Below are 115,343 nucleotides of genomic sequence, written 5' to 3'. Positions count from 1 at the left end.
TGTCTGTGCCAACAACGGAAGATGGCAAGTACACCAACATTGCCTCCATTAACATTTTGGATGCAGTGACTCAAGAAGAGATTGATACGCTATCTGCCAAAGCAGGTGTGAGTGCAGCACAATTCGCAGGCGTGAAAACCAAGGGAGCGTTCTATCAGCAGCTGAACAAAGCTCGCAAAGCGGCAGCAGGTGGAGCTGACGGTACGACAACACCTAAACCTGAGAAGCCTACGACACCAACAGTACCAAAACCAACACCGACTCCAGGCACGTCGAAACCCGGCAAACCGTCAACACCAAACACAGGTAAACCAAGTAACGTCAACAAAGGTAAACAAGCCAAGGTTACTGCGGCTTACCTGAACGTACGCGCTGGCGCTTCATCCAAAGCCAAGGTCGTAGCTGCTGTACCGAAAGGCACCCTGCTTGAGGTAATTAGCACAGACACGTATGGCTGGGTAAAAGTGAAGCTGGATGGACGTGTAGCATTCGTATACGGTAAATATGTAAGCATGTTGAAATAGGCATAATCGTTACGCATCGCGCTTAACGAAAAAGAAAAAGGGCGATTCTCCCATGGAAATCATGGTCGGGATCGCCCTTTGCTATGTTAACAAGCAGTTACCGATACTGCAGCAACTCCCCTCGTGAATAAAGCCCTCTAGCTTTCTGACAAGTTCTTGATCTTCTGAATAAAAGAGTCCAGCTGTATGCCATTGGTTTCTTCTGTAAATTCACGCAGCTCCTCAGAATCCCCCTCATATGCATTAAACACGTAGTCTCCATCAACAATATAGTACGTGCCATAACGTGTAAACGAATAACCGCCACTTTGCTCAGGGCTAGATCCCTTTTTGACCGTTGTAACGATTCTTGTTCCTGGTTTGAGATCTGGCTCCATCCCTGCAAAGTCAGCATTGTAAAAGAGAAACGTATCCTTTTCTACATCCTCACCTGTTACAACCTTATCCACCTTCACTGGAGCACCTAATCCCGCCTCACATCCCAGTTTGCCAGCATGCCTCTCGCCATTTCCATCGTCGACTCTTCCCCTGTGGTTAGAGCAAATTTGGCAACCAGTGCCGGGTAAGCAGCCCATTGTTCCCGAATATGCTCAAACATCTGAGGCCATGTCCTTCCCCCTGCCTTCTCGTATCGCTTCAGCAGATCGCGCAGTCCATCATCTTGGAAAAGTCCATAAAGGATTACAAAATCCTTACCCGGATCAGCGATCTCCGCTTCCGTCCAGTCGATGAGTCCGGTTACCCGCTGTGTATCATCGACAATGATATGTGGTGGGTGCAGATCACCGTGATTAAACGTCGAGTGCTTCGGCCAATAGCTACCTACAGACAGCCACACCGTCCAGCGTTCCGCCAGTTGGTCGGGTACCGTAAAATTCTTTTTAATCTCCTCTATATTGGCTGCAAATTCTTTGCGAGCTTCCATAGGCGTCTTGATCCGAACTCCGCCCTTGGCCGCCTCCTCAGGATCAATGTTGTGCAATGCGGCAAGTGTAGCAGCCAGTGAATCCAGGAACTCGTCAGACAAGGTCTCCTGCGGGAAACGCCACGCATATCCTGCGCCAGCAGGATCTACCACTGCAATCGGGTCGCCATCCAATAGTGGATAAGCGATAAGTTCGGGCGTGCAGATTCGCCAGTCCGGCACCTGTGCCGGAATACTCCCCCGGACAACATCCAGTACTCTACGTTCATTCTCGGCACGCCCCCATACGTCTTTACGCCGCGGCTGACGCAGAACCCACTTTTGTCCACTTATATCAGTGGCGAAGGCTACCCGGAAGTCCATCCCGGACTCATTGATTTCCATCGATTCCTTGCGGATTTGAAGCCCATTTTGTTCAGCCAGCAACCATATTCCCTGTGTGAAATCCACTTGTTCATTTGACTTTGTCATATCCAAACCTCCCCTTTTCCTTGGAAAAATAAAAAACACAGACATTCATGCCTGTGCATTCGATCTCGGAATAGGGCTATACCTATTTTTGTGCATCCCCGTAGTAGTACATTAAAGAACCACTCTTATGCAAGAGTGTCCACTACAAATAACGGCATACGTGTAAACAGGCAAACTTCTCCCGATGATCTGCACACAGGCAGTGAAACAGCAAGCGCAAGCAAACGTTCCGCTACTATCTCAATCGAAAAAAATTTACCACACGTATCCCTCCGTTCAGTAAGTTAACTATATGCTAACATATTCCAATTTTCAGTACCAGACTGAATCGAATGATTTTGGTTCTTTTTTATTGATATATAGGAACTTCGTCGCCTCAGGTAACGTCCATATTTATAGATGTATTAAAAAGGATGAGAGGTGAGTAACCCGATGTCCATTGTACGAAGGTTATCCTTATTACCAGTCATCATGCTCTTGTTCACTCTTGGATGCACAGAGAAGTCCGTAGAACAAGTGAAAGAGAAGCCACATGTACGAGGAATTATTAAGGATTTTGAGGAAGAAAGAGGTCAGGTACTCATAGAGAATAAAGAAGATGGAGGTGTTGAATCAGGACCAATTTTGATTTCGCTCAGCAAGAACGCCGAACTCATCATCGAAGGACAGACTGTCACCGTCTCTTTGGATGAGACACTCGTTGGTCGAAGTGCAGAAGTGTGGATCAATGGAGTTATAGCTCAATCTTACCCTCCCCAAACCAAGGCTGTGAAGATGGTCATTCATTAATACCAAGCAAAATACGCCGATATATTTCGTTTCAAGTGGAACGCTTTGATACACATTTTCTCTTCGAGGTTAGGGCATTCACACACGAACAGCAACGGGTGTCAGCGCCTAAAATCAGAGTTGGTGAAAACAAATCAATCACTCGATGCATTTACTCCGTTAGGTTGCCCGCTTATAGAGTATAATAAAAAGGTATACGATAAATGTACGGTGCAATGCTTGTATGTAGAGTATTCAAAACTAACGCAAAAGAGGTAAACAATGAGCGAGCAACAATTTAAAGATTATGGACTTGGTGAAGAGATCGTAAAAGCACTGGACAGTCTGGGCTATGAGACACCAACCGAGGTACAGACCAAAGTTATTCCGGTAGCATTGGAGAATCAGGATCTTGTGGTCAAATCACAGACAGGTAGTGGTAAAACAGCTGCCTACGGCATTCCGCTCTGCGAGCTGGTGGATTGGAATGAGAATAAGCCACAGGCTTTGATTCTTACACCGACCCGGGAACTGGCTTTGCAGGTTAACGAAGATATTACGAATATCGGCCGCTTTAAGCGTATTAAAGCAACCGCACTATACGGACAGTCCCCTTTTCATATCCAAAAAGCAGAGTTAAAACAAAGAACCCACGTGACTGTGGGTACGCCAGGCCGGGTACTCGATCATATTGAACGCGGCACGCTGCCACTCGAACGGATCGCGTATCTCGTCATTGACGAGGCCGATGAGATGCTGAATATGGGATTCATCGAGACGGTACAATCGATCATTCAGAAGCTTCCACAGGAACGAGTGACCATGTTATTCTCCGCTACGTTCCCTGAAGATGTCGCCAAGCTGTCACGCAAATACATGAACAAGCCGGTGGAGATCGAGATCAAAGCAAGTGGACTGACCACAGCCACCATCGAACATGCTGTGATTCATGTGCCAGAAGTGAACAAAACCGCGCTGCTTCAGGACTTGTTCATTGTGGAAAATCCGGATAGCTGCATCGTGTTCTGCCGTACGCAGGAGAATGTGGATAAACTGTTCCGGGTCATGGCTGACCTTGACTATCCAGCAGATCGTATCCATGGAGGCATGGAACAGGATGAACGGATCGAAGTGATGAACGCATTCCGACGGGGACAGTTCCGTTATCTGATCGCAACGGATGTAGCTGCACGTGGTATTGATATCACGAATATCACCCATGTCATCAACTACGATATTCCTTTGGAAAAAGAGGGATATGTGCACCGCACAGGCCGTACGGGTCGCGCAGGCAAAACAGGTAAAGCCATTACGTTGATTACACCGAAAGATGGCAGACGTCTGGCGGAGATTGAATCCTATATTGGATTCGAAATCCCTGTCGTGAAAGCACCTTCCGAAGAAGCTGTGGATCGCCGCAGAGAAGATTTTGAGAAACGATTGAAGATCGTTCCTGAACGCAAAAAGGACAAGCGTGAACAGCTGAACCAACAGATCATGAAGCTGAACTTCAACGGAGGCAAGAAGAAGAAACTTCGCGCCGTAGACTTTGTAGGTACCATCGCCAAGCTTGAAGGGGTGACGGCTGACGACATCGGGATCATTACCATTCAAGACAATGTAACAGATGTGGAAATTCTGAATGGCAAAGGCCCACTCGTATTAGAGCTTATGCAGAATACAACGATCAAAAAGATGCAGCTCAAGGTCCGTAAAGGTCATAAATAGATTGGTAGATGGGTTAAATAAATAGGTCCAGACCAAAAAAGGGGTAATCGACTTGGAAATCATGTCGGCTATCCCTTTTTTCCGTGCTTTCGTTTTTGGTCAAATGGCTGCTTGTATGAAACGTGAATTTTGAAAAAATTAACCCCGCTCTCACCGCATAGCACCGATGGAATGCCAGTTTGTTCAGCAATGGATGAATTGTTCACTTGAAAAAGAGTCTAGCCGAACTAAAATATAAATGAAATCGCTACATTTTATCTGATATCTTTCGGGAGGTGTATGTAATGGGTAACAGGAAAGCCGTCTGGTTTCTGGTCTTTGCACTCACGTTCACCCTGTTTGGACTTCGTCCTGAACGAACAAGCGCAGCAAGTGTCACAATAACCAATGGCACCGATTGGCTCGACACCGCAGGCAATCCCATTCATGCGAACAGCGGCAACATTCTGCAGGTAGGCTCGACGTACTATCTGTACGGTGAACATGCAGTGGGCGGCAGGTTCGACAGTGTGAACGTCTACACCTCCACTGATCTGAAGAACTGGACTTTCAGCAATGCCATTCTGACGAAAGATTCCGCAACCGAGCTGGCCTCCAGCAAAATGGAGCGCCCCAAAGTCATCTACAACGCCTCCACCAACCAGTATGTGCTCTGGGCACACTACGAGAACGGTACGGACTACAACCTCGGGCGTGTAGCGGTCGCAACAAGCAATACCCCGAATGGCAAATTCACGTATGAGGGCAGCTTCCGCCCAATGAATTATGAATCCCGTGACATGACTGTCTTTGTTGATACAGATGGCACAGGTTATCTGGTTACTGCTTCACGCAAAAATGGCGGAGCCAATGATACAATGGCTATTTTTAAAATGAATGCAAGTTACACCGGAATACAATCCTTCGAGGGTTGGCTGTTCGAGAATGCTTATCGTGAAGCGCCTGCTGTTGTGAAAAAAGGAAACCGTTACTACCTCTTCACCTCCCAAGCCGCTGGCTGGTATCCGAATCAGGGTGCTTATGCTACAGCCACTTCCATGACGGGTCCATGGACTGCGCTTACGCCATATGGCAATCCATCTGCCTTTGGTTCACAGATTCATGATATTGCCACGATTATAGGCAGCAACACCACATCCTACATCTACATGGGGGATCGCTGGAATCCGATGAACCTCGGAGAGCACAAACATATCTGGCTGCCGCTAACCTTGAATGATTCGAACGGAACAGCATCACTGGAGTGGTATACAACGTGGAATATCGACGCAGTAACGGGTGCGGTAACACCGCCTGCTCTCGTCAATCATGCCCAAGGCAAAACAGCTACCGCCAGCTCCACAGCCTCCGGCTCGTCTGCATCCAGTGTCAATGATGGCAACTACCAGACTTCATGGGTGGCTTCCTCCAATAGCTGGCCTGCTTGGTGGCAGGTGGACTTTGGCGCACCAAAGACGATTACCGAGATCGACACCTCCTGGTTTATGTATAAAGGTTCCGAAGGATACTACAAATACAAAATCGAGATTAGCAACGATGGTGTCAATTACTCTACCTTGGACCGCACCAACAATCTTACCTATGGTTTCACCACGGATGCTGTGCATTTCACAGCTCGTTATGTGCGGATTAATATGGTGAACGCCGTCTTGTGGAATAATCCGGGGAACTGGTATACCCCAACTCTGCACGAGGTCAAAATGTTGGGCCCTTCAACACCGGAAGCCACAGGTTACAGCCGGTTCAGTTCACACAACGTTCCGGATCGATACATCCGTCATGCCAATTACATCGCTCGCGTGGATGCCAACGTCTCTCCTGCCCAGGACTCACAATTCCGCGTCGTACCGGGTCTTGCCAGCTCCACGGGAATATCACTGGAGTCCATTAACTTCCCAGGCTACTTCCTGAAGCGTAATGCCAGCAACAAAATTGTACTTGAAGCTTATGCCAACACCGCCGCCTACAAGGGAGATGCTACGTTTCTGAGCAGTCCTGGTTGGGCCGACAGCACCAAAGTATCCCTTCAATCGTATAGTCAGCCCGGATATTACATCCGGCATTATGATTACGTATTACAACTCGATGCCATTAATGCATCCAGCAGCTCGACTGTGAAGAGTGACGCCACGTTTGGGCGAACCAATTTCTAAGCAAATAAATAAACTGGACGATAGTAGGATGAACTGAATGTTGAACACCAAAATTTACGTAACCAAAAACGGCCACTTCTTCAGAAGAACAGAAACTTCTGAGAAGCGGCCTTTCTTTCGGCTGTGAACCGAGTAAAGAACAGGTGATTGGTGATTGCCAAACAATACATGAACTACAGAGACTTATTAATAATTTCTGTGAAGGGTTTCATGTTGTACGTATCATCCTGAATGCGCCATTCTCCCTGATCCTGCAAAAAGGTGATATCCCCCGATAACGGAATGGACTTGAACTCCTTGCCGTTCTCGTCTGTAAATTTCAGATCGAGCGTGTATTCCACCAGAATCCAGTCGCTCTTGTTATCTTTGATCTTGGTTTGTATATTTTCAGGATGCAGTTTCGCTTGTTCAATGTATGCAACCTGAAGAGGCAAGACAATATATCGATTAGCCATGTAAGCCTCATAATTCCTGGAGGTCAGGAATGGCTTCATGGTGTCTCCTTTGGCCAATAACCCTTCCATCTCTAACGTATCCTCATAGTCCTTACCATCCACAGTCAGTTCTGTTGTCTTATACTCCAGCGACATTTCGAGCGCTTGCTGCTGCTCTTCCGCCGTCGCCTTCTGGTCCCTCGTATCACTTGGCTGTTCCGTTGCTGGTGGAGTGATGGGTTCAGTGCTTTCCGCTGGTTCAGATGTTGTACATCCCATTAACATGGCGGCGGAAAGAAATAATGTACCCATCACATATGCCAACTTGTGCATAGGTAATCCCTCCCTTTCTCGTCAGTATTACTCTCAATTATCCCTTCAATAGGATATAATGTCCAGTTATTGGGCACATCTGAACAGACACCCAGTGAATAACATCCATTCGGTATCATGTTCATAATAGAATGTGTTATAGTCATCGGGAAGTGATTTGGAGGAGATAATGATGATGATCAAAATTACAACTGGACCAACTCTCGAAGGATAGCGCCTGCGGGTCCAATAACTGCGTGTTTCCTTCAACAATGAAGGTGTGAAAGCTATGTCAACTTATCAAGTCATTCCTATGATCTATGATTCCAAGGAACAGATTGAAGCTATTATTTTACTCGAACAACAATGTAAGCAACTTGATTCCATTCATCTGAAAGCAGACCTTGACCATATTAGTAAAAAAGACGGAGACCATGCACTCCTCTGTTATCGCCACGGTGATTTGGTAGGACTGCTCAGTTGGTATCCATCCGACGGCGTAACCGGGAATATTAATGCCATCGTACACCCAGATTTTCGTCGCCAAGGTGTGTTCAGCAGCCTACTGAAAATGGCCATCCTGGATATGAAACCACAAGGGATCAACCAACTCAGTTATCGCGTTCCTCAGGGCTTATCTCCGGGCCTTCTCACTGCCCAATCCCTTGGAGCCATTTATGATCGTGCGGAGTACTCGATGCAACTTGTGAATGAGGTCCTTTCGGTTGTGGAGCCGCCTGAACTAACGTTGTCCGTGGCAGAAACCGAGGATATGGAGTTTATGGTCACTTGCTCCTCCCAAGCCTTTGGAGATTCGGAGGACTGGACACGCGAGTACTTTATGCAAACAAATGAACCCAGCCGAGTCACCTATATTGCATGGCAGAATCAAATGCCTGTTGGGCTGGTACGGGTCAACTCCATTAATGCAACAACCGCATTTATTCATAACTTCTGTATCTTGCCTGCTTATCAGGGACAGAAACTGGGGCGCACTGCGCTTAGCATCCTGGTTGATCTCCTAAGGAAACAAAGTTACACAGATATCCGCCTATCCGTTGTTACCGAGAACAAACGCGCTTTGAATCTGTACCGCAGTGTTGGTTTTGAAGTGAATTCCGAGTATCACTATTTCAACGGTAGTTTATAAAGGGCAATGGAGAGAGAGATCGTTTTCCGCAAAGGGAGACGGTCTCTCTCTTTATATTAGATACAGATCCGTACTTAATTTTTCAGAGTTGATTCGAGAATTGAAAGATCAATTTATAACCATCGAACGTTTGCCCGTACATTTCCCGATAGTTACCTTTGGTATAATTAGCCACTGTTTTCCGCCAGAAAGATTGGCCAATCTCATTTTTTTCCGATGGATTGGTGAACAACTCCCAGTTTCCTCTAAACATGCCGAAGATCGTCGATGCCGCGTGTTCCGCAACGCCTACACCTCGAAACGGCTGCATCAGAAAGAAATCATGTACAAAGAAATCCGTGCCTTGTGAGCAATATGGCGGAGTAACCACAAATGCAAAACCTGCCGGTAGGCCATCCACAATCATGAGGAACGGATAAAGACACTCCGGTTTTTCCCACCATATGTTCTGTACATCATACTGATCCTGTAACGTTTTATAATCAGGACTTGGTTCGAAAATGCCATGTTCATTAGGGGCATGCTCTCCACCCAGACCATAATGTCCGGATAGATCATGAAGGTATAGCGGGTACATATTTTTAATCACATACGCCTCGTCTTTATTCGTTAATTTCACATCTATATTCATATTATTCATATTCACCAACCTTACCAGATGATTTAAGGAGTTAATTCATGAACTCTCACCGCATAACCTTGTACCGTCAAATGAATTGTACGCGTAATTAACAACCTCGAATATGTAAAAAACCTTTAATAACCATTCTTTATTCTTACAGGAAAAAGCCACATTCGATTGCTCGAACATGGCTTTTATAGTTTCATCCTTTTTTGCAATATACAATTTTCTTGATGCTATCCATGGATAAACAGTATTGATCTGCAAGCTGATCGATGGTTGTTCCTACAGCAAAAAGCCTGCGGATCTCATCGTTCCGCTCCCGGACAATCCTTCTGCCACCCGAGTCCTCGCCCCACTTCTTGTGGGCATCCTTGGGCCTCGGAATATAGATCAGGCCTCCGGGGATATGACGCTGTATTTCTTTGAGCAATTCTTCCGGGAAGATTGTATCCGCATTAATATATTTCACGTTGCTCCACTCCTTAAAAGTTAAAATCTTTAAGGCAGCAGAGTCGTACGATGAACGCATTGGATATGCACTACAATGGTATGGCGGAAAAGAATTTCAAGCTCTATACAAACAACCGCCGTTGTTCATCGCATGGACTCTGCATAGAGCGGATCGTGAAACTTCTTATGAATCGAATCATGGTAGCCCCCCATTCAGTAATCAAGATCAGGTTACTTTAGATGGTACTCCTATATCTTCCATGCCAGAACCTTATATCCTTCTACTCGTCGATATATTGGCTAACACTCCGTTCCAGCAACTCTCTAACCTGCCGCTTTAACTCAGGTGGTGAGATCACCTTCACTTCCGGCCCATAGGAGAGTAACTTTCGCGCTGTAAAAGAGAACTCCTCGGGCGGAACAAGTCCGCGCCATTCGTTGCCTTGAACCGACTTGAACAACACATCTGACGCGGCAATCCTTGCTCCAAATTCCGTGAATTGCAGTACCACTTCTACGCCTGCTCTGTCTTCTTTGACATCTAGCCATGCCTTCAGACTCGGAACAGATTCATTTACCGTTTCCATAACAGCCAACTGCTGCATGCGATCCACCCGATACAACAATACGCGATCCCTATTTTGGGCTGGCATGTACCAATGTCCCTGCTCATAGTAGATGCCATAGGGAAAGACCTGGACTTTTTTGCGACCACTGCGGGCATGATACATAAATTCGATTTCTCTCTTTTCTACCGCTGCACCCAATAACTCGGTTGTTAAAGGCTCGGAATGCCCACCGGGGTGCTGGACAAAGGTGATATGCTCTCTCATTCGCATAATCAGATCCTGTACATCCTCAGGCAAAGTAGAGAAATACTGTTCAGCCAGATGTTCACGCATTGATCCATATGGAAAATCCGGTACTTGCTGTAGATATTCCAGCATCATAAACAGCCCTAATGCCTCCTGCTGTGTCAGTTGAAGAGGTGGCAAAATCCGATTGGGCAACACCCGGTATCCTCCGTTCACGCCAACTTCTGTATACAAAGGAAAACCTAGTGCCTGCAATGCATCCAGATCTCGCTGGATCGTACGAACTGAAACGTCGAACCGTTCTGCCAGTTCCCGGGCAGTGAACTTCTGTCTGGAATCCATCAGGCGCATGATAGCCAGTTTCCGATGATTCATGTATTCAACATCCTAACTACGTCAACTTTTGTCATAGTTAAAGTGTATCATACATTGTAGAAGGGAGCGATGAACATGTCTGATAACAAAACAATTTTGTACATTGCTATGAGTTTGGATGGATATATCGCAAGACTGGACGGTTCGGTCGATTGGTTATTTGATGTGGAGGGTGATGGTGGAGACAACGGGTATGCTGCATTTTATGAAACGATCGGTAGCGTTGTTATGGGACGTTATACGTATGAAGAGGTGCTCACACTGTCTGAAGAATTTCCCTATGCGGATCGCCCAACGTATGTGCTTTCCCGCTCGGAACAACCACCGGCTCCGCATGTACAGTTTACAACCGAGACGGTAGATACACTCATTCCCCGATTAAAACAGGATTCTGATGGAGATGTGTGGATTGTGGGTGGTGGAATACTGGTTGAAGCTGTGTTAGCCAAAAAATTGCTGGATGAGATTGAAGTTGCCATCATTCCCAAAATTCTTGGCGAAGGCATTCCCTTATTCCCGACAGGCACTGTGCCAAGCCAATTCAAAATGATCCGAACCCAGACCCTGGGACAGATCATTTCGATTCGTTATGAGGTACAGAACAGCGGCACAACGGACACACCCTCGAATGTCTAGATAAGTAGAAAAGGAAAAAGACCATTCTTATGATGAAGGAACCTCATAAAGTTAGACACCATCTAACCATTGGGATACATTTCATGAAAGAGTGGTCTTTCCTTTACCATATTTCAAGCTATCCTATCATTCCTCGTACATATTCCACTAACACCTCTGCCGTCCTACGGTGAGATAACTCGCCTGGATGGGTGCGCGCCCCTACCGTCTCTTCGGTTGTATCAGGAAGCTGGATGATTGAGACCTTGCGGTCTCCTGTCCCCTTCGCATACGCATCAATCGCACGGTAGATGGCGGGCATCATGGGAAAACCAAGCATGCCATATGCCCATACGAGATGTGCCGCCGGATTGTTTTTCCGAAGGTTGAACAGGAACTGTTCCACCGCTTTCTCAAAAGCAGCCAGATCCTCTTCATGATACGTACCATCTTCGTTCAGCCGCTGCTTGTACAACTTACCAGTGTCGGGGTCTTTCCACTCAGGTGACTGAAATGCACCCCCATCATTGCTGCCCAAGTTCACGACCACCACATCCGGCTGCCACGAACCAAAATTATGCTGATCTCCTGCACCGAGCGCTTCGTTACGCTCACCAGTAAGCAAGCCACAGACCTGTTCGTAATACTCGGGGATGTTCCCTTTTGGATTGTTATCCCAACTTGTCAGCACACCCCAGCCACTTTGCGAGATGACCCGATACTCCGCATGCAGCGCTTCTGCTGTCATGAATGTATAATTATGTATGGCGCTGAACCACATCGGAATCCAATCTTCCTCCGCTTTCGCTCCAATCGCACCTTCGCCAGATGTAATACTGTCACCAATGAACTCGATCTTGTACGGTTTTTCCTGCACAGGCAGGAACGCTCCATCGGATTTCACCGCATGAATCTGCAAGGCACAACCCGGGTCACCACTCATCGCTTGAACATCTTTTACGATCCGTACATTCTTCACCACATTCGCGTTCATTCCTCGGAATATACAGACCCAGTACCTTCCCGCCGTTAACATCTGTCTGCTCACTGGAACACCATTGATCAGAATGCTGATCCATGACTCATACATGTCATACTGTGACTCTACCTCAACCCATAGTTCGGAGCCCCGTACATTGAGTTCAACTGCACTCCCCGTCCAAAATAACGTCAACGGCGATCGCTCTTCAGTCGTTCTGCCATGCACTTTAAGATTTCCGATCTCAGGCAGAGCATATACCTTTAAATTCTCATTAGATATCACGGTGCAAACCTCCTACGTTTGGCTCAGATTATAAGCAGGCTCTCTACATGCCTCGGATGTACGCTTAACTGATATTATGCAACTTTTGAAGCGCTTCCTCTTTGTTTTTCAAAAAGAAAACATGCTTGCCATTGTTGCACTCATAGATGAAATCTCTCAGGCTTTTGCTGTTATGTCCTTCGAAATCTCCCACAATAGCAAGCTTAACATGATAGTTCACGTATTTCTGCAAAATCTCGCCTGCAAGCTTGGTTTTCAGTTCGAAGAACTCTTCCGTGATGTTCGATTTGTCCATAATAAGTTTATCAGCATCATCGGTATACCTTACCGAAGCCATCAAATCCAGTGCATCTTGAGCATTGTTGATGACGATGCCATTACTTTCAATTATGGCGACCTTAGAATTGCCTTGTTGATCAATAGTTATGTTCATTTCACTTTCTCCTCTTCTGGACATCGTTTCTTTATAATATCTCGCAGTTCTATATTAAAAAAACAATAATCGTAGAGTGCGTCCAATCATTAGCGTGATTCCCTAACTTCGAGTTGTCCTTTCTTAGTAGTTATAGACTGTAATTCATATGATATAATGGGGTTATTTCCTAACCAAACTAAATCTCGTGACTTGCGAAGAAAAGAGGAGTCCATGGACACAAAGTGGCTAGAATGGGCAAAACAGATTCAAGCTATCTCACAAACAGGTTTAACCTATGCCAAGGATGTTTATGATGTCGAGCGATACGAGGAATTGAGGCGCATTAGTATTGATATCTTAAGCAACTATACTTCTGTTAACAAAGAGAAAATATCACTTACATTTGCAAGTGATTCAGGTTACGCAACGCCTAAAGTCGATATTCGCGGTGTTGTTTTCAGGGAAAACAAGGTACTTTTGGTTCGAGAGAAAATAGATGGGGCATGGGCATTACCAGGGGGATGGAGTGACATCGGCCTATCCCCATCAGAAGTAGCTGTGAAAGAAATTAAAGAAGAATCCGGTTTTGATGTTGTGCCGATGCGGTTATTAGCAGTATTGGACAAAAAATTCCATGGACACCCACCTGAGCCTTATCACGTATATAAGATGTTTATCCGCTGTGACATTGTGGGAGGGCATGCGGAAACAGGTGTAGAAACCAGCGCAGTTGATTTTTTTGCTATCGACGCTTTACCTGAATTATCATTGGAAAGAAATACGCTGGAACAAATTAAAATCATGTTCGAATTTCTTGAACAGCCAGATAAAGAAGTAATTCTGGATTAAAATAATAACCCCTTCAGCTTCCCGTTGTTCCTAAGCCCATCATACCTGATGTCTTTAGTGCACGGTCTGCCGTGAGGGGATGTTGCTTCGAAACCCGATCCGCCAACACCGGGGGCGAAGACAGTTAAATGCGGGAATAGGTTGAAAACTGCTGGGGCACCCTGCCCACATTGGTTCGCAATAGATCGATGCCCGTCTTTGGTGAAGTGACCTCGACACCGCCGATGGTCACCTTCCCGGGTTTTCATATCCTCCAACAGACAGAGGCATATGATGCCTCAATTATTCATCTTTTCAAGCATCTCCATGTAGAACACATGCAGGAACTTTTTGATATTAACCTTGCCTTTGTCACCTGCCTGATCTTCTTCCATGGCTCTCATCTTCATTCGAACATCCTGGAAGTCGAAGTAGAGGGGAGCATAATGTTCAAACTTGTGGTTGCTATAATCGGTGAGTCCTATCGAGGCCATGTTTATTAACGCGGCAATTACCGTTCTGCGAATCCGTTGTTCCATCGCCTTGCTCTCTTTCTCCACGTCTTTGGGCGTAGACTTGTACGTCTGGGCCACCGCTTCATACGATTCCTTTAGCGGCGGCCACTCCCCGGCACGCTTCTGATCAATCGCATATACCATAAGGGCCACAATATCCTTGCTTCCACTTTCTCCGATGATCCCCAGATCCATCAGAATGCTTCTTGCCGCATCTCGCACTGTACGACCTTGAGCAGGGGCTGGCGCTTCCACCAGATTCAATCGGGCCATCGACTGCTTGATCTCCAGTACGTAACGCTCATACTTCCACTGTTCATTCACTTTGCTGAGTACATGATTCACTTCCACCCGATTAATCGGTTTATGAATGAAGAATTCGATTCCGTTCTGGTAGGCCTCCCCTACCATCTCCTTGTTCTCCACCTGAGAGATCATGATGAATTTCCCGGTATAACCGTTGCGCTTCAGTTTCGCTACCGTCTCAATTCCGTCCTGATCCGGCATCAGCAGATCAATCAGCACCACATCAGGACGCAGATCCATGATCATGCGTGCTCCATCTATGCCGCCCTCAGCCATACCCGCAAGCTCGCCGATTCCACAGGATTCAATGATATCATGCAGCATGCCCCGGCTCACCACATCATCATCCACGATCATGATAGAAAGTGTCATCGACATCGGCCCCCTTCATCAGATTCATTTTGGGAATAGCTATAGCAAATGTTGTCCCTGTCTCTCCTGGAGGCGCCGACTCTACCTTAATTTGTCCCGCCAACGACTGGACGATATCACGCACATGGGACAGGCCAATGCCCGTCGCGGCAATGCCAACTTCATTGAACTTTGTTGTATAGCCCGGTTCGAAGATAACATCCCGTTTGGCTTCAGGTACACCTTTTCCAGAATCCATCACGACGAAATACACGTCATCTTCCTGCTCATACACAAGAACTCGGACCGTCCCTTCATGCTCAATCGCCTCTACCGCATTGGCAATCAGGTTATTCATTACCGTGAGAAGAGGAATGTAATACGGAGACTCACAATCATACTGTTGCTCGATGTTAATCTCGACCTGCTTATGCAGCATTTCGCTATATTTTCGGTTTGCTTTACTGGCAAAGTTCAGCACTTCGGATAAGCTCATGTTGACCGCTTTTTCGTTATCATACAGCTTCAGCAGACCCGCCAGAATACGTTGTGAATCCTTCTTCACTTCATGAATCTGCTGAGCAATGCCCAGGGTGCGCTGACTGTATTGATTCATGTCCTGCTCCCGGAGATCGCGATATAGATCATAGCTGTCTGCCGTAATGCCTTCGATCGTATTCATCGCTTTCTTCAGATAAAAGACCTCGCTATACAGACCCGAGTTCACACTCAGCATCTGCTCCATCCGCTTCTCCTGCTCTGCATGTAAAAGCCGCATCTGCCTCACCGCAATGCTGTTATATAGCCCAATCACAAAGTAACTTCGCAGACCACCTACCACAAGCAGATACAACCATTCCTTCATATAAAAGATATTGGTCCCGCTTAACATTCCGCGAAAAAGAAGCTCAACAAGATTAGAGGAGAAATCGATACATGTGATTAACCCGCCGAGCAGAAGAGGCTGTATCTCATGGAATCGATGCTTGAATTTGCTAAGCCCATAGGCAAAGACCACATAATATACACCTGCCCCCAGATTGTCCCGCATGCTTTCCAGTATGGACACGGTCTGTACATGATTGATGAGATCTGCCGACTGAAACAGCAAATTCGCGATGCCTGTCAGGATTCCTGTCTTCACATAAGACAAGTGTGGCATGATCATCAGCAGAAATAAAAGGATGCTAACCCCCAGCCCGATTCGGAAGTAATCTTCCCGGAACGGATTTATCTTGAATTGCGCCCCTACCGCAGTGGCAAAGGCAATGGCCGTCATCTGTACATTTTCATTTTTGACCCAATTGCGCATCGATCTCATCACCCACTATAACAACGTTTAGCGCCTACTGCCGGAACCCGCGCTTCTAATGTTAAACATACTAACATATGAAAGATGCATTAGAAATAATTAAAAATAGGGACTGGATGCGCAAGCAAAACAAAAAGGCCGGAAGTCTTCACTTCTGCGGCCTTTTCCTTATATCTTATCCGGAATATCAAATGATACCATCGTGCCCTCACCCGGCTCACGATCGATATATATCATAGGAATTTTAAGTATTTTGTTTCTCCTTTCTTATTTTTAATTTTTAGCAATTTAATTGTATAATACCTAATAGAGGACAGGTTAACAGACCTGGTCTAGAAGAGAGGAAGGTTCCATATGTCAGATGCTAATCAAAGCTTTGGACAAGCCCTTGTCAAATCATTGGTGGGGGAACGCGGTCATATCCGTATCGCCCGTGCTCTACCCGATATTGATGTCATACTTGCTGCTCGTACGCACGATGCCATGCCATATACGATCTATCAGTTGGTGAAGCACATGCATTATTGGCAGCAATTCATGCTTGAACACTTGGAAGGACGCAAGCCCCAGCCCCCTGCGAACGTGAGTGAGAGCTGGCCTGAGGAGAAAGGCCCACAGGACGAAGCAACCTGGAAGGCAGATATTCAAGCATTTTTGGATGGGGTTGATCAAGCCGTAGCCATTGCAGAAACTGCACAATTAGATGATCCACTGCTCTATTTCCCGGGTGAAACTAAAGCAGGACTTTTGCGCAATATCGCATCCCATAACTCGTACCATCTGGGTGAGATTGTTCTGCTGCGTCGCTTCTACGGCGCATGGCCGCCTCCAGGTGGCGGATATCCGGCGTAAACCATCTCTACAACAGATCTATTGAACGAATATACAGACACATCTAAGCTGTGAAAGGACGATTGTTCCTTTTACAGCTTCTTGTGGTTATAGGCAAGTAACATCCATTGAAGTGCCAATTATAATGCTCATGTCCTGCACCAGGCTCATATATTACTTCAAAGTACGTATATGACTTTGAGGTGCGTACTTTTCATCCTTCTTTTTCTGACCCACAATATAAACAGAAGAAGAGAGGAGCATGTCCATTGAAACCCGAACAATCCGTTACCCGTTACACCGCACTTGTCATTGGTGCTGGAGGCGTCATTGGAAGAAACCTTATCAATTATCTGATGACACTTCACCAATGGAATGTCATTGGTGTATCTCGCAGGGGAGGGGCAGATGCCCCAAGATTACGTTATATATCAGCTGATTTACTGAATGAAGCAGACACACAAGATAAACTAAGTCATTTAACGACCGTTACGCATATTTTCTACGCCGCGTATCAGGATCGCCCAACCTGGGCCGAATTGGTACAGCCCAACTTGGCCATGCTCGTCAATGTGGTGAATACGATTGAACCGATCGCTCCAAATCTCCAACATATTAGCCTAATGCAAGGTTATAAAGTGTACGGCGCACATCTGGGTCCTTTCAAAACACCTGCCAAAGAAACGGACGCATATCATATGCCCCCTGAATTCAATGTCGATCAGCAACAGTTTCTCGAAGATCGGCAACCCGGAAGCAGCTGGACCTGGTCCGCTCTGCGCCCGTCTGTGGTATGTGGATTCGCTCTGGGTAATCCAATGAACCTTGCCATGGTTATTGGTGTCTATGCGTCTATCTCCAAGGAACTTGGCTTGCCACTTCGATTCCCTGGAAAACCAGGAGCGTATCATTCGCTGCTTGAAATGACTGATGCGACATTGCTTGCTCATGCAACCGTATGGGCAGCAACCGAACCTCGCTGTGCCAATCAGGCATTTAATATCACCAACGGCGATCTGTTTCGCTGGAATGAGCTCTGGCCCAAAATCGCTGCGTTTTTCGAATTGGAAACAGCACCTCCACTGCCCCTTTCACTTGCAACAGTGATGTCAGATAAAGAAGACCTTTGGAATTCCATGATCGAAAAGTATGGTTTGGTAAACACCCCTTATGATGATGTCTCTTCTTGGGCATTTGGAGACTTTGTCTTCTCGTGGGATTATGACTTCTTCGCGGATGGTTCCAAAGCTCGCCGCTTCGGATTTCATGATTTCATTGACACTGAGGCTATGTTTATGGATATTTTCAGAAATCTGCGTGATCGCAAGATCCTTCCGTAAATTAAACAAAATGCATAATAAGCCGATTCCTGAATTCCAGAATCGGCTTATATAAGTCACTCAACGTCAGTAGTAGTTGGCGGCTTAAACAGAATTTTCCCTCGATCACCATAAACATTCTCCACGTGTATATCGCCCCACCTACACATTAGATGAAGAATCTCTTTAAGACTCCATCCATACTCTGTTAACTCATACTCCACTTTAGGTGGGACCTGGTGATGGGAAATACGGACAATAACCCCCGCCTCCGTTAGTTCACCAAGTTGCTGCGTCAACACTTTCTGAGTGATCGCAGGGATCAGTTTCATCAGCTCACCATTACGTTTCTTGCCAAAGGTAAGATGGAATAGAATAACAGGCTTCCACTTTCCCCCGATTACCTCAAGAAAAGCTTCAACTGCGGTGTTATATACTTTGAGCGGTTCCTCCATATCACCTTCTGTCTCCCTTCCAGGCTATGGCTCAATCTTCCCGATTCATCTTCTCAAAAATATGGACTAATTGCGCTCGATCCTCTTCGTTTAATTTCTGGAATAAATTCTTACGCAGCTTCTGGCCCTCCAATATTGCTCTTCCGAGGACTTCGGCCCCTTTATCCGTAATGTTCAAATAGATAATGCGACGGTCTGCTTCATCTACCATTCTGACGACTAATTCCTTGGCTACCATCTTGTCCGATAAATAACTGAGTGTAGGCGGCGTGAACCCTAACAATTTTGCAATATCCGAAGGTCGGCTTTTTCCATTTTGATGGAGATGGCTGAGTACAAGTACATGAGAGACACCGAGGTCCTCATTGAATGATTTGTTCCATTGTATGATTAATTTATTGGTGAAATTATCCATGTTGTGTATAAGCTCAAAAATGTTCTGTTCTTCCATTAGATCCTCCTCGAAAAAATAAACAACAGCCCTAATCAACTTAAGGGCTGTCATCATTTTACACGCTATTGGGCTGAGTAGCCACCATCGATCACCAGTTCAGATCCTGTAATGTACGAAGAATCATCCGACGCCAGGAACAACGCGGCTTTGGCAATATCGATAGCCTGGCCCAGACGCTGCAGAGGCGTTGCCTGAATTAATCGTTCAAGCAGTTCCTTTGATGTGTTCAAGGATTGGGTCATTGGTGTTTCGATGATCCCAGGAAAAAGAGCATTCACCCGAATACCTTGACGTCCGAAGGTCGTCGCAGCGGCTTTGGATAATGCACGTACCGCGCCTTTGGATGCCGAGTAATGGTTAAAGCCTTGTCCAATCAAAGCGGTGTATGATGAGATATTGACGATGGAACCTTTCTTCTGGGCCGCCATATAAGGAGTGACATGTTTCATGCCAGCGAATGGGCCGAAGCCATTAATGGAGAGCATTTTCTCCCAATCCTGTGCATTGATTTCCTCAAATGGCTTCTCCGAAGAAATGCCTGCATTGTTGACCAGAATATCAATTTTCCCAAAACGTTCATTCACTACTTTTGCCAGTGCCTGCCAACCTTCATCCGAAGATACATTCAACTTCATTCCGTACACATTCTCTTTTTGGCTTGCTTTCTCCAGTGCTTCCTCATTAATGTCTGCTGCAATGACGATGGCGCCTTCCTGCGCAAAAAGATCAACCATGCCCTCCCCGATTCCCGAGGCTCCGCCAGTAATAATGGCTACTTTATTATCTAATTTTCCCATGTGAATTGCTCCTAACGTATTTTATTTATTTGTAAGTAACAAGGGCTACTATGTCTTTCATTCTTAACATGATGCGTAAGCCCCTTTCTTGAAGAAACCAAAGTATTTAGACATATAATATTTAGATGACTAATTATTATATGTCTAAATACTAGCAAAGTAACTGCCTTAATGCAACGAGTACAGCTCTATATACTTACTTTGGATATCTTAGCGAAGCTAATGCAGTTGAAAAAAGCTCGGTTTGGGCGACATTTCCGACTTATCGCGCATAACTAGGCAATCAGGACCACCCGTCCAACGGGTGGTTTGCTCTTGGGGTATAACCCCCTGTTGCCAAACTGCGCCTAAAGACGCTAGCCTGACAGCAGGGCTGTTCAGGCTCAGTGTTATTTGTCACTTTCACTTACCAGTTAAACTGGTCTTACTTCTTTTTGCTCCGATTACTGCTGAATGGATCTTCGTATTCTTTTACACTCAGCTTATCTAACGCTTGATCATGTGCTTCTTGCTCACGAATATACTTTCTTACCGTTGCTTCATTTAGACCCACTGTACTCATATAGTACCCTTCTGCCCAAAACTTTCGATTGCCGTATTTATACTTGAGCTGGGCATGCTTCTCGAAGATCATGAGCGAACTTTTTCCCTTTAGATATCCCATGAACGTTGAGACAGCTATTTTCGGTGGAATCGCTACCAACATGTGAACATGATCGGGCATCATATGACCTTCTATAATTTCTACTCCCTTGTACTTACATAGACGTCTAAAAATTTCGATTAAGTCTTTTCTCACTTGATTATAGATTTCTTTCCGTCTATACTTCGGGGTGAATACAATGTGGTATTTGCACATCCACTTTGTGTGAGCTAGGCTGTAGCTCTTGTTTGCCATTGAAGACCATTCCTTTCTTTGAGCCTGAACATCTCAATTTTATCGGAATGGTCTTGGTGGTCAAACCTCAGGTCCCTCCACCCGCATAGCGGGTGGTTTTTTGTTTCGCGCGTTACACGCACTCAACTGGCTAAAGCCATAAACAAAAAAACTGCATCCGTCATTACGGATGCAGCCTTTTCAACTTTTCGTATCAAGAGAAGCTCATACCCTTACTTACAGTGAACCTTCAAGGTTTGCAGGTTGATTTTCCTCATTCAACAGACCTTGAATAAAGGTTTCAAAATTGGGTGCAAGCCAAGTAATCTTGTAGCTTTCTTTTTTATCCACATGAACAACCTCGGGCTCACCAGCATTGCCGGATTCACGATAATCCAGCATCACCACCTCCGAATCGGAAGGGCACTCACAGATAACAACACCGATTTCGGGGTAACCCCCCTGCTCGATAATAAACCGGCTGCCAGTTTCACCACCTAACGAATGCGCTTTCTCCCGCCCAATACCCAGTATACCCGCGACCTCAACGCGGACCTTCTTGGCAGCCTCTGCTTGGCTAACAGGATAATACCGATAGTGGGGTACACCGCCATTATGTAATTTCATCATGTTAATATAGGATGTTGGCAGCTTAAACACCAACTGCTCCTCCACTGACTCGACCTGTTCATCGGTAGGCGGGGCCAACACATATTTATCCACGGCTTCAGCACTGTCATTCCAAAAACCCATTGGTTCCAGATGGCTAACGCTAACAGGTGGGGTTGAGAGTTCAGCAACAGATGGGACGGTATCCAAGGGCTTCTCTACGGATTCCTCTGTGAGTTCCTCTGCTGTTTTGCTTCGAATCCATCCCAGAAACTCCAGCGTATCTTCATCCTCAGGGTCCAATTCATCCGCTCTTTCGAACGCTTGCAGCGCATGCGCATATTGCTCGAGATAATAATAAGCCAGTCCAATCCGATAATGCCAGAGTGGGTCACCTGTGCCCTCTTTAGCAACCGTCAGGAATTGTTCAACCGCTTCATCATACCGTTCCAGGTTATTTAGCGCTCGTCCCAAATGGTTAACCAGCTCATAATCCCTTTCTTCCACAGGAATCGCTTGAATTGCATCTACAATTTCCTGAAATTCATCTTCTTCATGCCACTCTTGCAATTGAACCAACAGATCGTCTCTCATTCTCTTTTCCTCCCCGTTCATTCACTCATGATTACGTATTGAAAATTATACCACTATCCGGATCACCATCTCCAGCAAAGCAAGATCCTTAGGGATATCATGAATCGATATCTTTTCATTTCCGATGACAAAGCCAAAAGAGGTAACCTGAACCCGGTTAATAAAACCAGGCAGGCTACCTCCTCTATTCCTTCCACTATATTGAATTCTTCATTCAATTCAGCAACTCAACACAATCGTAGACCCAACCTGCACTTAACCAGTTACCCAAGTCACTGGAACCGCTGATTGGCGTAATCGTGATGGTATTGGAACCATTCACGAAGTAGGATGCTGGAACATTCCAGCTAAAGGTTGTGTTGTTCCCACGATACGTACCAATGGTGAAGCTACGAGAATTGGGCTGTGAAGATGCAGCAGGATTGGTTAAAGCATGTCCATTAACCGTTACGCTAGGTCTGCCATTATTGTAGGCTGCGGTAATCCCGATATTGAGCATATGGGAAGATGCCGCTTGAGATGCATTCAAGTTAAACGTTATTGTGGTTGGTGAATTCTGACCACGGAATTGGATTGCTGGGAATCGATTGGTCGCGCTACCGGTAGCATAGGTGACAGGTCCCCAGCTTGGGTTGCGACTATCGGAAGGGTGACGAATCGGAATCGTCTGTCCATTCAGGAGCTCCCGTGGCGTACCATCCCAGTTACCGATTCGCCAGATGTTAGAGGCTTTACTTGGGTCATTGTTGATCGTACGTGTATTCAGAGTCGTCGTTTGTCCTGCCGTGACATTAACCGTTTCCGTATATACAGCCAGTTCTCCCTTATATGCTGTCATGGTGTACGTCCCCGGAATCATGCTGTATTTGGCGGCCGCTCCACTTGAAGACGTCCCCACCCAATACTGGGCATTGCTATTGGCAAACCCAATCGTGTACGCATAACCCGTATCCATTCCGAAGAGACCATTAAGCACCACGTTCCCCCGACTGGATACCCAACCCTGCAGATTCAGACCAGACATCCAGCTGAAGTCGGGTACACTCGGCGTACCGCCCGTTGTAAAGATCAAAGCATACGGCCCATGCAGACCCAGGCGCCAATTCTCCGTCTGTGCATGTCCCGAGTTCATATAGTTATATACTTCCGTCTCTGTTCCACTTTGGAACTGGATATCACGGAAGAATGGACCACCAGAGCTTTTTTCCCGATTGCCGTAGGCCATAAATACACCGACGCCATTACCCGTAACTCCACGAACGGATAAGTCTTTGGCCTGATCATTACCATAATATTTCGAGGCACTCTGACCGTTTGCGAAACCAAATACATCCTGACTCTCGATTGCTCCTGTGTTACCTCGATTATTGGAATTCGCCGGAACACCTGTCAACACACTACCATTACCGCGGAAAATGTACCGTAACTCTCCGATCGAAGGTTGAGCCGTGATATGCGTTGCCATGTATATGATGTTCTCGCCACCACGCGAAGCATAATAGTGAGTTAGTGTGCTAGTGGATACCGTGATTAACACGGTTGATCCTGAAGGAGAGGTGTTCCACGTCACATTGGCGGAGGAGCCCAAACCTGAGCCGATATGCGATCCTCTATTGCTGTTCAGCTCCGTACCGTTCATTTTGGCCGATATAATATCGCCATTGGTTTTGTTCACCACATAGACTAATCCTGATCCGGTGTTTACTTCGATTCTTGAGCCGTTATCGGAAACATTAATGGTTGCCGCGTGTCCGGTAGATGCAGGGTATACAGCAGCTGTTGCAATCATGACGACAATTAAAAACAAACCAAGTGCCTTTCTCACTATACTTTTGGTCATGAGTAAATCCCTCCTTGGAACTCATTCGATAAAGCGCTTACATTATAATGTATAATAACTGACACTTCCGTCTCATATCGATATGTCTGCTATGTGAGCCTGTCCATAATCAATGGAATGTTATGTCTACGTGCGTATAGAATAGAGTCATCACTTCATGTAAATCTAATCTCGCCACCCCCTTTTTAAATCACTCTTCTAAATACAAGTATTCTTACAATTCCAATAAAATAATACCATTATATTACATATGTTCGCAATGAAAACGGCTCTTATATCTGATAGCTAATTCTGCATACAAAAAAACGCAGCTTCAACAAGCTGCGCCCGCAGATATCATCAAACTAGAGACGTATCATCTCTTCCGAATAGGTATCCATATCTCACTTCTATATTGCTCTACAGTAACATCCTTGTGCTCATTCCATAGCATTTCCGGACCCTCACTCAACTCATAGTCCGATGAAGGAAACCACTCTGCGTAGATCCGGCCCCACACCTCCTGAAGCGTACCAGGAAACGGACCCACGACAGTAAATACTGCCCACGTTGAAGCAGGAACCTCAAGCTGTGCCAAGCCCTCAGGTGCTTCTTTTGTCGTAGCTGCGCCAATGTAATGATCCAGTTCTCCCTGTTCTGCCATCCGCCCCTCACTGAAATGGGCCGAAGCACTGATTAAGCCCAGAGGCTGGACGTTCGATGCCCCCTTGATCGTATCAATCAATTCCGGTGTAAGACTCTGGTACATCGCAGAGATCTCAGGATTTACCCCGTGAAATACAATTGGCACCCTTTTACGAATACCCACGATTCGAAACGCCTCTTTATCTTCAATACGGTAGTTCATTTCGCTTCCTCCTTGAATGGTCAGTTGAAATGTCATCCGTGGGAAGGCTTTAAGGGATGGACCATGGTTTCTCGCTTCGGAGGGCGTAGTGCCATGCATGCTTTGAAAAGCACGCGAGAAAGAATCCGGCGATGTATACCCGTACTTCAGCGCAATATCAATGATTTTGCTGTCACTGTGGCTTAACTCCATAGCTGCAAGTGTCAAGCGGCGACGTCGAATATATTCCGAGAGTGTTACACCACTAAGAAAAGAGAACATGCGTGTAAAATGATATTCCGAGCAGCAGGCAATCCGGGAAATCTCCTTCATGTCCACGACGTCCATCAGATGCTCCTCAATATAATTCAAGGCTTCATTTAACCGCCTCAGCGTATCCATATCATCCCTCCCACGTTAATTTAAGCTTAGCAAAGTCATTCTCTTTGCATCCGACATTACCTGCACCATTCTGTAGGCTCTTTGCACCCAAACCAGAAAAAAGAGCAGCATCAGCTACTCTTTTCTAATCTTGATACTCACATAACGCCAGTATTTAAGTCAAACAGGTCAAACCAGATACTCCGCCATAATTTGCTCGATATCGTACGGTGTAACGCCTTGATCCACCGAATAGATTGTATCCGCCTGATCTATTGTATCCACCAGTTCTCCTCTAGCTTTGGCATGGAGCATGAACAAGTCATGCAGATCGGGTTTGCGTAAATTTGTTAGTGCTTTACCCATCAAGACCATGCCTTTTTGATTGCCTTCCACATTATTGTAGTAATCCGGATGGCTTGTCAGCGCCAGGTCTGTCCAGATGACGGTGCGTTCGACCAGATCCATAATGACAGGGATCGCAATCTGCGTATCCGCTGTAATATCGATTTTGTTAGCTACGGTAGACGGTTCGAAAATCTCGCCAGACCCCGGCTTCTTCCGCATCATCCACCCTACAAAACATTCGGGCAGATCACAATACGGATGACTTGTAAACGAAAGCAGTGTTGCCACCACATATCGTCCACCATAGGCCACGATGGATGGAATATGCAGATCAATGAACTCACTTGCTCCGTTAGGTGCAGTCACGATATCTCCGCTATGGACAGCCTTATAGTTAGAGGATCGCAGATTCGTATAGGAAATATGCTCCACATAGTTCCAGTCCTTATCATACATCACCGCAGACAAGTCAATGTCCACGCGCCCTGTAGACTTTCCATCCACGTCCCCCTCTTTCCACCAGTTGAAGAAACGAATGGTATCACCCTCTGCCATCGGCACACGGCTTCCACGAACGATGGTATGCAGAGCCTTGCTCGCCGATCTCTGGGAAAAGGGTACCAGATAATCATGAAGCTGTGGATCGACATAGGTCTTCCCAAGCGGGGAAAGGTTTGCGAATCGCTCTACCAGCGCCTGCTCGCATAATTGCACGACATCTTGACACGTGCCTTCATCGATCTCTGGCAGCTCATTCGGAACGGCAAAAGCTTTGGCTACATTGCCTTTCGGGAAGAAGACACGCAGATCCTGCGGTTCATTACGGCGGGCAAAATGCTGTCTCACCTGCAATAACACCGGGGTAGATACTTGCTCCAGTACCTCACCAAATGCCAGCAGTACATACGCTTCATCTTCAGTCATCCGCAACAAGTGATCCAGTCTTCTCGCGAATTCGCCTGGACGCTGTGACAACAGATCAATCAGACTCCAAACATTCCGATATTGGAAGGCAAGTTCCACACTTCCATTGAAGGTCGAATAGGGTTTATTATTACGCAAAATAGCAAAGGCTTCTTCGCATCGTGGATACCGAAGCTTATATTCCGAAGGATGCAGAATTTCGCCAAGACGAATCCAGCGATCCTTATATCGTAGCATATCCTCCGTGATGGAGCCGCATTGCTCCAATAATCCGAGCAAAAGGCGTCTCTCGCGGCGTTTGAATTTCCGGAAGGGAGAAGCCGCAGCCAGGCTGACATCACCATCGGACCAGGCAACAGCCAGACGGAGAACATCACTTGCGGTTTTAAAATACATGCCGATTCGGTCGATGTTCGCCTTTTCATGCTTCAACAGCGAGGCAACCACAAAGCCTACATTTTCTTTGAACGGAACCTCAGCGGGTAATAGCGCATCCACGTCTTCCGGGTCCGCGTGCTCCAATACCGTGTCGATATCCGCCTTGTCTGTTTCCGAGATGGAACCTTTTGCTTCAATGATCTGACGGATGAGCGTCTGGAATGCTTGCTGGTTTCCCAAACCAATGACTTTCAAGTCCGTCTTCTCCAGCAAAGGCATTCGCTCCACAGATTGTTGATCCGGATAGACCACAGTCAGGTTGGTCAGATAATGAATAATTGCATTAAGGTATAACTCCGCTTCATCCGCTTGCATCACCTGCATTGGGAATCCTGCATACATCGGTGTGTACTTCACATGCGCGCCGACCATGACTCTTAGATCAGCCACAAGTTGAATATATACTGTTTCAAACTGTTCCTTGGACAGCTGCCGCATCGCCTGCATTAACTCATCCGAGAAGGTGTATCCGAGTGCTTCAATATTTTTGAGGGCAGTCGCCAGGTGTGTCTTCGGCAACTGTTGTTTCCCTTCGTTTGATTCAATAATGAGTTTGTTCGCTCTGCGCAAATAAATCGTATTGTTCATGATAAAAGAGTCCAGGAAAGCCACATCCCTATATAACGTGAAAGGTTAGGGTTAGAAGGAAGGGAATATGATAGCCTGGACGCCTCCTCTCTGATAATGAAATCTTCAGGAGAGCTGCAACCCTATGATCTCCAATGATGTAGAAGGAAGGATCGCAATAGCCTGAAGGCCAGCGATTCGAAGTTCGTCACCCGAACCTCTGGTGAACCCATCATCTCAGATTCCACGATATGCCAACAGGGCGAAAGTATTACGATACCCCATTGAAATTCTTTTTTATATCCACCAAAAGATATATGTGGATTATGATCTTTCCCAAATCCAGGGGGAGTGCTCAAAATTGTGTCGAATATAACGAAGAAGAACCCAAGAGAATGATGCAGAAACGAGGTTAGGACGATGGAACTTCAAAAATTATATTCTGATTGTATACGGCTCAAATTCAATTGTGGAGTTAAGCCTGAGCCTTCGTGCACAGATTATATGGAGTATGGTTTGTATGAGGATAATAGTGCCGAACTGTTTATGGTATCCCACCCAGATGAGACATTTACAAGCTGGATGTCGAGACTGCGTCCGAAAGATCCCTATTATGGATCAAGGCCAGACTGGAAGCCGACTCTCTCAGAACCATTTGAACAGCTCGATGTTTATGACGAAATGATTATGTATTATCTGTTATTTACCATCAACACCACGCTGTCGATCAACACGTATAACACCTACAGTGCCATGAATGAATTTATGAAAAGCTATAGCTTCTTCCAATTGTCTCAGCTAAGCGAAATTCCCCAATTCAGCGAGGAACAAAAGCATCTGTTACGTGACTTTTTCTTCTTTTTTTACCTCTATGCACACCCGGTTAATGAAGATACATTATATGCCTGCTCATTCAGCGAACAACACCTTGTACATACGAAGACCGACATTTCATTGGAGGATTATTTTTCGGCATACCATGATCACTACACCTTACTTCGAAATGAATACAGGGAACAAATCGTAATCACTGCTGAAGAGATCCAAGCCTGCAAACGCCTGACGCTGGAACTGCTATATACCATTGAAGGCCGATCTCCCAAGTTAAACATGCCTTCAGAGGAAGGTTTGGAACCAATCATCATGTTAATCAACAACGTGAGTCAGATGTTACAGTTGTATACAGAGGAACCGGAGGCATTATTCCAGATCATGCGGGATTTCCTTATTCAAGCTGAAGGTCACTCCAGTACATACGCTAACCACTGTTTCAAGACACTGCTTCAGAACTATGCTTCATATATCCTGTTTTTCCGATTTGATGAGGTTCAATTGCTGGTAGATGCTTTCAGGCATACCCCGGCCTGGTGCGAAATAATTGTTAGTAAACTGTTCAACGACTCCATCTTTCTTGAAAAGATCATGAGACTACAGCAGGTCAATCTTGACGCTTATCCAGACGTCACTATGTTCTTTAATGAAGAGGCACGAAAGATGATTTTGTAGCAACGATCTGGCCCTACAAAAAAATGCCTAAAAAAGCCTTTGCCGACCCCCAATGTCAGCAAAGGCTTTTCATTTTAAATTGTGTTTATTGATCAATCAAGTGTGTTACTTTCAACATTCTTGCAATCAATGCAGTGACCTCAGCACGGGTCATCGTAGTCTTCGGACTCAGAACCTCTGGTCCATTACCTTGGATGATTCCGGCTGCAATCAACTGGGCTACATCTTCTTTCGCCCAATTTGATACATCCGCTGCATCACTGTAACGTTCCAGTTCAGAGTTCATCTGATCCGGGCTAATTGCCGCTTCCGGTTCAATCAGACGATACGCACGAGCAACCATGGCAAATCCCTGCTCGCGTGTGATCTCCTGATTACCGTAGAAGTTCCCATTATCGTAACCCCGAACGATACCGAATTCATTCGCAAGGGCTACCGCGGAGCGGAACCATGCGAAATCGTTAACGTCAGGGAATAGATTCTGTGGTGCATCCTGACGCATTAAGCCCAGTCCAAGCACAACAATCTCGGCAAACTCGGAACGAGTAACCTGACGGTTCGGTGAGAATGTGTTATCTCCGTTACCTTTCAAATCCAGTCTTGCAGCGATGTTGTTCACATCCGTTTTACCCCAATGAGATCTGGCATCTTCAAAATCCTGCGGGTTCCAGATGACCGAATAACTTCCGCTGCTACGCAAATCATTAATGAGTGCATAGTAACGACTATCGATCTTGGTAACAACCGTTGGTACATGGAAGATGCTACCGTCCGGATTAATGATTACGCCTGTAGTAATCCGGTTCGGATCGATACCTTCTGGAAGTGCAATATACTTCGGTGCATAGCCGTTCAACTGGCCGGATCTAACTGTCTGTCCATCTTTCGTAAATGTAAGATCCAGATCGACCGGATTCACCAGAAGCTCATACCCTTCGATTGCAGCCTTGTTTTTCGCGCTGCTGATCAAGGCATCCGAAGAACGTGCAATGTCGACATGTACAGCAATATCTTTCATTGCAACGTTACCCAGTTGCTTGGACACACCGTTCAGGTCCATTTTGCCACCAGGTACCGGATAGATCGCCAACGGATTGCTAATGTTCAATTTGGAACCTTGATCTACTAATTGTTTCAGTGTTTCGAGGTTTAAACCATCCACCTTCATATCCCCATCATTCGGCGAATGAATGGCGAACTGCTGACCTGTGCCTTGTGACATGGCAACATTCAACTTGGCTGGATCAACTTGAACCAATGTTTCTTTGTTGTCAGATGGTTTGGATGTAGCAAATGGTTGATGGCTACCATCCCGAGTTGTTTCCAAATTATCCTTCACGGGTGCCGTTGGTGTTGGTACTGGCGCAGGGGCAGGTGTGCTTCCACCGTTACCTCCCGTATTTCCACCGCCATTGTTCCCGCCGCCGTTGTTGCCTCCACCATTGTTACCATTGTCACTGGATGCTCTGGTGATAACCGTAGTGTACTCCGTCTGCAAACCATTCGTATCTGTAACTCTAATGACAATTGTGTTTGAACCTACCTTAAGTGCGAGATCATCACTACTATTGCCGCTCTCCACTTCCTTCCAGATTCCATCATGCAAAATCTCAATTTTGTCTGCAGAATCAGGAGCAGTCGGGTAAATACGTAGATTGTACACATCATTGGTTACCGTTGCTGCGTAGTTGAATTGGTTTGGATCAAATGCTTGGTTCAACGCAATATTTTTCCCAAATGAATCGGTCAGACTGAGCTGTGTCAGTGCTTCTTTTACAATAGTAAATGTTTTCGTTTTCGTAACGGAACGTCCTCCGTCCACTGCTGTTACCTCAACGGTATAAGTGCCGGGTGCCAGATCTTCATCCAGATGATAGGACCAGTTTGGGTCCCCAGCATTCCAGATCAAACTTCCTGCAACATCAACTACATTTCCATCCGCATCTTTCAACACTGCACTCAGCGTATCTGTATCCGTATGGACCGTACCCGAAACCGTTGGCTTCTTATCTGAAGTACTCCCCGCTGGTTCAGTAATCTTCAGCGCGCTCGCGAATGGGTCTTCCAAATCGAATTGGAAATCATGAACCAATGTCCCTTCTGCTCCCTCGCCTTTTAGATAGCCAGATGTTCCATTGTAAGCAACGTTAACCTTCTCATCACTTGATAATTTAACCGATTCGGGCAAGGTCAAAATCAATTTTGTAGGATCAGATCCATCGATGACAGCTCCGACAACTTCTACGGTTTGCCCACCTACCGTAACTGTAAATGCACTACTTAGATCCACTTCAGAAACTACTTCGATACTTTTATCAAAATGAATGGATATCGTGCTTTCGCCCTCGATGAAGCTGCCGCTGTCCGCTTTGGGTTGATTCTTGACCAATCCATCGATTGCATTATCCAATACACTTAACAGGTCATTTACCTGAGTCTGTGTTACCAAAGGATTGCTCAAAAGTGTCTGTGCCTCTTGGACTTTGGTTTGCAATGCATTCCATGAATCAGTCGTGTAATCACCATTCGATAAAGCTAAGGCTTCTTTCACTTTTTTCGCTAATGGCATTGTATTGACTGCATGAATAGCCTGATCGAATTCATCAACCTTGAGTCCGGTTAACGCGTCTCTCAACGTGCCACTACCGTCATAGTTAATTGTAATTTCTTCTCCCGATTCAAGCTGAGCTTCCGTCAGAGGGATGGAAATCGTAGATCCATTAGCTATAAATTGACTCAGATCATCATACACGGTACCTCCAACTGTGACGGTGAAGCCCTTCAAATCATCCGATTTCACGTCACGATTGAAGGTTAGATTCAAAATTCCATCGTCATTGACTTGCGATGTTAGCAAGTGAGCATCTTTAGGTTCCGGATAAGCAGCTGCAAACGTGAAGTAAGAACCGTCCGCAAAGTTGGAACTGTTTAATGTAACCTTTCCATCCGTTACTGGATAAAAGGTATCATTGTTGTCAAAAGAGTCATCTTGGCTAAGAATGATGTAGCTTGGTTTTAAGCCTTCAGCATCGTCCACTTGAAGTGTGATATCTTGATCATTCCAGTTCGTTTTGTCCACCTGATACGAACGATCCATGATCTTTACACGAAAGCCATCTTTCACGATGGGTGCACTTACATAAGATACGGTATCGTTCGCGCTCTTGTCTGCAAACATAAAGAAGGAGTTGTTATCCATCGTATTCTCATTGTCGACATTATCTGAATGAATCGTATCTCCAAGAGCAATGGCTACATTTGAGCCGACTCCTTGTGACTTGGATTGTTTCTGGTCCTGGGCACCCAAGTCATCCCGTCCGATCCCGGTAATGCGATTTTTGTAATCTGCCTGGTTCGACGAATTCCAAAAAACAGTACCTTCTTCTCCGTTCCAATCACTGGCAACATAGTTGTCTGCTAAAGTGATTCCGTATTTTAACCCCAAGTAGCTGTACACTTTAGCTCTTTCAACGTCCTGTAACTCGCGATTATATAATATCGTTTCCGATATTAGTCCATTAAACCTTCGATTATGCCCTGCTCCGAAGTAGTAACCCGCAGCACTCGTGGCACTATTAAAGTTCGCTGTTCCTGCAGTTGTTTTATCGATTAACTTCGTATTATTTAAATACATCCCAAAGTAATTCTCAGTGCGAAGTACATTGAAAATATCTGCTTGCCCTAACTGATACGGGTTACCTGCATTATTTCGAATCAATTCGTCGTTCCCTGCATTGCCAAATGAAGATCTGATTACACTTGTACTGTACGTGTCGGTACTTCCTTGGCCGCCAAAATGCCAAGGGAAACCGCTCGCAGCAGCTCCTTGAATGGAAAATGCCTCACGAGCGACATCCGTTGTATGGAAAGGCTCCCTGACATAGTATCCTTTGTTACCATCAATTAATATACCGCTGTTAAAGTTAATGGCACCTGTAACTAAGGTGTTAGGATTTACGATACTCCACACATTATCATGTTCTACATTGGGGTCCAGATCTACCAGATCGGTCAAAGAAGTGATTTTACTGCCGTCAGCTGCCAGATTCATACTTTGCTCAACATCAATCCATGATATGAGTCCATCGCTTACACCACCCGGATATCCCCCTGCGGTAATCGCGGTACTGTTGGATACAGGATTTTCAGTATCTGCATGAGCTTCTATGGCTGGAAACAAAATTGGTGTAGGCAATATACTCGCAACCATCACCAAAGAAAGCACCCTTGACCATACTCTTGTCATTTTGCTGTTGCGCAATTTCTTATTGTTCTTCAAACACTTGTCACACCTTTCGACTAATATCTAATTTTAGCTAAATCATTCTTCTCATAATCCCTTTCAGGATGTCTGATTTACTAGATTGTGTTAATTTTGAAATACTTCATTGCTTATTCTACACTGAGCCTCTTACCAAACTCTTACCAAGCTATACGATAATGAATACAAACGATAGAAAGGAGGATATGAGGGTGGATAACCTTTTATCATATCCTCTAGCAGGAGACACATAGAGTTCAGCTGCTCCAACGTCAGTTCAAAAAATAAAAAGCCTTTGCCGACCCCCAATGTCAGCAAAGGCTTTTCGTTTTAAATTGTGTTTATTGATCAATCAAGTGTGTTACTTTCAACATTCTTGCAATCAATGCTGTGACCTCAGCACGAGTCATTGTTGTCTTCGGACTCAGAACCTCTGGCCCATTACCTTGGATAATCCCCGCTGCAATCAATTGGGCTACATCTTCTTTCGCCCAATTCGATACATCCGCTGCATCACTGTAACGTTCCAGTTCAGAGTTCATCTGATCCGGGCTGATTGCTGCTTCCGGTTCGATCAGACGATACGCACGAGCAACCATGGCAAATCCTTGCTCACGTGTGATCTCCTGATTACCGTAGAAGTTCCCATTATCGTAACCGCGAACGATACCGAATTCATTCGCGAGGGCTACCGCGGAGCGGAACCATGCCGAATCGTCAACGTCAGGGAATAGATTCTGTGGTGCATCCTGACGCATTAAGCCCAGTCCAAGTACAACAATCTCGGCAAACTCGGAACGGGTAACCTGACGGTTTGGTGAGAAGGTGTTATTCCCGTTACCCTGCAAATCCAGTCTCGCAGCGATGTTGTTCACATCAGTTTTGCCCCAGTGGGATCTGGCATCTTCAAAATCCTGCGGGTTCCAGATGACCGAGTAACTTCCGCTGCTGCGCAAGTCATTAATGAGTGCATAGTAACGGCTATCGACTTTGGTAATAACCGTTGGTACATGGAATATGCTACCGTCCGGGTTGATGATCACGCCTGTTGTAATCCGGTTCGGGTCGATCCCTTCCGGAAGCGCAATATACTTCGGTGCATAACCGTTCAGTAGCCCAGATCGAACCGTTTGTCCATCTTTCGTAAAGGTGAGATCCAGATCGACCGGTGTGACAAGTAGCTCGTATCCTTGGGAAGCGGCTCTTGTTTCGGCGCTGTCAATCAACGTATCCGATGAACGTGCGATGTTGATATGGACATCGATATCGTTCAACGCTGCATTACCAAGCTGTCCGGATACACCGTTTAAGTCCATCTTGCCGCCAGGTACTGGATAGATCGCCAGCGGATTGCTAATGTTCAATTTGGAACCTTGATCTACTAATTGTTTCAGTGTTTCGAGGGTTAAACCGTCCACCTTCATATCCCCATCATTCGGTGAATGAATGGCGAACTGCTGCCCTGTGCCTTGTGACATGGCAACATTCAGCTTGGCTGGATCAACTTGAACCAACGTTTCTTTGTTGTCAGATGGTTTGGATGTAGCAAATGGTTGATGACTACCATCCCGAGTTGTTTCCAAATTATCCTTCACGGGTGCCGGAGTTGGTGTTGGTACTGGCGCAGGTCTAGGTGCTGGTGTGCTTCCACTGTTGCCGCCCGTATTTCCACCGCCGCCATTGTTGCCTCCATTGTTGTTACCATTGTCACTGGATGCTCTAGTCACGTTGATTTTATACGCCGTAACATTTCCAAGTGAATCCGTTACTCTAACAACGATCTTATTTCCGCCAACTTGAAGCGGTAAATTCTCACTTGCACTACCACCTGTAACCTCGTTCCATTCTCCATCTCCAACAGCTATTTCAATCTTCGCAAATGGATCAAGTGCCGTTGGCGTGAGTTGGAATTGATATACGCTATTCGGAACAGAAATGGTGTAGGTATCTTTAGCCGGATCAAAGGCCGGAGACAAGCCTCCCACGGAAGGGACCAGTGTTTGCAATGTAGATGTATCCGTACCAATCACTTTGGTAAGTCCTGTTCTAGCGTTAGTCAGATCCTGAAGTGCCTTGTCTACCTGCGCTTGAGTTACTGTCGAATCAGCCAGCACTCGCTCTGCTTCGTTCATCGCATCATTGAGTGCTGTCAAGCTCGCTGGCGTATACTCTGACTCTTCCAGGCTTTCACCTGTAATTTCAGTTACTTTCGCTTGCAAAGCTGATTTATCTACAACTGGTACAGATGTTGTAGGGATTAGGCCCGTTCTTGCATTAGTCAGATCCAAAAGCGCCTTGTCTACCTGCGCTTGAGTCGCTGTCAGATCATTCAACACTCGCTCTGCTTCATTCATCGCATTATCCAGTGCTGTCCAGCTCGCTGGCGTGTACTCCTCTTTGTCCAGTTCGCCTGTTTCGATCTTTCCGTTAATCTCATCGATTTTGGCTTTCAACTTCGCCTTATCAATAACAACATAACTTTTCGAATTGGACTCTTCTGAATCTGAATAGGCTGGATTGTTCGTCTTCGCTGTTACTGTCACTTTGTAGGTGCCAACTTCTAGCGATGGCACTAATTGCGAGAGGTTAAGCGCCGTTCCGGTTACTTCCACCGTCCGCTTCGTGCCGTTTTCCAGTTCGATTGTTACTTCATATTTGTCTGCATGCGCAACTGCTTCCCATGTCAACTCATCGTCGGTCAGTGTGACGTCTGGTACCGTCAAAGGAGTAGCAGCAGTTGCAATGGTAAAGTAAGAGTTCGGACCGAAATTTGAGGTATTAAGAGTTACTTGGCCGTTCTCAATTAAATGGAATGAGTCTTGTCCATCAAATTGAGTATCCTCGCTGATCACAACATATTGAGGCAACGCCGGGTCACCTCCCGTTTCGTCTACCTGAAGTGTAACCTGTGATTCAGTCCAGTTTGTTTTCTGTACCTTGTAGATACGCTCCATCCCAAGCAGTTTTTTCTCATCTTTCGTAATCGGTGTTTTGAATTCAGTACTTGCTCCATTGTCACCAAACGTAAAGAAAGAAGAATCCTTTGAGAATTCATTTTTATTTGCAGAATTGGTATCCTCAACACTGTTGCCCAATGCAATCGTCAATGTAGATCCCTGTTCCTGCGCTTTGGCTTGTTTCTGCATCAATCCACTCTGATCATCTCGACCGATGCTTGTAACGCGGTGGGTATAGACTGCGTTGGCAACTGAGTCCCAGATCGTATCATTATTTGAAATAATATATGAATTGGCTACTGTCTGATCAAGCGTATAGCCGTATTTGATCGCCAAATATGTGCTGACTTTTTGGCGTTCTGCGTCCGTCAGAGCATGGTCAAATACGATGATTTCTTCAATCGTACCCTCCCAATGCCCACTATTGGCCGCAGTTGCCGGAATTAGCTTACCAACTACGGCTCCGTCCGAGTTACCAGTATTCCATGCCTTAGCATTATCTTTTCCCCAACCACCCAGTTCCTGTACCTGCTTCATTTTACTGTACAATCTAGCTTTATTCGTTCCAGTGTCCCCACCTGTCCAAGTAACAAATAGCTCGGTCGGGAACGTCGTTCCCATAAACTTGTCGGGAGTGTATAAAGTCTGATTACTGTCACTGTTAAATGTCGTCAACGCCGCCCCTTGCGTCAACTTGAAGCATCCCCATACCCGTATAACCACCCGTTTGTACTCCCCATGAAATAATATAATTGAGGCCTCCAGTTTTATTGGTTCTACTAACGGTAATGATCGATCTGGGGCTCTTTCCTTGAGGAAGTTTACTTACATCCAGATTCATAAAACTACTCGTGCCGTTATATTCCAATACCGGATTGAAATTGATATTATGATTTTTATCATCCCAATAGGTCGGTTGATTAGCTTCCGTACTTTGGGTTGCATTGTTTATTTTACTGCCTTGATCTTCCCAAGTACTCACCTTTTGGCCACTGGCAACTCCCATCCCCAGATCTGATCGTAGCCACAGTGCAGAGGCACCAATTCCACCTGGACCAACAGGAGTCTCGTTAGTCGCCTCCGCTTGAACCAAACTCATGGGCAACGTTCCAATCGCCAGAATAAAGGAAAGAACCAGCATGGAAATTCTTTGCCATGGTTTCTTCCGGATTTTTGCTGTGTACATAGGTTCCTCCTACTTAATATGTTATTTTTGGACTGCTTACTGACAAAACATCATCTCTACCCTCATTTTGCTTATTCTACACATAGCCTCTTACCAAACTCTTACCAAACCTTTCGCTAACAAATACGACAAAAAAACAGCCTCGCAAACGAAGCTGCAAGGCTGTGTATTTCAATCAAATATTCGAATTTTTCCATTGTTGGTACCATAACTCAACTTCCAGGCCAGGACGTATACCTGCCTCTTGTTCTAACGTAGTGACCAACTGATTATATTGAGCGATCACAGGATCTTTATTACCTAATCGATCATATGTCTTCATTAAGGCCAATCCGACTTCCTCCAATGATGGTTCGAATTGCTGTACCCGGTGATATAGCGTAAGTGCTTCCGTATTCTGTCCTAGATTAATGTAATATTGTGCAAGTTGCATGGCATGATTACGCCATAGTGCATGCAATCGCTGGCGCTCCAGCTCAGCCCATACGTAATCGTCCTCGCCATAATATTTGCCTTCATATTGATCTGAGGTCTGCCGATGTTCAGCTATTGTAGACGAAGATAATAGAGGCAATCGGTTAAGACGACCTTCCCATTCTTCCACATCAACCCTGAACTCTCCTGTTTCCAATAGATATCCAAACTGTTGATAACGAATGACCATCTTTTCCTCGCCCATGAATTCATTCATCATGCTGCGTAAGCGATGGATCCCACTGTGCAGATTGGATATACCTCTCCGCTCATCCAACTCTGGCCACAACAGTTCAAGTAGCTTATCCCGCTTAATCGGTTTGTTCCGATGGTGGAGCAAATAGGCAAATAACTCTCTAATCTTGGTTGTCCTGAACTTCATATGTTTTGGTGGCTCATTCGGATGCAGTTGAACCTGAAGCATTCCCAGACAGCGGATTAACAGGGATGGTCCTTCTGCTATATTCAGACTTGCTGACACCGTTCGGCGTTGATACATCTTCATCGTTTTTTCCAAACGGTCACGCGTTACAGGCTTCATAATATAGTCCAGCACTTCAAGCCCATAGGCCGTCAGTGCATGTTCGTTATATGCGGTTGTGAAAATAACTTCTGTTCCAGGAGAAACCTCATGGATACGTTCGGTCGCCTCGATCCCGTTCATCCCCGGCATTTGAACGTCCATGAAGACGATTTCCGGCAGATGAATTTTGATCTGATCTATGGCTTCCTGTGCCGTCAGAAAAGAGCCGATAACTTCGCAATCCTCTCTCTCTAGCAACAGTTTGTTCAACCTGCTCAGAGCGAGATATTCATCATCTACCAAAATCACTCTCATATGCACAACTCCTCTGGCTCACTGATCACCCTTTAATCTATAATTTTACCATAAATCCTGACGTGGGACCGCTATCATTTATATATAGAATCTATGTTCGGTATTCAAAAAAATGTTCATCTTTGGAAGAGGACATGCAGGAATTTAAAATAAACTGTCGAAAACTAAAGTCTGCCATGAAACCAATAACCTATAAAAAGATACCTCGATATGTAGTGCTGTCGATTCTATTCCTGACTATTTTGCTTGGCTTTCGCTGGATATGGTCCGAGTCCTTCACCATACCCGCACATCCTGAACCTACTAAAGGCGTGTTGGATCTTCGAGGTTGGGACCTCACCAACGCTTCACCCATATCCCTGGATGGAGAATGGGAGTTTTATCCCCAAGCGTTAATCTCTAATTCTGACGCGAAAATAGCGGATAACCTATCCACACGGATTCAAGTTCCCGGTGACTGGCGTAATGCATTACCACAATCCTCATCATCGTTCGGATATGGGACGTACCGTCTTCGCATACTGTTAGATCCATCTGTGGAGGAAGTCTCTCTCTGGGCTCAGAAAATCCAGACATCATCGATCATCGAGATGAATGGGACCATTGTTGCCGAATTCGGCCAACCTGCCACTCATGCCGAAGCCTATCGACCAGAAAGGACTGCATTTACGACTTCCTATGTGCTTGACGGTTCTACCGAACTCAATCTTTTGGTGCAGACAGCCAATTTTGACGATCCTTATAGCGGAGGGATCACACGCTCTCTCTATTTTGGTTCTCCAGAAGGCATTGGAAGTGAACGAGGACTATCCATTGACTTGCAAAAGATTACATTCGCCATACTGATTTTGCACAGCCTATACGCTTTTGTCATGTTTCTGTTTATCCGAAAGGAACGAGCTCTGCTGACGTTCTCGATGCTAACACTGGTAGCTGCCCTAACGGTCGCTTCCGACCATGACAATCTGTTATTGAGTTGGATTCCACTCAACTTCACTTGGATCGTTAAGGCCAAAGCGTTGTCCTATCCGTTGTTCGCATTCTTTCTTTTACAGATGGCTAGAAGCTTCTCCCATAATCTACAATGGCGTAAACTGTTCCGTATCTATGCCAGCGTGCTTGGCGTTTACTGTTTATTTTTACTCGTCGCACCAGTGACCCTAATCTATCATGTACTTGAGATTGGGCTTTCTGATTTCCTCTATCTGTTTGCCATCGGCTGGTCTGTGTACCTATTCTTCCGAATGGCAGCTGATAAACGAAGTGACGCAAGCTTTTTGCTCTTCGCAGCGACGAGTAGCTTATCCAGCGTACTGTGGGGAATAGTGAACTCACATAATGAAATTACCAATGTGTATTACCCAATTGATGTGATTGCGGCCATATTCGGCTTCTCTGCCTATTGGTTCCGAAAATACTTCCGTAACTCAAGCGAAATCGAGAAGTTGTACGAACAACTCAAAGAGGAGGATCGACAGAAAGATCAGTTTCTTGTGAATACGGCTCATGAATTGCGTACACCGCTGCACGGGATCATCAATATTGCGGAGAGCATCGCGGTCCGTGAACGTCGTAAATCAGGTGGTCAGCAGGCCGAGGATATGAAACTGTTAGTTACCATCGGTCGACGCATGTCTCAACTCGTAGATGACCTGCTTGATGTGATTCGTCTGAAGGAGAAACGTATTAAACTTCAAAAGAAACCACTTTCCCTTGCATCTGTCATCCCAGGTGTGATCGGTATGTTCCGGTTTATGGCAGAGGGAAGGCCGGTCCACATGAAGGTAGATATTCATGAATCACTGCCATTGATTCAGGCCGATGAGAGAAGACTTGTTCAGGTACTTTACAACCTGTTGCATAATGCACTCAAATTTACCGATGAGGGTACAATTACCGTCTCTGTTCAGGAACATGGAGAGAGCATTTTAATTCAAGTCTCAGATACAGGTGTTGGCATAAGTGAGGAGATACAACAGCGAATATTCGAGGCGTATGAACAGGGAACCCCAGAGGCTCGCTTAAGTGGAGGAATCGGCCTCGGTCTAAATATCAGCAGACAGCTCATTGAACTCCATGGCGGACAGCTCACCGTGCAATCTGTACCTGGGCAAGGATCGACCTTCCAGATCTCGCTTCCACGGGAAGACACCGTATCGCTATCGGACCAGACTGAGCAGCAATGGGACGCTCACAGCTTCGATGAAATTGCGATTGCAGAGCCGCAGCAGCAGACACTATCTCAATCTCATGATAAGACTGCCGCAAGAATTCTTGCCGTCGATGATGATCCTGTTAACCTGCGAGTACTGATCTCCATGCTTGCGAATGAACCTTACCATATTCAACCTGCAGCCTCGGCGCTTGAGGCACTTGAATTGCTGGATAAGGAGCCGTGGGACTTACTGATTGCCGATGTCATGATGCCCCATATATCCGGTTATGAATTGACCGAGAACGTACGCAAGCGTTATTCGGTATCCGAGCTTCCCATCCTGTTGCTGACGGCCCGTAACGAACCAGCGGATGTATACGCCGGATTCATGGCCGGTGCGACGGACTATGTCACCAAGCCCGTGGATGCCGTTGAATTAAGGCATCGCATTGGATCACTGATTGTGCTGAAACAATCCATCGATGAGCGGCTGCGCATGGAAGCTGCTTACTTACAAGCACAGATCCAGCCCCATTTTCTTTTTAATACGCTCAATTCAATCATGGTTCTTAGTGAGATGGACACAGAGCGAATGCAGAAACTGGGCGATGCCTTTATCGAGTATCTTCAGACCAGCTTTCATTTTGTCAATTCGGAGAAAATGGTGGAGGTCACTCATGAGTTGGATCTCTCCCGCGCCTATCTCTACATTGAGAAAGAACGATTCATGCATCGGTTGAACGTCAGCTGGGATATTCCAGATGATCTTGATCTATCCCTGCCGCCACTCACCATTCAACCGCTCATTGAAAATGCAGTTCGACATGGTATTTTAAACAAAGTGGAGGGTGGAACCGTGCATATCCGGATCATCAACCAAACCACGTCCACCTTGATTGAGATTGAGGATGATGGTGTAGGGATGCAACCGGAACAGATAGAACGGGCATTGGCATGGCCCAAGAAGGGACCAGGGGGAACCGGAGGCATTGGATTAACCAATACACATCGCCGTTTGACCCAGATGTACGGACAAGGTTTGACCATCGTCAGCTCGCCGGGCCAAGGTACGAAAGTTTCCTTTGTCATCCCTTTGGACCGCAACACCGGAGTCTGAGCGATATGATAGTTCTATAACTCTACAACTGGTATTCCGTACAGTCCGTGTCCGTATGCTTTGTGTCAGGTCTAACGTGAATGCGATGGTGAAGGACAGGTTCAGGTTCAAGAATCAGACATACCAAATAAACCAAAAGAGAGCTAAGCACGGGTTTCGTCCCGGCTTAGCTCTCTTTTCTATGGCTTCATTATGATCTAACACGATAAGCTAAACGTTATACGTGCAGGACTTGTTTTTCATCCGATAATCCCAGCGCCTTGGCTGTTGAAGAATGAACCTCTTTGAGAAGATCCAGATTCTCCACAAGGGATATGCCGTAGGAAGGAATCATTTCCTTGATCTTTGGCTCCCATGCCTCCATATGCTGCGGGAAGCACCGCTGAAGAATCTCAAGCATGACCTGAACCGCGGTGGATGCACCCGGTGATGCACCTAACAAAGCGGCAATCGTTCCATCTGCAGACGTGACCACTTCTGTACCGAATTGGAGCGTCCCCTTGCCACCTTGAACGGTATCCTTGATCACCTGCACACGCTGGCCCGCCAGAACCATATCCCAATCCTCACTCTTCGCACCCGGAACAAAATCACGCAATTCTGCCATACGTTGTTCTTTGGATAACATCAGTTGTTGGATCAGATATTTGGTCAAAGAAATTTCTTTGACGCCTGCTGCGAGCATCGTAAGCAGATTATGCATCTTAACAGACGTGATCAAGTCGGCATTGGAACCCGTCTTCAGGAACTTCGGTGAAAACCCTGCAAACGGTCCAAATAACAGCGACTTCTTATTGTCGATAAAACGGGTATCCAGATGTGGTACAGACATCGGCGGAGCTCCTACCGAAGCCTTGCCGTATACTTTGGCATGATGCTGTTCCACGACTTTTTGATTTTTGCACACCATAAAGATCCCACTGACCGGGAATCCGCCGATATGTTTACCTTCCGGAATGCCCGTCTTCTGGAGCAAATGCAGACTTCCGCCACCTGCGCCGATAAAGACGAATTTTGCCTTATGGCGTTCGACTGCACCGCTCTTCAGGTTTTTCACGGACAGTTCCCATTGTCCATCGCTGGTGCGTTTCATATTCTTCACGCTATGTTGGTAGTGGATGCCCACGTGTTGTTCCTTCAAATGTTTGATCAGCATACGCGTTAAAGCACCAAAGTTAACGTCCGTACCGGAGTCAATTTTGGTCGCTGCAACAGGTTCATTACTGGTACGATCTTTCATCATTAGCGGCATCCATTTCGCCAGCTCTTTCTTGTCATCCGAGAATTCCATGCCTGCGAACAACGGGTGATTCGACAAGGAGTCATAACGTCTTTTCAAAAACTCGACATTGCTCTCTCCGTGTACATAACTCAAATGAGGAATCGGCATAATGAAGTCCCGCGGATTACGAATCAGACGGCTATTGACGAGATAGGACCAAAATTGCTTTGAGATCTGAAATTGTTCATTCACTTTAATCGCTTTGCTAATATCTACGGTTCCGTCTGGTCGTTCAACGGTATAGTTAAGTTCGCACAATGCAGCATGCCCGGTTCCGGCATTATTCCATTCGTTGGAGCTTTCCTCTCCTGCAGTGGCTAGCTTTTCGAAAACCTTAATATTCCAGTCTGGTGCCAATTCTTTTAGCAAAGTTCCCAAAGTTGCACTCATAATTCCGGCACCAATCAAGATAACATCTGTACTCGTTTGTCCCTGGCTCATGTCTACCGTCCTTATATCCTATATTTGCCAAAAGGATGTAAGCGTTATCGATTTGGCATTTGCAGCAAGCCCATTCTTGAACGGGGTCGCACCTTCTCTGAATGAATATAACCTTGATCTAGTGTATCAATAATATAGAGCAATTTAAATATGCAATTTCAAGATATTTGCTATTCCATCAGTATACGCTAGTTTACATCGGAACGTTAGCCCGGTTATAGGCCTGAAAGATATATTTGTTCAAAACAAAGAAAGGAGCCCGGATTTAGTGGGACTTGGTACATGAAATTTTGTATAGCCGTGAAAATGGATGCGCTAAAGAGCCGCTCTCGAATGTTTCGCTAAGCGGCTCTTTATTGATTTGTAATGACTATCACAGCCAACGGCGTTTCAGGAAGTACTCAGAAGATCGAAATCAGTTCCTTCGTGTACGGATGGCGTTCTTCAGCGAACAACGCATCTGCGCCAAAGCGGTCAACGATCTGACCTTCCCGCATGACGATGATGCGCTGGCTCATGCGATGTACTGCAGCCAGATCATGCGAGATGAACACGTATGAAAGACCAAGTGATGTGCGGAGATCCGTAAGCAATTGCAGAACTGCACCTTGCGAGATCACGTCCAGGCTGGCCGTCGGTTCATCCAGAACGACAACGTCCGGCTCAATGCCAATAGCACGTGCGATCGTGACGCGCTGACGTTGTCCACCACTTAGCTCATGAGGGTATCGTCCAGCTAAATCGCTAGGAAGCTCGACCGCTTCAAGCAGCTTTTGGACGTAAGCCTCCTTCGATGTGTAGGTAAAGTGGGATAGCTCGGCGTTCCGTCCAAGTTGTTCGTACGGATCAATCAGCGAATCAGCAATCTTGAGCTTGGGATTCAGTGCTGCCATTGGATTCTGGAAAACAATCTGAATCTTCCGGCGGTGAGGCCGCAACCGTCGGCCGCTCAGCCGCGCGATATCCTGTCCGCCCAGTATAATCGAGCCCTTATCCGCATCTTCGATCCGTAGCAGACAGCGGGCGAGTGTACTCTTCCCACAGCCGCTCTCGCCAACCAGGCCAAGACACTCACCGCGGTTCAGAGTGAAGGAAATATCATTCACAGCAGGTCGGTCTGCACCTGTATACGTTCGGCTGAGATGTTCCACGTGAAGCACGGGATTTCCAGGTGTGCTGAGCGATGAAGCAGTCTCTGCTACAGCGGTATCTATATCCGCATCTGTAACTGCATGATCTGTTTCTGTAGTAGTTATGACTGCATTGTCTGTGTCTGCATGGTTTATGTCGTTAGCAAAATCGTGACTTTGCACACCGGATTCTTCGAACTGCACAAGTCCACGGCGTTCATCATTTGCGGTCGTCTTCATTCCGCTCCTGCCTCCTTCAATCCCGACTTCAGCGAGCGACTCAGAACGGGAGCCGCCTCGATTAGCTGGCGCGTATATTCATGCTGAGGATGATCGAGAATGCGATGCTTTCCGCCAGATTCGACGATCTGCCCTTCCTTCATGACAGCCAAGCGGTTGGCATAGCGGCGTACATGACGCCAATCATGCGTGATAAACAGAATGGCACAGCCTGTCTCCGCTTGTTTGCGTGCCAGCAGTTCCAACACGCGATGCCCAGACACACTGTCCAGTGCCGTCGTTGCCTCATCAGCGATTAATAGACGGGGGGAGAGCATCAACGATGTGGCAATCGAAGCCCGCTGAAGCTGTCCGCCGCTCAACTGGAACGGATAGCGGCGCAGCAATTCAGCGCCAAGGCCAACCGATTCCAGCGCTTCCTCCGCTCGTTTCTTGCGGATGGCAGAAGACTTTTCCCCATGTACCTTCTGGTATTCATCAAAGTGCCCACCAATACTACGAAATGGCGTAAATGCTCCCTGATAGTCTTGGAAAATATATGAGATGCGGCTTCCCCGCAGGGCACGCATCTCCTTTGGTTTCCGTTCGAGCAGGTTGCTGCCTTCGAACATGACTCGTCCCGACGCATGCAGGTTGGGCGGCAGCAGACGACCAATTGCTTGCGAGAGTAAGCTTTTGCCACTACCGCTCTGTCCAACGAGTGCCATGAACTCACCTTCGCGAACAGCCAGAGAGACTTGATCTACAATCGTGCGATCCCGGCTGGAGATGCTTAGTTCTTCAATGGAGAGAATCACGGCTGCACCTCCTTCTTCACATCAAAGCGGTCTCGCAGATAGTCGCCCAGCATGTTGGCAAGCAGGACTACCGAGACAATAGCGAGACCCGGATAGATCATCAGCTCCGGCCGAGACTGGAAGTAAGGCCGTGAGTCGTTCAGCATCGCTCCCCATTCAGGTGTTGGCGGCTGTGCGCCAAGCCCGATGTAGGACAATGATGAGATGAGCAGGATGATTTTGCCCAGATCAAGGCTGGCTAACACGAGCACATGCCCTGCGATATGCGGAAGCAGATGTTTTCTCATGATTCGACCGTCCGACAGTCCGTTGGTACGGGCGATGCGAATGTAATCCTTTTGTGACTCCGATAAAACCGTACTTCGAACAAGCCGCGCATAGCTAACCCACTTTACGATCACGATCGCCAACACCAGATTGCCGATTCCAGCGCCAAGCAGGCCACTTAGCACAATCGCGACAATGGTATCGGGAAAAGCGAGAAAAGCATCAGCGATGCGCATGAACAGCTTATCAACCCAGCCACGTTTGTAACCCGCAATCAAGCCAAACGGAATACCGATCAGCAATGCAGCACCAAGTGCCAGCAGGCTATAACCCAGTGTTTGGCCGCCACCAAGCAGCAGACGTGTCAGTACATCGCGTCCCAGATGGTCGGTACCGAACGGATGGAGAGCACTTGCACCCTGCAATCTTCCACGCAGATCGGTTAAGGTGTGGTCATGTTTTAAGTATAAAAAGGCATATAAGGAGGCCGCGATGACCAGCAGTGCAAACAGCAGACCAATGATCGCCTGCCAGCTATGTTTTTTAGATTTTGTAGGTGGAATGGGCAGGGGTATGGTTTTCATCGGTGGGCCTCCTTTTCCTTGAGTTTCATTTCAGGATTCAAATAACGATAAGACAGGTCAACCGCTGTATTCACGAGGAATACCACGATAGCCATGATCAGGATGTAACCCTGAATCAGTGGATAATCACGCTGGCGGATGGCGTCAACGACGAGCTTGCCGATCCCCGGATAAGCGAACAACACTTCAATCACGACGACTCCGCCGATTAGACTACCAAGGCTTACACCAAATACCGTAATCACAGGCGGTAGACTGTGACGAAACGCGTGAAGCATGAAGATCCGGCCTTCGGATACCCCTCTTGCCCGGGCGGACCGAACGAACTCCTGGCTAAGAGAATCTAGCAGGCTGGAGCGCAAAAGACGCACATAAACGCTGGAGATGGCAAGTCCCAGCGTCAGAGATGGCAGAATAAGCGATGTGAATCCATCCCGGCCCATGGTGGGCAGATTGCCGAAGCGTACGCCGAACATATCGATCAGGATCAAACCCAGCCAGAAGCTTGGCACCGCCGCACCCACAATGGAGAGCATACGGCTCCCCCGGTCAATCCAACTGCCGCGATGGATCGCCGACAGCGAGCCGAGCGGGATCGCTATGACGAGCATAACCAGCAGAGCGCCTATCGTCAGCTCAGCCGTAGCCGGCAGCGCACGCATCAAGGTCTGCATGACGGGCTGACCTGTCGAATACGATACGCCGAAGTCGAGTCGAACGAAATCGAGCAACCAGTTGCCAAATTGGACAGGAAGCGAATCGTTGAAGCCCATCTCCTCGCGTACAGCTTCGACCTGCTCCTGACTAACAGACAGTTCGTCCACGTTCAGGATCGTCAGTACCGGGTCACCGGGAGCCAGACGAATGAACAGGAAACTCATAAACATAATGAACAACAGAAAGATAAATACCTCAAGGAACTTCCGAAGCAAAATGCGAAACATTACATCACATCCAGCTTATTGGTAATCATGTAATATTCACTGCGAGTGGTAACCCAGTTCTTGATCTTCTTGCCGTTATAGGCAACGATTGTACCCGGATGCAGCACGAAGGAATTCAGCACGTTGTCATGCACGTAATTGGCTGCCTTTTCGGCAAGCACTGCGCGCTTCTCCGGTGCAACTGTGAGATTCAATTCGTCGATGATTTTAGTCAGTTCCGGATCTTCCGATCCACTGAAGTTAAGAGCACCCTTCGGATGGTACGTTGCATTCAGGTAATAACCTGCATCCCCACGCGGGGCTGTCAAATTACTGTACGTCGCAATATCCCAGTCACGGTTGGATGCCATATAATCTTCTGGCGTGTCAATCTGGCGAATCTGCACGTCGATCCCAATCTTCTTCGCATCAGATTGGAACACTTGAGCAATTAGTGGCAGATCGGCACGAGCCGAATATGTCAGTAGCGTCAGCTGCAATGGTTTGCCATCCTTGGTCATCACGCCGTTTTGCTGCGTGTACCCTGCTTCGTTGAGATAGTTTACAGCGACATCAGCTCCGGATTCCGTTGCTGTATCCGTATAAGTTGGCGCGAACGGCAGCGATGGCAGGAATGGTCCGATGGCCGCTTCGCCATATCCGAGAAGGATCGTGTCCACGATGCCCTGACGGTCGATTAACGCATCCACCGCACGACGGACGTTAATGTCCTTCATACTCTCCCGCTGCATGTTCGTCGTCATCTGATGCACGCGGAACGTCGACGTGGACTCCACAGTCATGCCGTCCATCGCTTTGAGCGATTCGAGGCTCTCGACCTCCGGACGGTATACGATATCAACCTGTCCAGATTTGAGTGCAAGCGTGCGAGCGTTGGCATCTTCATTGAATGAGAACGTGATGGAATCCAGTGGCGATGCTCCGTCCCAATATTCATCATAGCGATCCAGATCCAGCTTGCTGCCTGGGGTAAAAGAGGCTAATTTGAACGGGCCCGTACCAATAGGCTTGTTCACAACGTCCGGCTCACTCACGTCGATAATCGCCGTGTTCGGATTCACCAGCTCTGAAGCAAATTCCGGGAAAGGCTGAGTTGTGGTAATCTCCAGCTTGTCACCCTCGGCTTCAATTGTATCGATCTTCAGTGCGTTCTGGATGGCTACATTCTCTTCCAGTGCCCGCTCAAGGGATGCCTTAACGGATTCACCAGTCATCGGCTTCCCGTTCTGGAAGGTCACATCATCTCGCAGGTCGATCGTCCAATGCTGCCCGTCTTCGCTCTCCCAGCTCTCGGCGAGCCATGGAGCAACCGTCAGATTCTCTTCATCGAGACGAACCAGCGTTTCCGTAATGCCCGCGCGCAGCGGCACATAGCTAGAATCCACATGTGGATCTAGCGAACTGGTGGAGAAGTTATATAGGAAGTGAACATTTTTATTATCGGTGGATGGTTGCGCAGCGGGACTGGACTCAGATGATCCGCAGGCGCTCAACAGTCCAGCGCCCAAGGCCAAGGAGACCAGCGCTAGCAGTGGCGTCTTTTTATTCAAGGTAATGCCCCTCTCTCTTAATCGTAATTATTATTATCTAAACACAATGAGTATTATCTTATCGTAATGATTACGTTTTGACAAGAGTTATATTCGTGTTGGAACGAGAAAAAATCCGACTCTCAGATGAGAGCGGATTCTTCATGTTTTTTGTTACATATGAGGACTTTATTATGGTTAATTCTCTTCCCGATTTGGGATTGTTTAAATCTAGCACCATGCAAGATTTTTCGCAGAGTTACAATCCAGTTTCGTAGTCTTCCAGCATATGTGACCAGTAACCTTCGTCATTCTTCATTGCTATCGGATCAATCTGCTCAAAATAACCACGAAGTGCTCTGGCATACTCATCTGAGGTATATGTACCTTCCAGTCTCATTTTAGTTGCCAGTTCACTTCTAATTAGATGAAACAAAAAGAAGGTTCCCAAATTCTTATTGAGCATATATACATTGGACTTATCCAATGATGACGTTGCGAAAAACATATCGCTCCCTGGTTTTAGATAGAGACCATACGAGTCACGCATACCATAACTTGCGAAGTGACCAATCTGAATATATTCCTCTCCTTCAATAACTTTCACTTGGAAAGCTTCAGATTCATAAAAGGAAAAATCATCGTATTGTTCTCTGGAACTCCTATGTCGATTAAAAAATGAGCATTCTCTTCACTTATGCCCGAATTTATTAGATTAGTAAAGTCATAATTAATTATTTCCGTGTCATAGTAGTCCTTTATCTCTACGTTATCCAAATCCATGCTCTCACTCCTCTAAAAGTTACGTACAAGGTAACGACTAAATAACGCAGCCCTAGCAACTGCGTTATCGTTTGAAAATATGTCCAGTCGTATATATTTTAATTTTATTCCTCGTAAAACTCACTAACTCTTCATCGTCTTGTTCATTAATTCAGAATCTCGGTTTGGTGATTGTGTAGTGATCCCCCACAGCTTCTTAAATCAACCCTGCCATATCCTTCTCAATAAAGTTTCCATCCAGTAAATCATAAGGCAATCATAAATATTAGGGTTCTCTCTGCAATGCGAGTTAATGACAAGTTGACCATCAGACCGTAGAAAGATCACGCCACTTTCACTATCTGTCAATGCAATATCCTCATCTAATTTGTCTGTTAGAGTATTAATCGCTTGGAATATGATTTGTAATCCCTCTTCGGGTGAGCGTGAGAAAACGGAAATATTGATACAATAATTAATATTTAAATTCAACTCTTCTCTCGTAAAACTCACTAATTCATCATCGTCTTGTACGATAACTGAGAAGTTAGGATTGGTTATCGTGTAATAATCGTCCCTCGATTTCATATGAGTCTCCTGAGAAAAATCTTTTAGAGAACTCAACAATAATTCAGCTAATTTTTTCGTGTCTTTTTTATAAAATAGGTACAATGCTAAATCCATACTATTCCCTCCGGGAACCATATAAAAAATGTAGTAAGTATCTAGAGTCTAGGTTACAATTTTCAAATCATTTTAGGATCTTTATAGCACCAATCAGAGTCAAAAATCATTGAGTTTATCTTTTGTATATCTTCCCAAGTGAAGACCCAATCGTAATCAGACACCCAAAAATAGTCGGATCTATTAAGATTCAGGTATTCATAAACGAAACGAAGAATAACCTCTTCTGCTCCAAACACTTCTTCTATTGTACCCACTCGAATGAGTTCGTGATTAGGATCCAAATCGAGACCTTCATAGTCACCGAATATTCCACTCTTATTTTCCTTTGCCTTCACATACATAATGAATTGATGATTATTATCGTCGCTGTTGTAGGAATGAGCCAGAATGTTCAACGTTGTAGAAGAGAATTTTCCATTTTTAAGGTTTTTATGATTATCCAAAATAATCCGGTTGTCGGAGTTAAATGCTGCAATCATAGTGTCAGACAAAAACTTTTCTGGCGTATACTTTTCACGCTCCGTTAAGAAAAATGCAGTGGTTCCCATTAGTTATCCTCTTCTTTATTAGTTTAAGGACTCTAGAACTGCTATGAACGGAGGATGTCCCGTTTCTTGGTTTTGTAACAAACTTGGTTTACGAAATCTTAAACTCGTCTGCAGTTCAATTACAGGTGCTTCCGCCCTGACTTCTTTAAGCAAAACTTTTACCCAAAGGGGGCACAAGGGTACTCTACAACCCAACATCTTTATAACAGAATCAATATCGAACTCGCGTCCATCTAAATTATTCGAATTTAACATTCCCCGGTAAAGATATTCGTCTGTAGAATTTAAAGATTTACCCCGCTCCTCAATCGGAGTAATTATGAATTTACTGTTTTCACCCAATACTTCGTTATGATAGGTGGATAATTCATCTACAGTTTTTAGTAAGTATTCCTTAAAAGAATCTAATTCCATATATGTTATCAACATGCCTACTCCGTTAATTTAAATTCAGTACTTGTCTTTAAGATATAATTTAAAATTCATTCTCCCACAATAGCTTCTAACCATTTTGCTGCATCTTGACCTAGAAGGACTGTTGGGTTGTCAGGGGTGCCGACATTAATGCTATGGAAATTCGCAAAGTTGCATTAGAAAATTCAGTATAAGATAGGTCCGACTTATAAAAATCACAATTTACTAATTCTGCGTCGTTATAAGTTGACGAACTTAAACCTGAGGCATGGAAATCCATGTTGTTCAGACTAAGATTATCAAAATTACAGCTAGTCATATACGATTGTTCCAAACACACACCAGTTAACTCATAATGTTGAAAATCAACTTCCTGTAATCTTAGCTTCTCACCTTCTTGACCACTAGTCTCAACCCATTTTTTGTGAAGCTCAAATTTAAGGTCTAAATTTATTTCATAATTTTAAAGGCCAACCTTTTTCAAAAAAAGTTCTAATAACTCAGCGTACTCTTCCTGATCTTCTTCATCAGCCCATTCGAATTGAGAAAGATCTCTCTTGATAGTCTGGAGTAATCTTTTTAGTTGTGATAAGTCTCTAAAATTATTCGTTTCAATAGAATAAAGAAGCTTCAACAGATGTCCATCATACATCTCCCCAGCAAGAGGATCTTTTGATAAAATTTCTATAGCCTTTTCTATACCAAGATCTATAAGCACATGTTGGCCCAACATTCTACTAACATCTTCTAAGTCAAGCTCACTCACTTTCTTATTAATAAGTCTATCGTACCAATGATCCAAAGGTGAATCAGAGTTATCAGTCTGAATATTTTGATCTATTGAATATATTTCTTTAATTAATTTACTCATTTATTTTGTTCAGCTCCTGCATTTAAAAAAGGCCTATCTACGATCTTATAGGACGCAGGTAGGCCGCTTCATTTAAAAATCGCCTCGAAGGGCAAGGAAGTTATTGGTTTACCCAAGCTTTCAAGCCTTCTTCACTAATATCTATAGGTGCCTGTTTTGACATGTAGTCAGCGTTTGCCAAAGGGAATGCATAACCCCCAGCAATAATATCACCATGTCGTCTTCTAAGGGATCCTCCTCTTTCAATCAGAAGAATTAGAGGTTCGTACAAATCATGGAATTCCAATGCAATCTCATTTCCAGTATCCTGCAAGTTTAACCACTCTAGATAAGCTTCACATGTTCCTTTCATAAACGTATTTTTTAACCCACTCAACCCAGGACACTTTTCTGATATACCCAGATCACTATCAAATCCAATTGCATGAGAAGCTTTAAAGAAAGGATACGGTGTTTCTAGATCATATAATGTAATTAGCACTGCTGCTCGTCTTATATATTCTTGTATCAGCGCCATATTTGAAGGCTCGTCTACAGTACCAGATAGATTCCAATCTATATTGTTTATTCTTTCTACTCCTTTGGAAAAATAACTCATCATTGCCTCCACTGTTCCGAGTTTTGTTTAGTATTTTGCGATTATTTAAATGGATCAAAGCCTTCAAATGTACCATATTCCGGTTGCTCAGGTGCCTTTCGATGTGCGCCATCATTCGGAGGTTGATCAGTATACGTTCTCTTATCATCTGACCATGACTCTATACGTCTGTACGGAATTCCCTCCTTCATTAATTTTGCTTCAGTAAGTTCATGATCGGCTAATTGTTTAAACCAATCCTTCTGGGCTTGATTGAGTTCTTTTTTCTGAGCTAATTGCCAAGCATATGCTATTTCATCGTCAGGTGAGAAATGTTCTTTTTTGATCAGAATCCCTCCTGCTTTCGGAATTTCATGTTTCTCTAAGAATAAATGTTTCTTTAAATTTGTAATGTCTGAAATATTTAAGCCTGTATTCTTAGCAACATCAGGAACATCCTCTAATTGTATATTCCTGATTTTATCATATGATTTCATACCATAATCTGAAATGCTATCTTCAAAGAGGATAAGTTCATCCAACTTGTTAAACGAAGAATTCGGCATATCATCTTTATTGATTCTTACTACTTTATTATCATGTGTAACAATTTCAGAATAATTATCATATACAGTCACCTTTTTAGCATGTTTACGAATATCCTGTACATTATCTCCAGAGACTATTTTTCTTATCGCATTTTCTGTTTCAATGTTAGGTTTTCTTAATGCCTCTGTAGCTTTACCCTCTATCTTACCATTCTTCGCCTTAGCAGCCTCAATATGCTGCTTAATCCTCGCTACAGCTGGATTAGAAGCAGGCAATCGATAAGGCCCCTTACCACCAGGCATACTCCCACGAACCATCTGAATCGCCATGAATATCTGACTAAACTTCAGAGAGGTCACCATCATCTGAGCATACTTATCTGATACAGGCTCTCCCGTCGTAGGATGAATACCCATCTCAAACGCCTTAATCTGTAACGCAAAAATATCTTCCCCAGGCGGTTCAACGTTCACAGCTTGCATGCGATTAAAGTCCAGATGTCCCTGGTCCCTCTCATAAGCCTGAAGGGCAGCCTGATCCGTAACACCTTTCTCGTTCACAGGCATCATTTTACCAAGCATCGCGTTATAGGCCATCCGATAGCCCTTGTCACCCGAACCTGAATCACCTGTTGATTTGGTCATCATAGCTGCGGCACCGACAGCTCCAATTGCACCACCGAGACTTCCCTTCTCAGCATCTGCATCCTGGAAACGCGTGGCGATATCCTTCAATTCCTTCGATGTGTTCACCATACTCTCCAGCGCTTTATCCAGTATAGGTCGCGACTGCTCGAACTCATAGTAAAATCGCTCCTGCGTCGCACCCATCCACATCATCTGAACGAACATGATCTGTCTCGTCAGATCATTTCGTATACTCTCTAACTGTTCTCTGGCTTGATCCACCTGATTCGATACGTGATGTAGTTGTTCAGGGGTAACTTTGATTGTACTCATACGTTTCTCCGCTCATTCGAAATAGGATTATCCTATGTTAGCAGAAGTGTAATAGGTAAACTATCCGGCTAACATCCTGATTTCACCATGGTAAAAACACAAGCTGTGCTCCTCATCGGTGCTATGGTCCTATATGCATATACCCACTTCAAGGCATATCCTACCAGTTTCAGTAAATACCTTTTCTACTTCATTTCCTCCAGCATCACCCGATACCGCCCGATCTGCTCCGCTGTCGCCTCTTCCCGCAATGATTCCAACAATGCCATGCACCTTATAAAAAACCGATCCAACCCAAGCTTATCCGCTAACCGAATCGCCTGCAAAATGCACTCCACGGCCTCCTGTGGTCTTCCCATCCACTGTTCATACAAAGCCCGCTGGTAACAATAATGGTACATATCATCGTTGTTTGAAGAATCCGTTTCTCTGCCAACACCCTGTATCTGATCCTCAAACACCTGTAAAACCCGATCAATCTGCCATCTATGCCGCACTGCTGCCTCCGTAATCACTTTCAGACCCGCCAACCATTCCTCCGGATGCTCAAGTAAAAAGTTCACAAACTCCTCCAGTAGTTCCACCTGCCCGGCTTCAATCTCAAGAGCATACCGATTTACCTGTGCCTTATGCCTGAATTCCTGCACCACCTGCAAGCCTACCTCATCCAGATCCTCCATCCACCCCAGTTCTGCATATTGATCGATACATGCTCGCGCCTGATCTACCTGTCCCATCTTCTGGTGAGCCATACCCCGCATTAGGTGACTGAACCCGTAATAGTAGACCAAGGGCCGTTCGATGTGTATATGTGGTGCAGGCATTCCCTTTGAATGATGCTCCTGCCGCTCTTCATGGATGGACTGCACACATTGATATAACATGTCCGCCCTCTCCATCACCTTGTTCCAACTTTCAAAGGCTACAGCCATCTCCAACATTTCAACAATGATGTCCGGTTTGAGTGATTTTAGGATAGATTTTCGCAAAAGGAGATCCTCCTCTGATAGTATAGGCAAACATAATTTCTAATTACTCCTGTGAAGTAATGATATTCGTTTATTATACTACTTAAAATACGTAAATAACACCATTATTGCTATATATTTTAACCTGACTTTTATGGCCCATCTTATCTAAGCTTATTATGAGGTGATCCAAATGTCAGAGTTACGCCAATTAACAGGTACACGAATTAGAGCAATGCGAAATGCTAAAGGACTTACTCAACAAAAGCTGGCTGATATTGCTGGGTTAGATTATAGATATATTGGAGCATTAGAAAGAGGCGAAAGAAACTTCTCCATTGATACGTTGGAGAAAGTTCTAGTCGCCTTGAAAGTATCTATTAGTGAATTGATGTTGTTCTCTGAAGAAGATAGTGAAAGTACAAGACAAAAAACAATTGATGAGTTTATTTTAGGTATTAATAAACTAAGTGAAGAACAAATCAAAGCTATATTAAAGATAAATAGAGAACTTTTTCAACTCATAATATAGCATATTAATTTACTAGAATCTCCTAAACACTTAGAGAGATTCTAGTATTCTGAACAATATTAAAATTAATCTTCAGTGCTTTCATTTGCAGCTGCAAGCTCTCTCATGATTTGTCGTCTATATGGATGATTCCACCTTTTAATTGTTGTATCATATGTGACTTTTTCTGTAAGTCCTCCAAGAACACTAATTAAGTATCGGTTATAGTCATCTAGTTCATAAGTATTGTTCACCACAGCCCCTTCCCATCTGAAAAATTGAATTACAGACTCTTTATTATATATAGCTATCTTTTCCCCGGTATCATTGTCAAAACAAATTACATTGCCTTCTAAAGTTAATAAACAAAATTTTTCGCCCATGCTTCTTGTGTCTACAATAAATGAACTATCAAACTTTTCTGACCACTGAATTACATTATCTACAACACTAACAATTCCGATATCTCCCTCTTCTAAAACAATATCAAATTCAGGTACGTGCGTTTGAGAGAGACCAGGATAGTAGAATACTATCTCACGACCTGATTCACTTATTTTTGTTGCTGTAATCCATCCATCGCCTAGTATAAAGATATTTCTCATTGTTGCTCCAGTAAGAATAGAATCTCTCATACTGGTATGTTCAAGTCTAGCTCCGCTTAGATTAGCATTTTTCAGACTACATCCTTTTAGATTAGCATTTCTGAAGTTAACATTCTCAAGAATTGCATTATCAAAATTAAATCCCACGAAATTTGAATTTACTAAATTTGCATTACTCAAGTTTGTATGAGACAAATCAGTATTTAACAAATAATTTATATCAAGTTGATTTAGAATAGTAGTTGCATTGCCTCCAACTGATCGAACTTCATCAGTAGATTTAAATTTTGTATTCATAATTACTTGAATTAGATTAGAAGCCTTATCTCTGTCAATCATATTAATCATTAAATCGATAAGCGCTTTAGAAAGTGGTTGGTGACCAAAAGTTGAAATTAAGTTGTCGTAATCTTCTAGAACAAAGTTATCAAGAGGAGAGATGTTATCTAACCCACCACCCTCATCAATTGTACGGTTAAAATAATTAGACCAAGTATACTTTATTGCTTGACCCCTTTTATCTATATATGATTGGTTCCTAATTGGTTGGACAAAATCCTCAGCAAGTAAACCTAATTCTGAAGCAAACTTATAAGCCACAAAAAATTCTAGTAAAGAACGATGAGCAGGGGTATAGTCGCCCTCAGAATTTCTGATTAATATTGTTTGTCCCATCATATCGTAGTGCCAATGATCTAAATTCTTTTGATTTTGTACAATATTCCCAAAGAAACGGTTAATTCGACTTGGAAACTCTCTATAATTAAGACTCATTTGGTCATTCGAAAGCATCTCCCAAGCAACTTCACAAAGAAAATACATTTTATCTGCCATCGATGTAAAAGTTCTCATTTCTGTTATATCCCTATCCATTTTTCTCTGCACTGCATAAAGGTAGATACGTGATAAATCTATTGGCTTACCTGAGTCTATGTCGGGTAATGCATCTACTATAAATTCTATCATTATTGGTCTATCTACCAGCTCTAATAGTTTTTCATTTTCCATAACATGATCTACTGTTTTCTTTGACGTTTGCTTAGATAATATTTCTCTTATCTGGTTTTCATTTAATTTCAATAATTCCAACACCTCAAATTGTGGAGGTTCACCAGTCAAAGCAGAAGTCGATGCTAAAAGCTCTGCATTAAGTAAACTTCTCCCCTCCTTGGCCTCAGGAAAATGTTCTTTTCTACAGGTCAGTATAGCTTTAGCTCCAGGTTTAACAACCTTCGCCAACTCCCAAAAGTTATTAACCATGCTTTGCCTGTCAATCTTGGCAGCCATCTCATCAAAACCATCAAAAATCAATAGCAATTTACCCATACGATTTAGTTGCTCAAACGCCCCGTAATTAGGCAAATCAATTTTGTGTTTCCTGAAGAAAAACTCTGAGAACAAAGATTCAACACTGACTGCCTTAGCATAGTCACGTAAAGGTATTATTAAAGGTATTCTAGGACGTGAGGTTCCCCTTAGTTTCGCATCCTGATAACGTTTCAGTGCGACCCAAGCATAGTGAAGACTAAACCATGATTTACCAGTACCAAATTCGCCTAGAACTGAAATATGTTTCTTATCCGGATCATCTAGCCATTTATCAATATAACCATCAATTCCTCCATTGGCTTCATCATAAACACTTACTCCTACTTCTTCGAAAGTTACTGGATGATGCTCTTCCTTTGAGCAATTTAAAGGAATGTAATTTATATCAATGCCTCTACTCTTGATCTCTTGCTCAAGCCAAGCAAGATATTGATCAAAGTTTGCACTCTCATCTAGTAATTCGTCTAACGTGTAGCAAATAATTTTAGAATTGTTACTATTCTTACATTCTTTTTCCGCAGCTTGGCTTATCCTTCGTGCTGCTATTAGCCATCCTTCGTCAACATTACAATGTTCTACTCTTGATCTGATATTAAGAACATCACTTAATTGTGCTTCTCCACTTACACCACGAATCAGCACCCTATCATATCCCCGTCTTGCTTGAATGTTTATAATCCACTCAAAATAATCATCAGAAATCACATTATGTTCCTCAAACTTATAGCCTAATACCTCAAACCACGGTTTAACTTGGGATGCAAGATAATCAGCCGCAGTCCCTTCAGGAAGTTCAGACTTTGAAATAGACTTCAAGCGATTAATTTCATTTTTTAGTGTGACTACTTCTTCATATGGCATTTTTGCTTCAGCTAATTCTGCTGTCATCTCTCTATGCTTTTGTAGTAGCCACTTCATCACACTCTCAGCGACATTATACCCTAGTGTTAAAGCACTATTAAAAAATGAGTAAGTGACTCCTTTGTGTTTATCGAACACTTCATTATCTAAAAATTTTGTTAGTTCGATATCTCTTGAACTGTCTTCATCTCTAATATATACAAAACAGGGTTTACTATTTTGACGAGCATAAGTGTATTCTCTTTCTGATAATTCACTATAACTACTTCCAAAAAGACCAATATAAAGGTCTGCCGCTTCCACTTGTTGAATAGATGTCGTGATAATACTTTCTGGAGCAGAATCATTATTTGCTGTGAATACCCAAGCATTTATTCCCCGTTCTTCTAATTCCTTTACAAGAATCTCCTTTACATCTCTAAATTCAACTGTATGACAACTTATGAATACCCTCAATTTAAAATCTCTTGAGGCTAGCACAAACTTACGATCCACCCTTTTTTCCTGAAGATTATTAATTTTCTCCCACATTTCATCAATACCATCCAACTTACTAAGCTGTTCTAATATAAGCGAAGTTTTTATATGTATATCATCACTTATCTGATCAAGTCTATGATCACGTCTAACTTCTGCAGGAAAACGTGAACTATCAACAATTTCATTAAATACTGCACTAAATTCTACATATTCCCGACGTGGGTCATAATCGAATCCGTCTAATATTAATTCAATTTCTGACCAATCTATACTTGAATGAGATTCATTTAAAAATTTGGATGGATTATTTGAATTAAACGCTTCTTTAAAAGCTTCTTTTACTGATTTACTCTTAAAGAAATCAATTAATTCTCTGGGCCTATACACCCCATATACAACGAGTGTGTAGGCATAGACACTATCAAAATCACTTGGTGGATGTGTGGGGTCTAAGTTAAATTTCTTTAAAAGGCGAATAACATGTTCATTTCGTTGCGCTATCTTAACTGCAGGTGGAATAGCTATTTTAATTAGTGATTCTGAAACTTTCAATAATAAGTCCATAAAATCTCACCTCATAAATAGAATTAAAACTTTATTTTATTATTGCGACGCTTAATTCATTTTTAATATATACTTATTTCCTACTTAATTGAATATTCTGTAATCTTCATCTGTAATAGTGGGAGTTGATATTTTATATTTGTTGACCTCTGAATAATATCACTTCATTTTCGCACTTATCCTTAATCTTTCTCAAACAACTCCCCGCTCCAACACCCCAAACTCCACTCTGTTCCGCCCATTCTGCTTCGCCTGATACAAGGCCTTATCCACCGCAGCGAATAGCTGAGTTAAATACCCCTCCGGATTGTCCGGTACATGCACAACTTCAAAATCCTCACAGGACAGAATACCAATACTAATCGTAATCGACACCTGCATAATCTCGTGATCCACCATAATGCGGTTGGACTCCACAGCGGTTCTCACGCGCTCCGCAATCTGGTTCGCCAAATCATGCTCCGTGTGCGGAAGGTAGATCATGAACTCCTCCCCGCCATAGCGCGTCAGAATATCCGTACTGCGAATCGATTGTTTGACGGCCTCCGCTGTGCGGACGAGCACTTCATCCCCAATGACGTGTCCGTAGCGATCATTGATCGCTTTGAAGTAGTCGATATCGAGCAGGAGGAGTGAAAATGGCGTTTTGTATTGAATATTGGTAATGACCTCATGATTCAGATGTTGGGTCAGATAACGACGGTTGTAACAGTTGGTTAAACTGTCCGTCAGCGCCAGTTCCTCCAGTTTGCGATTGGCCTCGGATAACTCCTGACGGATCAAGTCTAGCGCCTGATTGCGCTCCTGAAGCGTCTCGTTCTGGCGATTCATCTCTTTTACATAGAAGCGCTCCTGCGAGACATCCTGGAACGTAAGGATATGACCGATCGGCACAAGAGCCGAATCCACAATCGGAGACGATTGCAGGATATATTGCCGGATGTTGTTACCCCGCTCCACGATCACTTCAATCTGAGAGAGGGTATTTTCTTTTTTCTTATAGTGATTCACGAATTCGCGACAGCTGCCCACAACATGAACCGACTCCAGAAATAGCTCCATATCAAAAGAATCCCCTACATGTAGATCCATAAAGGATCGAGAGGCTTTGTTCGCTTCAACAATGACTTCATTCTCATCCAGTACCAGGATGCCATATGGAATGGTATTGATTACGTCCTCATGGGCGATGGAGACCAGATCGAACACATTGTATCTTTTGATCACATAGACGAAGAACAGGTCTGACAGAAAGATCCCCAGCGATGTCATGCCAGGAATGATCGGCAACCAGCGGGCTAGAACGACATTCAGAATCGCATCGATTGTTGCAAAAACAGCCAACACCAAGATACCCCATAGGGTGATCCGCACCTGTTTTTTGATCATCGCAGACGTCTGTGATGAATACACCGCCCGGAACAGAACGACGAGGGACGCCAAGAAATAGCTCACCAGAATAACCATCACAACCCAGAACCAAGGGCCGTAAGCCCGCTCGATGTACCCGCCCTCCAGTGGGATGACGAACTCATTCCATGGATTTGCGACCACACCTATAGCCCCGATCACCGCAGGGACAAATAGCAAAAACGTTCCTTTTGCACTTAAACGCTCTGAATAGCCGGTAATAAAGATCGTCAGTAGAAGCCACCCGCTCCCAAGCAGGGAGACCGCAACAAAAGATAACGTAACATAGAACAACTGTAGGCCGGAATCATCCGTGAGCGTACTGGCAAATTGACAGAAAGGCCAGAGCATCATCAACCCGTGAAACAAAAAGTACACCTTATGTAAATTCGTAATTCTAACCGTAGCAAACACATATACACCTACACCGAACAATAGGACAAATAAAAAGAGATCATACCATACTAATGGGTTCACGAATCTTCTCCTTCTTAGATGCTACAATGACAACGTGGTTGTTCATGATTCTATGGGATACTTCTATTAAACTTCAATAAACATCTATACTATACTGCTACGTCAATTCTATTGGTTAATTTAACCATATCTTATCACACCACCCTAAGGGTGAGTAGCCCATACACTGGAAGTCTGACCAACCTCTGATCGAAATGCTGATCTATTTTGCGTTTTTGTGAAGGAATCTGACTGTTCTACAAAAAAAACCGCCCATATCCAACGGAGCGGCCAGCCAGCAATTAGTTTGATTCAAATGATCCAAATCATTCGCGGAGTTCATCTCTCCGGCAGTAGTACTTAACCTTCTGAACAGGAACATCTACTCTTCCCGTATTTTGGCTATGACTTTGCTTATGATCAAGTCAACGTTCGCCTTCAACGACCTGCTTCTCAGCGATCAACAGCTCCAATTGTTGCTTATAAATTGCCTCGTTTCTGAGATATGCTTCGTGACTCATTCCGACCAGATCAGCTTCGTATTTAGGGGAATAAAAGGGTTCATTGTCTGAGAACAAGTCTGGATTATCCTTCAGCAACTCCGTGATTACCTCTGACGTCATAGCCGCATCACACACTCTAACAACCGCATCACCGAGCTGTCCTTTACACATCGCACCTTCGCGAACCAATACCTCGTCTACTTTCCAGAAATGCTCCGACCATGGCAACCCACAATGTCTGCGGGACGGTACTGGAATCTGGCTTCCATCTGGTAAAACCGTATAAAGCATCTCATGCTCGTCTGTCATTCTGCCAGGGATGTCCACCCACTCTTCGACGCCATGGATAAATGTATTCCGCTTCAAGTCAACGCCCACTAACAAGATTGTCGCTTTCCGATCCAACAGTTTCCCCCATGCGGAACCTCTCGCACACGGTGTATCGAAGAGATGATCGTCCTTCGTAAATGCCTCTGCATCCCTCCCCAGTGCCGCTACCGAGTGCGTAGGATGCCACGAACGAACCACGCCCGGACGTTTACGGAAAAGCTCAGGCAGAATCCCTACGCAGCATACAGAATTTTCCACGTGGAACATTGGGTTATCCGCATTGATGGTAGACCACGTATGAGTGGGAAGCACCAACAATCCGTCTTTCATATAATCGCTGCAGGCATCCAGCACCGTATTTGCTCCACCTTCAACCTCGCCCAAACTCTTCATTGAAGAGTGCATAAGCAACGTACCTTGGCGATCCAAACCGAGCTGCTCCAGTTGCTGCATCAAGCTTTCTTTTGTGTACATATCCTTTCCTTACCTCCTACATTTCTTATCTCTTTTCGATGGAAAAGCAAATTCTTGCTCAGCTTCACATCATGCTTCTCAGCATAACAAACAAAGGGCCGAGGGTTAACCCCCGGCCACAGAGAAAGATTCGTATAAGTTCAGGCAGTAGCTGCCAATCCACTTTTACTTAATAATAACGTACTCCAGATTCACCAGCTTCGCATATGTCACGATCTGATCTGTCGTCAGGTTCAAGGATACAACCGTATGGTGACCGCCACCATTTTCGATCCATGCTCTAACGCCATCCTGGAAGTTCGGCTTCACGCTCCACAATACACGCGCTACCGGCAGATTAGGTGCTGGAACGGTAGGCTCGAATGCAGATACTTCATTGATCAGCAGTTTGTAATGGGTACCGAAGTCTGCCATGGATACCACGACACCTTCACCCGCTTTGCCATCGAATACAAGACGAGCTGGATCTTCGCGATCGCCAATACCCAGTGGGGACACGATGATTCTTGGTTTTGTACTAGCCAGTGTAGGATCTACTTCAAGCATGTGGGATTGCAGGATTGCTTCCTGTCCAGCAGCCATCTCGTAGGTGTAGTCTTCCATGAAGCCCGTGTTCTCGTTATGGGCCATGATTTTCAGCAAACGATCCAGTGCAGCTGTTTTCCAGTCACCCTCACCGGCAAATCCGTACCCTTGCGCCATCAGGCGTTGCACTGCCAGACCCGGAAGTTGTTTCATGCCATGCAGATCTTCGAAGTTTGTCGTAAAGGCACTGTACCCACCTTCGTCCAGGAAACGTTTGATCGCAATTTCATAGCTCGCTTGCACACGTACGCTGGCTTCCCAAGCTTCCTTGCTGTTCGTACCATAATCAAATTCATAGAGGTCTTTATACTGAGCAATCAGATCATCGATTTCCTGCTCCGTTACGGCGTTCACATATTGCACGAGGTCGCCAATGCCGAAGTAATCAACCGTCCATCCGAATTGGATTTGTGCCTCTACTTTATCACCTTCAGTTACGCCAACGTTGCGCATGTTATCTCCGAAGCGAGCAACTTTGAGGTTGAAGCCTTCGTTAAAGGCAACCGCTACGTCCATCCAGTCTGCAACCTGTTGTTGCACTTCCGCGCGCTCCCAGTAGCCAACCACGATTTTGTTTTGTTTTTTCAAACGAGCATTGATGAAGCCATATTCGCGGTCACCATGTGCCGCTTGGTTCAGGTTCATGAAGTCCATATCGATGGTTGCCCACGGAATGCTTTCGTTGAATTGAGTCGCCAAGTGCAGCAAAGGTTTTTGCAGCAATTTTGTACCACGGATCCACATTTTTGCCGGGGAGAAGGTATGCATCCACGTAATGACACCCGCTACTTCGTCGCGGTAGTTGACTTCCTTCATGATGCTCGTGATTTTATCTGCAGTTACCGCCAGATCCTGCAATACAAGCGGGTACGGCAGTACGCCGCTGGCATTCAGGGCATCCGTAATTTTCTGTGCGTTGGCCTTTACTTCGCCCAGTGCTTCTTCTCCGTACAAGTGCTGTGAACCGACCACAAACCAGAACTCTTTTGCTGCTGACATATAATCATCCTCATTTCATTATTTTATAGTCGAATAAATGGGTTACACTGGACCACTGCGCAGCCAGAATAATCTTCCGATCACTGTTATCCCCAGATTTTTTTTGATTCCCTTTTCTAAAGGGAAAATCCGGGGATAAAGGTGAACGCTCCGCTTCTCCAGCTTTCTTCTGTCTTCTCCGTTATCGTGTAAAAGTTTTATACAACTTCGTTGGCAGTAGTAGCACAAGACCTATTCGATTGGATTAGTGTCAACCGATCGCTACATAACCTAATTACTTCTGTCCGTAATACGCGTCTTTTCCGTGTTTACGCAGATAGTGTTTATCCAAAATGCCTTGTGGCAGTTCCTTCGCGAAGTTATTCAATTGCCGCGCGTACAGGTTCATTTTGCATACTTCCTCCAGTACAACACTGTTCACCACCGCAGACTTGGCATCTTTCCCCCACGTAAATGGTGCATGCCCATGGAGCAATACTGCCGGAACTGCCATAACATCAATTCCACGCTGTTCAAACGTTTCAATAATGACACGCCCTGTCTCCGCTTCGTATCCACGATCCACCTCGTCCTGATTCAGGAAACGTGCACAAGGCACCGCTCCATAGAACGTGTCCGCATGTGTGGTTCCCATTACAGGTACGTCCAGTCCGGCTTGCGCCCAGATGGTCGCCCATGTGGAGTGTGTGTGCACAATACCGCCAATCTCCGAGTAATGCTTATATAGTACGGCATGTGTTGCAGTGTCCGAAGAAGGTCTCATCTCACCCTCCACCACGTTACCGTCCAGATCAACCACAACCATGTCGCTTGCTTTCATCACATCGTAGCTAACGCCACTTGGTTTAATTACGAACAGACCGCTTTCCCGATCAATTGCGCTGACGTTACCCCATGTGAATTTTACAAGTCCGTGCTTGGGCAGTTCCAGATTCGCCTGGAATACCTCTTCTTTCAGTTGTTCTAACATGTTATTCCCTCCCGTTCTCTACCAGATGATCTACAGCTGCCTGCTCAATTGTGAGCCCATTCCGGTAGCGTTCGATAAATGCTTCAAACCCTTTCACATCCGATGCATCCGGTGCCACTTCGACTCCCTCAACATCGTTAAAGACCTTCTGCTCCAGGAACACATCCAGGCTCTCCTCTTGATCCTTGTTGATCATGTACGAAGCCAGAAGTGCCATGCCCCATGCGCCGCCTTCACCAGCTGTAGACATTACCGACACCGGTACATTCATCGCAGCAGCTACAATCCGTTGTCCGACGACAGGGGTCTTGAACAGGCCACCGTGAGCCAAAATGCTATCAATGGCTACATTCTCTTCCTCCGTCAAAATGTCCATACCCAGTTTGAGTGCACCGAAGGCACTGAACAGATGTGTCCGCATGAAGTTTGCCAGATTGAAGTTGCTTTCCGGGGAGCGGACGAACAATGGACGGCCTTTCTCAAGTCCCGTAATGTTTTCACCCGAGTAGTAACCGTAGCTGAGTAAACCGCCACCATCTGGATTTGCCTCCAAAGCCTTGTTAAACAACACGCTAAACAACTTGGCGTTATCCACTTCATATCCCATCGCTTGAGAGAATTCACGGAACAGTCCAACCCATGCATTGATATCACTGGAACAGTTGTTGGCATGCACCATCCCTACTGGGCTACCATCCGGCGTGGTGACCATATCGATCTCGGGGTACACTTTGGATAATTCCTTCTCCAGTACAATCATCGCAAATACGGATGTCCCAACGGAGATGTTCCCCGTACGTTTTCTCACACTATTTGTTGCCACCATACCCGTTCCGGCATCGCCTTCTGGCGGGCAGAGCGGAATGCCTGCTTGCAGATCTTGCGAAGGGTCGAGCAACTTGGCTCCCGCTTCCGTTAGCTCACCTGCTTTCTCACCAGCGAGATATACCTTAGGCAGAAGGTCCTCAACTTTCCACGGATAACCTTTGCTTGCGATCTGTTCATCGAACTGTTGGATCATGGATGGGTGGTAATTATGTGTAGACTCGTCAATTGGGAAAATGCCTGAAGCATCGCCTATCCCAATCGCCTTATTGCCTGTCAGCAACCAATGGATGTACCCAGCCAAAGTAGTCAGATGATCGATCTGAGATACGTGTACCTCTTCGTTTAAGATGGCTTGGTACAAGTGAGCAATGCTCCAGCGTTCTGGAATATTGAATTGCAGAAGTTCCGTTAGCTCCCTTGCAGCTGCTCCCGTCGTAGCGTTACGCCAGGTGCGGAAAGGTACCAGCAGTTCGCCCGTGCTATCCAATGCCACATATCCGTGCATCATGGCCGAGAATCCGATAGAACCAACCGTTCTCAGTGTAATTCCATATTTCTGTTCCACATCTTGCTTCATCTCACGATAAGCCGTTTGCAGACCTGTGATGATATCCTCCTGGTTGTACGTCCAATATCCATCTTTCAGGAGGTTCTCCCATTCATAACTGCCTGACGCGATGGTCTCAAAACGCTCGTCAATCAACACCGCCTTAATCCGCGTTGATCCAAATTCAATTCCGAGCGAAGTAGCACCATTAGTAATGGCTTCTTTCAAGTCCAATTGACTCATAATCACGTGTATCCCCTCTCCGGTCGCGATTTCACATCCCTAAGGATGCATATATAAGGTGAAGCTCTTACTTATGACAGTAGCTAATAATGAATTTTGTATAGATGCGTTCTGTTGTGTTTTCAAAGAATGCGCTTTCCTTTTCTGACAGCCTTAGTATATTTTTTGTACGTACATTTGTCAATAATATATAATAGTTATACTTACAAAGGACACATATTGTGCTCTATTTGGCTATCCAAAGGTCTCATGCGGCTATAAAATGGCTATGCTGTAAGGAACACCTCTCTGCAAAAAGGCCGGATATGTACGGTTCATTTCGAAAAATATGCTGTTTTATATGCATTCAAACTGAATCATGCTAAAATATGTACGTACAACTATTTGAACAACAAGGTTGATATAGATGAGTAACGATGAAAGAAGTGGACTACGTGAAGCCAAAATACCAGGTCATCATTGATGAAATAAAGAGTCATATCCTCTCGGGGGCATATAGCATAGGCGAACAGATTCCAACCGAGTTGGCATTACAGGAAAGCTACAATGTAAGTCGCCAGACGGTGCGAAAAGCCATTTTGGAGTTATCGAACGAAGGGTTTTTACGAAGCGAAAAGGGTTCAGGAACTTACGTTAGCAATCAGTATCGATCACGATCAGGCGGCAATACGTCAAAGAAAACCATTGGCGTGATCACAACATACATCTCGGATTACATCTTTCCTTCCATTATCCGCGGTATTGAGAGTCGTCTGAATGAGGACAACTACTCGTTACTGCTCGCCAGCACCAATAATGATGTGGCACAGGAGAAAAAGGCTCTCGAAATGATGCTCTCCTACGGCGTGGATGGCCTGATCGTCGAACCGACCAAAAGTAATCTGTATAATCCCAATATTGCATACTACCTTTCGTTCAAGGAGCAGGATGTGCCGTTTACGATGATTAATGCCTTTTATGAAGAGCTGGAGGTTCCATTCTTCTGTCTGGATGACGTGCAATCCAGTTATCTCGCCACACGTGAATTGATCGCCAAAGGTCATACCCAGATCGGCATTATTGCCAAAATGGATGATTTGCAGGGCAAGTACCGGATGAAGGGGTACATTAAGGCATTGGGTGAAGCGAAGTTACGGTTCCATCCTGAGCAAGTACTCTCCTTTGATACAGCATCGAAACCGGATTTATCTTCTAATGTAGCAACGTATCTGGACGAAAACAGAGATGCGCTTACCGCAATCGTCTGTTACAACGATGAAGTAGGACTGGAAGTCGTGCACGCCTGTAGGCAACTAGGTATCTCGATCCCGGATGAGTTATCCATCATTGGACAGGACAATTCGTACATCGCCAAGAACGCCAACATAAGGCTAACAACGCTAACTCACCCGCAGGAGCAAATGGGCCGAGACGCCGCAGACTGGGTGATCAAAAATCTGCAAGGTAAAAAGGATCTGCCGACGAACACCTACTATCAGCCGGTGCTGGTTGAAGGTGAGACAGTGAAACAAATCGAGGTCGAATGAAAGATTTTCAGAAGCCCCTTCCACTCCGCAGCCTTCATGATCGACTCCTCTAGCACCCCACTATTTTAATGGTAGGATACAATTCACCTTATCGACTGCTCTGTTGTATAGACCGGAAAGATTGCCTGACTTGTTCGCCTGTTTGCCCAGCAGCTCAATCCCTTTTATGCTTCCGTTTACCAGCATGGGGTTTCTGGACACCGACTTCTCGGAAAGCCGTCATACCATATAGCGAACTTCCATGAGACCGTTACGATCGTATCTTGTATAGATCCCGGGTGCAACATCACATTTGCCCGTATTGTGAGACACAAAAAAGAGGGGGCTGTCAGCCCCCTCCTAATCGTTAATACTAGTCGATCAACTTTGTAACTTTCAGCAGTCTTTCAACCATAGCAGCTGTTTCCGCGCGCGTCATCGCCGCTTTCGGGTTCAACTGCTGTCCTCCAGTCCCTTGCAGGATGCCAGCCTTAATCAATTGGGCTGCGGACTCCCGGGCATATCCGGAGATGTGGTTCGTATCGCTGTAAGAAGCCAGAATCTGATTGATTTCCACTTCACTCAGCGCCTTTTGCGACTGAACGAGATGAAGGGAACGGGCGATCATGGCGATGCCTTGCTCTCTTGTAATCCGTTCGCTACCGTGGAAACCACCGTCTGCAAAGCCTTTGATAATGTCATATTGGCTGGTAATCGCTACGGCATCGTGGTACCAACTCGACGGTGCTACGTCGCTATACGGCGTGTTGGTTACACCTTGACGCATTAAGCCAAGTCCGCTTGCCACAATCGTGGCGAATTCCGAACGGTCGATACTGCGATTCGGGGAGAAGGTATTGTTGCCTGTACCTGCAAGCTGCAGTCTGGCTGCAATATTGTTGACGCTCGCCTGTGCCCAGTGGCTCTTCACATCATCAAAACTTTGCGGATTCCAGATGACCGAGTAGCTGCCCTGGCTGCGCAGGTCGTTGATCAGTGCAAAGTAACGGTTGTTGACTTTCGTTACGAGTGTCGGAACATGGAACACGGTACCGTCCGGATTAACAATGACGCCGGTCGTAATTTTGTTCGGATCAATGCCTTCAGGCAATGCGATATAACGTGGCGCGTATTCCGTCAGTTGATCCGGCTTAACCGACTGGCCTTGGTACGTAAAGTTAATCGATAGATCGACCGGATTAACCAGCAGATCGTAGTTGCCTTTGGTCGCCTGATCTTTTGCTGCGGCTTCCAATGCGTCAGACGATTTCTTGATATCCATATCGACTGCAATTTCGCCAAGCGGCACGCCGTTCCATTGTTTGGTGATCGAACTCAGATCCAGCTGTTTGCTTGGAATCGGATAAATAGCAAGCAGGTTCTCGATATTCAGCGTGGAGCCGGTATCGGACAACTGCTTCAGGTTTGCTGCGGTCAAACCCACAACCTTAGTGTCACCGTCGTCAGGCACACGTACATTCAATTGCTGTCCGTTGCCTTTGGAGAGATAATCCGATAGTTTATCTTGATCAATCACAACGGTCGTAACGTTGTTTGCCGTTGTGCCCGTAGCGAAGCTGCCGTCCTCATTGTTCACAGTTGTTTTCACACCTGATACCGGAGCTGGTGTTGTTGGTGTTGTTGGTGTTGTTGGTGTTGTTGGTGCAGGTGTTGGTGTCTGGCTTCCGGGCGTGCCGGAGTCATCACGAGGGGCACGTGTAACCGTAATGATGTACGTTTTCGTCGTGCCGTCCTGCCCCGTCACAACCACCTTGATCTTGTTGATGCCTACGCTAAGCGGCAGCGATTCGGAAGCGATGCCACTCGTCAACGCAATCGGACCTTTTACCAATGTGTCTTCGCTATCGTACACGCTCGCCGTCACCGTAGCATTGCCAGCATCATATACCATAGCTGACACTGTCATGTCGCTTACGCCGTTCGACACGCTTGTCGCATAACTTGTCGTGTCTGCTGCAAACGCCGGGCTTAACGTGCCGCTCGACAGCGTCAAACCGTCCAAGTCTGCGTTCTTAGTCGATGTACGAATGGATGTTCCTGTGCTGATAGCAGACGCCGGCTGCGTCGCTGTCGCTTTCACACGGGTTACAATCGTATAATCTGTATCCGGCGTCAATCCGCTGAACGTCGGGCTATCCTGCCACGTCACGCCGCCGTCTATGCTGTATTCCTGACCAGTGATGTCTTGCAACGTAATGCTCGTTGCTGTTTTGCTTACTTCTACCGGTGCTGTCGGAGCCAATGCTCCGTCCGCTTTTATATCTTTGGTGGCCGTGATGTTACTAATAACACCGGAATTATATTCGACGATAACTCCAGGATCTTTAAATATGCTAGTGTTACCATGTGTATTATTTACAGCTAAATAACCTACTTTATTATTTTTCGTGTCTAGCAGCAGGGTGAGATGGTCATAGAGTCCATTAGGCACAAACTCTTTCGATGCATCAAGACCTGTTGGCAGGCCGTTTGATACATAATTTGTCGCGCTATTACTAGGAGCAGCGTCCCAATTAGGTGCTGTAGTATTAGTAGCGCCTATAAAGCTAATAAAATTCCAGTCATCCCTAAATGGACTTTTAAATTCCTCAAACATATTAGCAATCGCAAACACTTCTTCAGGATTAGCTGGTGATGGCTCTACAAGATGTCCGCTATTGGCCTCTGCAATAGTCACAGCATCTTTAAACCCCATGGTAGTATCTTGTCTTGCCACATATACAAAATGACGTCCATTGTAGGTACGTACAGATGTTTTCCCATTGGTCAATGGCGCCCCTGGGGTTACATTTACTGTGACTCTTTGGATTTTCCCTGTAGCTTGTGTAAATGTCATATCCCGAATAACATCTTGAATATCTTCATAAGTAGTTTCACTTGAAAAGTTGAACACTCTATTGGTCGATGTAGATTGGTCAGTAACAATGTCACTAATTGTTATACCATTAGTCAACTCGGTTATATTACTTGAACGAGTCCCAACAGCAATTGATCCATTATTGACCGCAACCTTAAAGGATCCTCCCCCTGCATTCACGACACCTGTGCTTCCAAATGAAGCATTTGGTAGCTTATAGGTTGTATCGGTTACACTTACAGGATCACCAAGATCAAGTGTTGGTGTTGCCGCTGCTCTTACTTCTAACGGGTAAAAAGGCATCATCGTCAATACCATAATGATTGCCATTAGAGCAGATAGCATTCTTCGATTTTTTAATTTCATACTAGTCCTCCATATCACGATATAATGTATTTTTCTTCGATAGATGTGATCATAACAAAAGGAACTTTGCAAAATCTCTACAATTATTTTACATACTGTTTTTTTGCTCACCTCGAAATGAAGTTCTTGAAGCTAACAACGTAGGATCAAGATAAATTATCCAACTGAGAATCCTTCTAATTGGATACGGCAGCGTGTACTCAGACGGACTCTAATCATCCCTTGCCAAAAATCCGATATTATCGGTGTGGCAGGTCGAATAATGTCAAAACAATGCATCTATTTATGGAGCGTGAAAATACATGAAGATCATTTTGGTGGATGACGAAGCGCTTGTATTAAACCAAATTCGGCGAATGCTATCGGGATATCCCACTATTTCGGTGGTCGGCTCGTTTGGAACCGCAGAAGAGGCTATTATGCGAATGCCGGAATTTCAGCCGGATGTCGTTTTTTTCGATATTCATTTGCCTCAACTATCTGGAATCGAAGCGATAGGGTTTGCAAGGGAGGCTTGTCCAGGAGTCGATATTGTATTTGTAACGGCAGATAACTCATATGCGGTCAAAGCGTTTGAGCTGGATGCGGTCGATTATTTGCTTAAGCCGTTGTATCAACCACGTTTAGATCAAACGATACAACGGCTGATGCAAAGAAGAATTCATAAACAGGAAGATATCCGTTCAACGGCGTCTTATCGAATTCTGTGTTTTCGGTCTCTCCGTTTTCAGCGCAGCAGCGGGTCTCCGGAAATCCCAAAATGGCGGACGGCCAAAACACAAGCTCTGTTTGCCTTCCTACTCCAACAACGCGGCAAAATCGTCCTCAAGGAGACACTTATGGAGCTACTGTGGCCGGACCTTGATGTAAAACTGGCATCGAATCAATTGTACACATCGATTTATCACATTCGACAGTGCTTGAAGCAAATGGGCATCGATGCTCCTATCCGCAATATGACTATTCAAGAAGGCTACATTCTAGACACAAGCCGCATTCGAATTGACGTGGATGAATGGGAAAATGGTTTACAGCAGATAAGCGGTGGGAATTTGGCCGACAATCACTCTGAGCTGCAGCGGTTGCTTGAGCTTTATGAAGGGGACTATTTACAAGAGATTAGTTATGGGTGGTTGGAGGACGAACGCGAAAGACTACGGAAGCTATGGTATCAGAATGCCCGTTCGTTAGCCCAATTCTATGAGAAATCCGTGATGCTGGAGGAAGCCCTGGCGTTGTACGAACGGATTCATGATGTGGATCCGTATAACGAAGAAGACGGCCTTGCGCTGATTAAGCTGTACACGGAAATCGGAAGGCACAAAGAAGCCGAGAGGCACTATCACAAACTGGATCATCTGTTTTCAAATGAGCTGCGGATTGGCTTGACCGATAAGCTGGTAGACTGGTTCGAACAGGCGAGAATGAAATCATCCCCTTGGCGCAATGAAGAAACAGAAATTGGGTAAACTCACGTCTAAAGGCCAGCAAACCGTACCCGTAGGACGATACCGTGTGAAATAGACGAGTTGCGACAGTTGCAGCAAAGATTTATTTGTCACTACTGTCGCTGTTTTTTTATAACCTCATGCCGTCGATCTATAGCTACCAAAGCGAATCGCCACGGAAGTTCCATGACCTTGCGAACTGTGATATTTAATATGCCCTCCATACTTCTCCACAATGTTAAAGCAGATCATTAATCCCAGTCCTGTCCCATTATGTTTCAATGAATAAAACGGAGTACCCAGTGACTTTACCTGATCCTCTGACATTCCACTTCCCTCATCGATTATTTTTATCTCAACGTGATGTTTCACTCTCTTGGCTGTCACTTGGACGGTTTGACCAGCATTCGAAGCTTCCAACGCATTTTTGATGAGATTCATTAGTAATTGCTTGAACTCAATCGTATTAATATGAATCATACAATCCTTATCTACCTGTATATGAATATGTTTATCCGATAACATTGCATAGGAGCTGAGCAGGCCTGTTACACTTTCAATAACCTTCCTTACATCCACTATCTCCGGTTGTAGATCTTTATTGGGTTTGGCCAAGGTCAAAAATTGAGAAGTAACATGTTCAACGGTGTTTAGTTCATCAATCATCAAAGCAAACTTGCTTCTCACAGGATCACTGAAGGAAGGGTCTTGCCGATATAACTGCAAAAACCCTCGAACAACGGTTACCGGGTTTCTGATTTCATGTGCGACAGAAGCGGTTAAATGGGCGATCATCTTCAAACGCTCCGATTGTTGTAATTGCTCCGAATATAGTTGCTGCTTACGTATACGGCTAAAGGTCAGATGGAAAATAAGAAATAAGATCACCTGACTCGCGACAATATTAACGAGGTTGCCCACCATATCACCATACAAATAGACATAGACCTCCCCTTGATCAATTAGATAGATATATCCAAACATAATAGTGATAAATATTCCATTTAGAATCAACGAGAAATAGAACAATTTGAGATCGAAAAATAGAATGGCGAGCGCAGGAATAAGACAAATGAGAATATAGGTTGTCCAAGTCTGGGGATATAAAAAAATAAGCGTATAAAAGTATAAAAATCCAGACATAACGACACTCAACCGAAGGGAGAATTTGCTATACTTTGGATAAATTATTAGAAATATAGACAAAACTGGTACACACAGGAAATGCACAGCATATCCGAGTGTCACTTCGTTCCAATCTATCGTAGACTGTACTAATCCGAATACCATCAGAAAAATAATCGTTAGCGTGGACATATAGTATATTTTTCGGTTCAACTGACTTTGCAATTCTTTCATGATTTCACCACTTTATATTAATATCAGACGTATGTATGCAATTCTTCATGGGGCAATGTAGAGTACCCTTGATACGCATTCTACACTTCATTGTATCTTATTTGACGATCTACATACTACGATTTCGACAAATTATGACCGGGCTAAGCATTGCCTAATCCAACGTTCATGTGCAAAAGAACGATCAACATAAAAAAACCGTACGGGATCATTTGCCCGTACGGCTCGATAATATCGGTTAATTCAGTTATGGCCTATACATTACTTATGGACATTATTAATAAATGAGCCTGAATTACTTCCAGATCTCTTCGGCAATTTCCTTAATGAACGCAAGCTTGCTCCATTGCTGTTCCTCTGTCAGATGGTTGCCTTCTTCCGTGGATGCGAAGCCGCATTGCGGACTCAGGCAGATCCGGTCCAGATCGACGTATTGTCGAGCTTCCTCAATCCGTTTCAGAATATCCTCCTTGTTCTCCAACTCACCGATTTTGGAAGAGAACACGCCCAGTACCACCTGCTGATTGTCTTTCAGGAAACGAAGTGGTTTGAAATCACCCGCCCGTTCCGTATCGAACTCCAAATAGAAGCCGGAGTAGTTTTCGATGCTCAGAAGCGTCTGCGCGATTGGCTCATAACCCCCGCCGACACCGGCAAATGTCGAAACATAATTACCGCGGCAGACATGAGTCGTTACTACGAGGTCTTCCGGCAAGCCGGACACCACTGTTTCGTTCAGTTTTGCAAGTTCGTTCGCATAATCAGCCACATTCACGCCGATCTGCTCCATCAACGCCATGAACTGTTTGTCACACAATGCACCCCAAGTGCAATCGTCAATCTGAATGCTGCGGCAGCCTGCTTCATAGAAGGCCAAGATAGACGCTTTGTACGCCCCAGCAATGTCCGAGAGGAGCTCTTGGCGATTCGGATAGATGGCCTGGGTGCTTTCCTTGTTATCCGCCCGGTCCAATTCGAACAGGAACTGCGCAGCCGCTGGAATGGATTGACGGGCAACGACGTCGTCACCAGCCGTATTCCTCAAAAAGGCATAGTGCGCTACAAACGGATGACTGCTGTAGCTTATTTTGCCGGTCAGGCGGGCTGTCTCCGGTCTGGATTTCGCACCGTTGAACTGATAGCCTTCCTCGATGATTGTCCGCTCTACACCATCCAATCCCCAGAAAAAATCCAGATGCCACCAGGAGCGGCGGAATTCACCGTCCGTTACAGCCTGAAGACCAACCTCTTTTTGCTTCTGCACGAGCTTTACAATTTCGGCGTTCTCCACTACATTCAACTGTTCAGCGGTAATGTCGCCATTGTGGAATTGTGATCTGGCTTCTTTTAACGCATCCGGCCGCAGGAAGCTGCCAACGATATCATATCGAAACGGGGTAACCGTTCTTTTTTTAGGTTCAGTTTGAGTGCTCATAGGTAATCTCCTCGTTTATCATTATAAAATTAAATATAACATATCCGATCGGATTTACCGTTCTAGGAAAGAACTATAGCCCGTTATAGTTTTTGGATATAGCCAGCGAGAAAAATGGTGTATCCCAAATATAAGCTATTTTATTTTATGATACGATGCCCCCATGTTCATTAAGCCGCTTGCTGTCTTCATAATAATTCGGGGTCGTTCTTTTCATGAAGAAACTTACCCCTGCGTATGATAGGGTTACTCCCGCTACCTATAACGGCAAGCTCATGTGCCCGGGCAACCGCACTAACACGATTATGTGCCTCAAGTTTCGAGAATATATGTCTTACATGAACCTTGACGGTGCTCAAGCTGATCTGTAGCTGTTCAGCTATTTCTTCATTAGTCAATCCCGCTGCAATGCCCTGTAGTACTTCTCTCTCTCGCGATGTCAGTGGTGCGACCAGCGTCGGTGCTTCCACCACATATGATATATTGGATATAGACTCGTCTTCATTGGCTGCATGGTTACCAGCCCATCTCTCAGTTGACTCATCTGACGATATACTGCGTTTATTCATTGCTCTTGTGATCGTCTGAGCCAGCCGAATTCTAGAAATTGGCTTGACTATATAGTCTAATGGATAAACGTCATAGGCATTCAGCGCAAATTCTGCGTGGGAGGTTGTAAACACAATATCAAGTTCAGCACGAATTGAGCGCAAGCTGCGAGCCAAGTCTAATCCATTGTCCCCAGCGATCATGATGTCCAAAATAGCTAGATCCACGTTGCTGCCCCGGACAAAGTCCAGTGCCCCTGCCGCATCTCGGAAGCTTCCGACAAGCTTAACGCCTTCCATATTTGACAGCATTCGCTTCATAGCGAGCAGCATCGCGAACTCATCGTCCACGATAAGAACTTTCATCTCCTGTTCCGCCTCTCATGGTGAAGTGAAACACACTTCCTTCGCCTAATTTGCTATCCGCCCACAAGACTCCGCCACTTCGCTGGGCGAATTGTCGGCTCACGATCAGTCCAAGTCCCGTACCTTTCTCGCCCAAGGTGCCCGGCAATGAACCCAGCCGCATTTCTCCGAATAATTGCCGAACGTACTCCTCTTCCATACCGATCCCATTATCGCGGATAGAAACAATTACCTTATCTCCCGATAGATGAGCGGATACATGGATGGAGCCACCAACCCCGGTAAATTTAATAGCGTTGGATAACAGATTACGAATGATTAATCCAAGTGCTTCCCGATCTACATACACACGAGTGCCTGAAGCAATACTGCAATTCACCCTAATCTGTTTAACCTCACTTTGAATATGCAGCATATGAAAGCATTCCTCCACAACTTCAGTTAACTCCAATAACTGTGGACGAAGCACCATGTCTTCTCTCTGACTGCGGAACCATTCTAATAAATTATTCGTCATTCCCAGTGTAGTGCGAGTCTGGTTCCCCAACTGCTCGATGATTTCCCGATGATCTGGCCTGAAGCTTTCTCTATCTTCTTCCAACAACTCAACGAGTTGAAACTGCACCGCCAGCGGAGTACGAATATCGTGTGATACGATTGTAACCAGTTGATCCTTCAATTGGCTGAGGTGAGCAATTTGATCCAAATGCTGCTGTTTCTCCGTAATATCGAAAATCAGAGAGATAACCCCTTGTCTCTGCTTACGCTGCGTATGCAGCGGATATACGTTAATACTGTACATTTTTCTTTCGCCATCCAACCAAACTTCAATCTCGACATTGCCCGGTTGCATAGACTCGCACAACGTGTACCAATTGGGCCATCTTGCAAGCAAATCCGTAATATTCTGACCAGAAATGGAGGGATGACCCAGCTTCGAGAACCACTCGGAGGCTTGTTTGTTGTTGTCGATGATCTTGCCCGAAGCATTCGCAATTAGAATACTCTCCTGTAGTGTATCAAGCACCATGTTCCTTGCAAATGGAACGATAGAGAAAAACTTGAATCGCAACACAATCACGAGCATGATCATACCTATAAAACTGCAGTAAACCGTAAACGAAAGGAGCCACGAGGACCATGCAGGGTGCACGAATCTAATAATCTCAAAAACAACAGAAAAAGAGGCGAAAAACAGAACCCACATGATCGGTTTTCGCAAATCACCGCGAATATTCCGAATATATTGAAATAACAAATAAAAAGATATAGCTACAATACTATAACAAATCATCGAGAACATAATGGAATATCCCGTTTTTACTGTGGCCAAATGACCATCATGAAGTTCTATTGATCGATAGATCATATGTAACTCTGAATTGAACCACATGAGCAGTGACCAGAGTGCGAATATGATGAAAAGCCCAATCTTCCAGCGGGGTCTAAGAAACTTGTCTCGACCGATTAATTCGAGGGTGAACAATAAAAAGAAAGGCACCATTAAACTAAGAGCCGTTTGATGTACATTGCGAAAAATCAGCTTGTCTCCTAATTCATAGCTGCTTCTCTCCAGAATGACACCGATGGAGTAAATAATTCGGCATACAATGACACCGAGAAGATACTTTACACCACGCTCTTTTCTGAACCCGTATACCGAGATAAGAATGATGCAGGTCATCATTACCGAAGCAATCATAACAACAAGCTCTATTGTGGAATTCATGAGGGAGGTCCTTTATGGATGAATTAGAAAAATAATATTAAAAAAAACCTATATAACAGGAGTTTCTCTCCACATTATATAGGTCTCTCTAATACAAGACAACAAATTGCAATAAGTTCTATCTCACCTTGAGATTAGTATAGTGACTTCCAGAGTCTGAGCATTACGACGGCTGCTTCCGCTCTGGTTGTCATTCCATCCGGTACGAATTGGTTGTCTCCCCGACCTTGCAGGAGCCCATTCTCTTGTGCTGCTTTCACATAAGATCGTGACCAAGCTGGAATGCTTGCACGATCAGAGAAGTTTAGATCAGGCTCGATATCTGCCTCCCACTTCAGCGCTTTTGCAAGCATTACTGCCATTTCTGCCCGATCGATCTCCTGCTGCGGGCGAAATGTTCCATCCGGGTATCCGTTGAGAATTCCCTCGATTGCTCCCGTGTGAATGGCCAATTGCGCCCATTCGGGTGAACTGTCCTTATCACTGAAGGGATTGGCAACTGATTGTTGCACGCTTGGAATCTGGAGTGTTCGCAGCAACATGACGGCAAACTCTGCCCGTGTTACGGTTCTATCAGGAGCAAAGCTATTTGTATTCACACCTTCAACGATCTGCAATCTCGCTGCTTCACAAATATCCATCTTTGCCCAGTGAGCCTGAATGTCTGTAAAAGCACATTCGGGACTCGCAGATGTGTTTTCGTTATCATCAAGACGTGTAACCGTAATGGTGTAGACCTTACGGGTTCCATTTTCCGCTTGGACGGTAATCTTAATCGTCTGAGTTCCCACGACTAAAGGAATGTTTGTCGTATCAATTACAGGCTTACTCAGCAGCTTAACGACTGCCTTCGAATCAGCAGCAACCCAGTGAAGCACCAGTTGTTCACCAGATGTCTCCATGGTATACTCCGTAATCTCTGGAGCAAATTGAGGCGTTAGTTCCTCTGTGGAACCTCCAACACGAAGAGTTAATTGAGCCAGATTTGCGTTAGGAGATTGCTCTACGCTGGATGATCCCGATCCTCCTGCTCCTGATCCTCCTCCTGATCCTCCACCGGAGCTTACGACATCTACTGTCCGAAGCACGGACGCGGCTGCATTTCCAGAGCTATCCTGCACTTTGTAAGTAAGTACATAGCTTCCCGCTAGATTCACATTTACCGTTCCGGTCACCTTGATCTGCGAGGTCAAATCACCATCAACCGCATCTTGCGCTTTTGCGCCAGGATCTGTGTAGGCACTGCCTACCTTCATTTGCATGGACGGACTTCCAATCAACGTAATGATCGGCGGCGTCACATCCACTGTGAACGTATGTATCGCTGAATCCGGGCCCACATTGCCCGCTACGTCGCTTGCCCTCGTCTTCACCATATGCGTGCCTTCTGGCAATGGCGATTCTACCGTCCACGCCCAGCTTCCGTTACTCCCTGCCGTTGCCGTTCCCGCAACAGTTCCGTCCAGTACAACCGTGACCGTAGCTCCCGCTTCCGACGTGCCGCTAACCGTTGGCGTCGCATTATTCGTCATGTGTCCGTTGCTCGGAATCGTAATGATCGGTGCCGCTGGAGGTGTCTTATCCTCTACCTCAAACGTTAAGGATTGCAACTGCTCATGCGCTGGAACCGAATCGCTTGCTGTTATTTTTATCGTATAGGTTCCCGGTGTGTAGGTGCTCTCGTCGATCGTGACCGGAAAGTTAAAGGTCTGATTGCTACTTGTAGCGTTAATTGCATATACATCTTGAGTTACAGTACCATTCGAAGCATTCTTGATCGTATAGCTAACTTCCAGAGGCTCACCAATGCTACCATCCCGGACATAACCGGAGACCATGAAGTGGTTATCCCCAGGTTCAGTGGAATACGTCGCTGATGAGAGCGGATCCACCCTTAACACGGGAGAGAAAGACTTCAAGTAGGGGGGACTCACGTCCTCTTGAATGCCCCAAATCGCGGAATCCCACCCTGTATAAGTGGCCCACTCTTTCATCGCGTCCTGACTCATTGCTCCGTCTGTTCCTGATTGGTTGCCTGTCGTATTGAGCCCGGGATTGTCGCTCAAGTTCCAATAAGAGTTGGCGATGGACATACCGCTGTCAATGATGATGTTGTTATCTCCGACCAAACCACCAGCTAAGCCGTTGTCACGCGTGACAGTCCCCGTTGCATAACTATTCTCAACAGTTCCAGAATTCCCTGCACCTATTAACCCGCCGATAGCCGCATTACCAACGCCCGTCACATGACCCGTTGCATAACTGTTACGAATATTGCTACTGCCACTATAATAACCAACTAACCCGCCAGCATTTCTGTCGCTTGACACGTCACCTGTTGCGTAACTCTTTTCGATAATACTATTACCGTTATACCCCACTAATCCCCCTACATTAGGGCCGTCCGAATATATGCGAACGTGCGCATCGCTGTTCACTAGAGTAATATATGAACTTTGTCCGACTATCCCGCCAGTTGAATAACCATTATTACGTATCTCACCGGTTACTGAAACACGGTCTAACATATGGTGAGTACTCGAAGCAAAGGCTACACCAGCAATTCCGCCGACTTGGGCGGACGTATTAGATGATGTAATGTTCACATTCACCAGTCGCACATTGTTAATCGTTGCAGGCTCGCGCATAGCACCGAACAGACCAATGTAATCAGCAGATGAGACGATTTTCATTCCACTAATCGTATAACCAGCTCCATCCAATTGACCTTCAAACGCATTAGCGAGTGAGGTGCCGATCGGATTCCAATTGTCATAGGAGGTTAAATCAATGTCAGATTGGAGCTTATAACTTGCCCTCAAGTCATCTCGAACATGATCCAAATCCTCTGCTGTACGTATGATATACGGATCGATTGGACTGCCATTTCCTCCTCCGCTGAAAACATGTGCCGCCTGAACAGGCAACGGCCCCAATCCCATCCAAGGGCCAATCGCAAGCAAAACAACGATAACAACCATCCATTTTCTTTTCATTATGTATTCCCCACTCCTTTTTCCGCTTTCACAATCCGTCTCTCACCTCAACGCTTTTGTAAGCATCATCGGTCATTCACATTAAAGTCCTACTATACATTTTATTGCCCATCCTATCTATTGACCGAAAGGAGTAGAGGAAGTGAAACGGAAATGGCCAAGGCCTTCACTAGCCAGCAGTTAAGAGAAATAAGCCAACTCCGTTGATGGAATCAGCTTGTTTATTTCTCAACCACCAGAGTAACTGGCTAATCTAAAAAGAGGCAGATGCTAGCTAACCGCACCTACCTCTTTCTTTCCCATCCACATCATGACTTGACTGGAACAGCATGTATAGCCTAAGTCAGTGTAAGAACAACCTCATCCCCGGAACGGGTGATTTTGTAGATACCTTCCTGCATGTCGATGCCATAATGCTTTTTGAGCAACCACTTGGCATTGAGATCCGTCTCGACGACCACCAGATAATCGTAGCCGCTCAACAGGTTGTCCATATTGTCCTCATAGAACAACACGATTCCGTCCACATGAGGAGCATACAAGAAATACTTCCCTACATATTGCATGTAATAGTTCGTGACCTGTTGGTCCCTGTCTGAGGCGTAGAAGAGATATCTGTTATTATCCTCTTGCCCACCTGAGTACCACCGATCACCAGTAACCGCATGAATCTTGTAAGGGAGCGTTGTATCATAGCTTTGGGCGATAGACACGATACCATTGTATTCGGACAAAAGGATGGTGGCCGCAACCGCCATACAGCCGATAATGCCTTTTTGATAATGGCCTTTCGTCTCAACCGTCTTAAAAGATTGATAATCAGGCACTTCACCGATCCGATAGTGGAACGAACGCTCCAGGTCGATCGCAGCGCACAACACCAGTCCACCGGCGAACAGCACCACGATACTGGACGCATAACGCTCAAATCCAGCCAGGACAATTGCTTCATCCAATGGCATGGAGAAGAGATACAACGCCAGAATACCCGCATAGTACAGTAACAGAACAACGTCCAAAGCAATCAATACTTTCCACAAGTTCCACTTCTTCTTGAGCACAACGATGGCAAATACAGATGCTGCAATCGCGATAAGCTGGAAAATAACAATGCCGATCACTGGCCGTGTCGTCAGATCCGTACTGGCCTTGAGGAAAGTCCACAGAATATCACGCATCTGCTCTGGCGTTTTGCCGGCTTGAATCCCCGAGGTAGCCACATCGAACTTGTTATCAATCCCTTGGAACACTGTTGCCATTCGCCAGCTCCATCCGAAGTAGGGAATCAGCGCACCACAGATCGTACCCACTACAGCGAGCGCTGTTTTCCAACTGAGCTTTTGCTTATGTTTTAGCCATATATACACTAGGAAAATCAGACCGATCGCGGCGAAAATAATACCCGTGCTTTTGATGATGGTCAGTAATCCCGCAAGCGGAAGAACAACAATACATGCTTTTTTGATCTCATTACGATATTGGTAGATCACCGCCAGGATTGCGAGCGCGTAGATCGGAAGCAAGAAATCCACGAGCAGATTGGTGATCCGAATCGTAAGATTGAAAAAAGAAAGTGTAGATAATCCGAGGCCGAGAAAAGCGTACAGAAGAAAGCGTTTCTTCTCCGAAACAATGCCAAACATGGCATAAAAACAAGAAAAGATAAGCAGACCTTGTGCCAAAAGCATCACGGACTGGGAGTGCCCCATGAAGCGACAGACATAATAAATAAACGACGAAGTCCCCAGCGGATAGTTTTTAAAATCAATCAGGTTGGAGTCTGGCGTCGGAAAGGCATCTGTACTCAACATCTGCTTCAATACGATAGCCCAGTGTGAGAAATTATCGTAATGTGTTAATTGGTTCTGAAAGAGTACCAGCAAGAAAACAAAAGTCCCTGCCAGAAATGAAAATTGGAATATGGAAAAGGACATACGTAATGATGCCCCTCGGCGCAGCCTGAGAAACAGCATTCCCCCATACAAAAGTAAACCTACAATTAGAATGACAAGGCTGCCCGTAAAGAGCTGCCCTGCCAAACCACTCAGAAAAACAAAGCAGGCAATCGAGGAAAACACAAATACAGGGATGAACTCCCAACGTAGTGATAGTGCCTTCCGTACAAACTGCATATAACCAAGAAAGGAGAATATCAATAAAACTCCCATCACAAAATGAAGCACAATGAGCATCTTTATCTCTCCTAACCCTCTCTGGTGGAACGATCGGAATGTGGCTGAATCAGATCCGTCAGCAATTGGTCGATCAGGCCCTTCTCTACAATATCATCGATATTCTCCACCGAGAAGAGCACTTCGCGCTCACGGGCTGTCGTTTTTCCCGTATGTTGCAGAATGACTTCAATATTACTCTTCGTATAAAAAGTAACCACCGCTCCTGCCGCAATATCCCCATGGAAACCCGTCGCGGAAAAGAAACGATAATTGAAGCTACGCAGCGTACAGCTAGCATCATTGGTGAAATGAACTGGAAGCTGAAGGGAAAGCCGCGGCATTTTTCGCTGATCCGATCTGGGTTGAACAATCCGTTTTTTCACATTACGTAACATATCGTCATAAGCCGTATCCCACAGATTCATCTGCTCTGGCAAGGAGTGTTTACGGTCGTAGATGATTTGCATGTATTGGCGGTTATCATTCTCATCAATCGGCTGAACCGTTGCGGAGTATCGCCAGCCCTCTCCATCCTGTTTCACATAAACGATGACTGCATCGAGATTGGCCTCATACCGGTCGGTTTTGACGACCAAAGAGATGATTTTCTGTTCAGCCAAATAAATGGGATAAGGAACATAGAAGGCAATACCTTGCTCAGATACATCCACCGTCTTGGCCTGATATCGCAGATTGTTGGCTTGGTCGTGAATCGTGACATCTTCCTGCGCCCGAATCCGTTCTGTCTCCCGGTACGCACGGCGGCCGATCATGAAGAACAGGGCGTAACACAGCGCAATCATGTTATGAATCAGCCAGAAAATAATGATACTGCTGAAGAACAATGCAATGCCGTACTTGCCATTGACATACCGAATCACGGCTGCAATGGAAAGCAACAGCAAGAAGATATGCGGAAGTGCATATAACAGAGCAGACATCCATTGTCGACCGCTTGCTCTGCTTTTGTTGGTAACCTTGAATTTTTTCTCACGAATGCCCAGCGTCTCCAGGAGAACCGGCCAGATCAGATAAGGCATGAATATGGTATCGATAACCTGACTCCAGCGCTGATTCCGAATATTGCTGGACAGATATCGCATGGATACACTGTAGAAGAAATAAGATGGAAGCCAGAATATTAAGATTTGCCAGAAGGTGGTGTTCACAATCTGGAAGTCGAATAACGCAAATAAAATAGGTGCCAAAATGAAAATCAACCGATTAAAGAAGGACCACCAGTATAAGAAACTGCTTAAGTAAGTTACTCTCGTCCAGAAAGGAAGCTTCCCAGACAAGGGTGCACGCGTATTCTGCAGGCTCTGAATGATACCCCGTGCCCAACGAATTCGTTGCTTAATCATGCTCTTCACTGTTGTTGTTGTCTGCCCGGCAGCTTGAACCTCTTGAGTGGCATAGGTAATGTAACCTTCCTGCTGCAAGCGGATGCTTGTCTCAAAATCCTCGGTGATCGTATTGAGTGGAAAACCTCCGATGTCTTCCATGCCCTGCCGGGAAATGATGGTATTACTTCCTGTATAGGCTACCGCATTGGAGGCATTACGCAGGATGTTCACTTCTCTGGAGAAGAAATCCTGTTCATTCGGAATACCTTGCTCTGCATACAGGTTGAACTGGAATAGATCCGGATTGTAGAAGCTTTGCGGGGTCTGTACCAGACCAAGCTTGAACTTAGGGTCCATCTCGTCCTCTCGGCGAGGACGCCATACCTCATTCTCCTTAATAAACGTGGAGAGCATGAAATAGGGTACCGTTTTCATCAAAAAGGTGTGCTGTGGAATCATATCCGCATCAAACGTTGCAATGAGCGGCGAAGAGCTTTTGCTCAGCGCATTGTTCAGATTACCAGACTTGGCATCCTTGTTTCCGGGGAACCCCAGATACCCCACGCCAAACTGTCTGGCAAGCTCCTCCACCTCTGGTCTTGCTCCATCGTCACAGAGATAGATATGAACCTTCTGCTTGTCCGGGTAATCCATGAACGTACAGGCATTAACGGTTTTATATAACAGATCAACGGGCTCATTATGCGTAGCAATAAATACATCCACATCCGGATAATACTCCGGCGGAACGATTGGAAAATCGAGCTGTGTACGTTCTTTTTGCATCTTTTGAAAGAATAATTCAAAGGTTGTCAGTACGGTGACTGTTTCTGCCACAATCAGTAACATACCAAAAATGACGTTCAGAACGCCCTCACCCCATGGCAATGTAAAGAACGTACGCCACACCAAATAAATCGACATCAGGATCATCGTGATGACAAAAAATATATTCTGCCTTTTTTCGTTTTGCACTACAACTGCTTCCTCCTTGCTGCAAATACCCATCTTCGCTGCAATTGGAAACTGAGCAGGAACAGCAAGGCATCACAGACGAATTTCGCCAATTTCTCATCTACGAAGAGAACGGTATGGAATATATATACACCGGTACTGGACAGCAAGATCACTACTCCGCATAACGTTAGATAGCGCCATAGACTTCCCTGGCTATTCTCCTTGCGAAATACAAAGTGTCTGTTCAGTACATAGTTGACTACAATGGAAATAACTCTCGCAATCACGGTTGCAAGCAGAATTCTTAAATAGTGCTGCTCACCCAACACGGGCCGCAACGCGTCTATTAAAAACCAGGCAATGCCCAAATCCACAACAGAACTGGCCACCGATGATGAGATGAACCGCAGGAAATTGGAGAACAACACCCCCATGACCCGAGCACTATCCTGGATCGCTTTAAAATGAGTGCCCGCATTGCCATTCTCATAAATGACTTGGATTGGCATGGTATGAATCGGTATCCCAGACTGAATGCACGAGATGAGCATCTGCAGCTCATATTCAAATCGAGTGCCGCGAACATCCTGCATAAACGCAAGTAACCCTGGACCGAAGGCACGAAGCCCAGTCTGGGTATCTGACAGCTTTTTACCATACAGCATGGCAAAAATAAAGGAGGTCATTCGATTGCCTAACAGGGACTTTGGCGGTATGTTCCCCTCACTGAAGTTCCTTACCCCGAGCACCAACGAGTCCGGATGGAGCCTTGCTTCTTGGGCTATGCGGTATACATCCTCAGCCGCGTGCTGTCCGTCTGAATCAGCGGTTACAACGAAGGAAGATGCCTCGAATTGCTTTCCTATATACTGAAATCCGGTCTTGAGTGCCGCACCCTTCCCCAGATTTTCAGTGTGCGTCAGCAGAGCACAACCGTTCTCGCTAAGCTCCTCGAAAATCGACTGGTAGGCATCACCAGATCCGTCGTCCACAATAACAATATTAGTAAATCCATACTCTCGCAATTGCCTTACATAGGCTGGAAGTCTTTCATCCGGTTCAAGCGATGGAATGAGGATGATCGTTTCGCCGTTTTGTCTACCTATAATCATCCTGATAAGCCTCAATTCGACATATTTTTGCAAAATCTTTTGGAATAAAGTGAGTATAACATCGATATGTTATACAGTAAACGAATAACCCCTCATCCTCTCTGGGACTACTCTGGAACAAAAAATCACGCCCTCCAAAGGGAGGACGCAATATGGATCAGATTGATTTTCGTGTGTCAACATCGCATTAACGCTTTCGGGCGATCACCGCTAACCGGCCATGTTCAGTGGAGTACTCACACGTGGAGAGTACAATAAGTTTGTCGCCATATTGAGCTGTTACTCCCGTATCATAAAGAGCGAGTTTTTTGACGTTCTGAACATATGAATCAAACTCATCTGGCGAATTCACATGTTCAATCTGGTAGTATTTAAACACGTCGTCCGATTTGCGATACACTTTTGATAGAATAACAGCCACAATCTCATACTCCGCCTTTTCGTAAAGCGTACTAAACTGGAACGTAGCATGTTCTTGATAAAAACTTTCGTTCTTGTACTTCATTAAATCTTTAAACATCCAGCCGCTTTTCATGTGATGACCATGAATTAGCAAAATGTCTGAATCATTGGTCGCACTATGCGCGTCCAAAAAGGGAAGGCCGCCTTGGTTTTCGTTTTTATCAAAGTCATGATTGAGATAGTACTCCGAATCCTGCGGGTTCTGCATGACTGGGTACTCAATTCGGGTACCGTCAATCTTCAGCCAGCCGAAGATGTCTGAGTTCCTCTCATAAAGCCCTCGGAATTCGGGAAGCATAACCGGCTCATTGTCCTTATTGAACAAAAGGGAGGGGAATGCATCCCCTCCACCATCGTCTGACCCTTCTTTCCAAACCTTTGTTAACTCTTCGATTTTCTGCTTCTCGGCATAGTCTCGCAAGAAAGTCCTCGCAATACTGACAAGAGAAAATACCAACACAAGCAAGGAAACAGCGATAAGAACTTTTTTAGTTTTGCTCATTTTCTTACCGCCTTCCCTTCCATTACTGGATGTGCTTTTTCTTCTTGTTACCGAGCAGACAGAACCCGATCGTCATTATGGACATCAGCGCCAAAACCATATACAAGAATGGCGATACGCTGTTGTCTCCAGTTTTCGGAGCATCGTCCAACTCGTTGCTAACGTTCTTAGGCTGATCGTTACCACTGCCCGGATCTGGCGTTACGGTGCCTGGATCTGGCGTTACGGTGCCTGGATCTGGCGTTACGGTGCCCGGATCTGGCGTTACGGTGCCTGGATCTGGCGTTACGGTGCCCGGATCTGGCGTTACGGTGCCCGGATCTGGCGTTACGGTGCCCGGATCTGGCGTTGCGGTGCCTGGATCTGGCGTTACGGTGCCCGGATCTGGCGTTACGGTGCCTGGATCTGGCGTTACGGTGCCTGGATCTGGCGTTACGGTGCCCGGATCTGGCGTTACGGTGCCCGGATCTGGCGTTACGGTGCCGCCACCGTTGTTACCATTACCGCCGGTGCCGCCACCAGAACGAACCGGCTTCATTGGCACGTCGTATCTTACAATGTCAAAATCGACTGAAATTGTACCACTCGTATGCGTTTCGTATCCGTCTTTCGTTACGATCAGATAGTAATCCGCTTCTGGAAACACCATGTACGCATAGAAACCATTTGTGTCACTATCCTGCTCTGGGCTTGCGTTGTCGTGCGGTGGAAAATTCGGAACCGCAGGGAGCGTAACTTTTGTACCCGGAATGCGGCCTTTATCTCTATTGCGCTGAGTGTCCGCATAATACAGTGTAACTTTAGCTCCTTCAATTTTCTTCCCAGTGTTGGCATCTCCTGTCGTTTCATCATAAACCGTACCGTAAGGGTCCACCAGTTCCTCGGAGATATTAAGCTCCCCGTTCGCTTTCACGTCCAGTTGCGTTACTTTGAGGAGCAATTCTTCGCCCGTCTCAGTTTCATAACGAACTTCCATTGTGTACTTCTGTTCGCTTAGCCCTTCCACGGAGAACGTTCCATTTGAAGCCATCGGGAATGCCTTAGGGCGACCGTTTTCTTCAATATAAGTCCCGTCACTGTTCCTCAAATAAATATGCATGTGGCTGGTGAACAAATCGTTGAACAGTTCTGTTGTTCCGTTCAGTTGCTTGAACAGAATAATTCCCACAGCCGTAATGTCTGCTGGAACTGTCTCGTCCGTTACACTGCTGTTCACATTTGCTTTTTGCGTAAACTCGACAGGCACATCCTTACCACCTACCCGATACCACTTCGTATATGTGATCGTGTAGTCCGTATCCGCTGTGGCTGGAATTGCATATTCACCCTTCTCATTCGTATGCGTCTGAATCTCTTCGCCTGTCTTCAGATCGGTTACCGTAATCGGCGCATTCGGAATGACTTCTCCTGTGTTGTTGTTACGCAATACGCCTTCCAGATAAGGGCGAGTATTGACAAAATGTGCTTCAGACACTTTTTTCTCTGGAATCGTGCCCGTGTGAGTGAGACTCTCTGGACCTGTCACATAACCATCTTTCGTATAATCATCCTGAGTCACCTTATACTGGAGATTGATTGGCAGTCCTTGCACAGTGAGCGTCTGACCATCTGTAAGTTCGAAGGTATCTCCGTCCTTGATCATGCCCTTGCTGCCGTCTGACTTCACATATTCGTAGGATTCATCCGATCCGTCACCTATGAAGGTAACCGTGTACTTGAATGGCACCTTTTTGTCGTCATCTTTGCCTTTAACTGTGTTGCTGATTAACAGGCCGCCCTTCAATACTCGTACATTCGTAAACGGGGCATCTTTATCTTGGCCCTTCATGACTCCGGTATAATGCCGTTCGTTAGGCATGGTCACGTATTCGTCACTTGTGTAGTCTTTCTGCGTCACCGTGTATTTTAGATCCTTAGGCAGACCCACAATTTCCAGCTTCTCTCCATCCTGAAGTGTGAAGGATTCGCCAGATTTGATCGTGCCCGGTGTACTCGTCGCGCCATTCGACTTCGTATACGTGTAGCTTCCATCCTTGCCTATTTCTTCAAAGATGACCGTGTACTCGAACGCCTTCGTCTTGTCACCGCCATTGCCCATGACTGTATTGCTGATCGTCAGCTTGTTGACGGTCCGATCATTGGTAAAGTCCGCTTCGCGATCGGCCCCCGCCATGACTCCCTCATCAGACAAAGCCACAGGGGTAGTCGCGTAGCCGTCATTCGTGTAACCGTCCTGGGTGATGGTATACTTCAAATTCTCTGGCAGATCCTTAATTATAACGGTCTGACCATGTTTGAGCTCGAAGGTATCGCCGGATTTGATCGTGCCCGTCGTGCCGTCTGAATGCTCGTAATTGTAAGTTTGACCTTTTCCTGCATCGTCGAAGGTCACCGTGTATTTAAACGGCTTGTCCGGTTCTGCGCCATCCCCCGTGACGGTATTGCTTACGGTCAGATTGTTAACGTAACGCTTGTTGATGAAATCCGCCTTGTGGTCGCCTTTATCCACGATTGTACCGGATAACTCTCTCGTCTCCGGCATGGTCGTATAACCGTCAGCGGTCGTATAATCGCCCTCAGTTACAGTATAGACCAGGCCCGCAGGCAATGCCGGGATCGTCACAGTTTGCCCGTGCTTGAGAGTAATCTTGTCACCGCTCTTGATCTTGCCATACGTATTATCTGGCTTCTTATACGTGTACTCTCCGTCCTCGCCTTCGCCGGTGAAGGTCACGGTGTATTCAAAAACTTTAAAAGCATCGCTACCGTTGCCTTCCACCTTATTACTGATGGTCAGCTTACCTTGGGCCGGCGTAGGCACGACCAGTGGATGAGTGCTATCTACCAGATTACCGTCCACCCAGATAGGGTTAAATGGGGTACTAGACACACGTACGTTATAAACTCGCTCGGTAGGCAGATAGGTCGTCTCGTCGATCCAGGTTTCTTTCAGATCGTAAAGTCCTACCTCGACGTTAAAAATCAGCTCGCCTTTGCTGTCGGTTAATCCCTTGATCGGATTGTCATTCTTGTCACGAGCTACCGAACCGTCCTTGTTGTAAAGCGTAAACTCTACGCCCTGCAGCGGCTTGCCGTCCGGGTCAACCTTTTTCAGCTTCAGAATAGGCTGCCATCCAGCGCCGCCACTAATATCTGCACTTTCTACCGTGTATTCGGCATGGCTGCTAACACCCTTGGCTGCATCGTCGCCCATCATCTGCACATTGTTGCCCGCCTTGTCGCCAACACCGAGCACAGTGCTGTCGATTTCAGTCTGGTAGATCAACAGATACAGCTTGTTCGGGTTCGCCATCTTGAAGGTCAGAGTCGTTGTCCCGTCTGCCTCCTTGTTCGCCGTCACCTTGACCTCGCTGTCAGGAGCGTACAGATCAAGAGCCTCGCCGTCCTTCGTCAAAGCTCCGCTAGCCGTTAGCTTGGCAGGATAGACCGCCATATCGGGAGCCCGGAGCGAGAGTCGGTCAAATTCGTCATTGCGCAGTTTAAGTCCCTTGTCTAACGTATCCTGCAAGTAGGCAGTATCCTTCACGGTAAATGGCGTGGCATATTCCACGGTCCACTCCAGCACGCCAGGCGCTGCTTTTTTCACCGTTTTGTTTATGGACTTTGACGGAGGAACGATGACTTTGCGCTGAATGGGCGTCTTGTTATCCCGCTCGACGTCGACTACCGTATCCTCGTCTCCCCATTTGGTATGCAGCTCCGCCTTGTTATATACCGTCTGTTCTGTCTGGCCGGCATCGGCATATTGCTTGAGGGTTTCCGCAGTTGGCCCCGCCTTCACCAAAATCACGTATGGCTGTTCCAGCTTCGCAAAGCTGAATGTCCCCACGTTGCCAGAGGAGGAAAATACTACCAGATTGTCAGAGTCGGCAATAGGCGTGGCAACAGCGCTGACACTTAACCCATAATCGGCTCTTGCTCCTTTATAAATCTCAAATGCTTTCCCCTCGGAATAAGGCTTAAACTCCCAGCCCTCGGGGAGGATGTCGATCACCTGAATATTTTTTGCGACATGCGTGCCGCCATGCTTGGCCATTTCCTCGGTATTAATTCCGTTGGCATTGACCGACAAACGGAAGGTTACCGTGTTGGTCGCCCGGTCATAGGCCGCTCTTGTCCAATAGTCCTTCTCATTTCCGGAGTAGATATAACTGTTGACCTGATTCGGCGCAACATTATCTTCTATGCCGGTTGCCGGGTTCACCGGCTTTGACGCAAAGAGCATCCCTTTGTTCAGCATACCGCTGTTGAAGGCGTTATTGTTCGAACCTGCGCCCATTACATAAGTTCCACCGTCGAACAGAGATACCTGATTGTAAAAATTAGTCGAGTAATTGTGTGCAAAATGCTTCCAGTTCGTCAAGTAAGTATTAAAGGTATACGTATGTACCTTCTCTCCGGTTGTAAGGCCGGTGACGGACAGGATGTCGGCGACTGCCTTGCCATTTTGGGTAATGGTGTAGACTTTTTCGGTTAACCCATCGGCAGAGCTAAAGGAATCTGGCTTATACTGCTGCCAGTATCTTGGGTTTGCCGCATTTTTGGTTCGTATTGCTGTCAAAAGTGCCGAATCCATGGGCGGGCTGACTTGAACGTTATTCCAGTCAATGTCGCTTCCATCTCCGTACACGAGCAGGTCATAGAGGCTGCCGTCCGGCATCGCGTCCATCGGCTTAACGGTCACCTTCCATCCTAAAGTACCTGATGTTAAATCACCGCCGTTGCTTGTCTTGCTCAGGCTATTCGTCGCTTTGGTGACCGTTGCCTGGTCCGTTACCCCGATGTCGTTGTTTTGTCCGTTCCCGTCCGCCTGATCCAGATTCCACTTGGCAGTAGCCTTGTTAGTAAAGCTGGTTTGCGTACCGGTAATGTCGGTGACAATGACCAGCCTCACCGGGCTGTCCACATTTCCGAAGAAATAGACATCGTCTGCGGGCTTCGTCGTAATCGTATTTATATCCGACCATGCATTTGCTTCAGACTTCTGAAACGTTGCCGACTTGAAGGAGAGCCCGGCAGGGATGGCATCCGTTATTGCCAAGTCTTGCAAAGGCTTCCTGTTGTATTTGCCATTATGGTTAACCGTAATGGTCCATGTGATGGTGTTATCCTTGTAGTTCTGCACACCGTCCTTCTGAATCCAGACGGGCTTGAGCGCAACAGTCCACAGATTACTTGCCGTCAGCTCCGTATTGTCCGCTTTCAGCAATTTTACTGCGCTTGGTGCCGTACCGGTTGTCGCACCATTGCTTACTTGTTGTGTAGAGTTGAGATCCCAGCTAATATCATTATATCGATATTGCTTGTAATATTTTTCCTTCGGAATCCAGGTTTCGAAGTTGATGGTTGCCGTATCGCCGATATTGTCAGGGAAGGTGTAGGTCAGCTTGCTCCCATTATAGGTCGGCGTTGCTCCTGCCACAACATTGTTGGCGGCATCCTTTACCTCGAGGGAACCTGTCACATAATTACCTACATTAGTCAAATCATTGGAAAATATCGTTCTGTCCAGCGGCAGCTTGATGTTGACATCGTCCATGTCAGTAGCGGTGACGATCGCTTGCCATTTAACTTTGCCGGCTTGAAAATCAGTGTTGGATATCTCAATCCTGCCTCGTTGCTCCGTATAGCTTACAAGGCTTTCCGTGTTACTGTTGGAACGCAAGTTGATGCTGTACTTCGCTGTAACATCCGGGTTTCCCAGCGTATAGGCGCTTCCGAAAATGGTGATGGGCTTGGTCGTGCCGTAGTCCATGCCCGCCACATCAGCCTTTGCGGTGGTGTCAAAGCGGAAGGAAACGTTCGTCCCCTGGAGGAACAAGCTATCATCGCCGTCAAAAACCACCTTAATGCTGGTGCCGGTGAAATAGGCGGTGCCAAGCTTGTAGTTTAACCCAAACAGGTTAACGGTTAGAGGTATTGTGGCGTTTGTCAAGGTTACGCCCTGAAAGTAATCCGCTTGCTTCAACTCAATGAAGTCGCCTTTTTGGATGTAAGTGTCTGGATCGTTTGCATCCGTGTCACTATCGCTCCGCATCGGCACACGGAGATTTACCGACGTGATTGTAAAAGTCTGCCTGCCGTTGATCTTGTCAACGTTCGGGTCGTATCCAGGGGCTGTAGTAGACTTTATCTCACTCGAAGGAGTTCCTTGGGAAACCGTCAGCGGAAAAGGGGCATTTTTACCCATAAATAAACTCGTCTTATCCGCTGGCTCAGCCGTTAAGGCCATGGGGGCAGAGGCCGGCTCATCATACACCGCCTCCGTTACTGATGGCGGTTCGTCCGCACTCGACGAGTCGGCTACGTCAACAGCCGCCTCGGAACTGCTTGGCGCGCTATCTGCATATGCAGTGAAAGAAAACGCCACCGTCTGCAAAACAAGCATCATTGCCAGGAAGCAAGAGAGTATAGCCTTACCCATGTTGCGTTTTTGTCTCAAGATACCTTTCTCCTCCATTTCCATAACTACTGAAATGTTTAGCGACAGTAAGACCATCCACCCGATCACGCTCAATCGAATAGACATCTTCTACTCGCTTGATCCCAGCAGCCCTTTGCATCATCGAAATCTTGTGGAGTTTCCTCCTTTTTCACCTCCTCCATAGATACCGAATAGGCTTGTTGATAGATGTAGTAGTGCTCTTTTCCTGTTATCTTAGTTTCACTGCGACCTATCATCACAAAATCTTCTCAGGTGTAGGACATCGATAATCGGATATCTACATATACCAGCCTATTATAGTTCTATATCTAATATATAAAATTGAGAATATTTACCTGTATAGTGTATGGTACATGACTTTTTCCGACACCCAAATAACATTCTTTAATATCTTGTTTGACAATGTTGAAAGAGAAAATATCTACTCTTCCAAAATAAATCTTAATATTTATCCAGCTTAGATAGTTGGCTCATGATAACTACACTTTCATCCGAAATTTCCCCACTTTCTTTTTCATAGTTTAAAAAACTAATCTCTACAAAATCTCTACAAACACGACTTGAATAATGGGAACCTAACTATTCGAGGATCTGCTTTAATAGAATAAAGTGATTCTTTGTTGATTTATTGGGAAAAATCATTATTAGAAGGAGCGTATTCCTGAAATGGTCTTAGTGGGTTCGGAAAAAAAAGGGGATTGTGTAAAGACGGGAACCTCTGTACCTCATTGAGTTACTTTCCTGCGACAAACGGGCAGGGTGCAAAATAAAAGTACCACCAACCACAGATTAGTTATAATCATGTAAGCATGTAAAAACATCCTTAATGGGATATAGCATTCTCCTACGATAAACCCTTTCATGAATTCGAGGTTTATCAATAGAAGAAAGCTTATTCTCCAAAAAGGATGTGCTTTCCTGTTTTAATATAAGGTTTGAGATTGAATAAAGTCTAGATTATGAAGCTTTTGCTGCAACCACTTTTTGAATTAAAGCTTTGGCATCGCTATTAGAAAGACCTTGTTTCGGTTGAAGCGAGTTTTTGTCTGTTGCACCAAAAATACCTTTTTCAATCAGTTTTGCCATAGGCTTAATTGCATAGGCAGACACGGATTTCCCATCGTCGAAACTAGCAATGATCGTAGCAGCATCTTTATCAGAAGCTGGATTGTTTAACAACTTAGCTATGATTGTAGCGGCTTCCTCACGAGTGATATCCCGATCAGGATAGAAGTTTCCACCATAACCTTGAATGAATCCAGCATGCATAGCTTCAGCAATCGCATCTGCATATGCAGCATTAGCTGCAACATCCTTGAATGCAGGTGCTGTAGCTACTTCGTTAAGTTTCAACATGTCGACCAGAGCACTTACAAATTCAGCACGAGAAATGACTTCTGTTGTTACGGGAGTTTCTGTTGGCTCGGTAGATGCAGCCAGGTTTGTGATACGTCCTTCATTTTTAGCTTCGATGCTACCGCCTTTATACGTATCTACGATGTATTGGTAGAATACATCCAGATCGATAGGACCTGCCAGGGATGATTTAGCATCCAGCAGCACTTTATAGTTATCTCCGCCTGCAGCCATAAAGTTATTAACTACAGCCGTATATGTTTTTGCAGGATCAATCGCTGTGCCATCTTCAAGACTAAGACCCGTTATGCGCTCTGCAACTGGCTTGTTGAAATCTGCAGCATACTTCAAACCAGAGATTTGGAGTGTTTTGGTATTAGGTGTACCGTCAGCATTGGTACCCCATTGCTGCTGCAACAAGGTTTTAACCTGTTCGCCAGTCAGCTCAAGTTTTACTAGAGTATTACCAAACGGTTGGATTTTGGCAAGATCAGCAAAGGTCACATCGCCTTGTGGCAGATCCGCACGAATACCGCCTGGATTCATAAATGCAAAGTCAGCAGCACTTGCCTTATCCCCAAAGTCTGCTTCACGCATTGAATCTGCAATGAGGTTACCAAGAGGGGCTTCGTTATTATAAGCATCTGTACGGGTAACAGAACCATCCGTTGTACCTACTGGCTTTGTCAGCTCAGGATGCTTGTCTAATGATTTTTTAATAATAGCTAAAGATTCAGGGTCTTCTTTTACACCCTCTTGAAAAGTCGTTGTAACAGTCGCTGATTTTTCAGTTACATCCCCGGTGGCAGGATCAATCATCAGCTTGATATCTTCAAACGCCGTACCATAGGAATAAGCCTGAACGATCAACTTTCCATTCACTACACCGTTAGCCAAAGCATGATTGTCACCTGCAACGATAACGTCAACAGGGGAGTCCGCCGGTAAAGCTTTTGCCAGGTCGGCTGCTTCTCCAGTGGTTACGCCTTCTTTGGTTGTTGCTGGATCATGTGCCAAAACAATGATCGTTTCTACACCCTTATCTTGCAATTCTTTTGCATATTTATTAACGGCTTCAACTTCTTCTTCTACGCTTAAGAAGCGCACACCAGCGGTACCCGACGGGGATACTTTAGCAGGAGTGGACTTCGTCACTAGTCCGATGAATCCAATTTTGACTCCGCCCACTTCTTTAATCACATAGGGCTGAATCAATGTTTTTCCTGTGGCAGTTTCAATCACGTTTGCATTGACGTAATCAAATTTTGCACCTGCATGCGTTACCTTGCCTTCTTTTGGATCAAGGCCACCAAAGATCTGTGCCTTTAAAGCAGCGACACCTTGGTCGAATTCATGATTCCCTAAGGACCCTACATCAAAGCCCATCATATTCATCCATTCCATGGTAGGCTCGTCACGATCCAAAGATGAGGCTGGAGCAGATGCACCAACAGAGTCTCCATTATGGAAGAGTAGGGAGTGTTCATATTTGGCTTGAGCCTCTTTGAGATAGGTTGCTAGAATTGGAGCCGTTCCTGCCTTCTTATCACCCACGATTGATGTGGTATCTAACTGACCGTGGAAATCATTGATTCCAATCAAGTGTACTTCTACATCGTTACCTGCGGCAGAGACAGAACCCGCTGCGCCCAATAGTTGCGTGAGTAATAGTGCGGCAGTAGCTACACGCAGTGTGCTTTTGCCCAAAACTTTTTTCCAAAACATGAATGAAAAAACCCCTCTCCAATTTTAGATCCTGAGATATTTTACCATAGTTCAATTCATAAAAATCATTAAATATATAAAATTGATGTAAAAAAGTTGGGAGATTGATAGAGGAGATGAATACCTATGTCTCGAGCTGCACCAAAATTAGTGTTTAGCTTCAATTTATTCAAGCGAATAATAGGTTTTTTTCTAGCTCAGGAGACGAGAAGTTATGACGCATTGGACGTAAGTGATAGATTCAAAATTTCATATAGAAAAATATGGATTTTATATTTTTTGTTGCTATAATGGAAAATAAAGTATTTATTCTCACCTGATGATACAACTCCGCTACTACAGACCACTTAGCTTCCATCTCCTAAAACACACAAATCCCATTACATAATATGTATCAAAGATTCTCACACTTTCTATTAAAGGAGGTGGCCGTTGGGAGCATTTTAGATCTTAGTTCCCGTTTTACACCAGATGGGGACGTGTTACATCACCGCTTCTGACTGAATGCAACGTAGAAACATGCAATAGCTGTAAGGATTTGTTGTTCTATGCATTTAACTTTAACCATTATAAGAAAAATAGGAGCGTGTCTAATGAACAAACGACTTTTTCCCAGATCTTTTCGCATTCTTATGGCTTGCTTGTTGATTCTTGCATTTGCCGTACCAGCAACAGCTTCTGCTGGATATCTTGGTGATAAGCTCACGATCGGCCAAAGCATGGCGAAGGGTGACTATCTCACCTCCCAAGATGGTAGATTTTCAGCGATATGGCAGAATGACGGGAATTTTGTCATCTATCAGAATGGTTCTTCTCTTTGGAGTAGCGGTACCAGTAACAGTGGGGCTCTTTCGTTCAAGTTTGAACCACAATACGGGAAACCCGTCATGTATAAATATGGAATGAAATATCAAGATGTGTACCAATATGGCTATCGCTATGGTTTCAACCCGGCTACAGGAAAATTCGAATATTACACCGGGTGGGGATGGGATAAAGTTTTGATGATTGATACTTCTGTACAGGTAGCTGCTTGGTCTCCCAATACCACCTCATGGATTCCAGGTCATCACGGGAGCAGCTTACCAGCTAACACAACGGGTGACACACTAGTCATGCAAAGTGATGGCAATTTAGTTCTGTATAACACAACGCTGACCAATAGCAATTATCCGAACAGTTGGATTCCTGTCTGGGCTTCGAATACGGGCGGGCGCTAAAAGAGAAGAGAACTGGAACGGAATGAACTAAAGTACGATGGAGAGCTGCGTGATACGCGGCTCTTTTTTGTTTTTCGAGGAAGTTGATAGACCCATCACTTAACAAAAAGAGGCCACCCAGTAAAAACGGCTGACCTCTATACATAACGTCGTATGAACTGTCCCGATCTCTATATTTCGGGGAATTATAAAAGGCTAGAGATTCTATTACTTTGCCGCCTGAGCCTTTTTCAATTTATCAGCAACGGCTTGAGTGTTGGATTGGATAGCAGAAGTTGCTTTGTCCAATGTTTTCTTCCCGTTTGCTACCTGTGTCAATTCTTTCAATACAATTGACCGAAATCTCAATTCAAAATTTGGCGACTTGTTCATGAGAACATAACTTGTTATCGATGAATCCAGATTAGGTTTTAATTTGTAGAATGCATCCAACTTGTAACCGGAGTACTCTTTAATCATGCGAGATAGAGGAGCACCGATACTATTATTCGAGTTCTTGGGTTTATAGTATTCATTAGCGTATTCTTCTCCATTGAAATATTTGATGAAATCCCAAGCAGCATCAACATGAGATGCGCCTGCTGGAATCGCGAATATCTCATGAATATATACGTTGCCTGTTGATTTTCGGTCCTTAGCCGCAGGGCCGGCAGCAATACCAAGTGTAAAAGGTTTGTAATTCTTCACACTATTTTTTGCTGCTTGCAGGGACTGCAACTGACTAATAGAGGCTACTTTCATAGCAGATCGTCCCATAATGAACGAATTACTTTCCAAGTAACTTTTGCCGGACAGACTGATCAGCTCGTCAAGTACTCCGGACTTCGTTGCCTCACTCGATAGACGATAAGCATTTTTCCATGCAGTTGTATTTGCAGTAGCCTTTAGGGTGTTTGGATCCAAGTACGTTAATCCTTCTGTTCTGGCGATATCCATTACCAAATTGCTGGATCCAAAGGAGCTTAGGCCCCAAATTCGGGAGTTCTTATCTCCCTTGGTTGGGAATTTCTTAGCAAGATTCAATATCTCTTCCCATGTCATCCCATCCGTTGGTGTTTTAACATTGTACTTTTTAAATAAATCAGCATTATAAAGGAGAGCGTACGAATCCGCTTTTGGGCTTAACCCATAAAGTTTGCCACCGCCTTGTTCCTTCAATTCATCAAGCAAGCCGGGGTATAACGTTGTCGTGTCATACGTGTCTCGTTTAATTAAAGGTTCTAAATCAACCAGTTTTTTATCTTTAGACATTTGTTGGTATTGGTAAGGGGGTAGCATCACAAGATCCGGTGAATACTTTTGGATGGCCCCCTTGTAATCCCTAATCGCTTCCATACCTCCAGGTGTAACTACTTCAATATTTACATTCGGGTACTTCTGACTAAACAGATCTCCATATGTCATTTTGAAATCATCTTCATTCCAGTACAATACTTTTAAAGTACGTGTCGAATCTGCCTCGTTGTCCGAATTTGCAAAAACTTGCTTGCCTGTGCTAAAAACGGTTGAAATACCGATTAACATCACACTTAGACTAACAAGCATGGCCTTCCGTAATACCTTATGCTTCAAAAATAAAACCTCCACTCATGTATTGTTCAAACGATTATTCGCTTGTGTTGTACTCAGTATAGAAGTGAAAGCTTATCATCTCACTACCGAACTTCTTATCATTTCCTTAAATCATCCTGACGTTATTCAATGCATAAGAAAATATCGCTTATAATTATCGTGCTACTCTTCAATTTAAGGGAGATACAGGAATCAAGGGAGGATCTATGGCGGAAAGCACAATTCTAATGGTGGATGATGAAGCGGAAATTATCCAATTAATGAGTATTTATTTCAATAACGAAGGTTACAAGCTTCTGCAAGCAGCAAATGGGATGGAGGCGCTGAAGATTCTGCAGACCAAGCAAGTTGATCTAATTGTACTGGATCTAATGATGCCCAAGATGGATGGTTTGCAAGCGTGTATGAAAATACGAGAGACGAATCCAATTCCCATCATTATGCTGTCCGCTAAAAGCCAAGATATCGATAAAATATCAGGCCTCAGCATCGGCGCAGATGACTACGTAACCAAACCATTCAACCCGCTCGAGCTGATCGCACGGATCAAGTCGCAGCTTCGAAGAATGAACCAGTTCAACTCCGTTTTGGGCAATGCGAACGAAATACATATCGAAAACGTAGTGATTAATAATGCATCCCACACGGTAACGGTCGATCAGCAGGAAATCAAATTGACTCCCCGCGAGTTCGCGCTCCTTCATATGCTGGCTGTCAATAGAGGGATGGTGCTGAGTATGGATCGCATCTACGAAGAAGTCTGGAACGAGCCTTTTATGGAGTCGAAGAATAGCGTCATGGTTCATATCCGTAAGCTCCGTGAGAAGATAGAATCCAATCCACGTGAACCGCGGATCATTAAAACCGTGTGGGGGATTGGATACAAAATCGAAAGCGATTTAAAAGCAAGGGGTGAGTAGGATCCAACCACAGTGGCTGTATACGATTCGGTGGAGATTAATGCTGATCATGGTTGCAAGCCTGGTTTTAACAGGCGCAGCTATTTTTTTGGGGTATGTCATGGCGGGAGCGCTGCAAAAAATTGAATATGTGGCTGTCCCGATTAATTGGCTCATTGAGTATGCCGGGTCCGTTCGCGTGATGATCATAACCGGTATCGTTCTATTCCCCATTACTTTCTTCCTTGCAAGCCTCCGTTTGGTTCGGGATTTACATGAAATTAACACCGGATTGCAGGAAATATCGGCAGGGCGGTTCGGGCAAGTTGTAAGGGTTAAGGGTAAGGATGAGTTAAGCGTCATCGCGGAGAGTATGAATCAATTGAGCAGCGAATGGGATCATTATCTTGCGGAAATCACACGCGGTCTGGGGGAGATTGCGAGCGGGCAGTTTGACCATCAAATCCCGGAAATTGCCGATCATCAACTGGGAGAGGTAGCACTCAGCATCAACCGTATGAGCATGCAGTTGAAGCATTCGATTGCAGAGGAACGCAAGGCGGAAAAGACCAAAAATGATCTGATCACCGGTGTATCTCATGACCTGCGAACTCCTCTGACCTCGATTCTCGGTTTTCTCGAAGTCATTGAGAACGATCGTTATCAGGATGAGGTGGAGATGCGTTATTACGTCAACATTGCATATGAGAAATCTTTGGCGCTTCAGCGATTGATCGACGAATTATTCGAATATACACGGGTCAACAACGGCATGCCTCTGGAACTCAGCGAGCTTAATATGACCGGGTTAATTGGCCAGCTTGCCGAAGAATTCGTACCGATTACCGAGAGTGCAGGCATGGAAATTAGGCTGAACGTCCAAGAGGGAGACTTCAAAATTCAAGCGGACGGGGCATTGTTGGTACGGGCTTACGAGAATATACTCGCCAATGCCATCCAGTACGGGCAGACGGGCAAATATATCGATATTGATATTGCACAAGATGGAGATATGCTAGTTGTGCGAATCCAAAACTATGGAGTCCCCATTCCCGAGCGGGATTTACCCTTTATTTTCGATCGTTTCTACCGCGTAGACAGCTCCAGGTCGAAGCAGACCGGAGGTACAGGTCTCGGTCTCGCCATAACAAAAAGTATTGTCGAGGTGCACGGAGGAGGCATCACTGCGCACAGCAACAAAAAGGCAACCTGGTTTGAAACACGGTTATCGAGGTTCGGACCTAATCAGACGCAAGTGGCTGTTGCGGAAGAAGTTCAAAACGAAATCAATCGGTTACCGACCGTGCTTCCGGAACAAGACCTTTTACCAAAACAAAGAATATTTCCTTGGCTTCGACACCTGTCTCTCTCCAGGATAGCTGCTGTACCCATGATCTTGCTGCTCGTCTGTGCAGTGGTACTATTCAGTATGAAGAATTCATTTACCTCTAATCTCGTGGTGAAGTTGCCTTCCATCTTCTCTGAAAATGACGATTCAACGTTGACGTCAACAAGCGGAAATAACGAGATGGCTTTAATAACAGGCAAGACAGACAAAGGCTATACACTTCTCATTCATGATTACCTTTTCGACGGTCAGAGCCTGAGTATCCAATACTCAATGAAGCATTCTAACCAGATATCGGAGTTGCAGTGGGTGAAAAAAAAATCGGTCAAGCCAACTTTTACTTTGGATGCTTCTACGATAAAGGCGGTTCCCGGCATCGCCACGGATTCAGGTGTAGTTTTGGCCAAAAACGGAACTATCCGATTTCACTTTACTGGGAGCTCGCCACCTCCAGATCAGTTCCTGTTGAGGATCAACGTAAACCAGTTAATCCTATCCGATGGCCCGGGTCAGCAGGATCTGCTCTCCGGAGACTGGAGCTTCGAAATTCCTGTGAAGAAAAATTATGAACGAAAAGCTAATGGTCAAAGCGCACCCTTACAGGATTCAATTGATTCTTGAAATTAATATTACATTTCAGTACCACTGAATTACAATAAGAGTATCGCCGGACAGACCTAGTAAAGGAAATCAGTATCAGCATGTTTAACCCTACAATATTAAGCGAGGAAGAAATTATATTCTTATTCATTCGATACCACAGATCCTTTTCCTTTACTAAAGCACTGTTTCATAATATATCCAGCTTTCGTCTTCTTGGGAAAATCATAGTACTGATCGGCAGGCAGATCTTACGATAAACGTAGGTTAGAAAGGAAACGCCATGAACACTTCCTTGAAGAAAATCATGAAATCACCCGTATTTCCCGGTGGAATCATAACCATTCTGATATTTTATCTTGATTACTTTCAATTCGAACTTGTTGAAAAATTTCTACTGTTTGCGGCTTTCGTCATTGTGCCTCTTGTGATTTCGCTTTTGAACCATGACGTAAAAAGTAAACATCAACGAATGATATATGCTGCTATGAAATGGCTTCAATTTCCCGCTGCGCTTCTTACTCTCGCCTCGGTAATGAGTAGCAGGATGTGGGGGTTAGAAAGTACGGCAATCCCAGGAACTCTATCCCTTGGGTGGCTACTGTTCACCCTGCTGCTTGGCATCTATGGCTTGACCACGATTGTGAGCTCTAAAGGAAAAGCAGCAGAAGTAGCGATTGGCGCGGGGCTCGTTTATTTTTTTATCGGGGGCATTTGGTTTACCTTATATCAATATCAATTGGACCTCTTCCAAGCTAATCCTGCAACGCACGCGTTAAGCTCGCTCCACTTTCATTTCTCATCTGCTATCGTTCCAATTTTTATTGGTGCACTGGGACGCATCATGACGAAGAAAAGCTGGTATCCCTGGGTTGTTGCCATCGATATCATCGGACCCATATTGATTGCTGTTGGTATGATTTTCTCCAAGCCAATTGAGTACATTGGTGTCACTTTGTTCGCCTGTAATATTGTGGTTTACACCGCTTATCTCCTTACTTACTTGAGAAAAAACGCTTTGGATATTAAGGCAACCATCTTTTTAGGCCTTTCTTGCCTAGCCTTTTACACAGTGGTTGTTATTTCCATCTTCTATCCGTTACTGAAAAATATGTACTCCTTAACCATACTCGATTTTATTCCCATTTACGGATCTCTGTATGCGTTTGGTTTTGTTTTATGTGGACTGATTGGTTGGGTGTACACAGTAGACTTCATTAAGGAAACGGCTAGCCAATCGGCTTCATAGGAGTAGTTTAGTCAGGTTCGTGCTATAATAGTGATCACATAAATAACATTCATCATTCTGCCGAGATGGCGATGATTAAGGAGATTAAATTTTGACGAACAACCATGATACTGGAGCAGTTAACCAACTACCGGAAAACTTTGAAGAGCTCAAACGAGCGGCTAATCGGACGTCAAGCTGGAGAGACAGACTGAATGCGGTGAACGAATTGGGGAACTGGAATACAGAACCTACCATTAAGTTGCTGCAGCATGTTTTGAAAAATGATCAAGTATTCCAGGTGCGTGAAGCCGCATATCACAAGCTGAAGCAGTTGGATGAAGATGTACAAATGCCTGCCAAAAACAAAGGCGAGCTTTTTAAAGGTACTAACAAAATTTTGCTGCGGATTAAAAAAAGCCTTCCTGAAGGTCACACATTTGAGGAATTTAAGGAAAAATTGCAAAAGACACGTCTGGATCTCTATGATACTTACGAGGGCGACAAAGATGCTGAGTTCGACTCCTGGCTCCATGGCATCTGGGAGACACTAGGTAGAAGATAGCCGCCGTTCACCGTATAATAGCTGAATACAAAGCCACTCCAAAAATGGAGTGGCTTCTTTATTTCTTTTTATTTTGATTACCACCAGATTTCATCTCACTCTTTAGCACTTTGAAGTAGCCTACATTCAATTTCACATACACATTCCCTGTATGATGAGAAGTTGTGTGCTATAAGATTTATTCTGGTATATAAGGAAGATCCAGTGTCTTCGGAACGTTGATGACATGCTTTTCTGTATACGTGCGGATACCTTCCGCGCCGTATTCACGGCCAATACCCGATTGCTTGAAGCCACCGAAAGGGAACCGAACGTCGAGCCCCTGCACAGCAGCGGTATTGATCATGGTCGTTCCAGCTTCGAGTTGACGTGCGACGGAGATGGCATCCTCTTCTTTCCCCCACACAGAACTCGTCAATCCATATATGCTTTCATTGTGTAGATGAATAACCTGCTCTTCATCGTCAAATGGCAGAATCGGAACCGTAGGGCCAAACTGTTCCTCTACGACAATCGGATCATGAACATCGCAACCTAAAACAAGCGTAGGTTGTAGGTAGTAACCTTGGTCAAACAGCTTCTGATCCAGAATTTGACCGAGAGGGATGACCTTAGCCCCGCGCTTTTGCGCATCTTCAACCAAACTAAGCACAACATTTTTCTGCTTCAGGTTATTAACCGGACCTACCGTCGTATTTGAATCAAATGGATCACCAATTCGAATCCAGCGATTCGCCGCCTCTATATATTTTTCCACAAACTCATCATAAATAGAACGGTGTACATACACACGTTTGGCGATCATACAGATCTGGCCTGCTGTCAAGAAATTAGAAATGACAATCCGGCGCATGGCTCGCTCATCATGAACATCAAAGCTTTCCAAGAAGATTGCCGCATCATTACCACCAAGCTCAAGCGTCATATCCTTAATCGTTTCCGAAGCAGCTCTGATAATATGCTTAGCGGTCGCGGTTCCACCTGTAAAGGCGATCTTCGTAACAAGAGGATTACTAGTCAGTTCAACGCCCACATCCGCATCACCATGAACGACATTAATTACACCAGCCGGGAACTCACTCGCAATAATCTCGGCCACTTTCGCTGCAGCCAGTGGCGCAAATGGACTGGGTTTAAGTACAATCGTGTTGCCCGCAAGTAAGGCAGGAGCAATCTTAATCGTAGATAAAGCAATGGGGTAGTTCCATGGACTAATCGCTGCTACCACACCCATTGGATCATAGGAAAGAATCGTTTTACCATTCTCATGCTCTTTGATCTCTTCTTGTAGAGCCGAAGTAACTTCATTACAAGCAAACTCCATCCACATTAACGAAACATAAATTTCACCGTGTGCATCATACAGCGGCTTGCCATGCTCTCTGGACAGCAAATGCACAATTTCACTCTCAGCTGTTCTAATCTTCTCGATCGCCTTGCGCATCATCATAATGCGTTCATCAATGGAGGTCTGCTTCCAGGTTTTATAAGCCACTGCCGCCGCTTCAATTGCTTCAACTGCTTGTTCTCTCGTTGTGACAGGGAAATAGCCTACAATCTCGGTTGGGTTGGCCGGATTTTCTTTTGCTAACTGCGAAAGGGATTTTACATTTTGACCATTAATGAAAGCTTCAACAATAATTGTCTCTTGGTCTGCTTGGATCGTCATTTTACATCCCCTCCGTTATTTAAATGCATTAATTCCAAACTTCTTCTGCAATTTCCTTAACGTAACGAAGCTTACGCCATTGTTGTTCTTCCGTTAAAATATTGCCTTCTTCTGTAGACGAAAAACCACATTGCGGGCTCAAACATAGTTGCTCAAGTGGTACATAGGTTGCCGCCTCTGCAATCCGAGCTTTAATTTGTTCTTTATCCTCTAACTCGCCTGTTTTTGATGTGAGTAAACCAAGCACGATTTTCAAATCTGTTCGATTCACATATTGTAATGGCTCGAAGCCACCTGAACGCTCATCATCAAATTCCAGGAATAATCCATCTACGTTTAACCCTCCAAAGATAACTTCAGAAGCATACTCGTAACCACCCGTTGAGAAATAATTTGATTTATAATTACCACGACAAATATGCATCGTCACAACTAAATCTGCCGGTTTATGAGCCAAAGTCTCGTTAATCATTCGCTGCATCGTTTTCAACTCTTCTGCCGGTTCCAGACCTTTGGCACGCAGCTTATCGTGACCAGCTTCTGAGAATAGGTCTGCCCAAGCGGTATCATCTAATTGCAGATATCGACATCCCGCATCATAGAAAGCTTGAATGGCTTTTTGATACGCCGCAATTGTATCCTGAAGGAATTGCTCCCGGTCCGTATAGATATTGGCTCCATTTTCCAATCGATATAGAAGCATGTTGGGACTTGGAATGGTCTGTTTCGCCACTGCGTCACCTGCACGCTTTTTCAAAAACTCAAAATCCTGAACAAAAGGATGACTCGAGAAATCAACTTTACCAACAACACGAATCCCGCCCTTACGCGTTTGCATATTATGGAATTTCGGTCCGTCTATTTGCTCATACAACTCTACGCCATCCAAGCCGCCCAGAAAATCAAAATGCCACCAACTTCTGCGGAATTCACCATCCGTAACTGCCAATACGCCATTTTCCTTTTGCTTTTCAATAATTCGAATAATCTCTTTATCTTCCACAGCTCTTAATTCCTCATATGTGATGTTACCTGATTTATATTGTTCACGTGCCTTGCTTAAGTTCGCAGGACGTAGAAAGCTACCTACATGATCATTACGAAATGGTATCATAACTATTTCTCCTTCTAACTTTTTAGTCTAATGAGTATAGCATGTTGAAAAGGAATGCTTGTTATATGAAAAATGCATGGCTGGTTATAGCTTTTAATAATAGCTAGAAGACTTTAATACGCAAAAATCTATAACTTCATAGGGTAGTAAATTTGGTTTTACCTTTTATCAATATCAATTTAGGCTAACATACACCTTCCTATCTCTGCCATTATAATTATTTTCTAGTATAATAACGGGATACAACAAACATTTTATAATAGAAGGAGAGTTGTTATGGAATATCATGTGTCCAACCATGGGAATGATCAAGGAAAAGGAACAGCAGATCAGCCCCTTCGTACCATATCACGCGCTGCGGCTTATGCCATGGCTGGTGATACAGTTATTGTTCATGCGGGAGTATACAGAGAGTGGGTTAACCCGGCTAATGGAGGAACAGCGGAGCATAGAATCGTATATCGATCCGCAGGAGACGGGGAAGTCGTGATTACAGGAGCTGAGCGGATTACCAACTGGAAGTCTGAAGGAAACCATGTCTGGAGCACAGAAGTGCTCAATTCCCTCTTTTCCGTTCGTAATCCCTATGAGGTAGAGCTCAGTGGAGACTGGTTATTTGACGGGTCCTTCCCAATTCATCTCGGCGATGTCTATTTGGATGGCAAATCATTGTATGAATGCGATAGTATTGAAAGCGTTAACAACCCTGAAGTTTGGTCCGAAGCCAAGTATCCCAAGGATTCATTGTTAAAATGGTATGCCGAGGTTGGTTCTACGACAACAAAAATCTGGGCCAACTTTGGTGGAAAAGACCCTCGTAAGGAAAATGTAGAAATTAATGTACGTCCTTATTGCTTCTGGCCTGAGAAACCGGGACTTAACTATATCACCGTGAGTGGCTTCACACTTCGTCAAGCCTCTCCTCAATGGGCACCACCTACGGACTATCAGGAAGGTTTGATTGGACCTCACTGGAGTAAGGGCTGGATTATTGAGAACAATATCATCAGTGAATCCAAATGCGTTGGTATTAGCCTGGGTACCGAAATCGGTACAGGTCACACCAAGTCTTTGGAAAAGCATAGTAAAGGCGGTACTCAACGCGAGCAGGAGGTTATTTTACGAGCATTACGCTCCGGCTGGCATAAGGATAACGTCGGCAGTCACATCGTTCGAGGTAATGTGATTCATGATTGTGAACAGGCAGGTATTGTGGGTCATATGGGAGCAGCCTTCAGCCGCATTTATCAGAACCGTATCTATAATATTCATCATAAACGACTCAGACATGGTGCCGAAGTAGCGGGAATTAAGCTACACGCTTCCCTGGATACTCAGATTAGTGAAAATATAATGTATAGCTGTTACCGAGCGCTTTGGCTGGACTGGCAGGCACAGGGGACTCGCATCAGCCGCAATGTATTTTTTGACAATCTTTCGGAAGATCTCTTCGTTGAGGTTTGCCATGGTCCTTATATGGTCGATCACAACCTATTTCTCTCTCCGATGAATTTCAGAAATATGGCTCAGGGCGGGGCATTTGCTCATAATTTATTTGCAGGCCGATTTGTCGTTCGTTCCGAGATTACCCGTATTACCCCATATCACTTCCCTCACGAGACGGCCATGGCCGGATACTCCAATATCACGGGGGGCGATGACAGGTACTACAATAATATCTTTTTGGGTGATAACGATGAGAATAAAGAACCCGTTCCTATTACCTTCTTTGAGCATCTTCCCCTTAAACCAAGAGATGAAGTTGGAGCGGATGGGAAGACGGTCATGGATGGTGTTCCGGACAATTCCATATGTTATCTGCATGCTGTGGGACTTGGCGGCTACGATCAACATCCTGATGTGAAAGATAAGAAATGGTGGGAATACACTAAAGAGGAGCTTATGGAGCTTGGCGATGCAGCGAAGGATTTCTTTATCGGCAATGCCGTTCTTCCGGTAGCTATGGGTGGAAATGTATATCTTAACCATGCGGTTCCAAGTACTCATGAATCGAGTGCGAAGATATATGCAGAGAAGGGCATGAACGTTGAGATTGATCCCGCGCTTGGTAAGGTGCACATTCAGATCAATGATCCCGAATTGCTTCGGGGAACCTCTGCCTTGTTGATTACTACGGACCTGCTTGGAAAGACGTATCACGCCAACATGAAGTATGAGGAACCAGACAGCAGTCCATATCATTTTGACTCCGATTTCTACGGAACAAAGAGACCCGATGCAGATGTCACACCAGGTCCCTTTGAATTAACCGAAAAGGGTACGATTGATTTTGAAATTTAAGTTTATTCTTGAGGATCCAGTCATGATTTTAGGTGATTGGATCCTCTTTGTGTGTAAATCCTCTATTCCGCTAATTGTGACAGGGTTCACCGGTTAACTCAAAAAGTCCATATCAATATAAGGAGTGTTATTTAATAAATTTTCATAGTAGAAGCGTCGGGCTTGCTCATACCATTCAGTCCAATCAGGAGCGTTAAAGTCTCTGCTTCTATAGAGCGCAGCTAAAACTCTAGCTTGCCTTAAATTTATAAATAGTGGAACTTTGTTTAACTGGCTTTGGCTTACAGTGTATTCCTTGCAATAGCCATTTAAGAAGTTGAAATAGTACCGTTTTGCAATCTCCTTTCTCGCATCTCCAGACACAACCCAAGGAATTGGGATTTCATAAAATAATGGTGTAGCAATATCAGAAACAAACCAGCTATATTCCACCTCATCATAGTCAATAATAAAGGCTTTGTCCCCATCATTAAGATAATTGCCAGGGCTGATATCCCCATGAATAAGACCATATGTATTTTTTTCCTTGGGAAGGGCGCTACATGATGAAATCTAGTTCCGCTCTTGTTAATAATTCATTTCGATGTGTGACATGCGTAATTCTTAAAATGACTTCTCTATTTCTAACGACGCCAGAATAAACGAAATTTTGAAACCCATTGTGGTAGGGTTCACCGTATCATAAGTAGGGGGAAGTTTGACTAGGGTAGTTACTTGGGTAAACCAATGATGTTATCTATCAAAACGCACTTAAATTCCTTTTTCAAATTTACTACAACTCTGTTCTTATGCTTGAATTTTGTTGCTGTTTAAAAATATTACTCCTACGGTAACCATGAACTCGCGAAATAAGAACATCCTTATCAGTTATGTACAGTTCTGTCCCATATTTCGATTGTTTAATATCTTTTATCCAATCCTTATATTCACAACCTGTTTCCTTATGTATTCTTTGAAAATATTTTTTTATAAAAAATGAACGAAGTATTTAAACTTGCTTGTAGCTGTATAATTAAAACTTAGTATTTTATCAAATTTGTCGTTTTGTATGTCTGGAAGTATATACTCAATATTTATTCTTCCAATACAATCTTCAAGGAATATTTCCAAACTTAAACTTCCGTGTGGCATGACATTAATTAAATATGCTCTATCATTGTCGAACCTTACCACTACTACGGATTTCTTTAAGGAAAAAGCCGCCATATCGGCGGCGGCTGCTCCGGTTATATTCTAGGATTACCAACTTGCCAACGTGTAAGTGCATGAATAAGAAGCGATAAGAGTTAGACCTCGGGATTAAATAATGATGCAAGTTCTTCCTTCTTGTTTTCAAGCTCCTGTTCAATCCGCTGCAGCTCAAATTGCGCCTTCCGATAAGCACTCTCAGCTTGTTCAATCTGCTGTTCGTACTCCTTCCTGCCCAATATGGGAATTAAGACACAGTCGTGGAACGTTTCGTCTTCCCGCTCTCGAAGCACAGCGTTTAGAAGAACGGGAAGTGTTCCGCCGCTGCCTGTTTTCATCATTAAATACATTTCATCCACGTGGCGATTAAGATTAATCAACGGCAAAAAGTAAATCCGAAAGAAAATTTGGCTGGACCGGGTTAATAGGGATTCAAAGCTGGTGCCTATTACCCCTTGTTTTTCATATTGTAACAAGTGACAAAAGGTAGCGTTGACGGTGCGGATCGTCCGATTTTGATCCATCGATAAGTAACCGCAGGGAGCAAGATCCAACCGTTCGTCCATTTTACGTATGCAGCTCGCTTTCCTGTCTCAATTCCATTGAGGCGAAATATTCACTGATGAGGCAAATAGTTTCATCCGGATGGCTCAGGTGCGGACAATGACCCGTTGCATCCATCAGTCGAAACTCGCTCCCCTTCATCTGCTGATGAACGTAAGCACCAGCTTCCAACGGAGCGATCATATCATCAGAGCATTGCAGGATCAATGATGGCACCACTACCTTGCCGAGTTCGTTACGGTAATCAGAGAGAAAAGTTGCTTCCGCAAAATGGCGGGCTATCTTGGGGTCGGTTGCGCAAAAACTCGTTTCCAGCTCCTCCGATAGTTCCGGCCGGTCTGTGTTTCCCATAATAACAGGAGCCAGATAATTCGCCCATCCTTGAAAGTTCATATTCATCATATCCAATAAAGCCACTAAATCTTCCCGTTCAAACCCGCCGATGTAATCCGGCAGATCATTCATATAGCGTGCAGAAGGACCTATCAGAACAAGCCGCTCAAAGTAATCCGGCCTTTGAATAGATGCCAGCATACCGATCGTTGCACCGACGGAGTGACCGACCAGAATGGCATCCTGCAATCCTAGTGCTGAACAAATGTCCAAGATATCCTGGGCATAACCGTTCAGGTCATAATAACGAGATGAGTCATAAGCTTGAATATCGGACCTTCCCGAACCCACGAAGTCAAACAATATCACCTTGTACTTCTCTTCGAAAGCAGGTACGACAAAGCGCCACATATTCTGATCACAGCCAAAGCCGTGAGCAAATATAAGAGCCTTCGAACCATAGCCGGTTACCTTGACGTTGTTTCGGATGAGAATCTGTTGGCTATCCATTGTCTTTTCCTCCTCATTGCGATGAACTCTAGCTCTAAACGTACATTATACCACTATATCAAGATTTATAATGTAACTCTAAAGCCCTAGTAGTTGCTTGGCTCCTCACGTGTACCAATCCACTAGTTGAATAAGCATACTGTTCTCACCAAGCCACTTTACCACTCCGGGAATCATTTCTCGCCCTTGCCATAAATGCACTTCTCACTTGCTGCCTATAACACTAAAGGTCAGTTCTATAACCTGGAATTTCCGGAATTAAACCGAAGGAGGACCTGCTAATCATAGCTGGTCCTCCTTTTTGCGCTCAGCCCCAAGCGCAGTCCCGACGCAGGAGTCAGCGTCAGCTTCCGCACGTCCACCAGCATATCCCAACAAAAATTACGCCGTCGCTTATGGTATAGTTCACCGATTCACAGAGGCATCCAAAAATAAAACCATTAACAAATTCCTCACCTTGTTCAAGCTGGCTTCATCCAATCGGTGGAGGATGTCTTGAATGTTGGGAAGAGGATCATCCTTGGCCTTTGTCCCGTATTTTGTTCCCTCAGCTGCAATTTGACCACCCTCAATAGAATCAAAACTTTCCTCTGCCTTCACCCATGACATGTTTAATATATCTTCCATCACTTGAATGAGAAAAGACAACTGTTGTGTGTCATAACTGCTTTAAAAAGGCGTGGACATTCGTTCCCACAATCCTCTGCAACGCCTGATTTATACGGAAGATTTCTTTTCCGAGCGGCGTCGTTCGAAACAGGATCGTTTTTTGTTATCCGGCAGATACTCCGCCTGATTCACATTTTCGCCCACTAACTTCCTCGTGATTTTGGATATGCTTCCTCGTGAAATGTCCAACTTCTGAGAATTTCGAACACCGTTAACTGGTTCTAGTTCCCCAATGGCGTCAAGGACATGAAGCATCATAACGGTACAGCTTTTAAGAAATGTGATGACGGCAGGGCTGTCCGTTTGCTTCATCATCCAGTTCCGTTCTTCATCGTCTTCTTTCGCTTGAAACCGCTTCTGCAATTGATTCAGATTATCCGTGAGCCGATAAATTAATTCGTCTTTTTCCACTTCCGGCAGCTGTTTGTGACATTCACTCGGATACGTTTCATAGTCAAACTCCTTTGGAAATCTTCTTCACCAAGTATAAAAAACATTACATCATTAATAAAGATTCCAAGAAACAATATTGACAAAAAGGAAACAATAAAAGTGTATGTCAAACGAACGTCAATATCTTATGCCATTTCCTGGTGGACATGAAGAATCAAAAAGTTTATTGAACTAAACTGTACGTTGAGAAAAGGCAGCCTATCACAAAGAGTGGGCTGCCTTCAACATTCTTTATTGATTTATCGTATCGTTCGTGAAGGATACATTCGAAGTTATACCATGGAATTCGTAGTCCTTATTATTTTTGGCCGTCACTTATAGTAGGGTTCACCGCGATTTATCTTCACTGCGCGATAAATCTGCTCCACCAGCACCAGCCGCATCAACTGATGCGGCAAGGGTTAATCTTAACCGGTTCATAACTACCCGAATCTCTTCTATTTCCCGGTCAAAAAACTTCCGAAGGTTTCAGTTCAGGATTACTCCCTGTACGCTATTTGCTCCTGAGCGAGACGGATCATTTCCCTAACCATGGAACCCCCAATTTTGCCTCCGACTTTGCCTACTGATTCCGTTGTCAGTTGACCATTGTTTCCTGGGTACAGAGGTACACCAAGCTCTTTCGCCACTTCGTATTTTACATCGTCTGGTTGATTCGGATTTACGGTATATCCTTCGCGCTTCATTACATCTGCTTTGAACGCTTGCATCCCCTGTTCGACCCCTGGCACCGCATATTTTCTCCCTCTTCTTGCCATCATACAGCACTCCCCTCGATGTTATTATTCCCTAACTTGCCCGGAAGCACAAAATTTTATCCCTATTCCTCTTCGGTGCGAGTTCACTCTGAATGTCGGAAGCGTTCGCCGAATACGAGCATCAAATTCAACAAATGCTAATCGAGAACAGTTAATTAGATAAGGAGTCTTTCCACCAAATTTCGCCCGATATTATGAGTTGAATCATCATCACCTTCTTAGTCTTTCGATCAAAGAACTTTTGATTATTTTACTATAGACGAAGAAGCTGTTTTTGCTCTCAATTTA

85 protein-coding genes and 2 pseudogenes (2 of these 87 only partly in view) are annotated in these 115,343 nt (G+C 45.1%); 21 read left to right on the top strand and 66 right to left on the bottom strand.

Translation table 11 applies throughout. From position 1 onward, the window contains the following. Window positions 1–524: the 3' portion of a 5'-nucleotidase C-terminal domain-containing protein gene (locus QF049_RS24130; RefSeq protein WP_307541146.1), read on the top strand. Its footprint begins 1,774 nt before the window's first position; the window shows 524 of its 2,298 coding nt (coding positions 1,775–2,298); its start codon lies beyond the left edge, outside the window; its stop codon occupies window positions 522–524. 137 nt (window positions 525–661) lie between these two features. On the opposite strand, the gene QF049_RS24125 is transcribed toward QF049_RS24130, so the two are convergent. Then, window positions 662–973 carry a hypothetical protein gene (locus QF049_RS24125; RefSeq protein WP_307541144.1) on the bottom strand — a complete coding sequence of 104 codons (312 nt, stop codon included), beginning with the start codon at window positions 971–973 and terminating at the stop codon, window positions 662–664. Window positions 974–987: 14 nt separating this feature from the next. Further along, window positions 988–1,920 carry a macrolide 2'-phosphotransferase gene (locus QF049_RS24120; RefSeq protein WP_307541142.1) on the bottom strand — a complete coding sequence of 311 codons (933 nt, stop codon included), beginning with the start codon at window positions 1,918–1,920 and terminating at the stop codon, window positions 988–990. Window positions 1,921–2,352: 432 nt separating this feature from the next. Here QF049_RS24120 and QF049_RS24115 point away from each other — a divergent pair, with 432 nt between their 5' ends. The 3 genes from QF049_RS24115 (at window position 2,353) to QF049_RS24105 (ending at window position 6,569) form a co-directional block, all read left to right on the top strand. Then, window positions 2,353–2,709 (top strand): hypothetical protein, encoded by a 357-nt coding sequence (locus QF049_RS24115; RefSeq protein WP_307541140.1) that lies wholly within the window; start codon window positions 2,353–2,355, stop codon window positions 2,707–2,709. Between the two features lie 261 nt (window positions 2,710–2,970). Further along, on the top strand, window positions 2,971–4,416 hold the full coding sequence (locus QF049_RS24110; RefSeq protein ID WP_307541138.1) for a DEAD/DEAH box helicase: 1,446 nt from the start codon (window positions 2,971–2,973) through the stop codon (window positions 4,414–4,416). 284 nt (window positions 4,417–4,700) lie between these two features. Continuing rightward, window positions 4,701–6,569, top strand: coding sequence for an AbfB domain-containing protein (locus QF049_RS24105; protein WP_307541136.1), 1,869 nt, complete (start codon window positions 4,701–4,703; stop codon window positions 6,567–6,569). Window positions 6,570–6,742: 173 nt separating this feature from the next. Here QF049_RS24105 and QF049_RS24100 read toward each other — a convergent pair whose 3' ends face one another. Further along, window positions 6,743–7,336: a hypothetical protein gene (locus QF049_RS24100; protein WP_307541134.1), complete on the bottom strand. Its 594-nt coding sequence runs from the start codon at window positions 7,334–7,336 to the stop codon at window positions 6,743–6,745. Between the two features lie 268 nt (window positions 7,337–7,604). On the opposite strand from QF049_RS24100, the gene QF049_RS24095 reads away from it, so the two are divergent. Then, window positions 7,605–8,465, top strand: a complete 861-nt coding sequence (locus QF049_RS24095; protein ID WP_307541132.1) for a GNAT family N-acetyltransferase — start codon at window positions 7,605–7,607, stop codon at window positions 8,463–8,465. Between the two features lie 82 nt (window positions 8,466–8,547). On the opposite strand, the gene QF049_RS24090 is transcribed toward QF049_RS24095, so the two are convergent. The 3 genes from QF049_RS24090 to QF049_RS24080 form a co-directional block, all read right to left on the bottom strand. After that, window positions 8,548–9,105, bottom strand: a complete 558-nt coding sequence (locus QF049_RS24090; RefSeq protein ID WP_307541130.1) for a hypothetical protein — start codon at window positions 9,103–9,105, stop codon at window positions 8,548–8,550. 184 nt (window positions 9,106–9,289) lie between these two features. Continuing rightward, window positions 9,290–9,559, bottom strand: coding sequence for a CD3324 family protein (locus QF049_RS24085; RefSeq protein WP_307541128.1), 270 nt, complete (start codon window positions 9,557–9,559; stop codon window positions 9,290–9,292). 262 nt (window positions 9,560–9,821) lie between these two features. Then, the gene (locus QF049_RS24080) at window positions 9,822–10,730 is read right to left on the bottom strand and encodes a helix-turn-helix transcriptional regulator (RefSeq protein ID WP_307541126.1); all 909 of its coding nucleotides are present in this window, start codon (window positions 10,728–10,730) and stop codon (window positions 9,822–9,824) included. A gap of 69 nt (window positions 10,731–10,799) precedes the next feature. On the opposite strand from QF049_RS24080, the gene QF049_RS24075 reads away from it, so the two are divergent. Continuing rightward, entirely contained in the window at window positions 10,800–11,366 is a 567-nt protein-coding gene (locus QF049_RS24075) for a dihydrofolate reductase family protein (RefSeq protein WP_307541124.1), read from the top strand. 118 nt (window positions 11,367–11,484) lie between these two features. On the opposite strand, the gene QF049_RS24070 is transcribed toward QF049_RS24075, so the two are convergent. Together QF049_RS24070 and QF049_RS24065 are read right to left on the bottom strand one after the other, a co-directional pair. Further along, the gene (locus tag QF049_RS24070; protein ID WP_307541122.1) at window positions 11,485–12,609 is read right to left on the bottom strand and encodes an SGNH/GDSL hydrolase family protein; all 1,125 of its coding nucleotides are present in this window, start codon (window positions 12,607–12,609) and stop codon (window positions 11,485–11,487) included. Between the two features lie 64 nt (window positions 12,610–12,673). Continuing rightward, a complete protein-coding gene (locus tag QF049_RS24065) occupies window positions 12,674–13,042 on the bottom strand; it encodes a DUF4180 domain-containing protein (RefSeq protein WP_307541120.1) in 369 nt (122 codons plus the stop codon). 213 nt (window positions 13,043–13,255) lie between these two features. Between QF049_RS24065 and QF049_RS24060 the strand changes: the two genes are divergently transcribed. After that, window positions 13,256–13,873: an NUDIX hydrolase gene (locus QF049_RS24060; protein ID WP_307541118.1), complete on the top strand. Its 618-nt coding sequence runs from the start codon at window positions 13,256–13,258 to the stop codon at window positions 13,871–13,873. Between the two features lie 278 nt (window positions 13,874–14,151). Here the strand turns inward: QF049_RS24060 and QF049_RS24055 are convergent, their stop codons facing one another. Beyond that, a complete protein-coding gene (locus tag QF049_RS24055; RefSeq protein WP_307541116.1) occupies window positions 14,152–15,045 on the bottom strand; it encodes a response regulator in 894 nt (297 codons plus the stop codon). Further along, a complete protein-coding gene (locus QF049_RS24050) occupies window positions 15,017–16,345 on the bottom strand; it encodes an ATP-binding protein (protein ID WP_307543397.1) in 1,329 nt (442 codons plus the stop codon). Before QF049_RS24050 ends, QF049_RS24055 begins: the two co-directional genes overlap by 29 nt. Before the next feature lie 345 nt (window positions 16,346–16,690). On the opposite strand from QF049_RS24050, the gene QF049_RS24045 reads away from it, so the two are divergent. Together QF049_RS24045 and QF049_RS24040 are read left to right on the top strand one after the other, a co-directional pair. Next, on the top strand, window positions 16,691–17,188 hold the full coding sequence (locus QF049_RS24045) for a DinB family protein (protein ID WP_307541114.1): 498 nt from the start codon (window positions 16,691–16,693) through the stop codon (window positions 17,186–17,188). Between the two features lie 248 nt (window positions 17,189–17,436). Further along, a complete protein-coding gene (locus tag QF049_RS24040; protein WP_307541112.1) occupies window positions 17,437–18,507 on the top strand; it encodes an SDR family oxidoreductase in 1,071 nt (356 codons plus the stop codon). A 56-nt stretch (window positions 18,508–18,563) separates the two neighbouring features. Here QF049_RS24040 and QF049_RS24035 read toward each other — a convergent pair whose 3' ends face one another. The 8 genes from QF049_RS24035 to QF049_RS24000 all read right to left on the bottom strand — a co-directional run bounded on the left by QF049_RS24035 (window position 18,564) and on the right by QF049_RS24000 (window position 27,617). Then, complete coding sequence (locus QF049_RS24035; protein ID WP_307541111.1) at window positions 18,564–18,941, bottom strand: winged helix-turn-helix transcriptional regulator; 378 nt, start codon at window positions 18,939–18,941, stop codon at window positions 18,564–18,566. Between the two features lie 31 nt (window positions 18,942–18,972). Next, window positions 18,973–19,392, bottom strand: coding sequence for a MarR family winged helix-turn-helix transcriptional regulator (locus QF049_RS24030; protein ID WP_307541109.1), 420 nt, complete (start codon window positions 19,390–19,392; stop codon window positions 18,973–18,975). 65 nt (window positions 19,393–19,457) lie between these two features. After that, window positions 19,458–20,192, bottom strand: coding sequence for an SDR family NAD(P)-dependent oxidoreductase (locus QF049_RS24025; protein ID WP_307541107.1), 735 nt, complete (start codon window positions 20,190–20,192; stop codon window positions 19,458–19,460). Window positions 20,193–20,616: 424 nt separating this feature from the next. Next, window positions 20,617–21,090, bottom strand: a complete 474-nt coding sequence (tnpA, locus tag QF049_RS24020; RefSeq protein WP_307541105.1) for an IS200/IS605 family transposase — start codon at window positions 21,088–21,090, stop codon at window positions 20,617–20,619. A gap of 216 nt (window positions 21,091–21,306) precedes the next feature. Next, window positions 21,307–22,272: an SMI1/KNR4 family protein gene (locus QF049_RS24015; RefSeq protein WP_307541103.1), complete on the bottom strand. Its 966-nt coding sequence runs from the start codon at window positions 22,270–22,272 to the stop codon at window positions 21,307–21,309. Window positions 22,273–22,486: 214 nt separating this feature from the next. Beyond that, window positions 22,487–24,112, bottom strand: a complete 1,626-nt coding sequence (locus QF049_RS24010) for a rhamnogalacturonan lyase B N-terminal domain-containing protein (RefSeq protein ID WP_307541100.1) — start codon at window positions 24,110–24,112, stop codon at window positions 22,487–22,489. Window positions 24,113–24,467: 355 nt separating this feature from the next. Next, window positions 24,468–25,340 (bottom strand): AraC family transcriptional regulator, encoded by an 873-nt coding sequence (locus QF049_RS24005; RefSeq protein WP_307541098.1) that lies wholly within the window; start codon window positions 25,338–25,340, stop codon window positions 24,468–24,470. A 168-nt stretch (window positions 25,341–25,508) separates the two neighbouring features. Next, window positions 25,509–27,617: a TerD family protein gene (locus tag QF049_RS24000; RefSeq protein WP_307541096.1), complete on the bottom strand. Its 2,109-nt coding sequence runs from the start codon at window positions 27,615–27,617 to the stop codon at window positions 25,509–25,511. A gap of 483 nt (window positions 27,618–28,100) precedes the next feature. Between QF049_RS24000 and QF049_RS23995 the strand changes: the two genes are divergently transcribed. Further along, window positions 28,101–29,102, top strand: a complete 1,002-nt coding sequence (locus QF049_RS23995; protein ID WP_307541093.1) for a hypothetical protein — start codon at window positions 28,101–28,103, stop codon at window positions 29,100–29,102. Between the two features lie 85 nt (window positions 29,103–29,187). Here the strand turns inward: QF049_RS23995 and QF049_RS23990 are convergent, their stop codons facing one another. From QF049_RS23990 to QF049_RS23975, 4 genes are all read right to left on the bottom strand, one after another. Next, window positions 29,188–33,381 carry a DUF8202 domain-containing protein gene (locus QF049_RS23990; protein WP_307541092.1) on the bottom strand — a complete coding sequence of 1,398 codons (4,194 nt, stop codon included), beginning with the start codon at window positions 33,379–33,381 and terminating at the stop codon, window positions 29,188–29,190. 323 nt (window positions 33,382–33,704) lie between these two features. Next, window positions 33,705–37,043, bottom strand: a complete 3,339-nt coding sequence (locus tag QF049_RS23985) for a DUF8202 domain-containing protein (protein ID WP_307541090.1) — start codon at window positions 37,041–37,043, stop codon at window positions 33,705–33,707. Then, entirely contained in the window at window positions 36,982–37,506 is a 525-nt protein-coding gene (locus QF049_RS23980) for a hypothetical protein (RefSeq protein ID WP_307541088.1), read from the bottom strand. The genes QF049_RS23985 and QF049_RS23980 overlap by 62 nt, the downstream gene beginning before the upstream one ends. Before the next feature lie 175 nt (window positions 37,507–37,681). Further along, window positions 37,682–38,818 carry a response regulator gene (locus tag QF049_RS23975; protein WP_307541086.1) on the bottom strand — a complete coding sequence of 379 codons (1,137 nt, stop codon included), beginning with the start codon at window positions 38,816–38,818 and terminating at the stop codon, window positions 37,682–37,684. Window positions 38,819–38,994: 176 nt separating this feature from the next. On the opposite strand from QF049_RS23975, the gene QF049_RS23970 reads away from it, so the two are divergent. Beyond that, on the top strand, window positions 38,995–42,090 hold the full coding sequence (locus tag QF049_RS23970; protein ID WP_307541084.1) for a hybrid sensor histidine kinase/response regulator: 3,096 nt from the start codon (window positions 38,995–38,997) through the stop codon (window positions 42,088–42,090). Between the two features lie 217 nt (window positions 42,091–42,307). Here the strand turns inward: QF049_RS23970 and QF049_RS23965 are convergent, their stop codons facing one another. The 15 genes from QF049_RS23965 to QF049_RS23900 all read right to left on the bottom strand — a co-directional run bounded on the left by QF049_RS23965 (window position 42,308) and on the right by QF049_RS23900 (window position 55,660). After that, window positions 42,308–43,813: a malate:quinone oxidoreductase gene (locus QF049_RS23965; RefSeq protein ID WP_307541082.1), complete on the bottom strand. Its 1,506-nt coding sequence runs from the start codon at window positions 43,811–43,813 to the stop codon at window positions 42,308–42,310. Between the two features lie 401 nt (window positions 43,814–44,214). After that, on the bottom strand, window positions 44,215–45,183 hold the full coding sequence (locus tag QF049_RS23960) for an ABC transporter ATP-binding protein (protein ID WP_307541080.1): 969 nt from the start codon (window positions 45,181–45,183) through the stop codon (window positions 44,215–44,217). Further along, complete coding sequence (locus QF049_RS23955) at window positions 45,180–45,980, bottom strand: ABC transporter ATP-binding protein (RefSeq protein ID WP_307541078.1); 801 nt, start codon at window positions 45,978–45,980, stop codon at window positions 45,180–45,182. The genes QF049_RS23960 and QF049_RS23955 overlap by 4 nt, the downstream gene beginning before the upstream one ends. Continuing rightward, a complete protein-coding gene (gene nikC / locus QF049_RS23950) occupies window positions 45,977–46,831 on the bottom strand; it encodes a nickel transporter permease (protein ID WP_307541075.1) in 855 nt (284 codons plus the stop codon). The genes QF049_RS23955 and nikC overlap by 4 nt, the downstream gene beginning before the upstream one ends. Next, complete coding sequence (gene nikB, locus QF049_RS23945; RefSeq protein ID WP_307541073.1) at window positions 46,828–47,775, bottom strand: nickel ABC transporter permease; 948 nt, start codon at window positions 47,773–47,775, stop codon at window positions 46,828–46,830. The genes nikC and nikB overlap by 4 nt, the downstream gene beginning before the upstream one ends. Beyond that, complete coding sequence (nikA, locus tag QF049_RS23940; RefSeq protein ID WP_307541071.1) at window positions 47,775–49,325, bottom strand: nickel ABC transporter substrate-binding protein; 1,551 nt, start codon at window positions 49,323–49,325, stop codon at window positions 47,775–47,777. The genes nikB and nikA overlap by 1 nt, the downstream gene beginning before the upstream one ends. A gap of 238 nt (window positions 49,326–49,563) precedes the next feature. Further along, entirely contained in the window at window positions 49,564–49,911 is a 348-nt protein-coding gene (locus QF049_RS23935; protein ID WP_307541069.1) for a hypothetical protein, read from the bottom strand. A 377-nt stretch (window positions 49,912–50,288) separates the two neighbouring features. Further along, a complete protein-coding gene (locus tag QF049_RS23930) occupies window positions 50,289–50,750 on the bottom strand; it encodes a hypothetical protein (RefSeq protein WP_307541067.1) in 462 nt (153 codons plus the stop codon). 62 nt (window positions 50,751–50,812) lie between these two features. Further along, a complete protein-coding gene (locus QF049_RS23925) occupies window positions 50,813–51,301 on the bottom strand; it encodes a hypothetical protein (RefSeq protein WP_307541065.1) in 489 nt (162 codons plus the stop codon). Between the two features lie 18 nt (window positions 51,302–51,319). Then, a complete protein-coding gene (locus QF049_RS23920) occupies window positions 51,320–51,715 on the bottom strand; it encodes a hypothetical protein (protein ID WP_307541063.1) in 396 nt (131 codons plus the stop codon). 112 nt (window positions 51,716–51,827) lie between these two features. Further along, window positions 51,828–51,995, bottom strand: a complete 168-nt coding sequence (locus QF049_RS31505) for a pentapeptide repeat-containing protein (RefSeq protein WP_483874760.1) — start codon at window positions 51,993–51,995, stop codon at window positions 51,828–51,830. Between the two features lie 183 nt (window positions 51,996–52,178). After that, complete coding sequence (locus QF049_RS23915) at window positions 52,179–52,586, bottom strand: contact-dependent growth inhibition system immunity protein (RefSeq protein WP_150365039.1); 408 nt, start codon at window positions 52,584–52,586, stop codon at window positions 52,179–52,181. 100 nt (window positions 52,587–52,686) lie between these two features. After that, window positions 52,687–53,187, bottom strand: coding sequence for a hypothetical protein (locus tag QF049_RS23910; protein ID WP_307541059.1), 501 nt, complete (start codon window positions 53,185–53,187; stop codon window positions 52,687–52,689). Between the two features lie 38 nt (window positions 53,188–53,225). Then, window positions 53,226–54,671 carry a WXG100 family type VII secretion target gene (locus tag QF049_RS23905; protein ID WP_307541057.1) on the bottom strand — a complete coding sequence of 482 codons (1,446 nt, stop codon included), beginning with the start codon at window positions 54,669–54,671 and terminating at the stop codon, window positions 53,226–53,228. A gap of 185 nt (window positions 54,672–54,856) precedes the next feature. Beyond that, window positions 54,857–55,660: a DNA-binding protein gene (locus QF049_RS23900; protein ID WP_307541055.1), complete on the bottom strand. Its 804-nt coding sequence runs from the start codon at window positions 55,658–55,660 to the stop codon at window positions 54,857–54,859. A gap of 172 nt (window positions 55,661–55,832) precedes the next feature. Here QF049_RS23900 and QF049_RS23895 point away from each other — a divergent pair, with 172 nt between their 5' ends. After that, window positions 55,833–56,171: a helix-turn-helix domain-containing protein gene (locus QF049_RS23895; protein WP_307541053.1), complete on the top strand. Its 339-nt coding sequence runs from the start codon at window positions 55,833–55,835 to the stop codon at window positions 56,169–56,171. Window positions 56,172–56,236: 65 nt separating this feature from the next. On the opposite strand, the gene QF049_RS23890 is transcribed toward QF049_RS23895, so the two are convergent. The 6 genes from QF049_RS23890 to QF049_RS23865 form a co-directional block, all read right to left on the bottom strand. After that, window positions 56,237–59,989: a pentapeptide repeat-containing protein gene (locus QF049_RS23890; RefSeq protein WP_307541051.1), complete on the bottom strand. Its 3,753-nt coding sequence runs from the start codon at window positions 59,987–59,989 to the stop codon at window positions 56,237–56,239. Window positions 59,990–60,181: 192 nt separating this feature from the next. Beyond that, window positions 60,182–61,876, bottom strand: a complete 1,695-nt coding sequence (locus QF049_RS23885) for a histidine kinase N-terminal 7TM domain-containing diguanylate cyclase (protein WP_307541049.1) — start codon at window positions 61,874–61,876, stop codon at window positions 60,182–60,184. Window positions 61,877–62,280: 404 nt separating this feature from the next. Then, window positions 62,281–63,162 (bottom strand): AAC(3) family N-acetyltransferase, encoded by an 882-nt coding sequence (locus QF049_RS23880; protein WP_307541047.1) that lies wholly within the window; start codon window positions 63,160–63,162, stop codon window positions 62,281–62,283. Between the two features lie 165 nt (window positions 63,163–63,327). Further along, window positions 63,328–64,746, bottom strand: coding sequence for an L-arabinose isomerase (gene araA, locus QF049_RS23875; RefSeq protein ID WP_307541045.1), 1,419 nt, complete (start codon window positions 64,744–64,746; stop codon window positions 63,328–63,330). A 274-nt stretch (window positions 64,747–65,020) separates the two neighbouring features. After that, window positions 65,021–65,716, bottom strand: coding sequence for an L-ribulose-5-phosphate 4-epimerase (locus tag QF049_RS23870; RefSeq protein ID WP_047840995.1), 696 nt, complete (start codon window positions 65,714–65,716; stop codon window positions 65,021–65,023). Window position 65,717: 1 nt separating this feature from the next. Then, on the bottom strand, window positions 65,718–67,334 hold the full coding sequence (locus tag QF049_RS23865; protein ID WP_307541042.1) for a xylulokinase: 1,617 nt from the start codon (window positions 67,332–67,334) through the stop codon (window positions 65,718–65,720). Window positions 67,335–67,768: 434 nt separating this feature from the next. On the opposite strand from QF049_RS23865, the gene QF049_RS23860 reads away from it, so the two are divergent. Then, window positions 67,769–68,860, top strand: coding sequence for a GntR family transcriptional regulator (locus tag QF049_RS23860; RefSeq protein WP_307543395.1), 1,092 nt, complete (start codon window positions 67,769–67,771; stop codon window positions 68,858–68,860). A gap of 352 nt (window positions 68,861–69,212) precedes the next feature. Here QF049_RS23860 and QF049_RS23855 read toward each other — a convergent pair whose 3' ends face one another. Continuing rightward, the gene (locus QF049_RS23855; RefSeq protein WP_307541040.1) at window positions 69,213–72,083 is read right to left on the bottom strand and encodes an S-layer homology domain-containing protein; all 2,871 of its coding nucleotides are present in this window, start codon (window positions 72,081–72,083) and stop codon (window positions 69,213–69,215) included. A 302-nt stretch (window positions 72,084–72,385) separates the two neighbouring features. On the opposite strand from QF049_RS23855, the gene QF049_RS23850 reads away from it, so the two are divergent. Beyond that, the gene (locus QF049_RS23850) at window positions 72,386–73,552 is read left to right on the top strand and encodes a response regulator (RefSeq protein ID WP_307541038.1); all 1,167 of its coding nucleotides are present in this window, start codon (window positions 72,386–72,388) and stop codon (window positions 73,550–73,552) included. Window positions 73,553–73,669: 117 nt separating this feature from the next. On the opposite strand, the gene QF049_RS23845 is transcribed toward QF049_RS23850, so the two are convergent. The 9 genes from QF049_RS23845 to srtB all read right to left on the bottom strand — a co-directional run bounded on the left by QF049_RS23845 (window position 73,670) and on the right by srtB (window position 88,517). Further along, window positions 73,670–74,455 carry a sensor histidine kinase gene (locus QF049_RS23845; RefSeq protein ID WP_307541036.1) on the bottom strand — a complete coding sequence of 262 codons (786 nt, stop codon included), beginning with the start codon at window positions 74,453–74,455 and terminating at the stop codon, window positions 73,670–73,672. A 730-nt stretch (window positions 74,456–75,185) separates the two neighbouring features. Then, window positions 75,186–76,325: a 5-methyltetrahydropteroyltriglutamate--homocysteine S-methyltransferase gene (locus QF049_RS23840; protein WP_307541034.1), complete on the bottom strand. Its 1,140-nt coding sequence runs from the start codon at window positions 76,323–76,325 to the stop codon at window positions 75,186–75,188. Window positions 76,326–76,513: 188 nt separating this feature from the next. Beyond that, entirely contained in the window at window positions 76,514–77,239 is a 726-nt protein-coding gene (locus QF049_RS23835) for a response regulator transcription factor (RefSeq protein ID WP_307541032.1), read from the bottom strand. Continuing rightward, window positions 77,214–78,968: a sensor histidine kinase gene (locus tag QF049_RS23830; protein ID WP_307541030.1), complete on the bottom strand. Its 1,755-nt coding sequence runs from the start codon at window positions 78,966–78,968 to the stop codon at window positions 77,214–77,216. Before QF049_RS23830 ends, QF049_RS23835 begins: the two co-directional genes overlap by 26 nt. A gap of 134 nt (window positions 78,969–79,102) precedes the next feature. Then, window positions 79,103–81,964, bottom strand: coding sequence for an S-layer homology domain-containing protein (locus QF049_RS23825; RefSeq protein WP_307541028.1), 2,862 nt, complete (start codon window positions 81,962–81,964; stop codon window positions 79,103–79,105). A 338-nt stretch (window positions 81,965–82,302) separates the two neighbouring features. Beyond that, window positions 82,303–84,156, bottom strand: a complete 1,854-nt coding sequence (locus QF049_RS23820; RefSeq protein ID WP_307541026.1) for a hypothetical protein — start codon at window positions 84,154–84,156, stop codon at window positions 82,303–82,305. Between the two features lie 11 nt (window positions 84,157–84,167). Then, window positions 84,168–86,459, bottom strand: a complete 2,292-nt coding sequence (locus QF049_RS23815) for a glycosyltransferase family 2 protein (RefSeq protein WP_307541024.1) — start codon at window positions 86,457–86,459, stop codon at window positions 84,168–84,170. Next, a complete protein-coding gene (locus QF049_RS23810) occupies window positions 86,459–87,553 on the bottom strand; it encodes a bifunctional glycosyltransferase family 2/GtrA family protein (RefSeq protein ID WP_307541022.1) in 1,095 nt (364 codons plus the stop codon). Before QF049_RS23810 ends, QF049_RS23815 begins: the two co-directional genes overlap by 1 nt. 187 nt (window positions 87,554–87,740) lie before the next feature. Further along, the gene (gene srtB / locus QF049_RS23805) at window positions 87,741–88,517 is read right to left on the bottom strand and encodes a class B sortase (protein ID WP_307541020.1); all 777 of its coding nucleotides are present in this window, start codon (window positions 88,515–88,517) and stop codon (window positions 87,741–87,743) included. A gap of 206 nt (window positions 88,518–88,723) precedes the next feature. Here srtB and QF049_RS31420 point away from each other — a divergent pair, with 206 nt between their 5' ends. After that, window positions 88,724–89,143: a hypothetical protein gene (locus QF049_RS31420; protein WP_373428361.1), complete on the top strand. Its 420-nt coding sequence runs from the start codon at window positions 88,724–88,726 to the stop codon at window positions 89,141–89,143. A gap of 830 nt (window positions 89,144–89,973) precedes the next feature. Here the strand turns inward: QF049_RS31420 and QF049_RS31500 are convergent. Together QF049_RS31500 and QF049_RS23795 are read right to left on the bottom strand one after the other, a co-directional pair. After that, window positions 89,974–91,731, bottom strand: a pseudogene (locus tag QF049_RS31500) (prealbumin-like fold domain-containing protein); the annotation flags it as partial. 4,209 nt (window positions 91,732–95,940) lie between these two features. Further along, on the bottom strand, window positions 95,941–98,064 hold the full coding sequence (locus QF049_RS23795; RefSeq protein WP_307541016.1) for a bifunctional metallophosphatase/5'-nucleotidase: 2,124 nt from the start codon (window positions 98,062–98,064) through the stop codon (window positions 95,941–95,943). A 593-nt stretch (window positions 98,065–98,657) separates the two neighbouring features. On the opposite strand from QF049_RS23795, the gene QF049_RS23790 reads away from it, so the two are divergent. Beyond that, window positions 98,658–99,284: a hypothetical protein gene (locus tag QF049_RS23790; RefSeq protein ID WP_100526853.1), complete on the top strand. Its 627-nt coding sequence runs from the start codon at window positions 98,658–98,660 to the stop codon at window positions 99,282–99,284. A 207-nt stretch (window positions 99,285–99,491) separates the two neighbouring features. Here QF049_RS23790 and QF049_RS23785 read toward each other — a convergent pair whose 3' ends face one another. Next, window positions 99,492–100,856: an ABC transporter substrate-binding protein gene (locus QF049_RS23785; RefSeq protein ID WP_307541013.1), complete on the bottom strand. Its 1,365-nt coding sequence runs from the start codon at window positions 100,854–100,856 to the stop codon at window positions 99,492–99,494. A 206-nt stretch (window positions 100,857–101,062) separates the two neighbouring features. Between QF049_RS23785 and QF049_RS23780 the strand changes: the two genes are divergently transcribed. From QF049_RS23780 to QF049_RS23765, 4 genes are all read left to right on the top strand, one after another. Beyond that, on the top strand, window positions 101,063–101,776 hold the full coding sequence (locus QF049_RS23780) for a response regulator transcription factor (RefSeq protein WP_105600608.1): 714 nt from the start codon (window positions 101,063–101,065) through the stop codon (window positions 101,774–101,776). Beyond that, window positions 101,769–103,724, top strand: coding sequence for an ATP-binding protein (locus QF049_RS23775; RefSeq protein ID WP_307541009.1), 1,956 nt, complete (start codon window positions 101,769–101,771; stop codon window positions 103,722–103,724). Before QF049_RS23780 ends, QF049_RS23775 begins: the two co-directional genes overlap by 8 nt. 262 nt (window positions 103,725–103,986) lie before the next feature. Continuing rightward, window positions 103,987–104,952 (top strand): YndJ family transporter, encoded by a 966-nt coding sequence (locus QF049_RS23770; RefSeq protein ID WP_307541007.1) that lies wholly within the window; start codon window positions 103,987–103,989, stop codon window positions 104,950–104,952. Window positions 104,953–105,043: 91 nt separating this feature from the next. Beyond that, on the top strand, window positions 105,044–105,496 hold the full coding sequence (locus QF049_RS23765) for a HEAT repeat domain-containing protein (RefSeq protein ID WP_307541004.1): 453 nt from the start codon (window positions 105,044–105,046) through the stop codon (window positions 105,494–105,496). Window positions 105,497–105,674: 178 nt separating this feature from the next. On the opposite strand, the gene QF049_RS23760 is transcribed toward QF049_RS23765, so the two are convergent. Together QF049_RS23760 and QF049_RS23755 are read right to left on the bottom strand one after the other, a co-directional pair. Further along, a complete protein-coding gene (locus tag QF049_RS23760) occupies window positions 105,675–107,165 on the bottom strand; it encodes an aldehyde dehydrogenase family protein (RefSeq protein ID WP_307541002.1) in 1,491 nt (496 codons plus the stop codon). A gap of 28 nt (window positions 107,166–107,193) precedes the next feature. Beyond that, window positions 107,194–108,279 carry a 5-methyltetrahydropteroyltriglutamate--homocysteine S-methyltransferase gene (locus QF049_RS23755; protein ID WP_307541000.1) on the bottom strand — a complete coding sequence of 362 codons (1,086 nt, stop codon included), beginning with the start codon at window positions 108,277–108,279 and terminating at the stop codon, window positions 107,194–107,196. 276 nt (window positions 108,280–108,555) lie between these two features. Between QF049_RS23755 and QF049_RS23750 the strand changes: the two genes are divergently transcribed. After that, window positions 108,556–110,580 carry a right-handed parallel beta-helix repeat-containing protein gene (locus tag QF049_RS23750; protein WP_307540998.1) on the top strand — a complete coding sequence of 675 codons (2,025 nt, stop codon included), beginning with the start codon at window positions 108,556–108,558 and terminating at the stop codon, window positions 110,578–110,580. Between the two features lie 93 nt (window positions 110,581–110,673). Here the strand turns inward: QF049_RS23750 and QF049_RS23745 are convergent, their stop codons facing one another. From QF049_RS23745 to QF049_RS23710, 8 genes and pseudogenes are all read right to left on the bottom strand, one after another. After that, a complete protein-coding gene (locus tag QF049_RS23745; protein ID WP_307543393.1) occupies window positions 110,674–111,132 on the bottom strand; it encodes a phosphotransferase in 459 nt (152 codons plus the stop codon). Between the two features lie 734 nt (window positions 111,133–111,866). Continuing rightward, window positions 111,867–112,334 carry a PAS domain S-box protein gene (locus QF049_RS23740; RefSeq protein WP_307540996.1) on the bottom strand — a complete coding sequence of 156 codons (468 nt, stop codon included), beginning with the start codon at window positions 112,332–112,334 and terminating at the stop codon, window positions 111,867–111,869. A 1-nt stretch (window position 112,335) separates the two neighbouring features. Then, window positions 112,336–113,175, bottom strand: a complete 840-nt coding sequence (locus QF049_RS23735) for an alpha/beta fold hydrolase (protein WP_307540994.1) — start codon at window positions 113,173–113,175, stop codon at window positions 112,336–112,338. A 405-nt stretch (window positions 113,176–113,580) separates the two neighbouring features. Next, entirely contained in the window at window positions 113,581–113,784 is a 204-nt protein-coding gene (locus tag QF049_RS23730) for a hypothetical protein (RefSeq protein WP_307540992.1), read from the bottom strand. A 108-nt stretch (window positions 113,785–113,892) separates the two neighbouring features. After that, a complete protein-coding gene (locus QF049_RS23725) occupies window positions 113,893–114,255 on the bottom strand; it encodes a hypothetical protein (protein WP_307540990.1) in 363 nt (120 codons plus the stop codon). A 353-nt stretch (window positions 114,256–114,608) separates the two neighbouring features. Beyond that, window positions 114,609–114,695: pseudogene (locus QF049_RS23720) on the bottom strand (23S rRNA (pseudouridine(1915)-N(3))-methyltransferase RlmH); the annotation flags it as partial. Between the two features lie 81 nt (window positions 114,696–114,776). Then, a complete protein-coding gene (locus tag QF049_RS23715; RefSeq protein WP_307543391.1) occupies window positions 114,777–115,055 on the bottom strand; it encodes a small, acid-soluble spore protein, alpha/beta type in 279 nt (92 codons plus the stop codon). 245 nt (window positions 115,056–115,300) lie between these two features. After that, window positions 115,301–115,343 carry the end of a DUF4386 domain-containing protein gene (locus QF049_RS23710; RefSeq protein ID WP_307540989.1) on the bottom strand. The gene runs 680 nt beyond the window's last position, so 43 of the gene's 723 nt are visible here — the last part of the coding sequence; the start codon falls outside the window, past its right edge — the gene reads right to left on this strand; it ends in the stop codon at window positions 115,301–115,303.

Source organism: Paenibacillus sp. W4I10, assembly GCF_030816325.1.
GTDB classification, from domain to species: domain Bacteria; phylum Bacillota; class Bacilli; order Paenibacillales; family Paenibacillaceae; genus Paenibacillus; species Paenibacillus amylolyticus_B.
The sequence above is the reverse complement of the archived record's forward strand: the minus strand, read 5'-3'. Positions and strand labels throughout refer to the sequence as shown.

Coding starts and splice junctions, on each gene's coding strand:
- QF049_RS23790 (WP_100526853.1), top strand. CDS start 98,658: ATGAACAAACGACTTTTTCCCAGATCTTTTCGCATTCTTATGGCTTGC.
- QF049_RS23755 (WP_307541000.1), bottom strand. CDS start 108,279: ATGATACCATTTCGTAATGATCATGTAGGTAGCTTTCTACGTCCTGCG.
- QF049_RS23930 (WP_307541067.1), bottom strand. CDS start 50,750: ATGGATTTAGCATTGTACCTATTTTATAAAAAAGACACGAAAAAATTA.
- QF049_RS31505 (WP_483874760.1), bottom strand. CDS start 51,995: ATGGATTTCCATGCCTCAGGTTTAAGTTCGTCAACTTATAACGACGCA.
- QF049_RS24110 (WP_307541138.1), top strand. CDS start 2,971: ATGAGCGAGCAACAATTTAAAGATTATGGACTTGGTGAAGAGATCGTA.
- QF049_RS23735 (WP_307540994.1), bottom strand. CDS start 113,175: ATGGATAGCCAACAGATTCTCATCCGAAACAACGTCAAGGTAACCGGC.
- QF049_RS23840 (WP_307541034.1), bottom strand. CDS start 76,325: ATGAGCACTCAAACTGAACCTAAAAAAAGAACGGTTACCCCGTTTCGA.
- QF049_RS24045 (WP_307541114.1), top strand. CDS start 16,691: ATGTCAGATGCTAATCAAAGCTTTGGACAAGCCCTTGTCAAATCATTG.
- QF049_RS23770 (WP_307541007.1), top strand. CDS start 103,987: ATGAACACTTCCTTGAAGAAAATCATGAAATCACCCGTATTTCCCGGT.
- QF049_RS24105 (WP_307541136.1), top strand. CDS start 4,701: ATGGGTAACAGGAAAGCCGTCTGGTTTCTGGTCTTTGCACTCACGTTC.
- nikB (WP_307541073.1), bottom strand. CDS start 47,775: ATGTTTCGCATTTTGCTTCGGAAGTTCCTTGAGGTATTTATCTTTCTG.
- QF049_RS23975 (WP_307541086.1), bottom strand. CDS start 38,818: ATGAGAGTGATTTTGGTAGATGATGAATATCTCGCTCTGAGCAGGTTG.
- QF049_RS23920 (WP_307541063.1), bottom strand. CDS start 51,715: ATGGAATTAGATTCTTTTAAGGAATACTTACTAAAAACTGTAGATGAA.
- QF049_RS23845 (WP_307541036.1), bottom strand. CDS start 74,455: ATGGTGGGCAACCTCGTTAATATTGTCGCGAGTCAGGTGATCTTATTT.
- nikC (WP_307541075.1), bottom strand. CDS start 46,831: ATGAAAACCATACCCCTGCCCATTCCACCTACAAAATCTAAAAAACAT.
- QF049_RS23965 (WP_307541082.1), bottom strand. CDS start 43,813: ATGAGCCAGGGACAAACGAGTACAGATGTTATCTTGATTGGTGCCGGA.
- QF049_RS23995 (WP_307541093.1), top strand. CDS start 28,101: ATGGAGTATGGTTTGTATGAGGATAATAGTGCCGAACTGTTTATGGTA.
- QF049_RS24065 (WP_307541120.1), bottom strand. CDS start 13,042: ATGAACATAACTATTGATCAACAAGGCAATTCTAAGGTCGCCATAATT.
- QF049_RS23870 (WP_047840995.1), bottom strand. CDS start 65,716: ATGTTAGAACAACTGAAAGAAGAGGTATTCCAGGCGAATCTGGAACTG.
- QF049_RS24120 (WP_307541142.1), bottom strand. CDS start 1,920: ATGACAAAGTCAAATGAACAAGTGGATTTCACACAGGGAATATGGTTG.
- QF049_RS23830 (WP_307541030.1), bottom strand. CDS start 78,968: ATGAATTCCACAATAGAGCTTGTTGTTATGATTGCTTCGGTAATGATG.
- QF049_RS23890 (WP_307541051.1), bottom strand. CDS start 59,989: ATGGACTTATTATTGAAAGTTTCAGAATCACTAATTAAAATAGCTATT.
- QF049_RS23970 (WP_307541084.1), top strand. CDS start 38,995: ATGAAACCAATAACCTATAAAAAGATACCTCGATATGTAGTGCTGTCG.
- QF049_RS24100 (WP_307541134.1), bottom strand. CDS start 7,336: ATGCACAAGTTGGCATATGTGATGGGTACATTATTTCTTTCCGCCGCC.
- QF049_RS23795 (WP_307541016.1), bottom strand. CDS start 98,064: ATGTTTTGGAAAAAAGTTTTGGGCAAAAGCACACTGCGTGTAGCTACT.
- QF049_RS23855 (WP_307541040.1), bottom strand. CDS start 72,083: ATGAAATTAAAAAATCGAAGAATGCTATCTGCTCTAATGGCAATCATT.
- QF049_RS23760 (WP_307541002.1), bottom strand. CDS start 107,165: ATGACGATCCAAGCAGACCAAGAGACAATTATTGTTGAAGCTTTCATT.
- QF049_RS23925 (WP_307541065.1), bottom strand. CDS start 51,301: ATGGGAACCACTGCATTTTTCTTAACGGAGCGTGAAAAGTATACGCCA.
- QF049_RS23865 (WP_307541042.1), bottom strand. CDS start 67,334: ATGAGTCAATTGGACTTGAAAGAAGCCATTACTAATGGTGCTACTTCG.
- tnpA (WP_307541105.1), bottom strand. CDS start 21,090: ATGGCAAACAAGAGCTACAGCCTAGCTCACACAAAGTGGATGTGCAAA.
- QF049_RS24025 (WP_307541107.1), bottom strand. CDS start 20,192: ATGGGAAAATTAGATAATAAAGTAGCCATTATTACTGGCGGAGCCTCG.
- QF049_RS24090 (WP_307541130.1), bottom strand. CDS start 9,105: ATGAATAATATGAATATAGATGTGAAATTAACGAATAAAGACGAGGCG.
- QF049_RS23850 (WP_307541038.1), top strand. CDS start 72,386: ATGAAGATCATTTTGGTGGATGACGAAGCGCTTGTATTAAACCAAATT.
- QF049_RS23960 (WP_307541080.1), bottom strand. CDS start 45,183: ATGAAGACGACCGCAAATGATGAACGCCGTGGACTTGTGCAGTTCGAA.
- QF049_RS23880 (WP_307541047.1), bottom strand. CDS start 63,162: ATGTACACAAAAGAAAGCTTGATGCAGCAACTGGAGCAGCTCGGTTTG.
- QF049_RS23740 (WP_307540996.1), bottom strand. CDS start 112,334: ATGGACGAACGGTTGGATCTTGCTCCCTGCGGTTACTTATCGATGGAT.
- QF049_RS23915 (WP_150365039.1), bottom strand. CDS start 52,586: ATGAGTAAATTAATTAAAGAAATATATTCAATAGATCAAAATATTCAG.
- QF049_RS23910 (WP_307541059.1), bottom strand. CDS start 53,187: ATGATGAGTTATTTTTCCAAAGGAGTAGAAAGAATAAACAATATAGAT.
- QF049_RS24035 (WP_307541111.1), bottom strand. CDS start 18,941: ATGGAGGAACCGCTCAAAGTATATAACACCGCAGTTGAAGCTTTTCTT.
- QF049_RS23825 (WP_307541028.1), bottom strand. CDS start 81,964: ATGAAAAGAAAATGGATGGTTGTTATCGTTGTTTTGCTTGCGATTGGC.
- QF049_RS23835 (WP_307541032.1), bottom strand. CDS start 77,239: ATGAAAGTTCTTATCGTGGACGATGAGTTCGCGATGCTGCTCGCTATG.
- QF049_RS23980 (WP_307541088.1), bottom strand. CDS start 37,506: ATGTACACAGCAAAAATCCGGAAGAAACCATGGCAAAGAATTTCCATG.
- QF049_RS23905 (WP_307541057.1), bottom strand. CDS start 54,671: ATGAGTACAATCAAAGTTACCCCTGAACAACTACATCACGTATCGAAT.
- QF049_RS24115 (WP_307541140.1), top strand. CDS start 2,353: ATGTCCATTGTACGAAGGTTATCCTTATTACCAGTCATCATGCTCTTG.
- QF049_RS23780 (WP_105600608.1), top strand. CDS start 101,063: ATGGCGGAAAGCACAATTCTAATGGTGGATGATGAAGCGGAAATTATC.
- QF049_RS24010 (WP_307541100.1), bottom strand. CDS start 24,112: ATGACCAAAAGTATAGTGAGAAAGGCACTTGGTTTGTTTTTAATTGTC.
- QF049_RS23750 (WP_307540998.1), top strand. CDS start 108,556: ATGGAATATCATGTGTCCAACCATGGGAATGATCAAGGAAAAGGAACA.
- QF049_RS23730 (WP_307540992.1), bottom strand. CDS start 113,784: ATGTCATGGGTGAAGGCAGAGGAAAGTTTTGATTCTATTGAGGGTGGT.
- QF049_RS23820 (WP_307541026.1), bottom strand. CDS start 84,156: ATGCTCATTGTGCTTCATTTTGTGATGGGAGTTTTATTGATATTCTCC.
- srtB (WP_307541020.1), bottom strand. CDS start 88,517: ATGAGCAAAACTAAAAAAGTTCTTATCGCTGTTTCCTTGCTTGTGTTG.
- QF049_RS24050 (WP_307543397.1), bottom strand. CDS start 16,345: ATGAGATCGATGCGCAATTGGGTCAAAAATGAAAATGTACAGATGACG.
- QF049_RS23715 (WP_307543391.1), bottom strand. CDS start 115,055: ATGGCAAGAAGAGGGAGAAAATATGCGGTGCCAGGGGTCGAACAGGGG.
- QF049_RS24080 (WP_307541126.1), bottom strand. CDS start 10,730: ATGAATCATCGGAAACTGGCTATCATGCGCCTGATGGATTCCAGACAG.
- QF049_RS24015 (WP_307541103.1), bottom strand. CDS start 22,272: ATGAGAGACGATCTGTTGGTTCAATTGCAAGAGTGGCATGAAGAAGAT.
- QF049_RS24095 (WP_307541132.1), top strand. CDS start 7,605: ATGTCAACTTATCAAGTCATTCCTATGATCTATGATTCCAAGGAACAG.
- QF049_RS24055 (WP_307541116.1), bottom strand. CDS start 15,045: ATGACACTTTCTATCATGATCGTGGATGATGATGTGGTGAGCCGGGGC.
- QF049_RS24060 (WP_307541118.1), top strand. CDS start 13,256: ATGGACACAAAGTGGCTAGAATGGGCAAAACAGATTCAAGCTATCTCA.
- QF049_RS23810 (WP_307541022.1), bottom strand. CDS start 87,553: ATGATTATAGGTAGACAAAACGGCGAAACGATCATCCTCATTCCATCG.
- QF049_RS24005 (WP_307541098.1), bottom strand. CDS start 25,340: ATGGATACGCTGAGGCGGTTAAATGAAGCCTTGAATTATATTGAGGAG.
- araA (WP_307541045.1), bottom strand. CDS start 64,746: ATGTCAGCAGCAAAAGAGTTCTGGTTTGTGGTCGGTTCACAGCACTTG.
- QF049_RS23895 (WP_307541053.1), top strand. CDS start 55,833: ATGTCAGAGTTACGCCAATTAACAGGTACACGAATTAGAGCAATGCGA.
- QF049_RS24075 (WP_307541124.1), top strand. CDS start 10,800: ATGAACATGTCTGATAACAAAACAATTTTGTACATTGCTATGAGTTTG.
- QF049_RS24000 (WP_307541096.1), bottom strand. CDS start 27,617: ATGAACAATACGATTTATTTGCGCAGAGCGAACAAACTCATTATTGAA.
- QF049_RS24030 (WP_307541109.1), bottom strand. CDS start 19,392: ATGGAAGAACAGAACATTTTTGAGCTTATACACAACATGGATAATTTC.